Here is a 109,550-nt window from a genome sequence, read left to right as displayed (position 1 = left end):
GCAGAAGGGCGCGGTATTGATGTGGACATCCTGCTGGCGGTCGCGGCCAAAGCGGGTTGCAAGGTGGAGGTTCTGACAGACCTGCCCGGAGGCCGCACGCATGCAATGTTCCAGCGTGGAGAGATCGATGTGTTTACGGGTTACTCATTCACCGAAGATCGACGCGATTTCGTTCGATTTACCCGGCCCTACCGGTTTGAGGTGCTGGGCGTTTTCACCATGAAGAAAAACCTGAAGCCCGAGGCGGTGACCTCGTTCGCTGATGTGCTGGACAAAGAGCTCCACTTGGTAGCACCGCTGTCGGGCTATTACGGCACGGCGTATGCAGAGGCAGAGCCTGCGCTGATCCAGCGCAAAAAGTTGTCCAAGGTGGAGGGGGCGGAGCGCGCGCTGCGCATGCTGGCCGCCAACCGGGGCGATCTGGTGCTGAACGATGCCTATGTGTTGCAGTACACCGCCAGGCATCTAAGGCTCGGTCCCCTGCAGAAAATGACTTTGGAGCCCGCACGGGACCGTATTCACATCGGCCTGTCCAAAGCCTCCACTACCGAGCAGGACCACAAAGCCATCGACCAGGCATTGGAGGTACTGCTGGCCAATGGCACCATTGACAAGATTACCCGGCGTTATGGCGTAAAGACCAATTAGCGCCCGTGGAATATGCGCAGATTGCTCCTGAAAACATAGCGTACTGATTCATGTTCGAGCATCATTCAGCACCTAGCACCCCATCCCTGAAGTCGCTCAGCGCCTGATAGATCTCCTGCTGCGAGTTCATGACGAAGGGGCCGTATTGCACGATGGGCTCTTTCAGGGGCTTGCCGGCAATCAGCAGGAATTTGGCGTCCGCGCTGGCGTTAATCGTTACGCCATTGCTGGCCGCATCGTTGCTGAAGATGGCCATGCGCTGGGCGGGCACAGTCTTCTCGCCCACTTGCACCTCGCCGCGGTACACATAAATGAACGCGTTGTGCGTGGCGGGGAGAGGTTGGCTGAAGGTGCTGCCGGCGGGCATGTGCACATCGAGGTATAGCGGCTGTGTTTTCTCGCGCTGCACTGCGCCCACGGTGCCATGGCTTTCGCCGGCAATCACGGTCAGCTGTACGCCTTCGTCGGTAGTGACTTTGGGGAGGTCGGTCGCCTGGATGTCGCGGTACCAAGGGGCGCCCATCTTCTCGCTGCTGTGCAGGTTCAGCCAGAGCTGAAAGCCCTCCATGCGGCCTTCAGTCTGCTGAGGGATTTCGGAGTGGATCACCCCGCGCGCCGCGGTCATCCACTGCACGCCACCGTCTGTGACGAGGCCTTCGTGGCCAGCGCTGTCGCGGTGGCGCATGCGGCCGCTGAGCATGTACGACACGGTTTCGAACCCGCGGTGGGGATGCTCCGGGAAGCCGGCAATGTAGTCATCCGGGTTGTCGCTGCCAAAGGCGTCCAGCATCAGGAAGGGGTCCAGACGGTGTTGCAGGTTTTGGGTCAATACCCGGGTGAGCTTGACGCCTGCGCCATCCGAGGTGGCTTGCCCAGCCACCAGGCGCTCAATGGTGCGTGATTGTTGAACTGTCATGGTGATCTCCTTGGTGGATATGGACTCACAGGCCGCAAAGGGCGGCCTGTGTTTAATGTGCTGCGAGTGACCTGTCGGGCTGAGCCGTACCGGGTTTAGGCGCGGCGTGCGTCCAGGCTCCAGCCGCCGGCGCCGTTGGCGGCCAAGGCCAACAAGCCACCGACCACTGCCACGTTCTTGAAGAACAACAGTTGCACCATGAAGGCCTGGTCAGCAGGCACAGCCCAGAAAGCGTGGAAGAAGAAGCTCGCCACCAAGGTGAACGCTGCCAACACCAGCGCTGCGATGCGTGTACCGAAGCCGGCGATCAGCGCCACGCTGCCGACGATTTCCACCAGCAGAGCGAGCACAGCGCCGACCGCGGGCAGCGGCAAGCCGACGGAAGCGATGTAACCCACGGTGCCTTCAAAGCCGGTGAGCTTGCTGATGCCGGCAGGCAAAAACAGGGCAGCCAAAAGCACACGACCTGCAAGGTTGAGTGCGTTTTGAGCGGTAGTGGAAGTGTTGTTGGAGGACATGATGGTTTCCTTTCAAGGGGGAAGTTGTTTGCGATGGATGAACTGTATTCCTCATTAATCAAGCTGAAAATCCCATGAAATGGATATGATTGTTGTCACCATGGAACAATCAAGCACACTCCAGACTACCGCCATCGACCCGAACGACCTGCTCATCTTTGCCCGCGTGGCGGAGCTGGGCAGCTTCAGTCGTGCGGCCGACAAGGTGGGGCTGCCCAAGTCCAGTGTGTCGCGCCGGCTCGCGGCCTTGGAGCAACGCTTGGGCGAGCGCCTGCTGCTGCGCACCACGCGCCGCCAAACACTGACCGAGTTCGGCCAGCAACTGCTCGAGCACGCCAAGCAGGTGGTGCTGGAGGTCGAGGCTGTAGCCGCCTTGAGCGAGCGCCGTCAGGCCACGCCCACCGGGCGATTGCGCGTCTCCATGCCGGCCGACATTGCCCACTTGTTGTTGGCGCACATGCTGGGCGCTTTTGTGGCCATGTATCCCGACATCTCGCTGGAGCTGGACCTGTCCGCCCGCCGGGTGGACTTGCTCGGTGAAGGCTTTGACGTGGCGGTGCGCATCGGCGCCTTGCCGGACGACAGCCTGCTCGCCGCACGGCGCTTGAGCCTCATGTCGACAGGGGTGTATGCCTCGCCCCAATACCTGGCTGAGCACGGCACGCCCCAAGTGCCGCAAGACCTGCTGCAGCACCAAGCGGTTCGCTTGCTGGGTGGCAACGGGGAGCCCATGCCTTGGCGCCTTGTGAACGGCGAGCAGGAGTGGACGGCTCTACCGCCCGGCCGCTTTGCGGCCAACGCGCCGGACCTGTTGTTGCGCATGGTGCTGGCGGGCACCGGCATAGGTGCAGTGCCCGATGTGTTTGCCCAGGCTGATGTGCGCCGCAATGCACTGGTGCGCATCCTGCCCGACTGGTGTTTCCCCCGCATGCCCATATCCGCCGTCTTCCCCGGCCGCAAACTCATGCCGCCCAAGACGCGGGTGTTTATTGAGATGCTGCAAGCGGCACTGGGAGACCCACATGCTGCCTGACACCTTGGCCAATCCTGCCGACCTCCGGGCACACGCCCTCGCTGAACTGCAAAAGTACTTAGCCCACTTTCCCGCTGAATCCGCAGGCTTGAAGGCCATTGCTGAACTGCTGGCCGACACGTTCGCAGACCCGTTTTCACGGGCCAACATGCAAGGTCACATCACCACCAGCGGGTTGGTGTACGACGCGGCGGTAGACAAGGTGCTGCTCATCCACCACCGCACCCTGAACCGCTGGCTACAGCCCGGCGGCCACCACGAAGGCTTGGACCGGCTGGACGTGTCTGCCGCGCGGGAGGTGGAGGAAGAGACGGGCGTGAACGTGCGCTTGGCTCAGTCTGCTACCCAAAACTTGGATGCGCCACTGATCGACATCGATAGCCATTCGATTCCCGCCAACCCCGCCAAAGGCGAGGGCGCGCACGTGCACCACGACTTTTTGTACCTGTTCCGTGGCGATGCGTCCGCTCCATGGAGCCCGCAGTGGGAAGAAGTGCGCGGGGTGCGCTGGGTGGCGCGTGAGGCCTTGCTGTCGCTGCCGAGTGCGCGCTTTGAAAGGCTGGTGAGCAAGCTGCACTTTGCTTCTTGAGTATTCGTGGTTTTGTATAAGAAGTGCCGCTAGCGCTCGTGGAATGTGCGCGAGAAGCTACTAAATATATAGCAAGGATGACTTGCTATTGCGTTTCCACCAATCGCTGTCGCACTGCATCAAATTCAGAGAGACGCACAGCGTCGCCCAAACTACCATCTTCATTGACCCAGCGAAGCCGATTTCCATCTGGTGTCAAAAACAATACTTTGCCGAATGCCGCTGGCCAGTGCCTTGCCTTGCGCGCAGCATCCTTGGTGCTTTCTTTTGTCTCTAGTAAACGCTGCATGGGCACATCACCTGGCGCATGCTCGACGCATACGACAAAGTCGGGGTAGAAGTAGTGCTCATGCTCTGCGCGAACTACGCGAACCGCATAAGGTTTCTTGTCTGGGTTGCGGTGCCACCAGTGCACAAAGTCAGCGCTGTCTAACGCCCTCGCGAAATCTCGCTCTAGGTTGTTGAGCTTAACCGCTCCGTCGTACCGCCCAACGCTCAATTGCGACCCGTCCTCCAAGCTGAACACCTGATCTATCCACCAATGCCGTTCGTCCATAAACAGCACCGTTTCTACATCTTGTGAATCTTCTTTCGACGGGGGCAACACGCCATAGACATTCTTCGCGGATGGCTCCAACCCAATATCTTTCGGAAAAATCATGAAATCGGGCAAGCGCTCTGCGTCTACCAACTGCGCTTTGTCAGCAATCGCCTGAAAAATCGCCTCGCGCAACTCCTGTGCACTCTCGCGTATCACCCAATGGGCAGCATCGCGCGAAAGGCGCACGCGCTCTGCTTCGCTAAGTTCCCCGTCAAAGGCTTCGTCCAACACGGGGCGCAACCGTGCCGACAGGGTGTGCACCACGATGCGGTAGTCCTCTTCTTCTGCATGCGGTAACTCTTGCAATGCAGCCATGGCCTCGCGCGCGAGGCTTTGCCTATCGGTAACCACTTCCACGTCTAGTGCGTAGCTGGCTCCCTCTGTCAGTTCTTTGTGGGTTTCTTTGCCTTGGTTGCGGTTGAGCGCCGCCGAAACTGCGGTGTGTGCCAAAGCGGCAGATATGGACAAGCTCTGAGCGACTTGCAGGGTAATTTCTGACAGGTCCACAAAGTCAGGTTTGTCTTCCCGCTTGAGTCGGTCGTTCAGCGTCACCAAATCCGGCTTTCGGGCAAAGGCTTTCAGCCGGTTTTCAGAAAGGGCCTCTAACACTTCCGCACGGGTACGTGGTTTACTTTTTTTCGCTGCTTTGGTCTCCACAGGTGCGGGTACCAAGCTGTCCAAAGCCCATCCCGATTCCGCGAACAAATCTTGGCTGTTCCCGGCGCCGCCTGAGGTGTGCACAAGCGCAGCACCCGGCAACGGCGGAAGCGCGCTTTCTTCTTCCAGATGCCGTATGGCCGATGCCTCCAGTACGGAGCTAGGTACACCCAAGGCGTAGGTCAGTGGTTGCTCATAGGTCGGGCGATTGGTGTAGACCACACCTCCGGCCACCGTGTGTCGCGTCATCAGCTTTTCGGTTTGCCCTTCCAACTGGTTCTTCACGGCGGTGGTTGCCTGCACTGCAGCCTCAAAACCCGCTTGGGCCTGCTGATTGCCCAGATACACGTAGGCCGTATTCAGCTCGGGCGGTATATTCAGGGGCTTGGCAAAGCCTTCACGCACTTGGCGAGCCACCCGCATCACGCGGCCAATGAACTGCATGGCAAAGTCCACATCGTTCACCGGTTTGGTACTGGCCAACACAAAGGCCCGGGGTGCATCGAACCCTGTGCCTGCCGATTGCTTGAAGATCAGCACCCGCTTGCGGGTGTCGTTGGCAATCGCTGCCATGAGCACCGGGTCTGGCTCGTCTGAAGAGTGTTTACCAATCGCCTCGGGGGGGCACATGGCAGTAGCGTTGCAACTCTTCTGCAGCCTCGTCTACCGTGTGTTCGCCGTTGGCAACTTGCACCAATAGCAGCGGCTCGCAGGGCACGCCGTGCTGCAGTAGCAATTGCCCAATGCGCACATTGCGGCCCCACGCTTGGCGCAGCACGGTGCGGCGCAAGTCGGTGACCTGCGCCAAACTGGCCCCCAGGCTGTACACCACAGCTTCAATGTATTTCTTGTTGAGTCGCGCCTTCACCACTTCGTCGCGGTTGACGGCAAAATGCTCTTGTGCGCTGTAGCCCGCATGGGCCAAAAAGTCGGTCAAGCGCTGGTCTTTGGGCGTGGCAGTGGCCATCAATAAGTAGTCCGCTTGCAACCAGTGGGCAAATTTGCCGAACTCGGTGCTCTTGTCCAGGCCAATGTGGGCCTCGTCCACCACCAAGCCTACTTGCAAGCCCTTGGCCCGGGCGCGCGCCAACAATGCCGATAGGGTACGCACATCGTCGTCGCCATCGGCGTCGTAACCTTTGGTGCGCCACTGCGCGCGCGCCACGCCCTGAGCAGTAGAAATCAACACGGTCCCAGCGCCCAAGTTTTGATTGCGACCTTGCGAAAACAAGGTGGGCGATAACCCGGGGGTATGCTGCAACAACGCGTCCAGGGTTTGCCCCACCAACGTGACGAAGGGCACAAACCAAAACCACAGCACATCGCGCTGGCTGCCCACGCGCTGCAACACTTGGCTGATCACAAAAGTCTTGCCCGCTCCCGTGGGCGCACGCAACAGGCACGGCGGCGACGGGTTGCGCAGCAGCGCTGCACTGACGTTGTCGATCAACTCGGCCTGAAAAGCCTCGGGCTGCAGCGTGGTGGCCTGTATGGCCAAACCCAGCGACGTTTCTAACATCTGAGTAGTTGGATTCATCGTCTTCCCTTAAACCTTGTTGCGGGCTTTTTTGTCACCTTGGCCTTGTGTCAGCACTTCGCGCAGCGACAGGGCTTGCGCCTCAATGCCGCGCTCGGCCAGCCACAGAGCCACCGCTTTGGGTCGGGGGGCTACCACCACCAAGCGCGCCACGCCGTGTTGTGTGGGCATTGCTTGCAGGGCGCTGAGCACATCGGCCCCGGTGTGTGTGCACAGCACCAGTAGCCAATCCGCCCCTTTTGCTATTACTTGTATAGCTGCTTGCGCATTTTCCACGGGCGCTACACGCGCATTTCGCATAGAAAGTAAGGTGGCGGCATGCTGCGCTGTGGCATCCAGCGTCACATCGGCACCATCCAGCTTGTCCAAATGCAGGTAAGCAAATTCGCCACCCTGCGCCAGCGTATAGCCGGGCTTGCCACCATAGCCCGCGATGACACGACGTAGCCGCTCGGCGCACACATCACGACACAGGTTTTTATCAGGCTCTTTGGTCGTCGCCTCAGTGCTGGAGCACAAGATAAACTGGCGCTGGCCGCCGTCTTCGGCGTTCAGGTCCAGCACGGCTTGGCCCGTGGTACCCGAGCCGGCAAAGAAATCCAGCACGATGTCAGTCTTGCGAGTTGCTTGCGAGAGCAGGCCTTTGATGAGCGACGCTGGCTTGGCGTAGTTGAAGGCGCGGTCACCAAAAATTTGCGCGACTTGGCGTGCTCCTTCTTGGTTGGTCGCAGACGACAGGTTCGCCTCCGCCTCATAGGTGCCTTCTTCAAAGGAGGGGACGATCCAACTGGAGAGTGGTTGGGTCTGGTTGCGCAAATCTGCCTTGTAGCGCTTGAACTGCGGGCGCCCAAAGCCCACGGGTTTGCCTACCCATTGCTCCAAATCGGGCAAATCTCGGCGCAGCATTAGCGACTTCCCCCCCCTGGGTACTTCGCCTGCATCGATTGCTTGAAGCAGTTCCTCCATGCTGTTCCAAGTCTCTGTGCGCGGATTTTCAGGAAAGATGATTTGCCCAAGTCGAATGAACTCTTCCATGCTCTTTGCCTGTAATTGCTGGCCTGGTTTCAGTCTAGCCTCGGAGGCATACCGCCAAACACTTTCAGGACTACATGGGTAAGTTATTCCAGTTTTTGGGTCTTTGAGTGGGTAGTACAAATTCGGACGCTCCTTATAGGAAAAGCCCAAAGTTATGTCGCCGATCCGCCAATCACCCCTCGGGTCGTTGTCGATATTGCTGTACATCTCATAGCTTTTGTCGAAGCCTTGGAATGCAAAGCCAGCATTGCCGTAGACCAACACATGCTCATGGTCTGCCGACAGAAAGCACAGTTGGTCAGCGTTGGAACCCTGGCGGGTGCGCCACACGATGCTGCCCAAGCGTCGTCCAGGAAAAACCTCGTCCATCAGCAGCTCCAGTCGCGAGCGGTTTTCATCGTTGATGCTGACCAAGATCACCCCGTCCGCTGTCAGCAACTCCCGCGCAAGGCTGAGGCGTTGGTACAAAAACTCCAACCATTGGCTGTGCCGCCAGCGATCGTTAGCACCCACGTAGTTGTCGTTGTAGACCCAGTCTTTGTTGCCGGTGTTGTACGGCGGATCAATGTAGATCACGCGCACTTTGCCCGCATGCGTGCTGCGTAGTAGGCGCAAGCTGTCGAAGTTGTCTCCCTCTATGACGAGGTTGCGGTGGGTCGTGCAGCCTTCTGGCGTGTGGCTCCATTCGGGCACTACGCGAGGCAGCACCACATCGGCATTGAGCGCTCGGTCATGGGCGATGGCATCGCGCTCCCAAGTCAACCCTAGTTTGCGGTGGGTGAGGTGCTCTGCCAGCAGGCGGCGCAGCTCGGGCGCGGATAGCTTGTCGAGTTGCTGCAGCAATGCAGCTTCAGAAGTAGCCATGTTTTTAGGGGGATGAGGTTATTCGCCTGACAAGACGAAGTTGGCCTGGGTATGGCCGAGTACGGCAAAAGTGTCCATCCACTGCACGCCAAAGTGTTGGCATACGTTGGGGATGCTGAATTTACGGCGCATCTGGAGGTTGAGCTGCTCGTGGGTGACCACCACACTGCCCGCAAGCGTCATGGCTTTGGCAATCAGCCACGGGTCGGCACCAGATAAAAACTCCTCCAAGGCGCCTGGCTTCATTTGGTTGGTTTGTGAAGCCACATGCTCGGCCACCTGGGCAAATGCGGATTGGGTAGCGTCGTCGGATACCGGTAGGAACAAGGCGGCATGTTGCTTGGCCCATTGCGCCAGCTCATCGTTGCCACGCTTGAGTTCATCACCCACGGTGTCTATGCTGGCCACTACGCCTTGCACATGACTGCGCAGCACCCAAGCCCAGTAGCCAGGGCAGATAGTCATTCCGTAGTAGCGGTTTTTTGCCTCGATGAGGGTGTTGGAATCCAGCAAATACATCAGTCGACCAGCTGCTCGGCAAATTGGCGAATCTTCGCCGGTTGCACACCGAGGAGCTTGCCAGCATCACGCAACAGCAGGCGCCCGCTCAGGGCTTCTGCAATGACGGCTCTGGCGAATCGTTCGCTGTTCTTAGAGACAGCGTTGCGATAGAAACTCCCCCCCTTGCTTTCGGCTTGCCGAAAGCGCTCTAGTTCCGCAAGGTAAAAATCGTTGTAGGTGTTGCGGTCCAGCAAACCCAAATCCAATGCACGACGCGCAATAACCAACTGACTGACGTGAAAGCGGCGTGCTAGCTCTGCCAAACGTGTAGGCAAGTCCGCTTGTCCGTTGGCCCATAGAGCTCTGAAGACCTCTGCAGGTGCGAGGAATTCGCCGGCCACGGCGTTACAAGCTACTTCTTCTTGGCGGGTATTGCCAGATTCGCTGTTGGAAATACCGCTGGAGCCAAACCAGATGTGTGCGAGTTCGTGGAGCAGGGTAAACAGCCGGGCGGTCGCTGCATCTGCAGCGTTGATAAACACAACCGGTGCGAGTGGGTGGCTGATAGCAAAGCCGCGGAATTCGCTGACATCAAGTTTGCGGCGCGTGTTGTTGCTCACGATACCGCTGCGCATGACGAGCACCCCGGCATTCTCAGCTCCGCGGATCAGTGCGCGCTGGTATTGGTCCCACTGGTTCTGCCCTTGCTCAACGTCAACGCCCAAAACAGCGCGAATGTCGGCAGCAACCTCTTTTGGGGAAGCATCGAGATTGAACTTGCCCACGAAAGGCAGCGGCGTCAGGCCTTGTTCTTGCTGAAACTCAAGAAACCAAGCTTGGCGCTGCAGTGCTTGCTTGACGGTTTCGAGTAAATCGACGCTCGGCTTGCCTACGGGGCGCCCCCCTACGGTTCGTAGGTCTGGCAGTAACGGATCTTCAGCGGGAGCTTCCGGCAAGAAAAAGAACCCAAAAGGTGCATGCAATGCCTGGGCAATACTCTGTGCTTGTCGAAAGGTGGGCTGGTCTTCGCCCATCTCCCACCGTTCAAGTTGCTCTGGCTTTACGCCTGCCGCCGCCGCCGCACGACCAATATCGAAACCAACACGCCCACGTGCCCATCGGAGCATTTCGGGGTTGATGTGAGCGTGTGGGGAAGCCATTTGATGATTTTATAGATGATCGCTTCTCTGCATTTCTTAGATTTCAAATCAATCAATATTTATGCAACTAGCGCTCGTGGAATATGCGCGAGCAGCTACTAAATCAATAGCAAATCAATACGGGTGAACCGCACCCGCCCACGCCAACCCGGCGGCCACACCGCCGAAGCGGTTGCCCTCCACCAGCGTGGCTAGGGGCATGGCTTGGCGCAGCGCTGCTATCAGCGGGCGCAGTGCGGACGAACCACCGGTCAGGTACACCGCGTCCACAGCGCTTAATCCCGCAGCGGCCACGCAGTCTTGAGCACATTGCACTACCTGCGCCAGCGATGCGTGCAGGGCGACTTCCATATTCGCCGCGTCCACGGTGGGGGCCAGGCTGCGGTCCAGAAAGTCCAGCTCCACTACGGCGCTGTCGCCGCTGATGGAGCAGGCAATCTTGGCGGCTTCCACACTGGCCAGCATGCGGTGGCCGTGCTGTTCTTCCAGCGCGTCCATCAGTCGGCGATGCAGGGCCTGGTCGGTGTAGTCGGTCCACAGCTCTTTGGCAAAGTGCATGGACTTGCGGGTATAGGCCTGGTGGATCAGGTGCCAGGTGCTCAGGTCAAAAAAGACGCTGCTGGGCACAATGCGACCGCCGGTGCCCACATGCTTGTAGCCCAAGTAGGGCATCACGGTGGCCAGGTCCAGCAGCCGGTCAAAGTCGGTGCCGCCAATGTGCACGCCGGTGGTGGCCAGGATGTCTGTAGTGCGGTCGCCTACCGTACTGCGCTCCGGGTTGAGGCGGATGACAGTGAAGTCGGAGGTGCCGCCACCAATGTCCACCACCAGTGCCGTAGTCTCTTTGGCTACGCGCTGCTCGTAGTCCAGCGCGGCGGCAATGGGCTCGAGCTGGTAGGCGATGTGGGTGAAGCCCGCTTCCAGCGCGGCGCGGCCCAGCGTCTCTTGCGCCAGCTGGTCGCGCTCGGGATCGTCGTCCACAAAGTGCACCGGGCGGCCCAGCATGGCGTGGGTAAGGGCTTGGCCCACATGGGCTTCGCAGCGGCGCTTGAGCTCTTTGAAGAACAGCACCACGATGTCAAAGAAGCGGATGCTTTTGTCGCCCACGGCGGTGTACTCGTCCATCAGGCGGCTGCCCATCAGACTTTTGAGCGAGCGCAGCAAGCGCCCCTCGGTGCCATTCAGGTAGGCCTGCATGGCTTCTGCGCCATAGAGCACGGTATGCGTTTCGCTGGCAAAAAACAGGGCGGTAGGCATTTCAGCCTTAACGCCATCCAGCGGGATGACCTGCAAGGCGCCGTGCGCGTCAATCAATGCACAGGCGGAGTTCGATGTGCCGAAGTCAATGCCCAGCACCAGGGGGCGAGCAGTCTCCATCAAGCGGGCAGCACCTGCTTCAAAAAGGCGGCTATGTCAGCCACTTCGCGCGGGTGCACGCTGTGCGGCATGGGGTAGGTGTGCCACTGCACCTTGTGGCCGAGGGACGCCAGGGCATCGCGCGAGTCTTCACCGCGCTTCAAGATCACCACCGGGTCCTGGGTGCCGTGCGCCATGAAGATGGGAGTGGTGGCGTTGGCAGCGTTGCGCTCGGTGGCAAAGCGGTCTGCCAGCGGCAGGTAGCCGGACAAGGCCATGACGCCTGCAATTGGGTGTGGCAAGCGCAGCGCGGTGTGCAGCGCCATGGCGCAACCTTGGCTAAAGCCCGCCAGCACGATGCGTTCATACGGAATGCCACGCGCCACTTCACGGTCCACCAGCGCCGCAATGGCTGCTTCTGAGCGCTGAATGCCCGCTGCATCCTGCTTGCTCACCAGATCCATGCCATACAGGTCGTACCAGCCGGGCATCACGTAGCCACCGTTGATGGTGATCGGGATGCTGGGGGCCTGCGGAAACACAAAGCGGATGGGCTGGCAGCCTTCCAAGTCCAGCTCGGGCACCAGGCCTGCAAAGTCATCGCTGGTGGCGCCCAGCCCGTGCATCCAGATGACAGCGGCCGTGGGGTTGGGGGCGGATTCGAGTTCGATGCAAGAGAGCAGGGCAGTCATGGCGCGGGATTGGGTAGTCGATTGGGGGAGACGGGTTTATACCTGAGTTGCACCGGTTATCGTCAGGGCATGTCTTCACACCGCTTTCATCATGTGCTGCCTTTGCTGGCGGTTTTGGGTTCTGTCACGGCCTTGGGGCTGGGCACATCGATTGCCAAACAGTTGTTTCCTGTGGTTGGCTCTCTAGGCACCACCGCTTTGCGCGTAGGCTTTTCAGCGCTGTTGCTTTTGCTGATCTGGCGGCCCTGGCGTGGGTCGTTGGCACCGGCCGACCGCATGTCACTGCTGCGTTACGGCGTGGCGCTAGGGCTGATGAACTTGTTGTTTTACATGTCGCTGCGCACCATTCCGTTTGGCATTGCGGTGGCGATTGAGTTTTCGGGGCCTTTGGCGGTGGCGTTGTATTCGTCTCGCAAGCCGGTGGACTTTGTCTGGCTGGTGCTGGCGATTGCGGGGCTGGGTTTGCTGCTGCCCTTTGGCAGCAATGTGCAGGCACTGGACGTGACCGGTGTGCTTTATGCCCTGGCCGCCGCCGCGTTCTGGGGTGCTTACATCGTGTTCGGCAAGCGCGTGGGCCACTTGCATGCGGGCCACTCGGTGGCGCTGGGGCTCACTGTGGCGGCCATTACCGTAGTGCCCTTCGGCATCTGGCATGCGGGTGCGGCTCTGCTGGATCCACACGTTTTATGGATCGGGCTGGTGGTGGCGGCGATTTCCAGTGCCATACCTATCTCACTGGAGATGGTGGCCCTCAAGCGTCTGCCGCAAGAGGCCTTCGGCATCATGACCAGCATGGAGCCTGCGGTGGCAGCCTTGCTGGGCTTGGTGATGTTGAATGAACAGCTCAGCGCCCCACAATGGTGGGCGATTGTGTTCATCATGGGTGCGGCGGCCGGCAGCGCAGTCACGGCCAAACGCGAGCCGCCGGCGGTGGCGGCCGGGCTGGTGCAGTAAATCCGCCCTACTTGGGCAACCAGCCCAGACCGTGGGCGTGCAGGCTCTGCACATACAAGCGGTCTTTGGTTTCGGTAATCGCTGTGGTTTCGGGGTAACTGCCGCTCGGGTCTTGCAGGTCGGCCACTACTTTGCCGTCTTCGGTGAAGGCGATGACATGGCCGTAGGCCTTGGGGATGGGCCACAGCACACGCGGCAAACGCAAGGTGAGGCTGCGCAACCAGGGTTTGCCGGCCATGTTGTCGACGGTCGGGTTGCGGGGCTTGGCAAAGCCCAGCCAGATTTTTCCGTCCAGGCCGCGCATCAGGTTGTCGGGGTAGCCGGGCAGGTTGTCCAGCAGTACTTGGGCTTGCGCATGGGCTTGGGTGCCTATCGTGCGCACATCGAGCTGGTCAGCGTTCACCGCAATTTTACACACCCGGTATTTGCCGGTTTCGTTCACAAACAAGGACTGTTCGTCCCCGCTCAGCGCCACACCGTTGGCAAAACTCAAGCCGCTGGCGACCAAGCGCGTCGCTTGGGTAGCAGGGTCATATTCCAGAATGCGGCCGGTACTGGCTTGCTCCAGGATGTCGAGCACGCTGGCCTCGAAGGTGCCGCCCCAGTCTTTGGGTGCGAAGCGGGTGGATGCATCGCTGAAATACATCTTGCCGCTTTTGGCGACAACCACTGCGTCCGCATAGCGGATCGGGTCTCCGTTCACCGTATCAGTGAGCACGGTGACCTTCGCATCCGGCGCGATGGAGAGCAGCCCTTTGACCGCATCCGCTGCAATTAGGTTGCCCTGCGCATCAAAGTCAAAGCCCAGCACCCGGCCGCCGGTGTGGGCAAACACCTGCTGCGCGGTGCCATCGGCCTCCATGCGCAAGATGTTGCCGCTCGCCACGGTGGTGTAAAGCTTGCCGTCGCGGCCGAACTGGATGTGCTCAGGACCCACCTCGCCTTGCAAGTCAATCATTTGCAAGTTGCCAAGCCGTGTGTTGACTGCGTGCGGGCCGGTGTAGCCCGGAGCAGCGGGAGCATTCCAAACCACGGGGCTGACGGGTACCGGCCACAGCAACAGGTAAAGCAGCACCAGGCCCAAGGTGGCGGCAACAAATAGAGTAATTTTTTTCAAGGCGTGTCTCCCGTTCAAGGAGCGCCTATTCTGAGTGAGGCTGCTGGCCCTTGTTGTCGCGTGCGCGAAGCTGTGCTTCGAGCTGGATGATCTGTTTTTCGAGCTGGCTGCTGCGCTGGTGGTGGTGCATGACCTGGTCGCGCCGGTCCAGGGCGGCTCTCGCAGCGCGGTCAAACCAGGGCTTCCAGAGGGCAGGCACTTTGGGTGGGCGCTTGATGTTGGGGCCCTCGGCGTTTTGTACGTAATCGGCTAACTGCAGGGCAGGCAAGGTGAACTGGCGACTGAGCCACAGTGCAGTGCCTGCTGCCGCCAACAAGCCCAGCAAACCGGTGACGAGCGTGGGCATCAGCTTGCCCAAGGTGTGGCTGGCTACCACGCCGGAGGGCGCATAAATCACCAGGCTGAACGGTGACCCACGCAAGACATAGCGCAGCCAGCCTGCTTCCGTGGTGTAAGGGCCGGAGGGCGGGGTGCCTGTCTTGGCGTCGCTGCTGGCGAGCACGCGCCCTTCTTTGTCGATCACCCAGGCCTGCCCCATGGCCAGCGGGCGTTGTTGCATGACTGTGCCAAGGGCTTCCAGGCTCAGGTCGGTGCCCATGGCACCGACAAAGGCTTCACCCACGTACACCGGGGCCAATGCAGAAACGACAGTGATTTTCTTGAAGGGGTCGGTGTGCGGCGCAGACCACACCGGTTCCTTTTGCGGGTTGCGAGCCGGGCCCGCCGCATCCAAGCCTGCGGCATCCCACAGCACCGGCAGGGCTGCACCCATGTCGGCTTTGCCGGTGGCGATCAGCACTTCGTCCCGGGCCTGGGCCGGATACACCCAGCGCCAGCGCTTCTGGGCGTCAAAAAAGTAGCTCCAGGCCAGGCGCTGCTGCTGGCTGTGTGCGGCCACCGCTTGACCCAGCGCACCCAGCGGCGCATTGAGTTCGCGCCGGTAGTCGCCACTGGCGGCGGGGTTGGTGTGAACGGCGCCCATGTCTTTTGCCAGGTCTTGCGGCATGCGATCCCACGGTGCATCCCGCAGCGGCGCGAGGTTGCGGCGCTCCAGCCGTTCCGCGAGGCTGCTGTCGTTAAAAAGGGGTTGGCGCAGGTTGCGTTCAGCGCTTTGGCGCATGCCCATGGCGTGCAGGCGGGCAGCGTCGAGCGTGTCATTCAGAGCGAGCTGTAGTTGTTCGCCTTGTGCACTCAGGGCCCAGGTCAGGGCCGCTTTCTGGCGGCTGTACAGGCTCCAGCTGCCCAGCAGCAGTACCAAGGCCAAGCCGCCCAGCACAAGGACCAGACTCAGGTGGTGTTTGCGCGTGAGCCCTTGGGCGTTGAGCGCGGGCGCTTCAGGTGCGGGTGCTGTGTTTGGCATGGCTGCCATTGTGGGCCCGGCCACCGCTTGCGCGGGCCCACAATTCGCGAACGGTCAGCTTCTCGCGCTGGCCGGTTCAGCCTGCGTAGCGCTTGGTCCACTCTTTCTCCAGCGCATCCACCCAACTGCCGTGCGGCTCGGGGATGGCGGGCGCTGGCTTTTCTACCTGGCCGGGCAGGGGCTTGGCGGCAAATGCCGCCCGCTCGGTAGCGCTGAGCTTGTCCAGTGCGAGCACGGTCGGGTCGCCCCACACGGCGATGTCGGCCTTGCGGGCTTGGGCCTCGGCGCTGAGCAAAAAGTTGGCAAATACCTGGGCACCCTCTTTGGCAGTGGCGTTCACAGGGATGGCGACAAAGTGCGTGTTGCCGATGGTTCCGCTACTGAATTGATAGCTGGTCACGCTTGCAGGAAGGCGCTTGGCGGCTATTTCGTTCGCAGCGTCGTTGGGGTTGAAGGTGAGGGCCAGAGCCACTTCGCCATCGGCCAGCATCTGACGGATAGCCTCTGCGTTGTTGGGGAACTGCTTGCCGCCGCGCCACAGGTGCGGGTGCATCTGGTCCAGCGCTGCCCACAGGGGCGCAGTGGCTTTGGTAAACGCGTCTGGGGTGACGGGCTTGTAGAGCGCGTCACGGTTGCTGTTCACATCCATTAGCACCTGCTTGAGGAACGTGGTGCCGTGGAAGTTGGGTGGGCGGGGGTAGGTCACGCGGCCGGGATTGGCTTTGGCAAAAGCTTGCAGCTCTGCGAGGTTCTGCGGCGGCTTGGGCGTGCGTTTGCTGTCGACCATGAAGGTCAGCTGTGCCATGCCCCAGGGGGCTTCCAGGCCGTCAGTGGGCTCGGCAAAGTCCAGGCGCGTGGTGGGCTTGCCCTGCACGTCCACCTTGGCGTAAGAGGGCAGGCTCTCAGCAAATGGCCCGAAGAGCAGGCCCTCGCGCTTCATGGTCAAAAAGTTCTCACCGTTGATCCACACCAGGTCCACGCTGCCATTGGTTTTGCCCGCAGCTTTCTCGTTGCGCACCCGCTTGATCATGTCCGGCGCATCGGCAATCTTGACGTGCTGCACGATCACACCAAAGCGCTTTTGCGCCTCACCAGCGGCCCACTGGATGTAGGCGTTGATGGTCTCCGACCCGCCCCAGGCGTTGAAGTACACCGTCTGCCCCTTAGCTTTGGCTTCGATGGCCGACCAGGCGGGGGGGGACTGGGCAAAAGCGGGAAGTGCTACTGATGCTGCAGAGGCGGCAAGAAGTTGGCGGCGTTGAATGGATAAGCTCATGGTTCCGGTTGTCCGAGGAAAACAATGGGTCGGACGATAAGCCCGTTTCTTACACCTTGCCCACGACGGGGCTTAAGCCAACAAGGCCTGCGCAAATTCCCTAGCGTTGAAGGTTTCCAGCTCGTCAAGCTTTTCGCCCACACCGATGAAGTACACCGGAATGGGGCGCTCCCGGGCGATGGCTGCAAGCACGCCGCCCTTGGCAGTGCCGTCGAGCTTGGTGACGATCAGGCCGGTGAGGCCCAGTGCGTCGTCAAATGCTTTGACCTGGGCCACGGCGTTTTGGCCGGTGTTGCCGTCGATGACCAGCAGCACTTCGTGCGGTGCCGTGCCGTCGGCTTTGCCGATCACGCGCTTGATCTTTTTCAGCTCTTCCATCAGGTGCAGCTGCGTGGGCAGGCGGCCTGCGGTGTCGATGAGCACTACGTCCTTGCCGCGTGCCTTGCCGGCGGTCACCGAGTCGTAGCTCACGGCAGCGGGGTCGCCGCCTTCCTGACTGACGATTTCCACGGTGTTTCGGTCAGCCCAGACGGTGAGTTGCTCGCGCGCAGCGGCGCGGAATGTGTCCGCTGCGGCCAGCAACACGCTGGCGTTGCTGTCGGCGAGGTGCTTGGTCAGCTTGCCGATGCTGGTGGTTTTACCCGCACCGTTCACGCCGGCCACCATGATGACGGTGGGCGTGTGTTCGCCGATCACCAGCGGCTTTTGCAGGGGCTGCAACAGCTCGGTCAGCTCGGCGATCAGGATGTTCTTGAGGGCGGTCGGGTGGGTCACGCCGGTAGCCTTGACCTTTTTGCGCAGCGCGTCCGTCAACAACTGGGTGGCGGCCACGCCGGCGTCGGCCATGAGCAGGGCGCCTTCCAGGTCCTCATACAAAGCTTCGTCGATCTGGCTGCCGCCGAACACGCCGGAGATGCTGCTGGCAGTTTTGCCCAAGCCTGCCTTGAGTTTGTCCAGCCACTTCTGGCGTTCGGGCGGGGTAGCCGGAGCCTCAGGAATTTCAATGGGCGCCACCAGCGCGCTGCCGATCAGCGAGCCGGAGCCCCAGCCGGTACTGGCGGGTGCCGCGTTCGAGGGTTCTGGTGCGGGCGGGGCAGGGGTAGAACTGGGGGGGCTTGTGACCGATGCTAGTGGGGCGTTAACCGCTTCTGCTGGGGCATCGGAGGCCTGCGCCGGTACTTTGTCCGCTACAGGTGTAACGGCTGGCGCTACCGACTCAGAGGCCGGAGTGGACGAAGAAAGGAATTTCTTTTTGAAAAAACTGAACATGAGGGTGTTTCTAGAATCACAGCATTCTATGAAACACCCATTTCACCTGTCGGGCGCCCGCTGGGCCGCTCCGGTTTCTGCGTTCGCGCTGGCCGCATCCCTCACCATTCCCTGTCTTCTACTGCTCCTGTCAGCCTCCGCAAGCGAGGTGCAACCTGCGCCGGCCGCCACACTGGCGCAGCAGTTCACCCTGAAGAACGGCATGACCCTCATCGTCAAACCCGACCGGCGTGCGCCTACCGCCGTGCACATGGTGTGGGTGCGCGTGGGCTCCATGGACGAGGTGGACGGCACCAGCGGCGTGGCCCACCTGTTGGAGCACATGATGTTCAAAGGCACGCCTACGGTGAAGGCCGGCGATTTCTCGCGCAAGGTCGCCGCGTTGGGTGGTCGCGAAAACGCCTTCACCAGCAAGGACTACACCGGCTACTTCCAGCAGACTCCTTCAGCCAAGCTCGAAGATGTGATGCGCCTGGAGTCGGACCGCTTTGCCAACAACATCTGGACGGATGAGGTGTTTGCCAAAGAGTTGGAGGTGGTGAAAGAAGAGCGCCGCCTTCGCACCGAAGACAAGCCTCATGCCCGCCTGCACGAGGCCATGGACGCAGTGATCTACCAGGCCGACCCCTACCGCCGCCCCATCGTGGGCTGGATGAGCGACTTGGAGAGCATGACTGCAGACGACGCCCGCGCCTTCTACCGCCGCTGGTATACGCCTACCAATGCCGCCGTGATCGTGGCAGGAGATGTGGATGTTGACGCGGTCCGTGTGCTGGCCGAAAAGTACTACGGCAGCCTGCCGGTGCACGCCCTGCCGCAGCGCAAGCCGCGCACTGAGCCCGAGCAAACCGGGCTGCGCCGCCTGGACTTCAAAGCACCTGCCGAGCAGGCCTATGTGGCACTTGCTTTCAAGGTGCCCGGTCTCAAGCCTGCCGGTTTGCCAGCGACGGCGGCTGCACCCACTGACGCGACCAGTGACGACGCATTGGCGCTGACCGTGCTCTCGGCCGTGCTTTCGGGCTACGACGGTGCCCGGCTGCCGCGTGCGCTCACACTGTCGGACAAACCTGTGGCGGATGAAGCTGGCGCGTACTACGGGCTCACCGCCCGCGGCCCGCAGCTCTTTACGCTCTATGGCATACCAGCCGTAGGCAAAACGGCGGCCGAGGTGGAGGCCGCATTGCGCGCCCAGGTGGCGCTGGTCGCCAAAGACGGTGTGACCGAGGCCGAACTCACCCGCGTTAAAAACCGCTGGGTGGCGGGCGAGGTCTACAAGCAAGACAGCGTGTTCAACCAGGCGCGCTTGCTGGGTGTGAGCTGGATCAACGGCTTTCCCTTGGGCGCTGACCAACTGCTGCTGGAGCGCTTACGCAAAGTGACTGCGGCGCAGGTGCAGTCCGTGGCCGCCAAGTATTTTGGCGATGACGCCCTCACCGTCGCCACCCTGCTGCCCCAGCCTGTGGATGCGACCCGCAAGCCCCGCGTCCCCGCGGTAGGCCTTCGCCATTGAACAGCGCTTCCAGCCATTGAACCCATGATTACTCCTAAAATTGTAGCTGCTCGCGCAATATTGGCGGGCGCTATCGTCTTATTTGGTATGCACTCCGTGTGGGCGGGCATACCCATCCAGCACTGGACGCAGCCCAGTGGTGTGCGTATCTACCTCGTTGAGAGCCTCGCCATTCCGATGTTGGACGTGCAGATCGACATGGATGCCGGCGCCCGCCGCGACCCTATCGACAAGCCCGGCCTGGCCAACCTGATGGCCGCCAGCACCGCGAACGGCGTGCGCGCCAGCGGTGCTGGCCCCGCGCTGGACGAGCACCAGCTCAGCGAAGCCTGGGCGGACTTGGGCGCGTCTTTCGGCGGTAGCGCCAGTGCCGACCGCATGAGCTTTGGCCTGCGCTCCCTGACCTACCCGGACTTGCTGGACAAAGCAGTGGCCCTGGCCGCCCGCCAGTTGGGCGAGCCATCCTTCCCCGAAGCACCTTGGCTGCGTGACCGCCCCAAGATGATCGCCAGCCTCAAGGAAGCCAACACCCGCCCCGCCACACTGGCCGGGCGTGCGTTCAGCCAAGCGGTGTACGGCAGCCACCCTTACGGCCGCGAGACCACCGAGGCCAGTCTGTTGCGGACGAACGTGGAAGACCTGCGTGCCTTGCACGCCAAGGTCCTGCGTGCCTGTGCTGCACAGGTCAGCATCGTGGGCGCGCTCAACCGGGCGCAGGCGGATGCCTTGGTGGCCAAGCTGCTGGCCCGCGTGCCGCAAGGTGGCTGCACTGCACAACCGGCGGTGCCCGAGGTGGCAGCGCTGGCGGCAGCGAGCGAGATACGCATTCCGTTTGCATCGGCACAGGCCCATGTGCTGGTGGGGCAGCCGGGATTCAAGCGTAATGACCCGGATTTCTTCGCGCTCACGGTGGGTAACCACATCCTGGGCGGTGGCGGCTTTACCGCGCGCCTGACTGAAGAGGTGCGCGAGAAGCGGGGGCTCACCTATAGCGTGTACAGCTACTTTGCGCCCGGCATGCATGCAGGTGCCTTCACCATCGGCCTCCAAACGCGGCCTGACCAGGCGGAGCAAGCACTGACTTTGGTGCGCGAGGTGGTGACCAAGTTCGTGGAAGAAGGTCCGACTGAAAAAGAGCTGCAAGCCGCCAAAGACAACCTGATCGGCGGATTTGCGCTGCGCATCGACAGCAACAAAAAGCTGCTCGACAACGTGGCCAACATCGCCTGGAACGGCCTGCCGCTGGACTATCTGGACACTTGGACGCAGCAGGTGGAGCGCCTTACGGTGGCTGATGTCCGTGCGGCCATGGCCCGCAAACTGCAGCCGGTGCGCATGGCGACGGTAGTGCTGGGCGCGCCTTAGGCGCACCCGGTGGAATGCAGGGCCACGTCGGGTGGCGCCTGCATCCGGGGCAGCTCGCCGTCAGCGTTTGCGTGTGGCGCCCAGGCCCAGGACAATGACCCCGGCGATGGCGCAGCAGATGGCAGCAATGCGGAAGGCCCAAGCGGGGCTTTGCATCTCCATGAGCTGGCCGCCCAGAAAAGAGCCTAATGCTGAGCCCATGCACAGTACGCCAGGCGCCAGCATGATCATGCGTCCTGACTTGTCGTAGCTGGGCAGAAGCGCTAGCAGCAGTGTGATGGAGGTTCCCCAGGCACAGATAAAGACCACAGTCGATACCGCATAGGTCGAGGCTTGGGGAGGGAGTGACAAGCCGAGTGCGGCCAGCGTGCACAGGGTCAGCGCCACGATGCCGGTGCTAAAGAGCCGGTCGCGCTGAATCATCCAAGGAACAATGGAAATGGCTGCGATGCTCAAGAGATTCGCTCCACCCAGCAGTGTTTCCACAAAAGCGTCCTTGAAACCGGCTTCGTGGCCCATGAAGCCCACAAATGTCCAGACCACACCGACGGTGACGTAAAGCAGAAAAATGCTCAGCAAGGCTAGGTAGGCCGATGCAGTTCGGGGTGCACTGGTGCTGGTGAGTTCCGTTTCAGCTTGCAGGTGGACTGCGGGAAACAGGGTGCGTACCAGCAGACAGATCACACCTTGCATAGCCACCATGATGAAGGCAGCTGTGGCTTGACCCAGTTCACCCACCCAGGGAAGCACAAAGGTCAGCAAGACGGCGATGGCCAGGGTCTGGCTGATGACCATCCAGGTGAGGTTGCGGTCGGCATCCTTGCCCTCGGAGAGTCGGCGTATCGCCAAGCCAGCGATCACCCCGGAAAACACGCCGGAGGCCAGTCGAACCAAAAGCATGGTGGTGTCATCCAGCCGGAAAGCGGATAAAGCATTGGCTGCAATGAAGCCCAGCAATGCGATCAGTACCAATGCGCGCGGGTTGTAACGGAAGAGCACAAATGTCATGAGCAGCGAGCCCACTGCGTTGCCCACGCTATCTGCGGCGGCAATCAGCCCTAATTGACTTTCCGTCAGGGACCATTGGGTGGCCATCAGCACAACGAATCCGGGAGTTCCCAGGAAAAAGATCGATGCCACGCACACGAGGGCGATCAGCGAGAACGTGTGGTGCTTGGGCAATTCGTCTGAGGAGGGGGCGATGACTGTCATAAGAAGAGTCTTTCAGAGGTTGAGGGCTGTGGCTAGTGGAGGAAGACATTGCGTGTTCATGCACACCTGATAGACGGCGAGTCGGATGGATAGCGGACCGTCAGGTCCCTCGCCAACCGTGCCCACGAATAGGCTGGTGTTCATCCATTCATAGGGGCCTTGGGGTGCCTCAAATACGGGGTGGGTTACCGCGTACTCTGCGGGCCATTGGTTGTTGGCGCTGTACCAAAGTCCCTTGTTACGGACATGAATGAATGCACCGTCTTCGGTCTGCATGTCGTAGATGGCCTCGATTTCCAGTCGGCCATCCGTGCGCAATAGCTGCCAGTCGGCGCCGCCCGGGAGGATGCGGCCTGAAAGCCCTTGTCCCTGAAATCGCCCGCCGGTGATGGGCACCCGCAAGCGTTGCCCCTTGTGGGTATGGCCTTGGACTTCTTCCGGCTGCAAAGTGACCAGCGCCTCGTAGGCGAAACGCAAGTCGAGTCCGGGCATGGGTGGGGAAATGAGGTGGGTCATGGTTGTCTCACTTGGAGGGGCGCCAGGCGGGCCAGTTGATCGCTTGTTCCAAGGCATGCGCTACCTTGATGACATCGTCTTCGCGGTAGGTACGACCCACTACCTGGAGCCCGGTGGGCACTCCGTTGTCACCGAAGCCACTGGGCACACTCATCACCGGATGCCGGCTGAGCATGTTGAACGGATAGGTCATGTAGTTCTCCATGAGGTCCGTGTGCGCTTCTGCGCAGCCTTCTGCGGCCATGGTGTTCCGCGCCAGGGTGGGGCAAAGCAGCACGTCGTAGTTGGCATAGATATCCTGGAGGGCGTTGTGCATCTTTCCCATGCCATCGATGGACTCGATGTATTCCTCGGGCGTGATGTTGCCCAGAAGCTCAACAGCCGTGCGTACGTAGTCGCTAACTTGGTCCTCAGCCCCTTGGGTAAGCGCTTTGAGCCCACGCCCCAGCGGCATGCCAAGCCCGTGCGTGAAGTAGCGCTGCACATTGCGGTCCCAGGCCAGCTCGACTTCATCAACGATGGCGCCTTGTTCCCGGAGCGACTGCGCCGCCAAGCGAGTATTGCGGCGCACGTCATCGGCCACTTGGAAGTAACCCAGGTCCATGGACAAGGCAATGCGCATGCCTCTGATGTCCCCGGGGGGCACTGCCAACTCGATTTTCGGGTGCAAGCTCGCGGGGTCGCACGGGTGCGGTCCGTTCATCACGTTGAACATCAGGACCGCATCTGCCACCGTGCGCGCCATCATGCAGTTGTGGTTGTAAGTGTTCATCGCGAAGAAGAACGAAGCCTCCGGAACGCGGCCGTAGCTGGGCTTGAAGCCCACCACGCCGCAGTACGCAGCTGGCACGCGGCCGGAGCCGCCGATGTCTGATGCAGTGGCCAATGTCGTCATACCCGCAGCCAATGCCGCGGCACTGCCGCCGGATGATCCGCCGCAAGTGAAGTAGGGGTTCCAAGGGTTGCGGGTCACGCCATGGGCGAGAGACCGGGTGAACATCGCTACGTAGAACTCGGGCACATGCGTTCTTCCGTGGATAACGGTCCCAGCCTCTAGAAGGCGATCGGTCAGGGGTGCGTTGTGTTCATCGACCATCCCTGCGAGCAAGAGGGAGCCTTGGTCTGTTTCCTCGCCCACCAGGTTGTGTTCGTTTTTTAGAACCGTGGGAATTCCTTCCAGCGGACCTGCCGAGTCGGGTGCGGTTCGGTATGTGGCCTCTGCGCGTCGCGCGGACTCCATGGCTTTATCAAAGCGCATGGACCGCATGATGTTGAGTTCGGGTTGCAGTTCTTCGATCCGGAGGATGTGAGCGTTCAGTAGCTCGACAGGGGAAAGAGAGCCATCGCGAAAGCGCTTGAGTGCATCCGTGGCAGAGAGGTAATTCAGTTCCAGATCAGCGTTGTTGGGCATAGGGAGCGATGTCTTGAGGTGCAGAGTGCTGTTGTGATAAAGGATTGTTAAGCGAGTAATTACTCGTATAAATTGGGGTTTACCAGCATGTTCCATGCCAAGATCGTGTGCTGGGTATCATTGGGTGATGACAAAAAAGAAGCCGGTGGATGTGGTCGACGCTGAGGGTGCGCCTGTTGCGGATGTTTCTCTTTCGCTGCGCAGGGCGCCAAGGCAGGTTCGTGCCCAGGAGACGGTCCGTGCGGTACTGCGTGCTGCCGGTGAAGAGATTGAGTCGGGTGGGTTGGACCGGTTAACGACCAACCGCGTTGCAGCGCGGGCTGGTTTGTCGATAGGCGCGGTGTACGGCTATTTCCCGAACAAGGAATCCATACTCCAGGCGCTGCTGGTTCAGTGGCTGGATGGTGTGTTTGAGGCTTTGGATAGCTTGCATCCACGGCACGGTGGCGGCCTCGATTTGATTAGCTATCTCCAAGCCCAATTGCGAGAGGGCGCGCGGGTCTACAGCGAGCAAGCGGGCTTGAGCGCCATGCCGTATTTGTCGGAGGGGGTGCCGGCTTTGCGCCCGGTCGTCATGGAGCACGATGCGAGAGTCTATGAGTCCATTTCGTCAGCTTTGCGGCACTATGTTCCGACCGCCAGTGCAGAAGATATCGACTCGTTTTCCCGTTGTTTGCCGCTATTGATGCACGCCGGCCTGGTGGTGCTTGTGGTGGAGAAGTCGGGCGAAATGGGTTCGTCCCTGGAGTTTCTTCGTGCCGCCATTATCGGAATGGCATCGCGCCTGCTTATGGTGAGTCAAGGGGTTGAGTGACCCGTTTGGATGCGTTTTTTGTGCTGATTTGGTGCGTTGGCAGGTCGTGTTTGGTCTCGTTTTTACTTTTTTATAAAACGAGCATATCATCGCTTTTTGAATCAAGCGCTGAAACCCAAAGGCCGCGCCATGTACAACAACACATACCCCCTTGAAGAGTCTCTTTCACCAGATGCACCGCGCGTACTCATCACGTGCTGCAACCGCATGGTGAACGACCACCCATTCCATATGGTCGGTCGCAAATATGTGGAAGCTGTCAGATTGGCAGGGGCTTATCCGATAGCTGTTCCGGCGGCTCATCCTGATGAGGTCGACACCTGGCTCGATATGGTTGATGGTGTTTTCCTTACCGGATCCGCATCGAACTTGCATCCGAGCTACTTCGGTGAAGCTCTACTGGATTCCAGCAAGCCGCTGGATCCGGTGCGGGACGCGTGGACGCTTCCCCTGATTCGTCGCGCAGTGGCCAGAGGCATTCCCTTGCTGGGTGTATGCCGCGGTTTTCAGGAAACCAATGTCGCACTCGGGGGCAGTCTTCATCAAGCTGTGCATGGTCAACCCGGGTATGCGGATCACCGGGAAGCCAACCACCCTGATTTGGATGTGCAATACGGTCCCTCTCACAGAGTTCAAGTGACTCATGACGGGCATTTGGCGGCCATCGTGAAGTCCGGCGCTTTCATGGTCAACAGCCTGCATGGCCAAGGCATTGCTCGTTTGGCCTCTGGTCTGCGTGTAGAGGCTCGCGCCGAAGATGAATTGGTTGAAGCATTCACAGTCACGCAAAGCCCAGGATTTGCTCTTTGTGTCCAGTGGCATCCGGAATGGAAATCCCGGACCAACGCGAGTTCGATGGCGATCCTGAGAGCTTTTGGCGATGCCTGCAGGCAATGGCGGGCAACGCATCGTGCTCAATAGCAACCGGTAGGCTTGAGCGGCCGGATCAAAGGCTTGCTTGGGTTAAGCTCCCCGCATGAATGCCAAAGCCACTTCTTCACGCAGCGCTGCAGCTGCGCCCAAGCGCCCCGCGCGACCCCGCGCCGGCCAGAGCCACGAAATCCGGATCATCGGCGGGCTCTGGAAGCGCACCAAACTCAAAGTGGCCGACAAGCCCGGCCTGCGCCCCACGCCGGATCGCGTGCGCGAGACCGTGTTTAACTGGCTGGGACAGGATATGACCGGCTTGCGATGCCTGGATGCTTTTGCCGGGACTGGTGCTCTCGGCTTTGAAGCTGCGTCCCGTGGCGCGAAAGATGTGCTCATCATTGAGCAGGATGGCGCCCTGATAGAGCAGCTCAAAAAAACCCAAGCGCAACTCGAGGCCACCGCCGTGCATGTGCAGCGCGGTGACGGTGTCGCCGCTATTCGCCAGGCGGCACCCAGCAGCTTGGATGTGATCTTCATCGACCCGCCGTTTGACGCGCCGCTGTTCGAGCCCGCACTGGGCGCGTGTGCCCGTGCGCTGGCGTCTGAGGGCTGGGTGTATCTGGAGTCGCCCACTGCGTATACCGATGAAACTCTGAGCGCCGTGGGACTGAGTGTCCACAGGCACCTCAAGGCCGGCGCGGTGCATGCGCACCTGCTCAAGCACACGGCGGCATAATTCCGGCCTCAGCCTCGCTGGCCACTCCAATCGTTTTTGCCATGCCACAACCCGTCATTGCCGTTTTTCCGGGAACCTTTGACCCCATTACTTTGGGGCACCAGGACCTGATTCGCCGCTCGTCCCGCATGTTCGGCACAGTGATCGTGGCCGTGGCCGTGGCGCACCATAAAAAGACCATGTTCAGCCTCGAAGAGCGGTTGGAGATGGTGCGCGAAGTGTTCCAGCCTCTGGATAACGTGCAGGTGGAAAGCTTCACCGGTCTGGTGCGCGACTTTGCTGTCGCTCACGGCGCCCGCGCCATGGTGCGCGGAGTACGTTCAGTGACAGACTTTGACTACGAAGCGCAGTTGGCCGGCATGAACAAGGCACTGGCGCCGGAAGTGGAAACCTTGTTTTTGACGCCGGACTCGCGCTTCCAATTCATCTCCAGTACCTTGGTGCGCGAGATTGCCACCCTGAAGGGCGATGTGGCGCAGTTCGTGGCGCCTGTGGTGCACACACGCCTGATGGCGAAGGTGAGCTGAGCATGGCGCTACTGATCACCGACGAGTGCATCAATTGCGATGTGTGCGAGCCGGAGTGCCCGAATGAGGCCATTTACCTGGGCGAGCAGATCTATGAAATTGATCCGCACAAGTGCACAGAGTGTGTGGGGCATTTCGATGAGCCACAGTGTGTGCAGGTGTGTCCGGTAGCTTGCATTCCGGTGAACCCGGAGTTTGTGGAGAGCAAGGAAACCTTGATGCAAAAGTACCTGCGTTTGCAAGCTACTTCTGGCAAGCCGGCCTGACTCTCGCTTGCTTCCAGGCCCGTTTCAGGGCTTCTCGGTGGGGGCTTGTTTGGCAGTAAAGAACTCTGGCGGTTTCTTGTTCTTCAGTGGCGCCTGTGCCGACGCTGTGCCTGCGGTGGCCCCTTTGGCGGCTTTGTTTTTTTCCTCTTCCATCGCCTTGAGCTCTGCCTGGTGGCGCTTCATGGCTTCAGCTTCCTGCGCCAGCCTTGCTTTTTCCATGGCTTTGGCTGCCTCCATTTGCCGCTTGTTTTCTTTGTCGACTGCTTGTTTGCGGGCTACCGACGAAGCTGCGTTGGGGGAGGTGGTATCCAGCGTCTTCCCGCCACCGCAGGGCGTTTGGCTGTAGGTATTGCCGCATCGGTAGACTTTTTGTGCACTGGCGCCGGTGGATACTGCGCAAGCAGCTACTAAAACTGTAGCAAGCAATATGGGGTTTTGCATGGCAGGTCTCCGAAGTGGCAATTTGTATTTCAGGCTGCTGGTGGCGAGGTGGGTGAATCTGCGGCGCCTTCTTCCATGGCCGGCGCGCTGGCTACACCCGCAGCAGGCGGTGCGGGCGCACGGGGGGGCTTGGGGCGCGGCGGCTTGCTGGTGTGAATCAGCATGGTGGCCTTGTCCATCTCGCTGGCGAGCAAATGGGGCAGGGCCTTGAGCGAGCGGTCAATGCTCTGGTCGATGGCAATGCGGTGGTCCAGCGAAGGTTTCTTAAGCACCCAATGCACCACTTCTGACTTCACGCCCGGATGACCCACGCCCAGGCGCAGTCGCCAATAGTCGCCGGTGCCCAGTTGGGCATGGATGTCGCGCAAGCCGTTGTGGCCAGCGTGGCTGCCGCCGAACTTGAGCTTGGCTTCACCGGGCACTACATCGAGCTCGTCGTGCGCTACCAGAATTTCTTCCGGTTTGATTTTGAAGAAGCGGGCCAAGGCACCTACGGACTTGCCCGACAGGTTCATAAAAGTTTGTGGCTCCAGCAGCCAGACGGTTTCTCCCTTGATGCTGGTGCGGGCGAGCAGGCCGTGGTAACCGCGGTCCATAGCGAGGTTGACTTTGAGTTCACGTGCCAGTGCATCCACCCACCAGAAGCCGGCGTTGTGGCGGGTACCGTCGTATTCGGGGCCGGGGTTGCCCAAGCCGACAAACAGTTTGATCATGCGGAAAATTATGGCTTACAAAACATCTGCGGCATGTGCCCCAAAGCAAAACGGCCCACCGAAGTGGGCCGTTTCAAGGTAATCAACGCAGGGCGTTAATTACTTCTTGCCTTTTTTGCCCTTGGCATCAGCAGCAGGAGCGGCAACAGGAGCTGCCACTTCTTCCACTGGAGCCACGACGGACACGACCACGGGGTTAGGCTTGCCATGGGTCACAGCAACGGTACCCTTGGGCAGAGCCAAGTCGTTCACGTGCAGGGACTTGCCCTTTTCCAGGCCGCTCAGGTCCACAGCGATGAACTCAGGCAGGTCGGCTGGCAAGCAAGCCACTTCCAGTTCAGTGATGACGTGGTTAATCAAGCAAGCGTCTGTCTTCACGGCAGGAGAGTTTTCCTGGCCGCTGAAGTGCAAAGGCACGCGCATGCTGAGCTTGGTGTTGGCTTCTACGCGTTGGAAATCGATGTGCAGAACCAGTTGCTTGTAGGGGTGCATTTGCACGTCACGCAACAGGACCTTGCTTTCCTTGCCGTTGAATTCCATGTCCAGGATAGTGGAGTGGAAGGCTTCTTTCTTGAGGGCGTGCCACAAAGCGTTGTGGTCCAGCTCGATCAAGAGGGGTTCGCCGGTGCCACCGTAAACGATGCCAGGTGTACGACCAGTGATGCGGAGACGGCGGCTCGCACCCGTGCCCTGCTTAGCGCGCTCAAAAGCGACAAATTTCATATCTAACTCCAAAAAAGAGTCCACCGCGACCAGTGTGACTCCGACAGTAAAAGACGCCACGGGCCGAAGCCTGCAGCGTCTGCTTTTTGTTCCGAGTGATTACTCGGTGAACAAACTCATGACCGAATCTCCCTTGGCGATACGCTGGATCGTGTCGGCGATCAGCGGGGCCACGGAGAGTTGGCGGATCTTGCTGCACTGCGCGGCGGCAGCGCTCAAAGGAATGGTGTTGGTCACCACGACTTCGTCGAGAGCATCGCCACCGGCGATACGTTCAATGGCCGGGCCGGAGAAGATGGGGTGTGTGCAATAGGCATACACCTTCTTTGCGCCGCGGGCCTTCAATACTTCAGCGGCTTTCACCAGGGTGCCTGCGGTGTCGATCATGTCGTCCATGATCACGCAATTACGACCTTCGATTTCACCGATCACGTGCATGACTTCAGACACGTTGGCCTTCGGGCGACGCTTGTCGATGATGGCCATGTCGCAGTTCAACTGCTTGGCCAGTGCACGGGCACGCACCACACCGCCCACGTCAGGCGACACCACGATCAAATCGCTGTAATTCTTCTGGCGCAAATCGCCCAGCAGCACGGGGGACGCGTAAATGTTGTCCACCGGAATATCAAAGAAGCCCTGGATCTGGTCAGCGTGCAAATCCATGGTCAGCACGCGATCCACGCCCACGGCTTGCAGCATGTTCGCCACCACTTTGGCAGTGATTGGCACGCGGGCAGAGCGGGGACGACGGTCCTGGCGGGCATACCCAAAGTAAGGAATCACTGCGCTGATACGTTCAGCAGAAGCGCGCTTGAGCGCATCCACCATGATCAGCAGTTCCATCAGGTTTTCGTTTGTGGGCGCGCAGGTGCTTTGAACCACAAACACATCGCGGGCACGCACGTTCTGGTTAATCTCGACGGTGACTTCACCATCCGAAAAGCGGCCGACACTGGCGGCGCCCAGAGAAATGCCAAGGTGCTTGGCAATGTCTTCAGCCATGCCTGGGTTGGCATTGCCGGTGAAAACCATGAAATCAGGGGGGGTGAATGCCTGCATGTGGGGTGGTCCAGCGAAGAGATTGGGTTTATTTCGTCACAGATCGCATGCTGAATCGGGACCGGCCCGAACAGCAATTTGGCAGGGGAAGAAGGATTCGAACCTTCGCATGCTGGAATCAAAATCCAGTGCCTTAACCAACTTGGCGACTCCCCTACACGGGTTGATAGCTAAACGCTACCCACCGATAAACCGTCGCTGGGTGCCCATCCCTGAAGGGGGTGAACATCCAAACTGCTGCACAACTTGACTTCAAAGTTGCTTGGCACATCATCCAGATTGATGTCTTGGTTGAGGTGCGCAAAAACTGCGCTTCCTGAACCAGTCATCCGACCGCTTAAGCCTTTGGAATCTAACCACTGAAGGGCTTGATTAACCTCGGGGCATAGCGTCTGGGCTATGGCCTGCAAGTCGTTTCGAGTTTGACTTAATGTCTTATCGAAAGTGTGTGCAGCGAAGCCATAGATTGTAGCGCACTCTGAGTCACGTTTCAAGTTGCGATCAGAAAAAATTCTTTTTGTCTCCAATCCGGCGTCCGGTTTGACGACGACCCAACGCAAAACCGGTATCTCGATAGGAGTGAGTTTCTCTCCGATACCTTCCACCCAGGCATTGCGCCCGCCCAGGAAAAAAGGAACATCGGCGCCCAGCGTCAGGCCGATTTTGGAGAGAGCCTCCAAGGGTAGTTTGAGGTTCCAGAGCCGGTTCAACGCGAGCAGGGTCGATGCTGCATCGGATGAGCCCCCACCCATGCCGGCCTGCGCAGGGATGGACTTGTGAATGGCGATGTGTACGCCTGCGGTGCTGCCGGTCGCTTTCTGCAGGGCGCGGGCGGCGCGGACCACAAGGTCCTCTTCCGGCAGCGCCCAGGTCAGGTCTTCCCGGCTGATCTTCCCGTCGCTGCGTCGGCTGAAGTGCAGCGTGTCGCACCAGTCAATCAGCATAAAGGGCGATTGCAGTAGGTGGTAGCCATCATCGCGGCGGCCCACGATATGGAGAAACAGATTGAGCTTGGCGGGGGCGGGAATGTCGTAGAGCGACTGCATGCCCGAGATTATCAATGCTGTGCTGACGTGAACTCAGCGCTGCAGCACGATGCGCAAATCCACTGCAGGCAATACACCTTCTGCTCGGGCGGCTTGCAAGCGGCCTTGCTCCAGCCGACTGAGGTCCACTGTCCAACCGGGCACCTCGGTGGCTTGGCCGTTCAACCAGTCAAACAAGGCACGCACTGGCAATTCGGCGCCTGTCGCTTGCTGCGCCAAGGCGGCCAGGGAGTCGAATTGGCGGGTTTCACCGTCAGCCAAGAGTGTGGCAACGCCCGGTGCCCACTGCAGGCGCGCGGCGGTCGTGCCCAGGGGGGTGAAGAACACCAGCAGACCGCTCTGCGGACTGCCGCCTAGCTCGAAATCGGCGCTGAAAGCTTGAGGTGGTTCGGTCTGAACCTTGAGCGCCAGACGACCATTCCATTGAGCTTCTGCAGGAAAAGCGCCATTGGCGCCCGTCCTGTGTGCGCAACCAGCTATAAAAAATGTAGCAACCAGCGCCAGGGCACTGGCTAAACGCCTGCGCTTCATAGCGAAGGGTTCAAGCGCTTGATGGTTTCCAGAAGCGTTTCGTTGTCTTTTTGCTGCTCCAGGCCCTGGCGCCATACCTTATTGGCGGCATCGCGTTGCCCGGAGACCCAGAGTACTTCACCCAGATGGGCTGCAATTTCTGCATCCTGCCGGCTTGCATACGCTTGTTCCAGCAGTCGTTTGGCTTCGGCCAGATTGCCGCTGCGGAATTCCACCCAGGCCAAGCTGTCCACGATAAAGGGATCGCCTGGGGCAAACTCCAGCGCTTTCTGAATAAGCTGGCGTGCCTCCGGCAAGCGCATATTGCGATCGGCCAGCGAGTAGCCCAGCGCGTTGTAGGCGTGGTGGTAGTCCGGTGCTTTGCTGATCAGCTGGCGCAGCAAGCGCTCCATCTCGTCGATGCGGCCCAGCTTTTCGGCCACCATGGCCTGGTCGTAGGCAAAGGTGGTGTCATCCGGATAGGCTTTGACTGCCTTGCCCAGCAGGGCGTAGGCCTCGTCCATTTTTTTGTATTCCCGCAGCAGCTGTATTTCGGTGGCCAGCTTGGTACGGGCGTCGTCCGCTTGCAGCTCGGGCGAAGTGCGGATCACCATCAGCGCATCGTCCAGCTTGCCTTGGCGGGCCAGGAGCATGGCGCGGCGGGTGTTCACCCGAAGAGCGTCCTGGGGGCTCTTGATGCGTTGCAGGTAGGCATTGGCTTCGTCGGCTTTGCCGTTCTGCTCCGCAATCTGCGCCAACAGCAGGTAGGCCTGCACGGCACCACGGCCGGTTTCTGATTCGTCGCTGCTGTCCTGCTCAGCGGGCAGCAGGCTCAAGTACTTTTTGAGCGACTTTTCTGCCACGGTGTTTCCGCGGTCTTGCAGTTCCAGGGAACCTCGCACCAGCCAGGCATCCGGAAATTCGGGCTTCTGCTGGTTCAGCACCTTCATTTGCTCCAGCGCTTCGGAATAGCGTTGCGCACCTATCAGGGTGCGGCCATAGGCCATGCGGATTTCGGGAATGGCTTTGCCAGCCAGGTATTTGCGCACCACCGCTTCAGCGGCGGGCGTCTTGGCTTCCATCAGGTTCAGGGCCAATATGGCGGGCTCATCAGCGGAGCTGTCGAGCGCCGCACCTCGCTGGGCAGCATCCAGTGCACCGGCCGTGTTGCCAGCGCTAAACCGCATTACGCCTACAGCGGCCCAAGCGGCAGGGCCGTAATTGCTGGTCGGCAGGTCTGCAGCCAGTGCTTGCTCCACCGCGTTGGCGGCTAATGCTTTGTCAGTCACCCGGGGAAAGTAGCGCGGAACTTGGTTGATTGCGGTCACCCGTTCCTTGCCCGTCAGCCCCTGCAGTTCGCGCTTGAGGGGGTCCGCAATTTCGGCAAGGCGGTTGGTGCCAATCAAAATCTGCAGCACATAGCGGTTCGGTTCTTTGGCGGTCGGGTAAGCACGCTGCCAGGCACGTGCCGCTTCAATGGCGAATTCGGCGCTACGGGCCCGCAAAGCGAGTTCGACGGCACGCTCATACAACTTGACCGAGCCCGAGCGCCGGGCAGCGTCGAGCGTGAGCGAGAAAGCATTCGCCTCGTCACCATCGAGTGCGCTCATCTCTGCCTGAAGGATCTGGTACATCAACCGTGCATCGAGGTCGGAGTTGACGATCACCGGCGCCGGAGTTGCCGCCACGGCAGGGGCGAAAGGGGCGAGTCCGGCCAACAGGGCGGCCAGGGCAATGAGGCGTGGTGTACGGTGCATCGGACCATAATAATCCAACCCCCAATACCGAGAGCGCCCATGCCTGAATTGCCCGAAGTCGAAGTGACCCGCCGGAGTTTTGCCGACCGCATCACCGGCGCCACCATTCAGGGCGTGCGCATGGGCAAACCCCTGCGTTGGCCCCTGCAATGTGAGCCAGCACAGCTGGCAGGCTTGCGGGTGCGTGGCGTGCGACGCCGGGGAAAGTATTTGTTGATCGACCTGAGCGATGGCTTGCTGCTGGTGCACCTGGGCATGTCGGGCTCGGTCATCTTTGACCGCCACTTGCCGCCCGCCGGCGTGCATGACCACTTTGACATGGTGACGGACCTGGGCACCCTGCGCCTGCACGACCCCCGCCGCTTCGGAGCGGTGGTGTTTGCGGCAGGCGAGTCCGACCCTGTGGCGCAAAAGCTGTTGGGCCACTTGGGTGTGGAGCCGCTGGGCGATGGTTTTGACCCCGCCGCCTTTCTGGCCGGCCTGCGCCAGCGCAAAGCGCCTATCAAACAGGTGTTGCTGGCGGGCGAGGTGGTGGTCGGTGTGGGCAATATCTATGCGTCTGAGGCCTTGTTTCTCGCCGGTATACGCCCCACCAGCCCGGCCAACAGCATTAGCAAACCAAGGGTGGCCAAGCTCCATGCCGCGGTGAAAGATGTGCTCAGCCGCGCGGTAGAGAAGGGCGGCAGCACCCTGCGCGACTTCTCGAACGCCAATGGCGAAAGCGGGTACTTCCAGCTGGAGGCCAATGTCTACGGCCGCGAAGGCGCGCCTTGTCGTGTGTGCGCCACACCGGTGCGCGCCATCCGGCAGGGCCAGCGCTCCACTTACTACTGCATGGTTTGCCAGAAGCGCTAAGAGAGGGGCGCGGTGCTATATTGGCCGATTCCTCGGGGGACTACGTGGCTACTTCATTCAACGATCAGTTTGACCAACACGGTACATGGCGGCGCGAATTCGCCCTGCGCCTGAAGTTACTGGCGGAATGGTTGAAAGACCACGAGTTGCTGGACGCTGGCGTCGAAGAGCGCCTCTTGCGCCTGGAAACCCAGCTGCGCTCTGACAAGGTGATGGTGGCCTTTGTGGCCGAGTTCTCGCGCGGCAAATCCGAGATGATCAATGCCCTGTTCTTCGCAGGGTACGGCCGGCGCATCATGCCGGCCAGCGCAGGCCGCACCACCATGTGCCCTACCGAAATGGGCTACGACGCCGATGTGCCCCCCTGCCTGCGCCTGCTCCCCATCGAAACCCGCCTGCAACCCCAGGCCCTGATGGAATGGCGCATGGCCCCTGAAAAATGGGCTCGCATCGACCTCGATGTGAACAATCCCATGCAGTTGGCCAAGGCCCTGGAAAAAGTGGCCGAAACCCGCAAGGTCACACAAGACGAAGCACGTGCTCTCGGCTTCTGGCACGCCCAAGCTCCCGAAGACAACCCCATGGTGGATGCGCAGGGCATGGTCGAGGTGCCGCGCTGGCGCCATGCGCTTATCAACATCGCCCACCCGTTGCTCAAGCAGGGGCTGGTGATCTTGGATACCCCGGGCCTGAACGCCATCGGCGCCGAGCCGGAACTGACCGTCAGCCTGATTCCGCAGGCCCACGCTGTCGTGTTCATGCTGGGTGCGGACACTGGAGTCACCAAATCCGACCTCTCCATTTGGCGCGAGCACCTGATTACCGAGTCCACTGACCCCGATGCGCGTCTGGTGGTGCTCAACAAGATCGACACGCTGTGGGACGCCCTCAGCACCCCGGCCCAGATCCAGACCCAGATCGACCGGCAGCGCTCCAACACGGCCGACATTTTGGGCATTCCCAAAGAGCGGGTGATTGCCGTCTCCGCGCAGAAGGGCTTGGTTGCCAAGGTCACCGAAGACGACGTTCTGCTGCGCCAGAGCTGCCTGCCCGTGCTCGAGGACGTACTCGGCCACGGAATGATGGGCAAGCGCCAGAAGATTCTGGCCTCGGCCATGAAAGGCGGCATCACTGACCTGCGCGGCGAGACCGGCCGCGTCATCAACATCCGCAAGCGCGACCTCACCGAGCAGATGCTGGAGCTGCAAAGCCTGCAGGGCAAAAACGCCAACGTCATCAAGCACATGCGCAACCGCATCTCGCAAGAGCAGGCAGAGTTTGACCAGGGCGGCGCCAAAATCCATGCGGTGCGGTCGGTGCACCTGCGCCTGCTGCGCGATGTGTTCAACATCCTGGGCGCCTCGGTACTCAAGAAAGAAATGGCTTTGCTCAGCGACACTTTGCTGCAAAAAGGCCTGAAGCTGGGCGTCAAGCGCGCCTACAGCGAAACCTTTGACCGCCTGCGCGGCAACCTGCAGCGCGTGCAAAGCCTGTGCGCCGAAATCCAGAGCATGCTGGAGGCCAGCTTTACCTCGTTGAATGCCGAATACGGCTTCTCGCTGCAGCCGCCGGTGGAGCCCGACATGGCCCGCTTCTCGGCTGACCTGGACACTGTGGAGCGCAACCACCTGCAGTACCTCGGCCTGGGCAATGCCTTCAAGCTGGCCCAGCCCGAGTTTGCCGACCGCCTGGTGCGTGCGCTTTCCACCCGCTTGCGGAACATCCATGAGGCCGCGCTGGCCGATGTGGAGCTGTGGAGCAAATCAGCCGCTGCCCAGCTGGACGCCCAGCTGCGCGAACGCCGCCGCAACTTCGCCCGCCGCATTGAGGCGATTGACCGCATCTCGCAAGCCGCCGGTGGTCTGGAAGACCGCATCGGCGAGATCAACCAGCAGAGCAACGCCCTCAACGAGCTGGACGCCAAACTCATGGAGCTCACCTCCTACCTGGTAGCCGCCCAGCAAAGCGCCAAACCCGCCACCAAAGTCGACGTGGAACTGGTCTGAGCGTGGCGCAGAGCAGTTTCGCCACCGCCGTGGTGCGCTGGCAGGCGCAGCACGGCCGCAACAGCCTGCCCTGGCAAAACACCCAAGACCCGTACCGCGTCTGGCTGTCAGAAATCATGCTGCAGCAAACGCAGGTGGCCACCGTCATCGGCTACTTCGACCGCTTTCTGGTCCGCTGCCCCACGGTGGCAGACCTGGCTGCCGCCAGAAGTGACGAGGTCATGGGCCTCTGGAGTGGCCTGGGCTACTACAGCCGCGCCCGCAACCTGCACCGCTGCGCCCAGCTGGTCATGGAGCTGCATGGCGGCGCCTTCCCGCGCGATGCGGCCACGCTGGTCACCCTGCCCGGCATAGGCCGCTCCACGGCAGCAGCGATTGCGTCGCTGTGTTTTGGCGAGCGCGTGGCCATCATGGACGCCAACGTGAAGCGGGTGCTCACCCGCGTGCTGGGCTTTGATGCAGATTTGGCGTCAGCCACCAACGAGCGCGCCTTGTGGGACCGCGCCACCGCTTTGCTGCCCACAGAGGCAGAGGTGGCCACTGAAGGCCCGCGCGTGATGCCGCGCTACACGCAGGGCATGATGGATTTGGGCGCCTCGCTGTGCAGCCCCAAAAAGCCCAGCTGCTTGCTTTGCCCGGTAAACAGCCAATGCGCTGCCGCCAAGGCGGGTGACGCCGAACGCTACCCGGTGCGCACCCGCAAGCTCAAGCGCAGCAGCCAGAGCCTGTGGCTGCTGTGGTTGCAGCGGGATGACGGTGCAGTGTGGCTCAGCAAGCGCCCCACGCCGGGTGTGTGGGCGGGCTTGCAGTGCTTCCCGCTGTTTGAGAGCGAAGAAGCCTTGCGGGCCGCGCTACCGCCGGAGTTTGCTGCCGACGTGCGGTTTATGCCTGCAGTGACCCATGTGCTCACCCATAAAGACCTATTTATGCACCCGGCGCACGTGGAATGTGCGCAAAAAGCTACTGATTTGATAGCAAAAAGTTTGGGCAACGGCGCCTGGTTCACGCCCTTAGAGTGGGCTGCAGCAGGATTGCCAGCACCGGTGCGAAAGCTGTTGGAAGGCTAGCCCGCGCAGCGGCGGAGCGTGGGTGCTTGTTTAGTCTCTTGCGTCCATCTCGCGGTGCCGCTTGAGCGTCACCCACTCGCCGCTAAAGCGCTTGGCCAGTTGCTCCACCAGGTACACCGAGCGGTGCTGCCCGCCGGTGCAGCCTATGGCCACGGTCACGTAGCTGCGGTGGTCGCGGGCCAGGGCGTCCAGCCAGCTTTCCAGGAAATGTGCGATGTGGTGCTGCATGAGCTCCACCGCCTCCTGGGCTTTCAGGAAGTCAATCACCGGCTGGTCGCGCCCGGTCAGGTGCTTGAGCTCGGGGTCGTAATGCGGGTTGGGCAGCATGCGCACGTCGAACATGTAGTCCGCATCGGTGGGCACGCCGCGCTTGAACGCAAAGGACTCAAACACCAGCGTCAGCTGTCCGCCGGGGGCGGCAATCATGGCCTTCACGTAGCCTTGCAGCTGCGAGGGGCGGATGATGCTGCTGTCAATCACATGCGCCTGCTCGCGCAGGTCGGCCAGCAGCTCACGCTCCAGCTCAATGGCGTCCACCAATGCGCGGCGCTCGTCGCGCTCGCCATGGTCTGAGCTGTTTTGTGACAGCGGGTGCTTGCGTCGCGTTTCAGAATAGCGGCGCACCAGCGTGTCGGTGGTGGCGTCCAAAAACAAAGGTTTGACCACCACGCCCAGCGCACGCACGGCAGCCAACTGCTGGGGCACCAAGGGCAGGGAGGTGGCACTGCGCACATCCATGGCAATGGCCACGCGCTGCGCGTTGTGCTGGCGCTCCAGCTCCACAAAAGGCAGCAGAAGTTCGGGCGGCAGGTTGTCCACGCAGTAAAAGCCTGCGTCTTCCAGCGCGTTGAGCGCCACCGACTTGCCCGAGCCGGACATGCCGGTGATGAGCACAATCTCCATGGGCACTGACGAAGGGGGGGGCATGTCGCTCATTTACAGACCTGAATCCAGCATTTCTTTGGCATGCGCCAGCGTAGTGCCCGAAAGCTTTTCCCCACCCAGCATGCGGGCAATTTCGGCCACGCGCTGCTCGCCGCCCACAGGGGTCACGGTGCTCAGGGTGGCGCTGCCTTGCAGCTGCTTGGACACCACCAAGTGGTGGTGCGCGCACGCGGCGACTTGGGGCAAGTGGGTCACGGCCAGCACCTGGCGGTCGCTGCCCAGCTGCTGCATGAGGCGGCCCACGGTTTCGGCCACTGCGCCGCCCACACCGGAGTCCACCTCGTCAAATATCAATGTCTGGGCGGTGCCCAAGCGGCTGGTGGTCACCGCAATGGCCAGCGCCATGCGCGACAGCTCGCCGCCCGAGGCCACCTTGCCCACCGGGCGCGGTGTGCTGCCCGCATGGCCGGCGGCCAGAAACTGCACGTCTTCCAAGCCGCTGGCTTGGGGCTGGGCCAAAGGCTCCAGAGCTACTTCAAACCGGCCGCCCTGCATGCCCAGCCCTTGCATGGCTTGGGTGATGCTTTGGGCCAGCAGGGGTGCTGCCTTGGCGCGTTGTTTGGAGAGGGCTTTGGCCTCCGCCATGAAGGCGGCCTGGGCCTTGCGCTCTTTGGCTTGCAGGCCGTCCAGGTCGGCGGCGGCATCCAGCTGGGCCAGCTCGGTTTTCCAGCTCGCCCACAGTTCGGCCAGCTCTTCGGGCGGGCGCTTGTAGCGGCGCGCCAGGCTCACCCAGAGCGACATGCGTTCATCCAGCTCGGCCAAGCGCTCCGGGTCCAGCTCGGCACGGCGGGCATAGCTGCGCAGGCTGTGTACGGTGTCTTCTATCTGCGCGACGCTGGAGTTCAGTGCCTCGATGGCATCTTTAAATTCGGCCTCCAGGTGCGACTGGGCTTGCAGCAGTTGTAAGGCAGCGTGCAGCGGGGCCAGGGCATTGGTTTCGTCGTCTTCCAGCAGGTTGACGGCGCCTTGGGCTGCGTCGATCAGCGCCTGCCCATTGGCCAGGCGGCTGTGGCTGGCGTTGAGCTCGGGCCACTCGTCGGTGCCGGGGTTGAGCTTGTCTACCTCACCAATCTGCCAGGCCAGGCGCTCGCGCTCGCGCTGAAGGCTGTCTTGGGCGGCTTGCGCTTGAGTAAGGGCTTGTTGGGTCTGGCGCCAGCTGGCCCACAGGCCGCTCAAGGCGCTGGTGTCCACCTTGGCATACGCATCCAGCAGGCCGCGCACGGCCTCGGGCCGGGTCAGGCTTTGCCAGGCGTGCTGGCCGTGAATGTCCAGCAGCTGCTCGCCGATGGTGCGCAGCTGCTGCGCGGTGGCGGGGCTGCCATTCACCCAGGCGCGGCTTTTACCTTGTGTGTCCACGGTGCGGCGCAGCAGCAGGGTGTCGCCGGCTTCGAAACCGGCGTCGTCCAGCACGGCTTGCAGGCCCGGCGCATTGTCAAACTCGGCGCTCACGTCAGTGCGGGCCGCACCTTCGCGGATCACGCCGGTGTCAGCGCGCGCGCCGGTGACCAGCTGTAGCGCATCAATCAGGATGGATTTGCCCGCGCCGGTTTCGCCCGTCAGCACCGAAAAGCCGGATTCGAGGTCCAGCTCCAGCTCGCTGACGATCACAAAGTCTCTGAGAACAATTCGCTTGAGTGCCATGTTTTCAAGTGGGGAGGTGCTTACGCCACCCCTTCATTCCAATGCATTTTCTGGCGCAGGGTGTCAAAGTAGGTCCAGCCCTTGGGGTGCAAAAAGCGCACCTTGTGCTGCGAGCGGGTTACCTCGATGCGGTCGCCGTGCATCAGGCTGGCCAGGCTCTGCATGTCAAAGTTGGCGCTGGCATCGCGCCCTGCTACGATTTCAATAGCTATCCGCGCACTGTCGGCGAGCGCTATCGGCCGATTTGACAATGTATGTGGCGCAATCGGCACCATCACCCAGGCGGCGATCGAGGGGTGCAACAGCGGCCCGCCGGCCGACATGGCGTAGGCGGTAGAGCCCGTGGGCGAGGCGATGATCAGCCCGTCCGCCCGCTGGTTGGCCACAAAGTGCCCGTCAACCTCTACCCGCAGCTCCACCATGCCCGAGGTGGCGCCGCGGTTCACCACCACGTCGTTCATGGCCTCGGCCTCAAACACGCAGTGGCCGTCGCGCATCACGCGGGCGCGCATCAGGGCGCGGTCATCCACCTCGTAGTGGCCGGCCAGCATGGGGGCCAGCGTGGTTTTGTATTGCTCGAAGCGAATGTCGGTAATAAACCCCAACCGCCCGGAGTTGATGCCGATCAGCGGCACCTGGTAACGCGCCAGCTGGCGGCCTATGCCCAGCATGGTGCCGTCGCCGCCCACCACCAGGGCCAGGTCGCAATGGGTGCCAATGCCGTCTACATCCATGGTGGTGTAGTTGCTCAGGCCCGTGTTGGCGGCGGTGTCTGCCTCGATCACCACCTCGCAGCCCTGGTCCATCAAATAATGGGCAATCTCGTCCAGCGATTTGCGGGACGAGGCCCCCGCAGCGCTGGTGCCGGTGGTTTGGTACTTGCCGATCAGAGCGACATGCCTAAATTGGGACAACATGCGCAAATTAGACACTAAATAGGTTACTAAAATGACCGGCATGCTCGATGAACGTTCCAAGATGTTGATGAAGGCGCTCGTAGAGCGCTATATCGCCGATGGACAGCCCGTCGGTAGCCGCACGCTCTCCAAAGAGTCCGGCCTCGACCTCTCGCCCGCCACCATCCGCAACGTCATGTCGGACCTGGAGGACCTGGGCCTCATCGTCAGCCCCCACACCTCGGCCGGGCGCATTCCCACCGCGCGCGGCTATCGCCTGTTTGTGGACACCATGCTCACCGTGCAGCAGGGCCACATGGCCGCGCACAGCCTGGCGCCCGACCAGCCGCAAAAAGTCATCAGCAACGCGGCCAACCTGCTCTCCAACCTGTCGCAGTTTGTAGGTGTGGTGATTGCGCCGCGCCGCACATCGGCCTTCCGGCATATTGAGTTTTTGCGCCTCTCGGAGCGGCGGCTGCTGGTCATCATCGTGGCGCCCGATGGCGATGTGCAAAATCGCGTCATTTACACCGAGGTGGACTACACCCAAAGCCAGCTGGCCGAGGCGGCCAACTTTTTGAACAGCAACTACATGGGGCTGGAGATCGAGCAAGTGCGCCTGCGCTTGCAAGGCGAGGTGGAAAGCCTGCGCGGCGAAATTGCCGCCCTCATGCAAGCGGCGGTGAACGCCAGCTCAGAAGTGATTTCCGAGACGCAAGACGAAGTGGTGATCTCCGGCGAGCGCAACCTGCTGTCGGTGTCTGACTTTTCGAGCGACATGGGCCACCTGCGCCGCGCGTTTGAGCTATTCGAGCAAAAAGCCCAGCTCATGCGCCTGCTGGACGTGACTGGCCAGGCCGAAGGCGTGCGCATCTTCATCGGGGGAGAGAGCCAGGTGGTGCCGTTTGAAGACCTTTCCATCGTCAGCAGCCCCTACGAGGTAGACGGCAAAGTGGTCGGCACGCTGGGCGTGATCGGCCCCACCCGCATGGCGTATGACCGCATGATCCAGATCGTGGATATCACCTCCAAACTGGTGAGCAACGCCCTTAGCCACCACAAATAGCCCCCTGCGGCCGGCTACAATCTGCGGTTCGGTTGGGGCGTTAGCTCAGTTGGTTAGAGCAGAGGACTCATAATCCTTTGGTCGAGTGTTCAAGTCACTCACGCCCTACCATTCAAACAAAAATAAAAAGCCCGTTGCGAAGTTCGTAACGGGCTTTTTTGTTTGGTTTTTCTTATGTGCTGGGAGGCACCAATGACAAAAGAGGAAACAGGAGTAATGACGGGGAGAAATGCCAGTAATGTGGTGACAAGATCAGCAACACACTTTATTGGAATGGTCACTGGGGTGGTTGCAGATGGATTGGTAAATCAACTCGAAGCCCGAATGTTGTTAACTTGGCTTACAGCTAATCCTGCAGTTGGGGATATCTACCCTGGCAATGAGATACGGATTCGCATGGAGCAGAGCTTGGCCAGAGGAGAATTTAGTCAAGAGGACGAAGCGACTCTTTGTCTTTTTCTGGCGCAATATGCAACTGCGAGTTTCGCTGAGTCAGGATCGGTCACCCCAGAGTCCATTCCAAATGCAATTGATGACAACATCGATTTGCTACTTCACGAGGCAGTAGTTTGTTTTACGGGACAATTTCGCTTCGGTACTCGAAAAAACTACGAAGAAATTGCTCTAAATAGGGGCGCAGGACACTCTGAAACGATTAGTAAAAAGGTCAATTTGCTAGTCGTTGGTGGGACATCAATCGATTGGGCGCACGAAAATTTTGGGCGGAAAATTCAGAAAGCAGTGCATTTGCAACAAGGCGGTCACTCCATATCAATCATCTCTGAGGAGCGTTGGCTGGAGCTAACGAAGTAACTTATGGCGACAAGCAAGCGTTCGTCGGCGAAGAAAATCAGCGATCCGAAAGCTCACTTTTCGAGCTGGGATTACTCAATTGAGGCGCATCACTATGAGTCTCTCGGCGTGAACTACAGGCAATTCATGAAGGACAAAAAGCCGTTCTGGTCATGGGCAGTCACCGATACAGAGGAACCCCAGATTGAAGTTGGCTCTACGTTTTATTTGCGTTGTCAACCAAGGGAATTCTTGCAAGTTGTGAGTGATTGGGATGCGTTCCACATCGAGGTTCATTTAGGTTATGTGGGGATAGATAAATGTCGGAGGGCCTTTGCCATGACGCCAAAACAGTTGATAGAGCTACTTAAAACAGGGCGCCTATCTTCCAACGTGAAGAGTTTGGATCTGGCAAGCAGTAAGGCTGGGCTTTTGGCATGGCAGATTGCCGAGGTACCTGAATTGCTTGATTGAAGAGTGCTCGATCGTTCTGGACCTAGTGCACGAGAAAAAAGCCTGTGTGTCTCACGACCCACAGGCTTTTTTCATTCCGCGCTGAAGCAATCAGCGCATCAGCACCTCAGTGCTGAAACACTACCGCTTCCAGCTTCATCCCCTTGATCTTCTCGGCCGCAGCATCGGCCAAGGCCTTGCTCAGGTAGGGGCCCACGCGCACGCGGGTGAGGGGGCCTTTTTTGCTCTTCACGACATCGGTGAACACGGGCAGCTCAGCCTTCTCCAGGGTGCGGAAGGCGTTGGTGCCGTTGGTGGGCACGGCAAACAAACCTACGTTGATATAGAAGCCGGGCACCAGGTCGCCGCCGCTGGACTTGGGGGCGGCTGCTTTGGCGCTGGCTTTGTGGTCTGCTCCTGCGTGGGCAGCGGCTTTTTCTTTGCCCTTGCCTTTGCCTTTGGCGGGTGATTTGGCGGCCACGGCGGGTTCGGGTGGAGCCATCACGGGGGTGGACTTCATGACCGGCTGGGGCTCCAGCGGCGCGGTGTCGGCGGTGCTCACGGGCACGGGGGCCGGGCTGGGCTTGGGCGCCTCTTCCGCCACCACAGGGGGTGCGGGTGGGGGTGCCACAGCTTGGGCAGCAGGCGGGGGCGGTGCGTCGTCAGAACCCCATGTCAGTGCCTTGGGCCAGATGGCGCAGCCGGAAAGCGCGCTGGCCAGCAGGCCGGCGGCCAGCAGGGTGCGGCCGGTGCGCAGGGGGTGATGGGCCATGGGCAGGTGGGGCACAGAAGACATAGGGCTGCTGCTTTCTCGTTAAAACGGGGTCATGGGGTGACTGCTGCACCGCATGCACGGGGCGTGCCGGCGCAATCCTCAAAATGTACTGTATGTAAAGCATCGTTCCACCGTCTGCGTGCAGCTTGACCCAGCGCAACACCTGCGGCCGCCAGCGGCCTACGCTGGAGGTGTTGTTCAACACACAGAAAGAAACACCATGTCGCATTACCACGCAGTTGTCTGGTTGGATCATTCGGAGGCGCACGTCATGCACATTGCGCCGGACGATGTGGAGGCCTCCATCGTGCGGCCCAAGCACCCGCATTCGCATGTGCACGCCAAGAGCGGCGTAGTGGGCTCGGGCAAGGCCGCCGAAGACAAGCAGTACTTCCACGCCATTGCCGAGGCGCTCAAGGGCGCTGAAGAAATCTTGGTAGTGGGCCCCGCGCAGGCCAAGCTGCAGCTCATCAAGCACCTGCACAGCCACGACCCGCAGGTGGGCAACAAGGTGGTGGGCGTGGAAAGCATTGACCACCCCACTGACGCCCAGCTGGTGGCATACGCCCGCAAGTACTTCATTACCAAAGACCCGATACTGGCCTGAACCCCTGCCGCACCGACGCGGCTCACCCGCCCCCCTAGAATGGCCGCGCACCATGGTGGTGGTTGGCATAAAGGGGTAGGCATGAAAGCGCTTCGCATAGTCGGGTGGGTGGTTCTGGCGGTGGTGGGCCTGTTGGCCGTGGCGGTGGGCGCCTTGTTTGCGCTGTTTGACGGCGACAAGATCAAGGCCGAAATCAGCCGCACCGTGCTGGAGCAAAAGCAGCGCACGCTGGTGATTGCGGGCAAGCCTCAGCTCTCGGTGTGGCCGGATGTGGGCATTCAGCTTGACGGGGTCACCCTCTCGGAGCGGGGCAGCAGCACCGAGTTTGCGGCCCTGAAGTCGGCCCGCATGTCGGTGGCAGTGATGCCGCTGCTGAGCAAACAGGTGCAGGTGCGCGCCCTGGACGTGACCGGCCTCAAGGCCACCCTCATCAAGCGTAAAGACGGCAGCCTGAATATTGCCGACCTGTTGGGCGACCCAAGCGCCCAGCCCGCGCCGGCCAATGTGCCCGCGCAGCCGGCAGAGCCCCTCAAGATTGACGTGGCCGCCATCCGCATTGCCGACGCCCAACTCACCTGGCGCGACGAGCAGGTTGGCAGCACCACCAACATCAACAACCTGAGCCTGTCCACCGGCCATGTGCAGGCGGACACGGGCGCCAAAACGGCCAACATCGAAAAACTGAGCCTCGCCATCAAAGGCCAGGCCGGGGCCGACGGCTTTAGCCTCGCGCTAGACGCGCCCAAGCTGGCCTTGTCGCCCGCCCGCTCCAGCGGCGAGGCGGTCACCCTGAGTGCGGGTGTGCAGGGCAGTGGCCGCAGCGCACTGCTGAAGCTGGTGCTGAGCGGGGTGGAAGGCAATGTCGACGCCATCCGCATCAGCAAGCTCACCGGCAGCCTGGACCTGGCCCACCCCGACATGCCCATGAAGCAGCTCAGCCTGCCGCTAAATGGCAGCCTGCAGGTGAACCTCGCGCAGCAAAGCGCGGCCTTGGCACTGGCTACCAAGTTTGATGAATCCAACATCGCCACCAAGCTCAACGTGGCCAGGTTCGCACCCCTGTCGCTGGGCTTTGACCTGGACATTGACCAGCTGAATGTGGACAAATACCTGCCGCCCAAACCCGCTGGCGAGGCACCAGCCCAAGAGGCTGAGGGCAAAGAGGCGCCCATCAACCTAGCCGCACTCAAAGGGCCCACGGTGCAGGGCAACATCCGCATCGGCAGCCTGCAGGTGGCCAAGCTCAAGCTCGCGCAAATCAACGCCAAGCTGGCGCTGGCCGGTGGCAAGCTCGATGTGGCGCCGCTGAGCATGAAGCTCTATGAAGGCAGCACCAGCGGTAGCGTTTCGGTGAACGCCAATGGCAACCAGATTGCCCTGCGCCAGAACCTGCAGGGCGTGAGCATCAACCCGCTGATGAAAGACCTGCTGGACAAAGACATGCTCGAAGGCCGCGGCAACATCACGCTGGACGTGAACACCCGCGGCGAAACGGTGAGCGCCTTCAAAAAGGCGCTGGGTGGCAGCGCGGCGCTGGCGCTCAAAGACGGTGCCATCAAGGGGATCAACCTTGCGCAAAGCCTGCGCGATGTGAAAGCCAAGCTCGGCCAGGCCGACACCACCCAGGCGGCCAACGCCAGCCAGAAGACCGATTTCTCGGAACTGACCGCCAGCTTCAAAATCGCTAGCGGCGTGGCCCGCAACGACGACCTGAGCATGAAGTCCCCCTTCATCCGGCTGGGTGGTGCGGGGGATATCGATGTGGGTGCGGGTCAGATGAACTACCTGGCCAAGGCCACGGTGGTGGCCAGCGGCGAAGGGCAGGGCGGCAAAGACGCCAACCAGCTCAAAGGCCTGACCGTGCCGGTGCGCCTGAGCGGCCCGTTTGAGTCGCTGAGCTACAAAATCGAATTCGGCGCCATGCTGGAAGACGCCACCAAAGCCAAGGTGGAAGAGAAGAAGCAGGAGATCAAAACCAAGGTCGAAGACGCCGTGAAAGACAAGGCCAAAGACCTGTTCAAGGGCTTGCTGGGCAAGTAGGCAGCGCGTAGTGGGTTGGTTTTGCTCCTGATTTAGGAGCTGCCCGCGCTTATTCCACAGGCGCTAGATGCCGATTTGACACTCAACCCCGAGTGATCAGGCTTTGGCCTTGGGCTTGCGCTGGCGTTCGATCAGCAGGGCGCGGCAGCTGCCGTTGATGACGCGCAGCTCGGCCAGGGTGGCGTCGATCTGGGCGCGCTTTTTCTCCAGCTCGGTGATCTCGTTGTCGGTGCGCGTGATGACGTACTGCAGCTGCTGCGCGCGGCCTTCGCCGTGGTCGCCATACAAATCGAGATAGGTTTTGATTTCTGAGAGCGGCGAGCCGATGGCCTTGGCCCGCAGGATCAGGGCCAGCCGTGCCCGGTCGCGCCGGGTGTAGACGCGGGCGCCGTTCACCCTGCGGGGGGCGAGCAGGCCCTTGTCTTCATAAAAGCGCAGCGCCCGCAGGGTGATGCCGAACTCACGGCACAGCTCGGTGATGCCGAAGAGTTCGGTGGTGCCCTCGTCGCGGTGGGAGTCGACAAACGCTTGCGCGTCGGTCAGGGCGTCGCTTTTTGCCATGGGCAGGGTCAGATCACGCGTTGCAGGCGCATGGCCACACCCATGTCGCCGCTGACCTTGAGCTTGCCGGCCATGAAGCCGGTGGCGGGCTCCAGGTCGCCGTCCAGCATGGCTTGCAGGTTGTCCAGGGTGATGCCGACGGTGCAGTCGGTATCGGTGTTGGTGTTGCTCACGGTGTTGGGAGTGCTGGCACCGTCGATGACGATGACGCCGTCAGCGCCCATGTCGAACTTCAGGGTGGCGTTGAGGCCGCTGTCGTCGCCCACTTTGGCGCGGATTGCTTGGGTTGCGGATTCGAGGGACATGTTGTGTTCTCCGGTGTCGGGTAAATCGAATGGACCGTGGCGGATGGTAGTGGCCGAGCATAACGTAAGGCATAGTGAAAACACCTATACGGCAACTGGTTGACGTTAACGTCACCCTGACCTCTAATGCGTCAAGTAACTCAGAAAGCCCAGACCTATGCCTGCCCTGCGTTCCAAGATCAACCCGCGCTCCGATGCCTTTGCCGCCAATGCCCAGCGCATGCAGGGCCTGCTGGCCGAGGTGCAGCGCTTGCAGGACATGGTGATTGCCGAGTCGGAAAGCAAGCGTGAAAAGTTTGAGAAGCGCGGCCAGCTGCTGCCGCGTGAACGAGTGGCCCGCCTGCTGGACCGCAACTCGCCGTTCCTGGAGCTGAGTCGCTTGGCCGGCCTCAACATGCACGACGACGACGGCAAAAAGGCAGTGCTGGGCGGCGGCTCCATCATCGGCATCGGTACCGTGGCGGGCAAGCGCTGCCTGATCTCGGTGAACGATAGCGCGGTCAAAGGCGGCACCGTGGCACCCATGGGCCTCAAGAAGGCGCTGCGTGCCCAAGAGGTGGCCCTGCAAAACAAGCTGCCGGTGATTTACCTGGTGGAGAGTGGTGGCGCCAACCTGATGTACCAATCCGAAATCTTTGTGGAAGGCGGGCGCAGCTTTGCCAACCAGGCGCGCATGTCGGCAGCGGGCATTCCGCAAATCTCGGTGGTGCATGGCTCCAGCACGGCGGGCGGTGCGTATCTGCCCGGCCTTTCGGACTACGTGGTGTTGGTGCGCGGGCGCAGCAGCATTTACCTGGCCGGCCCCCCCTTGGTAAAAGCCGCCATCGGGGAGGACTGCACCGACGACGAGCTGGGCGGGGCTGAGACGCATGCGCAAGTGACCGGCCTGGGTGAGTACCTCACCGAGGACGACGCCCACGCCATCGCCCTGACCCGCGAGCTGATGGACAAGATCAACTGGGACACTGCACCACACGCTCCAGCCCAGGGCGCCGGCTTTGCGGCACCACTGTTTGACGAGCAGGAGCTGATGGGTATCGTCCCTGCGGACGAGCGCGAGCCCTATGACGTGCGCGAGGTGATTGCCCGGCTGGTGGATGGCTCGGACTTTCTGGAATTCAAGGCCGGCTATGCCCCCGAGATGATGTGCGGCCACGCCCGCATCGAAGGCCGGCTGGTGGGCATTCTGGGCAACAACGGGCCGATTCAACCCGCGGGCTCTACCAAGGCGGCGCAGTTCATCCAGTTGTGCGACCAAAGTGGCACGCCGCTGCTGTTTTTGCAGAACACCACCGGTTACATGGTGGGCTCGGTGGCCGAGCGCAATGGCGCCATCAAGCACGGCAGCAAGATGATTCAGGCGGTAGCAAACGCGCGCGTGCCCAAATTCACCGTGGTGCTGGGCGGCTCGTATGGCGCGGGCAACTATGGCATGTGTGGGCGCGGGTTTGACCCGAACTTCATCTTCAGCTGGCCCACCGCGCGCACCGCAGTCATGGGCGGCGCGCAAGCCGCCAAGGTGATGGACATCGTGAACCGCGCCAAGGTGGAGCGTATGGGCATGGAGGCGAATGACGAAGCGCTCAAAGCCATGTCCGACGGGCTGCGCCTGCGGCTGGACAAAGAGAGCGCAGCCCTCTTTGGTACCGCCCGCTTGTGGGACGACGGAATCATCGACCCGCGAGACACCCGCCGCATTTTGGGCCTGTGCCTGGCGCTGGCCGCCGAGGCCGCAGACCGCCGGCTGAACGCCAACACTTTTGGTGTGGCCCGTCTCTGAGCGCGGCTGACCGACTCACTCATCACAACGACCCGAGGACACCCCATGAAATTCACCTCCGAGCACACCCAGATTGCCGACACGGTGCGCAAATTTGTGGCCAACGAGATCAACCCCTTCACTGCGGAGTGGGAGAAAGCGGGCATCTTCCCGGCGCGTGCCTTGTTCAAGAAGATGGGCGACCTCGGGCTGCTGGGCATCAAGTACCCCACCGAGTTCGGCGGCATGGGGCTGGACTTCAGCTACTCCATGGTGATGGCCGAGGCGCTGGGCGACTGCAATGTGGGCGGTGTGCCCATGGCCATTGGTGTGCAGACCGACATGTGCACTCCGGCATTGGCCCGCTTCGGCAGCGACGAGCTGCGCAACCAGTATCTGGCGCCGGCAATCGCGGGCGACATGGTGGGCTGCATCGGCGTGAGCGAGGTAACCGGCGGCTCGGATGTGGCAGCCCTCAAAACCACAGCCCGCAAAGACGGCGGTGATTACGTGATCAACGGCTCCAAGATGTGGATCACCAACGGCATGCAAGCCGACTGGTGCTGCCTGCTGGCCAACACCAGTGAAGGCGCGGTGCACAAGAACAAGTCGCTCATCATCGTGCCCATGGACGCGCCGGGCATCACCCGCCAGAAGATCGAGAAGATCGGCATGCACAGCAGCGACACGGCCCAGCTCTTTTTTGACAACGTGCGGGTGCCGCAGCGCAACCTGATCGGCCAGGAGGGCATGGGCTTCATGCTGCAGATGCTGCAGTTCCAGGAGGAGCGGCTCTACGGTGCGGCCAGCAGCCTGCGCTCGCTGGACAACCTGATCAACCTCACCATCGACTACACCCGCCAGCGCCAGACCTTCGGGCAGCCTATCCTCAACAACCAGGTGGTGCATTTTCGCCTGGCCGAGCTGCGCACCGAGGTGGAGTGCCTGCGTGCGCTCACCTACCGTGCGGTGGAGCAATACGTGGGCGGCAAGGACGTGACCAAGCTGGCCTCCATGGCCAAACTCAAGGCGGGCCGCCTGAGCCGCGAGGTGACGGACAGCTGCCTGCAGTACTGGGGCGGCATGGGCTTCACTGCCGACAATCCGATCTCGCAGGCCTACCGCGACAGCCGCCTCATCTCGATTGGCGGCGGTGCGGACGAAATCATGCTGGGCATCATCTGCAAGCTCGAAGGCACCTTGCCCGGCAAAGCCGCCTGAGCTATGCAGGTTTCTGAGTCAAATAGCCCGCTAGCGCCCATAGATAGTGCGCAAGCAGCTCCTGAAAAAGGAGCAAACTATCCTGCGCCTAGTTTCGGACATATCCGCGCAGAGCAGGTGGGGGCGGTGTTGCACATCACCCTGAACCGGCCTGAGGCGCGTAACGCTATGTCCCTGCAAATGGTGGCCGAGCTGCAGCAAGCTTTGCAGGCGGCAGAGGCCACTGCAGGCAACGAAGGCGCTGTGCGCGTGGTGGTGTTGCGCGGCGCAGGCGGGCACTTCTGCGCGGGTGCGGACCTCAAAGACATGGCTGGCGCACGCATGCGCTCCATGCAGTGCGAGGCTGGCGCGCCCGACCCGATTGCAGAGGTGAACGCCGCCTTCGGCCGCCTGTGCGTGGCTTACGCCCAGACCCCGCTGGCCGTGGTGGCCGTGCTGGAAGGCACGGTCATGGGCGGCGGCTTCGGCCTGGCCTGTGTGGCCGACGTGGCGCTGGCGGACGACAGTGCTTCGTTCCGCCTGCCCGAGACGTCGCTGGGCGTAGTGCCCGCGCAGATCGCCCCATTTCTGGTCGAGCGCTTGGGCTATTCGCAGGCCAAACGCTTGGCAGTGACCGGCGGGCGCTTGGACGCTGCTGCGGCGCACAGAATGGGCTTGGTGCATGAGCTGTGCAGTGCTGACGACTTGCCACAGACACTGAGCCGCGTGCTCTCCGACATATTGGCCTGCGCCCCCGGCGCCTTGGCCGCCACCAAAGCCTTGATGCATCAAGCGCGCTTTAGCCCGCCTGCTGATCTGGTGGAGCAAGCCGCCGCCGTATTCGCCCACTCAGCGCAAAGCGCCGAGGGCCTAGAGGGCATGACTGCATTCATACAAAAGCGCAAACCCAAATGGGCCGTGACATGAATTTATGGTCAACCAACAAAGCCACTCCAAGCCTGTGGGGCGATGCGCTTTGCGTAGGTCAAGGAGGAGCCCGCAAAGCGGGCGGGGGACACGGAGCAAAGCGCATTGCCCCGCAGGCGCCACAGCAGGAGGACGCATGATGTTCAGCAAAATTCTGATCGCCAACCGCGGTGAAATCGCATGCCGCGTCATCCGCACCGCCCGCAAGCTCGGCTACCAAACCGTGGCCGTTTACAGCGATGCTGACCGCGACGCACCCCATGTAGCCTTGGCCGATGAGGCCGTGCACATCGGCCCTTCACCGGCCGCCGAGTCGTACCTTAAAGTAGACGCCATTCTGGAAGCTGCGCGCAAAACCGGCGCAGATGCTTTGCACCCCGGCTACGGCTTCTTGAGCGAGAACGCTGCATTTGCTAAGGCCTGTGCCGATGCGGGCGTGGTGTTCATCGGCCCGCCACCAGGCGCCATCACCGCCATGGGCGACAAGGCCTTGGCCAAGCAGCGCATGTTGCAAGCCGGCGTGCCCTGCGCACCGGGCTACTTGGGAGCGGACCAAAGCGACCCGGTGCTGACGCAGGAGGCGCACAGATTAGGCTACCCATTGCTGGTGAAAGCCGTGGCCGGTGGCGGTGGACGCGGCATGCGCCTCGTGCGCAGCGACGCCGAATTGCAGCCCGGCCTGGATGGCGCCCGCCGGGAAGCCATCAGCGCATTCGGCGATGGCACCCTGATGTTGGAGCGCCTGATAGACAACGGCCGCCACATCGAAATACAGGTGTTTGCGGACGCGCACGGCAATGCGGTCTACCTGGGTGAGCGCGACTGCACGGCCCAGCGACGCCGGCAAAAGGTGATTGAAGAAGCGCCGTCCCCGGTGGTCAGCCCCGCCATGCGCAAGGCCATGGGGCGCGATGCGGTGGCCGCGGCGCTGGCGGTGGGCTACCGCGGTGCGGGCACGGTGGAGTTCATCGTCGATGAGCACCTCAAACACTACTTTCTGGAAATGAACACGCGCCTGCAGGTGGAGCATCCGGTCACCGAATGCATCACCGGTTTCGACCTGGTGGAATGGCAGCTGCAAGTAGCTGCCGGCGAGCCTTTGCCTGCGCGGCAGGAAGACATCCGCCTGAGCGGCCACGCTATAGAGGCACGCCTGTATGTGGAAGACCCGTACACCGGTTTTGCCCCGCAGACCGGCACCGTGGCCTATTGGCAGCCCGTGCGTGCGTTGCAGCCCGGCGTACGTATTGACGATGGCATCCGGCAAGAGAGTGTGGTCTCGCCGTTCTATGACCCGATGGTGGCCAAAGTCATCGTGCATGGACGTGACCGCGGCGATGCCATTCGCCGACTGCGTGCGGCCCTGGTGAACGCGCCCTTGCTGGGTTTGAAGAACAACGGTCGTTTCCTGAGCGACTTGGTGGATCACCCCGCCTTCCGCGAAGCGCGTATGACCACCACGCTGATCGACCAGTGGCTGGAGCAGGGTGAGACTCTGTTGCAAGCCCCGGTGCCTTCCATGGCGGCCTGGCAAGTTGCTGCCTTGGCGTTGGCGCAGCAGCAAGGCAGCAGCTGGCGGGCCAACAGTGTGTCGGCCTACAGCGTGCGGTTGCAGTGCGGTGAAGTGGTGCGCACTGTGCGCATCAGCAGCGATGGTCAAGGCTTGACCACCATCACCATGGATGGGGTGACAGCGCAGGCCCGCGTCATCGCTTGGCAAGACGCAGTTCTGCGACTGGAGTTGGATGGTGTGGCGCAGACCGCCATTGCCGTGTTTGCTGCCGGTGCATGGCATGTGGCGCATGCGGGCTACAGCCATATGTTCAGCGAAGTGTCGGCCTTCCCCGATGCCAATGCTTTGAAAGATGCCAGCCGTGCACTATCGCCAGTGGCCGGTAAGGTCACGCAGGTGCTGGTGGCGCCGGGGGATGCGGTTAGAGAGGGCCAGCAACTCGTCTGCGTGGAAGCCATGAAGATGGAAATGTGGCTCTGTGCCGAACAGGCCGGCCAAGTGCAGGCGGTTCACACCCGTACGGGCGAGCAGGTGAAAGCCGGCGCGGTGCTGGTGGAGCTGAGCCCCGGGGCGGATGTGGCCCCCACTGAAACACACTGAGGAATCCCATGGACAAAGCCATATTGACCTGCGCCTTGACCGGCGTGTTGACCAACCCCAAGCAGCACCCCGTACCTGTCACGCCCGCCCAGATGGCGGCGGAGGCTCGTGATGCGTTCAATGCCGGCGCCAGCATCATGCACATCCATATGCGCATGCAAGAAGACGGCCTGGGGCACATGCCCAGTTGGGACCCGGATGTAGCCGAAAGCATTGTGAATGCCATCCGCGAGGCCTGCCCGGGCGTGATCATCAATCTGACCACCGGCGTGGTGGGCAAAGACATCAGCGGGCCGCTCAACTGCATACGCCGCGTCAAGCCCGAAATTGCCGCCTGCAACGCGGGCAGTCTGAATTACCTCAAGCTCAAGGAAGACGGCAGCTGGGCCTGGCCGCCCATGGTGTTTGACAACCCGGTGGCCAAGGTGCAGCAGTTTTTGGATGTGATGCAGGAGTGCGGCACCCATCCCGAGTTCGAGTGCTTTGATGTGGGCATCGTCCGGTCGGTGACCATGTATTTGAAGAATGGCATGCTCAAGCCCGACATGGGCCGGGCGGAATACAACCTGGTGATGGGCGTGGCTTCCGGCATGCCCTGCGATGCAGATTTGCTTTCACTCTTGCCGAAGTACATGGCGTCCGACAGTGTGTGGCAAACCACCTTGATTGGCCGCTCTGAGATCTGGCCGGTGCACCAGAAGACTGCTGATTTGGGAGGCATGCTGCGGACCGGTCTCGAAGACACCTTCTATTTGCCCGATGGTGTACGCGCTGCAGGCAATGGTGTGCTCATCGAGGCGCTGGCAGCCTGTGCCCAGCGCGCAGGGAGAACAATTGCAAATCCTTCGGAGGCGAGAGCCATTTTGGGTCTGCGGGCAGGGTAGAATACGTCCATCCCGAATGCTGCAGAGAAGAGCGTTTGAAAAAGTTTCTCCGGTATTTCCGGATAGTACGAAAAAAAGCGTGCTAGAATACGAAGCTTAGCGGCTGTAGCTCAGCTGGATAGAGTACTTGGCTACGAACCAAGGGGTCGTGGGTTCGATTCCTGCCAGCCGCACCAAAAAGTAAAGGTCTGCAATCGCAAGGTTGCAGACCTTTTTCTTATTCTGATTCCCCAATGGGCACATCCATGAGCAAGGCTTTTACCAAAGAGTCCGATGGTGCAGACGATGATGAGCTGCAACTGCCTGCACTGCCAGCCGGCGGCAAAAACTACATCACCCCCCAAGGCTTCGCCACGCTACGCGACGAGTTGCTCGACCTGATCGACAACGAGCGCCCCAAGATTGTGGACATCGTGCATTGGGCCGCCAGCAATGGCGATCGCTCAGAGAATGGTGATTACCTCTATGGCAAAAAGCGCCTGCGTGAAATCGACCGACGCATCCGTTTCCTGACCAAGCGTCTGGAGATTGCGGAAGTGACAGATCCCTCTCTGCACCACGGCAATGAGCAGATTTTCTTCGGCGCTACGGTGACCTATGTGGACGACCAGGATGTGGAACGCACTATCACCATCAAAGGGATTGACGAGGCCAACAGTGCTGTTGGCGAGGTGAGCTGGATTTCGCCCATCGCGCGCACGCTTCTCAAGGCCCGTGAGGGCGATGAGCTCAAGTTGGTCATGCCCGATCGGGTTTGCGATATCGAGGTGCTGCGTGTGCAGTACCCAGCGCCCAAGGCGGCCTGACAGGCTCTAGTCGTTGAAGTGACTTAGCCGGCGCTGTTGCTTGCGCGCTGGGCGCGCAATACCGATGGCGTGCGATGCAGGTTGCGCAAAGCGATATCGATGTGGGCGGTGTCCCGCACACCAATAATCAAGCGCATGTCGGATGCGTCGCGCACCCCGTCCTGCCCCATGTCGATGTGAATGATGTCCGCCTCGGCAGACGCGAGTGCTGCAGCAACTTTGGCCAGTACGCCTTTGCCATTCGTGACAGTCACCACAATGCCGGTCTCGAAGGCACGCACCGGTTCATCGGACCACTCCACACCGATAAAGCGCTCGCTGTCTTTGTGCTGGAGCTTTTTGGCCACGCCGCAGTCGGCCATGTGCACCACCAGACCTTCACCGCGGCCCAGATAACCGACGATGGCGTCCCCAGGGATGGGGCGGCAACATTGTGCGAACTGCACCGACGCGTTTTCGCTACCATCCAAGGTGATGGAGCTCAAAGTATTGGTCTCGTGCGCGGTGAAGCGCTCACGGGTGAGCAGCAGGGCGTCCGGTCGCTCACCGGCCTCGCTCAAGAGGTTCACCATGCGCTTGGCTACGATATTGGCGATGCGCTTGCCCAGACCTATGTCGGTCAGCAGCTCGTGCTTGGTCTTGTTTCCTGTAAAGCGCAGCAGCTTGTCCCACAAGGGGGCGTAGGCCGGGTTGTCTTCGGGGAAGCTCTCAATACCTTCTGCGCGAAGGGCTTGCGCCAGCAACTTGGCACCTAATCCTTCCGACTCGGTTTGCGCCATGGTCTTCAGATGGTGGCGGATTTTGGAGCGCGCACGGCCGGTGCGTACAAAACCCAGCCATGCCGGGTTGGGGGTGGATACAGGTGCGGTGACCACTTCGACCACATCGCCGTTTTTCAGCTCGGTACGCAAGGGGACTTGTTCACCATTGATGCGGGCAGCGATGGTGCGGTCGCCGATATTGCTGTGAATGGCGTAAGCAAAGTCCACTACGGTGGCGCCCCGTGGCAAGGCCATGATCTGGCTCTTGGGCGTAAACACGTACACAGCATCGGGGAACAGGTCCACCTTGACGTGGTCCCAGAACTCGGCCGCATCGCGAGTCTCGTCCTGGATATCCAGCAGGGATTGCAGCCATTTGGTGCCCAAGCGATCCGCTGTGCCGTCTTCCGGATTGTTGACCTTGTAGAGCCAGTGCGCGGCCACGCCGGACTCGGCTACCACGTGCATGGCTTCGGTCCGCATCTGAAATTCGATGTTGATACCTGCCGGCCCCACCAGCGTGGTGTGCAAGGACTGGTAACCGTTGACCTTGGCAATCGCAATATGGTCTTTGAACTTGCCGGGCACCGGCTTATACAGCTGGTGCAGCAGGCCCAAGGCGGTGTAGCAGTCGGTGATGGCGGGGACCAACACGCGAAAGCCGTAAATGTCGGTGACCTGGGCGAAGCTGAGATGTTTTTTGTCCATCTTTTGGTAGATGGAATACAGCGTCTTCTCACGGCCTGCGATGCGGATAGGCATCCTGGCTTCAGCAAAAACTCCTTCGACTTCCTTCTGCACTTTCTGGATCAAGTCGCGCCTGCGGCTGCGCGCTTTGGCGACCGCTTTGGCAAGGATGGCGTACCGCCAAGGGCGCAGGTGCTGGAAAGAGAGGTCCTGTAGCTCCCGGTAGGTCTGGTTAAGACCCAATCGGTGGGCAATAGGAGCGTAAATATCCAGCGTCTCTGAGGAAATCCTGCTCCATTTGCTGCGTGGCACATCCGACAGGGTCCGCATATTGTGCGAACGGTCGGCGAGCTTGATCAAAATGACCCGCACGTCCCGCGCCATGGCCAGAAGCATCTTGCGGAAAGATTCGGCCTGGTTTTCTTCGCGGGTGTTGAATTGCAGCTTATCGAGCTTGGTCAGGCCATCCACCAATTCGGCTACTGGAGATCCGAACTTTTCAATCAGCTCGATCTTGGTGACGCCGCAGTCTTCGAGCGCATCGTGCAGCAGGGCCGCCATCAGGGCCTGGGCGTCGAGTTTCCATTCGGCACATTGCGCGGCTACCGCGATCGGATGGGTGATGTAGGGCTCGCCGTTATTACGGAGTTGGCCCAGGTGGGCTTCGTCCGCGAAACGGTAGGCCAAGCGTACCTGCTCCACATCACTGCTGCTCAAGTAGTCCAGCTTGGCGGTGAGCCCGGCAAAACTGGCTGCCGCGGCATTGACCGCAGCGACTGGCGAACCGGGCTTAGCCGATTTGCCGGTATTCGAGGTACTTGGAGGTGTTTGGAGAAGGCTGCCCATGGTGTAAATGTAGCGTGGCTGGGAGGCTTATGTGCCGCAAACGAAAAAAGCACCGCAAGCGGTGCTTTTTGCATAAGCAGGCTGAATTTACAGTGGTACTTTTTTGAGCATTTCCAAGCCAACTTTACCGGCAGCAATTTCGCGCAGGGCGGTGACGCCGGGCTTGTTCTTGCTTTCGATTTTGGGGGTGTGGCCTTGGCTCAACATGCGGGCACGGTAAGTGGCAGCCAGAACCAATTGGAAACGGTTAGGGATCTGCTCGAGGCAGTCTTCAACAGTGATGCGGGCCATGGAATTCTCCGGAAAGCTAGAGGATGTTCAGCGCTTGGAATGTTTCGGCACGCGCGCGGCGCTGGGCTGAAATCTTGAGTCGCTGAGAGTGGACAATGGCCTTCAGATCGAAAAGCGCACGGTCAAACAACTCATTGATTATAACGAAGTCGAACTTTCCGACCTGGGCGACTTCCAATTGCGCGTTTTTCATGCGCATGTCGATGATCTCAGAGCTGTCTTCCCCGCGGCGTTCCAGGCGCGAACGCAACTCTTCCCAGCTCGGAGGCAGGATGAAGATGCAGACGGCGTTGGCAAACACATTTTTGATTTGCACGGCGCCCTGGAAGTCGATTTCCAGGATCACGTCAGCGCCCATGGCCATGCGGTCTTCAATGGCTTTTTTGGAGGTGCCGTAGCGGTTCGCATGCACATGCGCCCATTCCACAAATGCATCGGCTTCCACCATGGCATCGAATTCCTGCTGGGAGACGAAGAAGTACTCGCGTCCATGCTTTTCTTGCCCACGGGGCGGGCGCGTGGTGTGCGAGACAGAAGGTTGCAGGCGCGAGTCGAGCTCCAACAAGGCCTTGCACAAGCTGGACTTACCGGCCCCGCTGGGGGCTGCGACGACAAAGAGATTTCCGGGGTAGTCCATTGACTGAGGCTCCGTGATGCGGTGTCTAAAGTCGCCTTATTCTATGTTCTGGACCTGTTCACGCATCTGCTCCACCAAAACCTTCATGTCGACGGAGATATGCGTCAGCTCTAGCGCGGCTGATTTGGAGCCCAAGGTGTTGGCTTCCCTGTGCAGTTCCTGAATCAGGAAGTCCAGCCGCTTGCCTATTTCCCCGCCTTTCTTGATCAGGCGCTCCAGCTCGTCCAGATGGGAGTTCAGCCGGGTGATTTCTTCCGCCACATCAATGCGTATTGCGAAGGCCGTGGCCTCTGTCAGGGCACGGTCTTGGGCAGCTTCCGGCAGGGTGGTGCCTTCGGTCAGGGCCATGGCCTCTTTCCAGCGCTCCATGAAGCGTAGGCGTTGCTGTTCCACCAGCTTGGGCACCAAGGGCCCGGCCTGCTCGGCCAAGGTGCGCAACTGGGCGATGTGGCCCAGCAGCATGGTGGCCAGGCGGGCCCCCTCGCGCTGGCGGGCGCTGAGCAGCTCTTTCAACACTTTTTCCGCCAGGGGCATCACATCTGCGCTCCAGTCACGGCTGGTGCCTTGCTCGGCGGCGGCCAGGCGGATCACATCAGCCACGCTCAAGGGGTTGGCCGTGGGCAGCCAGGCCCGGATGCTGTCTTGTGTGGCATTGAGCTTTTGCAGCAGTCTGGGGGTGGGGTCGGGGATATTGGTCGCGCTGGTGGTCTCTACCGAGGCGCGTACTTCCACTTTGCCGCGCTTGAGTTTGCCTCCCAGAAGCTCGCGCAATGCGGGTTCAAATTGGCGCAGGTCTTCGGGCAGGCGGAAGGTGAGGTCCAGGAAACGGCTGTTGACCGATCGGACCTCCAGTCCGAGCTGGGTGACGGGTTGTGTCCGGGATTCGCCTTCAGGGGCGGTGGTGGCTGTGCTGTGCTGTGCACTGGCATAGCCGGTCATGCTGTAAACTGGCATCAAGGGCTTTCGCGGCGATGGAAACGGCCCCGAGAATAACCCGTTTCAAACGAACCTCACGAGCATTCCCACTGCACCTATGTCAAAGGTCAAGCCAGCGCCACTCCCCCCGGATACCACGATAGGCGGCTACCGCATCATCCGCAAAGTTGCGGCCGGCGGTTTCGGGTTGGTCTATCTGGCTTTGGATTCCGAAGGCCAGCAGGTTGCGGTCAAGGAATATCTTCCTTCTTCGCTCGCCACCCGCGCTCCCGGCGAACTGCTGCCTCAAGTGCAGTCCGAAAAGCTGTCGCTTTACCGCCTGGGCCTGAAAAGCTTTTTTGAAGAAGGCCGCTCGCTCGCGCAAATCTCTCACCCTTCTGTGGTGAGTGTGTTGAATTTTTTTCGCGAGAATGAAACCGTTTACATGGTCATGAACTACTTGGAAGGTGCTGCCCTTCAGGACTTCATCGTGACTGCGCGTGACCAGAAAAAGAGCAAGGTGTTCCGCGAGTCCACCATCCGTTCTCTGTTTGATGAAATCCTGCGCGGATTGCGCATCGTGCACCAGCACAAGATGCTGCACCTGGACATCAAGCCTGCCAATATTTTCATTACCGACGACAACCGCTCCGTGTTGATCGACTTCGGCGCCGCACGCGAAGTGCTGAGCAAAGAAGGCAACTTCATACGCCCGATGTACACCCCGGGCTTTGCAGCCCCTGAGATGTACCGTCGCGATGCTTCCATGGGCCCGTGGACAGACATTTACGCCATCGGCGCCTGCATCTATGCCTGCATGCAGGGCTATCCGCCCAATGAAGCGCCTCAACGCTTGGAGAAGGATCGTATCACCACGGCCTTGGCGCGACTCCGTGGTGTGTATTCCGACAATTTGATCGAGGTGGTGGAGTGGTGCATGTCCCTCGACCCCTTGTCGCGTCCGCAGTCTGTGTTTGCCTTGCAAAAGGAGTTGTCGCGCGAGGGTGAACGCCGCTACACCAAGCTCACCGTGACCGAGAAGGTGCGCATGCAATTTGACTCCATGGTGTCGGAAACCAAAAAAACTGTCATGGGCGGAGCAACCGCACCTGCGGCAGGTAAGCCGAAATGAAGTTTTCCGTCTTCCAGATCAGCCGCAAAGGGGGGCGCGAGAAGAACGAAGACCGCATGGGCTACTGCTACACCAAGTCGTCCGGCCTGTTTTTGCTGGCGGATGGCATGGGCGGGCACCCTGAGGGCGAAGTCGCCTCCCAGATGGCCTTGCAGGTGATCTCGGCGCTGTATCAGAAAGAAGCGCACCCAGAGCTGATGGATGTGCGCGAGTTTTTCAACAAAGCCATTCTGGCTGCCCACCGCCAAATCCTCCGGTATGCGGCTGAGCGCAACTTGCCGGATACGCCTCGTACAACGTTAGTGGCAGCGGTGCTGCAAGGTGGCGCCGCGCATTGGGTGCACTGCGGTGATTCGCGTTTGTACTTTGTGCGCCAGGGTGAGCTGCTTGCCCGCACGCGGGACCATTCGTACGCTGAACAACGTGACATGGAACGCCCCAACGGTGCACCGGTAGGCTTTAACCGTAACGTGCTGTTCACCTGCCTGGGCTCACCGACCCGCCCGGTGTTTGATGTGACCGGACCGGTGCCCTTGCACCAGGGCGACCGCATCATGCTGTGCTCTGACGGCCTGTGGGGGCCCATGCAGGACAGCGATATCGTCTACCACCTGTCCCAGAAGCCGGTGGGTGAATCCGCCCCCGATCTGGTGGAAGAGGCCATGCTCAAGGGCGGCCCGCATTGCGACAACGTCACCGTGATTGCGATGGAGTGGGAGACACCGGACAGCTTCGAGTCCACCAAGGGCACGATCTCGACCGACAGCATCAGCGAAGGCGTATTTGCTTCCACAGTGCAAGCCGCGTGGGCGGACTCGGAGGTGGATGACTTGGACGACGCGGCCATTGAGCGTTCGATCGCAGAGATTAACGAAGCCATTCGCCGCTCGGCTGCCCGCAAGCTTTGACTGCTTTTCCGGCCTGCCCGGATCTATGAGGAAGTACCCATGACAGCATTTGTCCGCCAAGGCGCCCGCGCCGCCGATGCACTGCGCCCGGTGCGCATCACCCGCCACTACACCATGCACGCTGAGGGCTCGGTGTTGATTGAGTTCGGCAACACCAAGGTGCTGTGCACCGCGTCTGTCGAAGAAAAAGTGCCTCCGCACAAGCGGGGCAGTGGTGAAGGTTGGGTCACTGCCGAATACGGCATGCTGCCCCGCGCCACCCACAGTCGCAGCGACCGCGAGGCCGCCCGCGGCAAGCAAACCGGCCGTACCCAGGAGATTCAGCGGCTGATTGGCCGCTCGCTGCGCGCAGTGTTTGACCTGAAAAAACTGGGCGAACGCACCATCCAGCTCGATTGCGATGTGATCCAGGCCGACGGCGGCACCCGCACCGCAGCCATCACCGGCGCCTTTGTGGCCGCGCAAGATGCGGTCAATGGCCTCTTGGCGGCCGGCAAGATCACCGAGACGCCCATCACTGCGGCTGTGGCGGCCATCAGCGTCGGCATTGTGGAAGGCACGCCCTTGCTGGACCTGGAGTACACCGAAGACTCCGCCTGCGATACCGACATGAATGTGGTGATGACCGGTGCCGGCCACTTTGTGGAAGTGCAGGGCACCGCCGAAGGTGTGACCTTCACCCGCGCCGAGATGGACCAACTGCTGACGCTGGCTGAAAAAGGCGTGGGTGAACTCATGCTGTTGCAGCAACAGGTACTATCAAAATAATAGCTGCTCGCGCATATTTCGCGGGCGCCAGAGGCCTATTTCTTATGAAGATTGTTCTTGCATCTAATAACCAGGGCAAGCTCGCCGAGCTCAACGCCATGTTTGCCCCGCTGGGCTGTGAGCTGGTACGCCAGGGCGACCTGGGCGTGCCCGAGTCGCCCGAGCCGTTTCGCACATTTATTGAAAATGCGCTGGCCAAGGCGCGCAACGCGGCCCAGCACACCGGCTTGCCTGCGCTGGCGGATGACGCCGGTTTGTGTGTGGACGCCTTTGGCGGCTTGCCGGGTGTGGACACGGCCTACTACGCCACCCAGTTCGGTTATTCCAAAGGGGACGACAACAACGTCACGGCTCTGCTGGCGCAAATGAAGGACGTGACCAACCGCCGCGCAGCGCTGGTCAGCACCTTGGTGGCGGTGCGCAGTGTGGACGACCCCGAGCCGCTGATTGCAGTAGGCCGTGTGGTAGGGCTGATTGCGCCTGAGCCGGTGGGCAGCAACGGCTTCGGCTTCGACCCGGTGATGTGGATCCCCGAGTTCGGACAGACCTTTGCCCAGCTGCCAGTGGAAGTCAAAAACGCCCACAGCCACCGTGGCCGCGCTGCTGCGACTATGGCTTCCTTGATCCGATCCAATTGGCTCGGAGCCTGAGGCGCATGATTCCCATCACGCCCGTTGCCGAGGGCGCTGCCGCGGTGCAGCGCGACATCCAGCATTACATGCGCCCCGGCAGTTTGCAGTTCAGCGCGCTGCCTCCTTTGTCTTTGTATGTCCATCTGCCCTGGTGTATCAAGAAGTGCCCTTACTGCGACTTCAATTCCCACGAGCAGGCCAAAGATGGCCTTCAAGAGAAGCGCTACATCGACGCAGTTATCGCAGACCTGGAGGCCGCGCTGCCCCTGATCTGGGGGCGCAACATCCATAGCATCTTTATCGGCGGTGGTACGCCCAGCCTGTTTTCACCCGAGTCCATCGACCGCTTGCTGGGAGACATCCGTGCCCGACTGCGGCTGGAGGCAGACTGCGAAATCACCATGGAGGCCAACCCCGGCACCTTTGAGAAAGACCGTTTCAAGGCTTTCCGGGGCGCTGGCGTGACGCGACTCTCTATCGGGGTGCAAAGCTTCAACGATACCCACCTGAAAGCCCTGGGCCGGGTGCATGACCGCGCGCAGGCGCTGGCGGCAGTGGAAGAGGCGGCTGCCTCGTTTAACACCTTCAACCTCGACATCATGTACGCCTTGCCGGGGCAGACGCAGGCGCAGCTCGATGTTGACCTGGCCACCGCGTTGCAGTTCCAGCCGCCGCACATCTCGATCTACCACCTGACCATCGAGCCCAACACCTACTTCGCCAAGTTTCCGCCGCAGATCCCCGAGGACGACACGGCCTACGCCATGTTGGACCGCATCACCGAGGCCACCGCTGCGGCCGGGATGGACCGGTACGAGGTGTCGGCCTATGCCCGCCAAGGACACCGCTGTTTTCACAACGTCAACTACTGGCAGTTCGGCGACTACTTAGGGCTAGGCGCCGGTGCGCACAGCAAGCTCAGCTTTGCGCACCGGGTGGTGCGGCAGGTGCGCTTCCGTGACCCGGCCCGATACATGGAGCAGGCGCTGGCCGGCCACGCAGTGGCGCAAGACGAGGAAGTGGCTCGGGCCGATTTGCCGTTTGAGTACATGCTCAATGCCTTGCGCCTGCGCAATGGCTTCGGGCTGCGCGACTTTACCGAGCGCACCGGGCTGGCCATTACCGCCATCCAAAAGGGGCTGGAAGAGGCCGAGCGCAAAGGCCTGATTGAGCGGGACTTTGCCCGCGTGCGTCCGACGGTCAAAGGCTTCGACTTTTTGAGTGACTTGCAGGAAATTTTCCTGTCCAATCCGGACTGAACGGGCTGCGCCGCGGCCCGCCCGGCCATGCAGGGGAACGCCATGTTTTCGGTTTACGGTACAGCAGGGCAGATATTCCGGGGCTCGCTCGAAGAGTTGGGCAAGGTAGCCGGCATACGCCGCGCCGCACGCACCCGCCGCATCGAAGCGCTGGGGCTGGATGCCCAGGACCATAGCCCTCTGCGCTTTGCCGATGTGCTGAACGCTCCTGCCCATGAAGCGCCTGCCACCGACATCGCGCATCGGACGGCACTGGCGGCCTATGGCGAGGTTCGCAAACCTGCACAGACTCGCCAGCCATTGACCCGGGTGGCCGACATCATGAGCTACGAGGTGGTGACGGTGCCTGACACCTCCACCATCGAGCAAGCCTGGGCGCTGCTCAACCAGCATGGCATTGCGCAGGCCCCCGTGGTGTCTGCAGCGGGTGTTTTGGTAGGGCTGCTCACCCGTGCGGAGTTGACCCGTGCGGAGCATCTGCCTCGGGCGGATGCCCATGCGCTGGTATGGCGCGCCTTTCTGGCGCAAAGCGTGCAGGACGTGATGTGGACCCCGGTGCCCAGCGTGGCCGCTGATACCGACATTCGCCGGCTTGCGCGCGTGCTGTTGGATACGGGCTTGCCCGGTTTGCCGGTGGTGGAGGAGGCGGGTGCGGTGCAGGGGTTCGTGTCCCGCTCCGACATTTTGCGGGCCGTGGTGGCCGACCCGCCGCTGGACCTGTGGACTTGAGCGTTCGGTAGCCGTTTACCGCTTGCCTTGGGGCTCCATGTGGTCGCGGTGAGCCAAAGCCGGGAAAAGCTTGAACCACAAGCCAGCCACCAGCATGGTGCCGATGCCGCCCACCACTACCGAGCCCACCGGGCCCCACATGGCAGCCGTGGCGCCGGACTCGAATTCACCCAACTGGTTGGAGGCGCCGATGAAGATAGAGTTGACAGCGGCGACACGCCCGCGCATCTCGTCCGGTGTTTCCAGCTGAACCAGGGTATTGCGGGTGACCACGCTGATGCAGTCCGCCGCGCCGGTCACGGTGAGGGCGAACAGGGACAACCAGAAGGATTCGGACAGGCCGAACAGCACGGTGGCCAGCCCGAACACCGCCACGGCGCTCAGCAGGCGCTTGCCCACATGTCGGCGCAAGGGCCAGCGGGTGATCACCAGTGACATGGTGAGTGCGCCTACCGCGGGCGCAGCGCGCAAAAAGCCCAGACCCGTAGGCCCGGTGTGCAGGATGTCGCGCGCATAAATCGGCAGCAAGGCTGTCGCGCCGCCCAGCAACACCGCAAACAAGTCCAGCGAACTGGCGCCCAGCAGTAGCTTGCGTTCCCACACGAAGCGCACGCCGGCAAACAGGCTGGACCAACTGGCGGCCAACTGGGACGGCTTGTGCTGGTAGTGCACGGCCAGAATCAGGCCGGTGGCCAGCACCATCAGCGCTGTGCAGCAGATGTACACGTTGGTGGGCCCTAGCGCGTAGAGCAGCCCGCCCAGCGCCGGCCCGCTGATGACCGCGATTTCCATGCCGGTGGAGCTGAGTGCTACCGCGCGTCCGAGCAAGTTAGTCGGGACCAGCAGCGCTACCAAGGCTTGCTGGGCCGGCATCTGGAAGGCGCGGGCCAGCCCGAGCACCACGGAGATAAGCAGGATGAGTTCGCGGGACGCGAAGTTTCCCATGGTGGCGCTCAGCAGCGTGAGCGCCACGCCAGCCTGCAAGGCCATGCAGGCCGCAAAGATGCGGCCGCGGTGCAGGCGGTCGGCCACATGCCCGGCGGGCAGTGTCATCACGAGTGCTGGCACAAACTGGAACAAGCCCACCAGCCCGAGGTCCCAGGCGCTGGAGGTCAGGTCGTACATATGCCACGCGACTGCCACCATGAGCATCTGGTTGCCCATGATGCCGGCAATGCGGGCGAACCAATAGCGGACGAAGGCCTGCTGCTTGAACAGCGCCGAGAGTGGGGGGAGGGATGCGTCGGTGGTCATGAGGCGGCGTTGTGACGCCTGAGCACTGCGCCAAAGAGGTATTTGGCGGAAGCTGTGAGATTCGAACTCACGGAGGGGATAAACCCTCGCCGGTTTTCAAGACCGGTGCCTTAAACCGCTCGGCCAAGCTTCCAGAGCTGCGTATTCTAGCCGGCCTTGAGCATGCCTTTGGTTTCGATGAACGCAATCACCTCTTTCAGGCCGGTCAGGTCTTTGAGGTTCGTCATGGCAAAGGGCTTCATGCCCTTGGGGGTGTTGCGCATGCGCTCGGTGTCGGCGCGCATCACATCCAGGTTGGCGCCTACGTGGGGGGCGAGGTCGGTTTTGTTGATGACGAACAAATCGCTTTTGGTGATGCCGGGGCCGCCTTTGCGGGGAATCTTCTCGCCGGCAGCCACATCGATCACGTAGATGGTCAGGTCACTCAGCTCGGGGCTGAAGGTGGCGGCCAGATTGTCGCCACCGCTCTCCACAAACACGATGTCAGCATCGGGAAAGTCCACCAGCATGCGGTCAATGGCTTCCAAGTTGATGGAGCAGTCTTCGCGGATGGCGGTGTGCGGGCAGCCGCCAGTTTCCACGCCCATGATGCGCTCGGCAGGTAGCGCGCCGCTCACGGTCAGCAGGCGCTGGTCTTCCTTGGTGTAAATGTCGTTGGTGATGGCGACCAGGTCGTACTGGTCGCGCATGGCCTTGCACAGCATTTCCAGCAGGGTGGTTTTGCCGGAGCCTACAGGGCCGCCTATGCCCACGCGCAGGGGCGGCAGGGTCTTGGTGCGGTTGGCGATATGGTGAAGTGCGGACATGGTGTTTGCTATCAAAAAGTGAGCTTCTCGCGCAATATCAACGGGCGCTAGGAGCGGAAAAGCCTTGAATACTGCACCTCATGCTGGCTGCTCAGGATGGCCAGCATGGGGCTGAAGGCTTGGCGGGTGTCGTCGCTCACGTTCAGGGCGTAATCGACGGCGGAAGGAATCTCGGCAGTCAGGGCAGACAGGATGCGTTGCCCGGCACTCTGGCCCAGCGGCACGGCCTTGATGGCGGCCTGCATCATGTTCTCGGCCCAGCCGAAGGCAAAGGCCAACAGACACTCGCGCACCGGGGCCCCTGTGCTGCTTGCGGCCAGCGCGAATGCGATGGGGTAGGTGGGTTCCTGTGCCGCAAGCAAGGCAATCTGCGCGGGCGTGGCCGTGGTGTGGTTCTTCAACCATTCCAGCAGGCTTTTGCCCATTTGTTCGGTTTGGGCACGTAGCTCGGCGCTTTCGCGGGTCTGCAGCACCCAGGCATTGAGCTCGGCAATGCGGGGCTGGTCGTCTGCGCGCCAGGCCGCTATGGCTCGGGCCACCGCTGGCAGCTCCGAGCGGGCCAGCGTCATGTGCAGTTGGTCGACCAGCCAGACGGATGCTTCACTTTCTGTAGCGGCTCGCGCAGTATCCACAGCGGCTTCCAGGCATTCGGAGTATGAAAATCCGCCAATCGGCAAGGCCGGGGAGGCCAGCCACATGAGCTGCATCAAGCTGCTGTCAAGCATGGTGTATTGGGTTTACTGGTCGTCGTGGTGACCATGGCCATGGTCGTGACCGTGGTTGCAGTCCGGGCCATGCACATGCGGTTTGGTCTGTACCGCCACCGGGATGCCGCGCAAGGTAGCCGCCGGCTTGGGCGCGTGGTCATGGTTGTGGCCGGCGTGGGAATGCCCGTGGTCATGGTCGTGGTTATCGTGTCCGTGGTGATGGCCGCCGTGGTGTCCACCGGTGGCGTAGGCACCGTTCTCGGGCTCAAACGCTTCGTCCACCGCGTTCACGATCAGATGCATCGCACGCAGCATGTCGGCCAGCACGTGGTCAGGCTCAATCTTCAGGTGGTCGGGCTGTAACTCGATGGGCACATGGCGGTTGCCCAGGTGGTAGGCGGCGCGGATCAGGTCGAAAGGTGTGCCGTGATTGCGGCAGTGGGTGATCTTCAGCACCGCTTGCGGTGCGGCTTTGGCGACGATGAGCGAGCCGTCTTCGGCCACCAGCGCGTCGCCACCGCGCACGACGGTGCCACGAGGCAGAAATACGCCGATTTGGCGGCCTGTGGAGTCGGTGGCGTCAAAGCGGCTTTTCTGGCGCACGTCCCAATCCAGCTCGACGGTGGCGGCGCGCTTGACGAGGACCGGTGCCAAGCCTTGGCCTTGGGGGATGCATTTGGAGACTTGGAGCATAAGTATTCAGGTGTTCTGGTGGATGGCCGCATTGTGGCGCAGGGGCGCCATACCCCTCAGGTCAGGGCTTTGGTCATGAACCGGCTCCAGGGGTCTATCTGGTAGTCGGCAAACGGGCCGCACTCTACAAAGCCTTCACTTTCATAGAGTCTGTGGGCCGGGAAGAACGGGGCGTTTGTGCCTGTTTCCAGGCTGATACGTAGCACGCCTCTTGCCCGCGCCTCAGCCTCCATGTGCCGCAGCAGGGCGCGCGCCACTCCTTTGAGTTCATGGCCCGCAGCGGTGCGCATGGACTTGAGCTCTGCGTGGGTGGCGCTGTGCGTTTTGAGCGCGCCGCAGCCCATCAGGACATCCCCGTCCCATGCTGTCCAGAAAGTAATGGACGGGTGGCGCAAGGCATCCAGATCGAGGGCGTGCACGCTTTCGGGTGGCGAATGCTGGTGCATCGCATTCAGGTGCACTTGCAGCAGGGCGGCAATGGTCGCCCCCTGCAGGTCATCGATGCGAATGTGCATGGGTTGCGTGATGCAGCTTTAGAACAAAAAGTACCGCTGTGCCATGGGTAGCTTGACTGCCGGCTCACAGGTCAGCAGCTGGCCGTCGGCGCGCACGCTGTAGGTTTGCGCGTCGATTTCCATGGTGGGCAGGTAGCTGTTGTGCACCATGTGCTGTTTGCGTACGGCACGGATGTTTTTCACCGCTGACACGTTTTTGGCCAGGCCGAAGCGTTCCTTGATGCCTGCGTTCAAGCCCGATTGGGACACAAAGGTCAGCGAGCCCCGGTGCAGCGCGCCACCAAAGCTGCCGAACATCGGGCGGTAGTGCACCGGCTGCGGGGTGGGGATAGACGCATTCGGGTCGCCCATGGCGGCGTGGGCGATGAAGCCACCCTTCAAAATCAGCGCGGGCTTCACACCGAAGAAGGCAGGTTTGTAGATGACCAGGTCGGCCCACTTGCCGACTTCGATGCTCCCGACTTCATGGCTGATACCGTGCGAAATCGCAGGGTTGATGGTGTACTTGGCCACATACCGCTTGACGCGGAAGTTGTCGTTGCGGCTGCTGTCTTCGGGCAAGCTGCCACGCTGCGACTTCATCTTGTCGGCTGTTTGCCAAGTGCGGATGATGACTTCGCCCACGCGGCCCATGGCCTGGCTGTCGCTGCTCATCATGGAGATCGCGCCCATGTCGTGCAGGATGTCTTCCGCCGCAATGGTTTCCTTGCGGATGCGGCTTTCGGCAAAGGCCAGGTCTTCGGCAATGCCTGCGTCCAGGTGGTGGCAGACCATCAGCATGTCCACATGCTCGTCCAGTGTGTTCTGGGTGTAGGGCATGGTGGGGTTGGTGGAGCTGGGCAGAAAGTTCGCCTGGCCGACCACCTTTAAGATGTCAGGAGCGTGGCCGCCGCCCGCACCTTCGGTGTGGAAGGCGCACAGGCCACGGCCCTTGGTGGCTTCAATCGTGTTCTCCACAAAGCCGGATTCGTTGAGCGTGTCGGAGTGCAGGGCTACCTGAATTTCGGTTTCGTCGGCTACATCCAGGCAGTTGCTGATGGCAGCGGGCGTGCTGCCCCAGTCTTCATGCAGCTTGAGGCCGATCACACCGGCATTGATTTGCTCGTGCAGTGCGCCGGGCAGGCTGGCGTTGCCCTTGCCAAAAAAGCCGAGGTTCATGGGGAAGGCATCAGCCGCTTGCAGCATGCGCTCGATGTTCCATGGGCCGGGGGTGCAGGTAGTGGCAAAGGTGCCGGTGGCAGGGCCCGTGCCGCCGCCCATCATGGTGGTCACGCCGCTGGAGAGTGCTTCTTCAATCTGCTGCGGGCAGATGAAGTGAATATGGCAGTCAATGCCGCCCGCGGTGACGATGTTGCCCTCGCAGCTGATGATCTCGGTGCCCGGTCCGATGATGATGTCCACACCCGGCTGGGTGTCGGGGTTGCCGGCTTTGCCGATGGCCACTATGCGCCCCCCTTTGAGGCCGATGTCGGCCTTGACGATGCCCCAGTGGTCCAGGATGAGGGCGTTGGTCAGCACGCAGTCCACTGCACCTTCCGCCCTGGTGCGCTGGCTTTGCGCCATACCATCGCGGATGGTTTTGCCGCCGCCGAACTTTACCTCTTCGCCATAGCTGCCCGCAGCCAGGGTGTAGTCTTTTTCGACCTCAATGATCAGGCCGGTATCTGCCAGGCGCACGCGGTCGCCAGTGGTGGGGCCAAAGATTTCCGCGTAGGCGCGGCGTCCAATCGTTGCCATTTTCAAAGACTCCCTTGGGTCAGGCCGCGAAAGCCGTAAATCATTCTGTCGCCGCCAATCTCCACCAGCTCCACGGTGCGTTGTTGGCCGGGCTCGAATCGCACGGCCGAGCCGGAGGCGATGTTCAGGCGCATGCCTTGCGCCACCTCACGGTCAAAGCCGAGCGCGCCATTGGTCTCTGCAAAGTGGTAGTGGGAACCAACCTGGATAGGCCGGTCCGACTGGTTCTGCACCACCACCGTCACGGTACGGCGGCCTGTGTTGAGCAGATGTTCGCCGTCGTCAAGAATGAGTTCGCCGGGGATCATGGTGCCTTCCTTCACGCCAATTGCATCAACAGGGCCACGCCCGAAGCAGCCACTGCCGCGCCGGTGGCGCGGGTTGCCCACACATTGGCAGCACGCAAGGACCAGCCCAGTGCCACGCCGGAAAGATGCAGCGCGATGGTGGTGACAAACATGCCTGCCACTGCCGCAACCGCGTCACCTGTAGCTGCCAACTCCGCACCGTGGGCCAGTCCGTGGAACACAGCAAAGCCACCCACCAACACCATGGAGGCTGCGGCATTCAAGCCTTGGCGTGTGAGTACCAAGAGGCCCAGCGCCAGCACGGACGCAGCCACCATGGGCTCCACTACGGCGCCGCCCATGCCTTGGAGGCCCAGCAGGGCGCCCAGCACCAGCATGTTGGCAAAGGCGAGCGGTCCCCACAGCAGGGCAGGCCCGGCACGGCGGGCAGACACTGCGCTCCAGACCCCGACGGCCAGCATGGCCAGCAGGTGGTCCATGCCGCCCAGCGGGTGCAGCAGGCCGGTCATGAAGCTGCCATGGCTATGCAGATCAGTGCCGATATGGGCGCTGGCGCCCGTGGATAGTGCGCAAGCAGCTATGAAAAGAAGAGCGGATTTCGATGGGTAACGCATGGAATCTCCAAAAGTGAGCGAGAAGAGGGGAGGTCGTCTTAACCAGGAACACCGCTGAACCGGCTTTGCCGGGCCGCTGGTGTTGCCCCCTGCAAGGGGGAAAGCGGCCACACGAAGTGGGCAAGCCGGGGGGTGTTCATACGATAGGCTGGTGGACAGTGACGAGCTTGGTGCCGTCGGGGAAGGTGGCTTCGATCTGGATGTCCGGAATCATTTCGGCGATGCCGTCCATCACGTCGTCGCGGGTCAGCACGGTGCGGCCTTCGCTCATGAGCTGGGCCACGGTTTTTCCATCGCGTGCGCCTTCCATCACGGCGCAGCTGATCAGGGCCACGGCTTCCGGGTAATTGAGCTTGAGGCCACGGGCTTTGCGGCGCTCTGCCAGCAATCCGGCAGTGAACAGCATGAGCTTGTCTTTTTCTCTGGGCGTGAGTTCCATGGTCGGTCCGATTTGTCTGCAGGTGGAGCATCCTAAGCAATCCCCGTGCCCTGTGGTGGTGCCGTACGCCAAATGCCGCAGCCTTGCCTGCGGCAATGGCATGGAAACTGCACCCTGCAGCGCGTGTCCATTGAAATGCTGCCCCCTCCAACCCCGGAAGCCCCCGCCCAGCGGGTGGTGAAAATCCGCCGCGACTACAACAACTGGGTCGCCAGCGAGACCATGGAGGACTACGCCCTGCGCTTCACGCCACAGCGCTTTCGCAAGTGGTCGGAATGGCGGGTGGCTAATACGGCGTTTGGGGCGGCTTCTTTTCTGATCCTGGAAGCCGTGGGCGCCACCTTGCTGGTGCAGTACGGCTTTGTGAATGCCTTCTGGGCCATTCTGATGACGGGGCTGGTGATTTTTCTGGCGGGCTTGCCCATCAGTGTGTATGCCGCCCGCTATGGGGTGGACATGGACTTGCTCACGCGCGGCGCGGGCTTCGGCTACATCGGATCCACACTGACCTCGCTGATCTATGCCTCGTTCACCTTCATCTTCTTCGCGCTGGAGGCGGCCGTCATGGCCTATGCGCTGGAGCTGGCCCTGGACATACCGCCTACCTGGGGTTACCTGATTTGCGCGGTGGTGGTGATTCCCTTGGTCACCCACGGCGTGTCCACCATCAGCCGCCTGCAGATTTGGACGCAGCCGCTGTGGCTGATCATGCTGGTGGTGCCATTTGGCTTTGTTTTGGTGCGTGATCCGCTAGCCTTTACCGGCATAACGCACTACGCTGGTGAGCAAGGCACTGCGGGTGTCTTTAGCTTGCACCTCTTTGGTGCTGCGCTCACGGTGGGTATTGCCCTGATTACCCAGATGGGGGAGCAGGCCGACTACCTGCGCTTCATGCCCCAACGCACCGCCACCAACCGCTTCAGTTGGTGGGCCGGGGTGCTGGTGGGCGGGCCTGGCTGGGTGTTTCTGGGCGTGATCAAAATGCTGGGCGGTGCGTACCTGGCCTACCTCGCCATCCAGCACAGCGTGCCCACCGAGCGTGCGGTGGACCCGAACCAGATGTACCTGGCTGCGTATGAATATGTGTTCCCTTCGCTGGGCTGGGCGGTGGCGGCGACAGCTGTTTTTGTGGTGGTCTCGCAGCTCAAGATCAATGTGACCAACGCCTACGCCGGCTCATTGGCCTGGAGCAACTTCTTCTCGCGCCTGACGCACAGCCACCCCGGGCGGGTGGTGTGGGTGCTGTTCAACAGCGTGATCGCCTTCATGTTGATGGAGATGAATGTGTTCCAGGCGCTGGGTGAAGTGCTCAGCCTGTATTCGAACATCGCCATCGCCTGGATCATGGCCGTGGTGGCCGATCTGGTCATCAACAAGCCTTTGGGCTTGTCGCCCAAGGGCATTGAGTTCAAGCGGGCGCATCTGTACGACATTAATCCCGTGGGGGTGGGGGCCATGGCTATGGCGTCATTGCTGTCCATCCTGGCTTACCTCGGCCTCTTCGGGGAATTGGCCAAGGCTTTTTCTGCGGTGGTGGCCCTGGTCACGGCCATGGTGACCTCGCCCTTGATTGCGTGGTGGACCAAAGGCAAGTACTACTTGGCAAGAAAGCAAGAATCCACTGTCACGCAGGGCAGCTACGTTCGGCTGCAAGCCCGTCAGTGTGTGATCTGCGAGCGGGAATACGAGGGGCCAGACATGGCCCATTGCCCGGCGTATCAAGGTGCGATTTGCTCGCTGTGCTGCACGCTGGATGCGCGCTGTGGCGACATGTGCAAACCGCATGCAAACCTGGCCACCCAGTGGTCCGCCGCTTTGCGCTGGCTGTTGCCCAAAAGGGTGTGGCCGTTTCTGGACACGGGGCTGGGGCACTTTCTGCTGCTGATGCTGGTCATCCTGCCCCTGCTGGCCACGGTGTTCGCCATGTTTTACAAGCAGGAGTTGGGGGGCTTGGTCGCATTGACCGAACAGCGCCTTGCCGTAGAAGCAGCGTTGCGTTCGGGTTTCAGCAAAACCTTTGCTGCGCTGATGCTGATGTCCGGCATCGTGGCCTGGTGGTTGGTGCTGGCGCACAAAAGCCGGCAGGTGGCACAGGAAGAGTCCAACCGCCAAAGCCATTTGCTGCTGCGCGAGATCGAGTCCCACCGCCAGACGGACGTTGCCTTGCAGGAAGCCAAGCGTGTAGCCGAGCAAGCCCGGCAAGCCGCCGAGGCGGCCAACCAGGCCAAAAGCCGTTATATCAGTGCCATCAGCCACGAACTGCGCACGCCGCTCAACAGCATCCTGGGTTACGCACAGCTCATGGGCGAGGACGCGGCGATACCGCCCCACCGCAAGCAGGCGGTGAGCGTGATCAAGCGGGGCGGCGAACACTTGCTGTCCTTGATTGAGGGCACGCTGGACATGGCCCATATCGAGAGCGGCAAACTCACCCTCAATGTGAAGCCCATGCAGTTCGCCAACGGCATGGCCGAGCTTGCCGGCATGTTCGAACTGCAGGCGGCGGCCAAGGGGTTGCAGTTTCAGTTTGAGGTTCAGGGCAATGTGCCGGAGTGGGTGAGGGCGGACGAAAAGCGCCTGCGGCAGATCTGTATCAACTTGCTGGGCAATGCCATCAAGTTCACCGCCACGGGCAGTGTGCGCTTAGTGCTGCGCTATGCGCGGGAAATGGCGCATATCGAAATTCATGATACCGGCCCCGGCATGCCAGCGCAGGAGTTGGACCGCATCTTCGAGCCCTTCACCCGCGGATCGACTGCGGCATCGGGTGCCGCCGTGGCGTCGGGCGGGTCGGGCTTGGGCTTGACGATTGCCAAGATGCTCACCGACCTCATGGGGGGCGAGCTGTCAGCAACCAGTGTGCTCGGCCAGGGCTCGGTGTTCAAGGTGCGCTTGTTCCTGCCGGACTTGCACATGCCGCCGGCAAGCGCACAGCAAGCGGCCCCCCACAGCAAGCCGCGCGTGGCCTATGCCGGTGCGCGCCGCAAAGTTCTGGTGGTGGATAACGAGGAGGCGGACCGCGAGCTGCTGGTGAGCCTGCTGGAGCCCTTGGGCTTTGAAGTGCGCACTGCTGCCAGCGGCCACGATTGCCTGGACCTGCTGGCCGCCGGCCTGCAGCCCGATGTGGTGTTGCTGGATCTCGCCATGCCCGGCATTGACGGTTGGGAGACACTGCGCCGCATACGGGGTAATCCGGCATTGGGTGGCAGCGAGCCGCAGGTGGCCATCGTGTCTGCCAACGCGTTTGACCGGGGGCTGGACAACGGGCTGGGCTTGCCACCGGAAGACTTCATCGTCAAACCCGTGCGCCACAGCGAGTTGCTGGACTGGCTGGAGCGCCGGCTGGAGTTGGTGTGGGTGGACAAGCCAACGGTAGAGGCTTCCATGCAAGCCGCCCCGAGTGTGGCCCAAGATATGCAGCCTGTGGCGGTGGGAGCGTTGCCCGCTAGTGCCTGCCGCGCCTTGCTGGAAGTGGCGCGCCTGGGTTACTACCGGGGCGTTTTGAACCAGCTGCAAAGCCTGCAGGTGCAGCACCCCGAATGCGCGGCCTTCATTGCGCAGCAGGAGGCGCTGGCCCGCCAGTACCAGTTTGAGACCATGGCCGAACAATTGCAGAAAGTGCTCGATGCAAGCCCCGCAGATGAACTCCGTTGACCTGAGTGATGCCGCCCGTCTGGATGGCACGCTGGACCGTGCCAACAGCGACGTAGTGCTCATCGTGGACGATGTGCCCGATAACCTTTCTGTGCTGCATGACGCGCTGGACGAATCCGGCTACACGGTGTTGATTGCCACTTCCGGCGAGGCCGCCCTGATGCGCGCAATGCAGGCTTTGCCCGATGTGATTTTGCTGGACGCCATGATGCCCGGCATGGACGGTTTTGAAGTCGCCCGTCGCCTCAAGGCTGCGCCGCAAACCACGCACATCCCCATCATCTTCATGACGGGCCTGACCGAGACCGAATATCTGGTGGCGGCACTGGAGAGCGGTGGGGTGGACTATGTGACCAAGCCCATCAAGCCCAAGGAAGTGCTGGCCCGCATGGGAGTGCACCTGGCCGGCGCACGCGAGCGGCGTCAGACCCGCAATGCGCTGGATGCTTTCGGCTACGCCACCATCACCGTGCGTGCTGCCGATGGCTGCCTGATGTGGCAAACGCCCTTGGCGCGCGACCTGCTGGAACGCTACTGCGGCACCCAGGCGCCCAACACGCCGCCCGAAGTTCTGGGCTGGTTGCAGGCCTGCCTACAAACGGTAGCCCGCGGGGACGAGCCGGCCAAGCTGAGCCTGGAACGCGGCCCCAAGCGCCTGACTTTCCGGTTGCACCAACAAATCGGGGACAGCGATGCCGGTGGCGATTGGCTGATCGTGATGCGCGAGGTGTCAGACACCGCTGTCATTGAAGCCATGAGCCTTTCCTTCAAGCTCACCGCCCGCGAGGCGGAAGTGCTCTACTGGGTGGTCAAGGGCAAGACCAACAAAGACATCGGCGACATTCTGGGCAGCAGTCCCATGACTGTGAAGAAACACCTGGAGCGGGTGTTTGTGAAGCTGGGCGTGGAGACGCGCACCGCCGCCGCTGGCATGGCGATGTCGCGTATCCGGCAATTGCACCCGCAGTTTGAAGGGTGAGGGCATCTCGCCTTATGCGTCTCCGGCGGCCTGCGACAATTGCGGCATGAGTACCGACACGCCCCCGCCTGCACCGGCCAAGCAGGCCAACAACCCGCTGCATGGCAAAACGCTGGAGGCCATCGTGACGGAACTGGCCGATTACTACGGTTGGGACGGCTTGGGCGAGCGCATCCCGGTGCGCTGCTTTACCTTTGAGCCCAGTGTGGGCTCCAGCCTCAAGTTCTTGCGCAAAACCCCTTGGGCCCGCGACAAGGTGGAAGGGCTGTATCTGTTCATGTTGCGCGAAATGCGCCGTTCAGGGCGCTGAGCCGCGCCGTTTGTCGTATCCGGCGAGGTTCCGCATACGGATCCGGGAACTTGACTATTCACATTTTTTGAATCAAGTCATCAATTAGATTCAAAAATCAGCAATTCATGCCCCCCTAGACTTCTACGCATGGCATCTAACCACACCTCCTCCTTCGACGCTGGCACCAAGCGCTACAGCCTTACGGCCATCGTGTTGCATTGGGTGCTGGGGCTGGCCCTGATCGGGATTTTTGCAGTCGGCCTGTACATGACCGACCTGCCTTTTTCGCCCACCCGTCTGAAGCTGTACAACTGGCACAAGTGGGCCGGTATCACCATCCTGGCGCTGTCCGCGTTGCGCCTGTTGTGGCGCTTGACGCACCGTCCGCCTGAACTGCCCGGCAAAATTTCTGCGGCCATGCCCGCGTGGCAACACTGGGCCCACCATGGCACCCACCACGCGCTGTATGCCCTGTTTTTCCTGGTGCCGCTGATCGGCTGGGCCTATAGCTCTGCGGCGGGCTTCCCCATCGTGGTGTTCGGCGTACTGCCATTGCCTGATTTCGTGCCTGCTGACAAAGCGCTGGCCGAAATGATCAAGCCCTTTCATGAACTTAGTGCGTTTGCCTTGATCGGACTGGCCGGTCTGCACATTGCCGCTGCACTCAAGCACCAGTGGATAGACCGCGATGGCCTGATCAACCGCATGTTGCCCGGCCGCGATTGAACTCTCTTTTGGCCCGATTTTTTGATTGGATTTGACATGTTGGTTTCCCGCGTATTTCTGTCCACTGCCATTGCAGCATCTGCATTCATGGGGGTGTCTGCTTTTGCCCAGCAGAAGCTGGTGCCCGCCCAGAGCGAAATCGTGTTCGTGAGCAAGCAGATGGGTGTGCCGGTGGAAGGGCGCTTCAAGAAGTTTGATGCACAAATCGCTTTTGATCCTGCCAAGCCCGACACCAGCAAGATTGCATTCACCGTTGATATCGCCAGCGCCACTTTGGGTGTTCCCGAAACGGACGCCGAGCTGCCCCGTCCCAACTGGTTCAACACGGCCAAGTTTCCACAAGCGACCTTCCAGTCCACCGCCGTCAAAGGCCTGGGTGGTGGCAAGTTTGAAGTGAGCGGCAAGCTCGCCATCAAGGGCAACAGCCGCGATGTGGTCGTGCCTGTGGCCCTTGTTCAGAGCGGTGCGACTACTACTGTGACCGGTACGTTCCCGCTCAAGCGCCTCGCCTTCAAGATCGGCGAGAACGAGTGGGCTGACACTTCCATGGTCGCTGACGATGTGCAGGTCAAGTTCAAGCTCGCGCTGACCGGCGTAGGCAAGATTTAAGTTTTTTCCATTTCTTTTTTAACCAACCCGCAAATCAGGAGTTTTCATGCGTACTTCCCTCATCGCTGCCGCTTTGGCACTGTCCGCTTTCGCCGGTGCTGCCAGCGCCCAGTCCGCGACTTACAACCTGGACCCTTCGCACACTTTCCCTCGCTTCTCTTACAGCCACTTCGGTCTGTCCACCCAGCAAAGCCGTTTCAACAACACCACCGGCACCGTGACTTTTGACAAGGCTGCCAAGACTGGCGCAGTGGACGTCGTGATTGACATGAAGGCTGTGGACACCGGCTTTGCCGCATTCAACGGCCACATCCAGGGCGAAGACTTCCTGGACACCGCCAAGTTCCCCACCGCTACTTTCAAGTCCACCAAGGTGGTGTTTGACGGCGACAAGCCTGCTTCTGTGGACGGCAACCTGACCATCAAGGGCGTGACCAAGCCAGTGACCCTGAAGATCGTGAACTTTGTGTCCACCACCCATCCCATGAACAAGAAGGATGTGATCGGTGCGGAAGCCACGACCACCATCAAGCGCACTGAATTCAACGCCGGCAAATTCGCACCGTACGTGGGCGACGACGTGACCATCACCATCGCACTCGAAGCTATCAAGCAGTAATTGCGACAGCGGCGCGGCTCTTGCCGCTGCCCACCGGAAGGCCGGCCGCGAGGCTGGCCTTTTTTTATGCAAAATCAGGCTCTGGCGCATGATTGCTATGCGCGAGCAGCTATTGTTTTTATAGCGTTCTTTTTCCGGAGTTTGCCTTTCCATGTCGGCTGAATCTGTTTCCAACACCCCGGTACTTCATGCGCGCGGCTTGCGCTGGCACACCTTGTGGGGCCCTTTGGACGTGCAGTTGCAGTCGGGTGTGACGCTGGTGACCGGCGGGGAAGGGCGGGGCAAGAGCAGCCTGTTGCGCATGTTGGCCGGCGATTTGGCGGTAGCAGGCAGCAGCTTGCAACTGGCCGGCACCGGCCTGCAAAGTCAGCCCGCGCAGTACCGGCAAAAAGCCTTCTGGATGGATCCGCGCACCAGCGCCTGGGACCAGACGCCTGCAGCGCAATTTTTCCAGCAGAGCCGCCGCCAGTGGCCGCAATGGAATGTGGAACTGTGTGCAGAGCTTGTTTCGGCGCTAGGCCTTGAAGAACATCTGCCCAAGCCCATGTACATGTTGTCCACGGGCTCCAAGCGCAAAGTCTGGATCTCGGCGGCGTGCGCCAGTGGAGCCGAGTTGACATGTCTGGATGAGCCTTTTGCTGCCCTGGACCGCGGGTCCATACGCACCATCACCGAGCTGCTGCAGGATGCGGCGGCGCACAGCCCGCGCGCCTGGGTGTTGGCAGACTACGAAGCGCCTGCCGGTGTGCCGCTGGCCGCCACCATTGACTTGGGCCACTGAGCCCCGTTGCATTGCGCACCAATGACTAGGAGAACCTTATGACAACCCGACTGCCTACCTACTTTGTGTCCCACGGTGGTGGCCCCTGGCCCTGGATGCCTGACATGCGCGACATGCTGGCCAGCCTGGACACCGCACTGGCCGATATGCCACGCCAGATCGGCCGCACACCCAAAGCTGTTTTGATGATTACCGCCCATTGGGAGGAGCGGGCCTTCACGCTGGGTTCCAACCCCGCGCCCGGCATGGTTTACGACTATGGCGGCTTTCCCGCACACACGTACTCGGTGGTGTATCCCGCGCCGGGCGCCCCGGAGCTGGCGCTGCGGGTGCAGGGATTGCTGCAGGAAGCCGGCTTGCCGGTGGCACTGGACCCTCAACGCGGCTACGACCACGGCACTTTTGTGCCCTTGGCCGTGATGTACCCGGACGCGAAGGTGCCTGTGTTGCAAATGTCCCTGCGTGCGGGGCTGGATCCGGCCGAGCACATTGCGTTGGGTCGGGCTTTGGCGCCGTTGCGGGATGAAGACGTGTTGATCGTGGGCAGCGGCCTGAGTTATCACAATCTGCGCAATTTCGGTTCCGGCGGGCGGGCTCCTTCCAAGGCTTTTGACGTCTGGTTGCAGGAAGCGATGGTTGCATCGCCTTCCGTGCGCGTAGAGGCATTGGTGAACTGGGAATCAGCGCCTGCGGCCCGAATCTGCCACCCTCGCGAAGAGCACTTGCTGCCCCTCATGGTGGCCGTGGGAGCCGCCTATGACGATGCTGCAGAGTGTGTGTATCACGACGAGACCGTTTTTGGCGGCGTGACCGCCTCCAGCTTCCGTTTCGGCGAGATATCCGCCCCAGCCTGAGCCTGTTGATCCATCAATTTCAAGGCAAGCGCACATACGTGTGCGGTGCGTTGGAGTTGGTGGTTTTTGTCGGTCAGGGCTTGGTGTTCCTGGATCAGAGTTTTGACCGGTGGCGAGCCCTCGGCCGCCGCGGTGCCTTTCTCAAGCTGGCTTTCGATCAGCCGGATCTTGAGGTCGTTGTTGAAGGTGATGTGTTTGGCATCCGACATCCGGTCCTTGATGCGCTTGCGGCAAGCAGCCATCCAGTCCGTGTCCTGCGCCACCAGTTCGCTGAGCTGGTTCAGGATCAAGGAGGTCGCCGCCTTGCGCATGGCAGGCGATGCCGGGTCTGGAAGTGTGTCCGTGATGGGTGTCATGGCTGGGCCCCGCCAAGGGGTGTTGGCTAGCGATGGTGTGAAAGCTCAACGTTAGGCCCGAGCCGTCAAGTGCTCAAGGGCAACTGTTCGACGGTGAACATTTGGCACCCGGACGGTGCGCGTTTTTGTGACTTTGTTGACAGCTTGAGGGACTTTGCGTGCAGGGCTCTGAATACATGCTGAAGGCTCAGTAACCGTTGGAGTCCCGGTTGGCGCGCTGCATGAACGGTGGCTGGCGGCCTACGGCTTCTTCCAGCATGATGAGTTCCAAGTCCCGGTGATTGATGACCGGTGCAGGTTCCATCAGGTGCCTACCAGCTTCGCGACCTATGTACAGCGGCGCGTCGTGGTACTGCGTGGTCAGGGTGCGTGCTTGGGTGGCGTCGGCCAGGGGCTGGATGTCGGCAGTGCCGTAGCACAGACAAAAGTAGAGCTTGGCCTCCATCGTTTCCATATAGCAGGCAGTGCCGCGGATGCCTATGGTGGCTGCCGGGGTCTCGAGCCGCTTGGGGCCGGGGCCGAATACCGCCAGCACTTTGCCCGTGATCAAGCGCAAGACGCCGACTGCACCATCCTGCACAAACTGGATCACGCTGTTGTCGCGCATGAGGTAGGCGTTGTTGGCCATCACATACAGCACTTCGCTGTTGGCTCCAGTGGCAATGGTGTCGCCTGGCAGCACGGCTTGGTCCATCCTGGCGGGGCTGCCATTCAATCGCACATCGCCTTTGATACGGCGTATTCCACTTTGAAGCGGTTTCTGGCCCATGGCCAGTGCATCGGCCAAACCGGCAATGCTTCCAAGCCCTACGGATGTAGATATGAATTGACGTCTGGTGCTCATGGAGTATGCGCAGGTAGCTATGAAAAAGATAGCGCCTATGCGCTAAGTCCTCTACCTTAACTATTTTCCTTTGCTGCGTCCACCCGAGCTGCCAGACCCTCCTGAACTACCTGAACTACCTGAACTACCTGAACTACCAGAGCTGCCAGAGCTGCCAGAGCTGCCAGAGCTGCCAGAGCTGCCAGAGCTGCCAGAGCTTTCCGTTTTGCCGCTACCCCCCGAAGTAGTTTCTGTCTTTCCGCTACCGCTCTCGGAGCTTCCGCTCTTGCTGTCGTCCCCGCTTTCGTTTTTGCCGGAGCTGCCTGATTTGGAATCGTCCTGCCCGCTTGCATCTTCCGATTTGCCGCTGCGGGTGCCGCCCTCGCCTTTGCCACTGGAGCGGACTCGCTTTTCTGAGCTTTGGCGCACATCCACCCGTTCCACGGTGATGCGGTCATCACTTCCACGTACCCCTGTAACGCGCACGCGCTGCTCGCGGTCTTGCCGCAGTTCGGCGCGTTGCCGTGCATTCACCTGTGCGCCCAAGGCCATGCGTCCCTGGCCGATGTCCAAACCGTCTGTCGAGGCGGCTTTGACATAGCCCTCCACCACCACCCGCCCTACCGGTCCCATGGTGGTGCGTGTTGGTTGCAGCTGCATGCCTGTGGCGACCAATTGCCTTCCATCCCAGTTGCCTTGAACCCGGACTTCCTGGCCGTTCAGGGCGGCGCGCCATGCACGCAAGCCCTCAAGAAAACCCAGGCGCCCAGTTTGGACAGTGGTTTCACCGATCCGTAGAGTGCCTTCTGACCCATGTTCCGCCGGACCGGTGAGTTGGGCCTGGGCTTGTGGTGGGATGGGTTGCAGATGGGTCGTGTCAATGCTGCCATCGCTCATGCGCAGGCCGCTGACCCGGACCCACTGACCGGGTTTCAGGGCAGACAGGGTGCCGGGCTCGCCGCTCCAGCGCAAGGTTTGACCCAGAACCCGGACTTCACTGCGCGCGGTGTCCACCCGTTCTACCGGTCCGACCACCAGATGTTGCAAGGTAATTTTCTCGGCTTGCAGTTCATCGCCTTGGCCTTTCGCCTTCACCACCACTACCTGACCGAGCGCCAATACGCCTGTTTTGACGGTTTGCCCGTTGTCATTGACCGGCGTACTCTCGTCGTAATGCACCTCTAGACCATTGACGCAGATACTGGCAAAACCGGTAATCACCCCCACGATGCCGGTGCCGCCTATGCCTCCGTTGTCGATGCCGGTGCCGCCAATGCCAGGCTTGAGTGCTACATTGCCGGTGCCCCCGATGCCCGGGCGCAGGGCGGTGTCACCGGTGCCGCCAATGCCCGGCGCTGCTGCTTGCGGGTTGACCGGCGAGTCGCTGTGGCCACACACGTTGGCGCCCTGTGCGTGCAGCGCTCCCATGAGAGCTAATTCTGCAGCAAGGCAGCGCAAATGATGGAGTTGGCGGTTCATGTGGCAGCCCCTGTCTTCCCGGCAGGTGCAGAGGATGCTTCGGGCATGGGTTCGGTATAAAAGTAAATGCCGAAGGTCATGCGGTGTTTGGGGGCCTCTGTGGCCGCATCGGCTTGTTCCAATGCAAGGGCGTTCTTGTTCACGGCCAGCAGGGCCTTCATGCCGGCCTCGCGCGATTGCTTGGCGAGGAGTGCCATGGAGGCTTCGCTCAGTGCGTCATATTGCACGCTGCGTTCCAGCAGCGCGGGCTGCACGCCCAGCAGGTTACGCGCGGCCGCAGCGGCATGGTCGTGCAGGTTGTGGCCGAAGTAGAAAGCTTTTTCGTCGAAGCCTTCACTGGGCACAAAGGCTTCTGCATTCAGGCACACGCGGTTTTCGTCGTCCAGGCGGACGACCCCCAGCCGCAGCCACTCATCCAGCACCACACGCGAGCGGATATCGCTGTTCACACCGGCCACCAGGCTTTCAAAAGACAACTCACCACCTTCACTGGCAAAGCGCGCCAAGGGCAGGGGGCTGCCGTCTTCGTGCAAATAGCGGGCGGTGCCCAGCCACACAGCGACCAGCTGGGCACCGAGGGAGACCACAGCGGGAACAGCTTCGGTTGTTTGTGCCAACTCGTTGCGCAGACGGGAGACGTCTTTGCGATGCACCCCCGTCATCAGGCTGACGCGGCTATCGGTTGGCGCCTTGTTGTCCAAGCGGAATTCGGTAGCAGCTACATCGACAAACAGGTTCTTCAGCAACTCGGCGAGGTAGGGGTAAGTGATGCCTTGCGCGAGCATGACCCGCACCAAGGGGCGCAATACGCGGCGTAGTGCGCGCACCAGCGCGGGAGGTGGTCCGGCGAGGGAAGAGTTGGAACTGTCCATGAGCTCAAATGTAACTTGCTTGTGGGAAAAATTTACACAAATTATTTGACGTGGGAAAATTTCACACATATAGTTCAGTCGTGTGTGGGAAAAAATCACACACATTGTGAAAATTTAACTACCTTAAGGAATCTCACCATGACCTTCATCCGCTCTGCTCTCATAGCCACCAGTGCCACCCTGTTACTTGCTCTCAGCGCCACATCTGCGCTGGCCGACAAAGGTGGCTCGTCGGGTAAATCTTCATCTTCGGGCTCCTCTTCTTCCTCGTCTTCCTCTTCTTCTTCGTCCTCCAGTGCATCTTCCAGTTCCGGCAGCACCAGTGCGTCCAGCAGCACCCGCAGCGATGATTCCGGCGGTCAGCGTCGCGGACGTGGCGCCGACGATGCTGCCGGCCACGTGCGCCATGGTCGCGGTGCAGACGACGCCCCCGGCCATGTTCGTCACGGTCGCGGTGCAGACGACCTGCCACCCGTGACTCCGCCAGCGACAAGCACAGGCACCACAACCGGCACTACCACGACTACGACTACGACTACCACCACACTCTGATCCGCGTTCACCCGCCATCCAAGCCGGCCGCTTTGCGAGCCGGCTTTTTTATTGCAGTGGGGACTTTGCAGAGGTGTACGCCACTAGGCGTATTTCCGGTTCGGGCGGCCAAACCTACAGTCACTCCATCGCATCACAAAACCTCTTCCGAGATTGTTTTGCGAGAAGCGAGATGGATTTGTTTAACCCCCCGGAGAAGCCCACATGCAACGTCGTTTTACTTTGAAGGCACTCACCGCTGCCGTCGCTCTCACCACCTTGTCGGCCGTGCCCGCAATGGCTGCTGACACCATCAAGGTCGGTATCCTGCACAGCCTGTCCGGCACCATGGCCATTTCTGAAACCGTGTTGAAAGACACCGTGTTGATGGCCATCGACGAAATCAACGCCAAGGGTGGTGTGCTCGGCAAGAAACTGGAACCCGTGGTCGTTGATCCTGCCTCCAACTGGCCCCTGTTTGCTGAAAAGACCAAGCAGTTGCTGACCCAGGACAAAGTCTCCGTCATCTTCGGTTGCTGGACTTCCGTATCCCGCAAATCCGTACTGCCGGTGGTGGAGGAACTGAACGGCCTGTTGTTCTACCCCGTGCAATACGAAGGTGAAGAGCTGTCCAAAAACGTGTTCTACACCGGTGCAGCGCCTAACCAGCAGGCCATCCCCGCAGTCGACTACCTGATGAGCAAAGAAGGCGGCGGCGCCAAGCGTTGGGTTCTGCTGGGCACTGACTATGTGTACCCCCGCACGACCAACAAGATCCTGCGCGCCTACCTGAAGTCCAAGGGCGTGAAAGAGTCTGACATCGACGAGAAATACACTCCCTTCGGCCACAGCGATTACCAAACCATCGTGGCTGACATCAAGAAGTTCTCTGCCGGCGGCAAGACCGCCGTGGTGTCCACCATCAACGGTGACTCCAACGTGCCTTTCTACAAGGAACTGGGCAACGCAGGCCTGAACGCCAAAGACGTGCCTGTGGTGGCCTTCTCGGTGGGTGAAGAAGAACTGCGCGGCGTGGACACCAAGCCTCTGGTGGGTCACCTGGCTGCTTGGAACTACTTCCAGTCCATCAAGAACCCGACCAACACCGAGTTCATCAAAAAGTGGTCTGACTACGCCAAGGCCAAGGGCATTGCCGGTCACAAGGACAAGCCTTTGACCAACGACCCGATGGAAGCGACCTACATCGGTATCAACATGTGGAAGCAAGCGGTTGAGAAGGCCAAGTCCACCGACGTGGACAAGGTGATCGCTGCGATGGCTGGCCAGACCTTCAAGGCGCCAAGCGGCATCGTGTCCAAGATGGACGAAAAGAACCACCACTTGCACAAGAGCGTGTTCATCGGCGAAATCAAGGCCGACGGCCAGTTCAACGTGGTCTGGAAGACACCGGGCCCCGTAAAGGCCAAACCATGGTCTCCTTACATCGAAGGCAACGACAAGAAGCCTGATGAGCCCGCAAAGAAATAAGGCGAAGGCAGGGAGAGGCTAGCGTTTAGCCAGAGCCGCCACAGTCTTGAAAAAGGCGTGGCGGCTTGTTGTTTTTACCCCGGAGAGATTGGCGTATGCCAAAACGAATTTTTCAATGGCTGATGATTGCTATGCTTTTGATAGCCGCTCGCGCATATGCGCTGAGCGCTGAAGAGGCAAAAGCCATGGCATCCGGCGAGAGCGATGCCCGCGTGGCGGCATTGCAAAAAGCGGTGGAAAGTGCCGATGAACGCACGGTGCGTTTCATCCAGGCGCTCTCGGATGATGCCGTCAAGCTCGTGGGCGAAGTGCCCGTGATGATGGTGGATGGCAAGGGCGTGGACCCGGTCACCCAAGCGGAAGTCGCTGTGCCCGATACCGCCGAAGACGTCATGAACAACAACCGCATGCGCGGCGAGCTGGATACCGCGCTGGCTGCGGTCAAGCTGCTGTCGCCCGACGTGGCGGTGCGCCGCGCAGCGATCAAGACCCTGGGCTCTCAGGTGGATGCCGGCAAGCTGCCCTTGCTGGAAAAAGCGCTGGCCAACGAGACTGCCCCGGACCTCAAGGAAAAACTGCAGTTGCTGCGCGCTGCGGCCATGCTGGGCAGCGAAGACCCGGCCAAGCGCCTGGAAGCAGCCACGCAGTTGGGCGACAGCGCACAGGCCGCCACCAAAACATTGTTGGTGGAGCGCTTGCAGGCTGAAACAGACGGCAACGTGAAGGCCGCACTGCAAAAAAGCTTGGGTACCGTCGAGGCCCGCCTCGCGTGGGGAGACCGCCTGGGTGCCATCTTCAGCGGCATCAGCCTGGGTTCCATCCTGCTGTTAGTCGCTTTGGGTTTGGCCATCACCTACGGTTTGATGGGCGTGATCAACATGGCCCATGGCGAGCTCATGATGATCGGCGCTTATGCCACTTACGTGGTCCAGGTACTGTTCCAGAAATACCTTCCCGGCGCGTTCGACTGGTATTTGCTGGCCGCAGTGCCGGTGGCGTTCATGACCTCGGCGCTGGTGGGTGCGGCCCTGGAGCGCAGCGTCATCCGTTTCTTGTACGGGCGTCCGCTGGAGACTCTGCTGGCGACCTGGGGTATCAGCCTGATGCTGATGCAGCTAGTGCGCACCCTGTTCGGGGCGCAAAACGTCGGCGTGGAAAACCCGAGTTGGATGAGTGGAGGTGTACAGCTGCTGGGCAACCTCTCGCTGCCCTACAACCGCTTGATCATCGTCGCCTTTGCAGTGGCAGTGCTGGTAGGTGTCTGGTTCCTGATTGAGAAAACACGCCTGGGCCTGTTCGTGCGCGGAGTGACGCAGAACCGCCCGATTGCGAGCTGCATGGGTGTGAACACGGCCCGCATTGACACTTACGCCTTCGCGCTGGGGTCTGGCATTGCCGGTTTGGCCGGCTGCGCTCTGAGCCAGGTGGGCAACGTGGGGCCTGACCTAGGCCAAGGCTACATCGTGGACTCTTTCATGGTGGTGGTGCTGGGCGGTGTGGGCCAGCTGGCCGGAACCGTGTATGCGGCCATGGGCCTCGGCATTCTGAACAAGTTCCTCGAGGGCTGGACCGGTGCGGTGCTGGCCAAGATCGCGGTGCTGGTTTTCATCATCGTCTTTATCCAGAAGCGTCCGCAAGGCATCTTTGCCATGAAGGGCCGGAGCGCAGAAGCATGAGCAACATTTCCTTACCCACTCCGCAACCTTTGCTGACTCGTGCCGGTTGGGCTGCATGGTTGGCTGCGCTGATTGTCTTGTGCGCCCTGGTGCCGGTACTGAACCTGATGGTGCCTGCGGGCAGTGCCCTGCACCTGAGCGATTTTGCGGTGGCACTCACGGCCAAGATCATGTGCTATTCCATCTGCGCACTCGCCATGGGCCTCATCTGGGGCTACACCGGCATCCTGAGTCTGGGCCACGGCCTGTTCTTTGCGCTGGGCGGCTATGCCATGGGCATGTACCTGATGCGTCAGATCGGGCTGGATGGCAACTACAAAAGCAATTTGCCGGACTTCATGGTGTTCCTGGACTGGAAAGAATTGCCTTGGCATTGGGCGCTGTCCGGCAGCTTCGGTGCCACGCTGTTTTTGGTAGTGGCCGTGCCGGGGCTGGTGGCCTTTGTGTTCGGCTACTTTGCCTTCCGCTCGCGCATCAAGGGGGTTTACTTTTCCATCATTACCCAGGCCATGACGTTCGCGGCCATGTTGCTCTTCTTCCGCAATGAAACCGGCTTTGGTGGCAACAACGGCTTCACTGACTTCAAGCGAATTCTGGACATCCCGATTGCCACCACCAGCATGCGCATGACCTTGTTCGTCATGACCTCGGTGACTTTGCTGCTGTTCTTCCTGCTGGCCCGCTGGCTGGTGGGCAGCAAGTTCGGCCGGGTGTTGCAGGCGGTGCGTGATGCTGAGAGCCGTGTCATGTTCAGCGGCTACTCCACCCTGGGCTACAAGCTCACCATCTGGACCATTTCGGCCATGATGTGTGGCGTAGCGGGGGCACTGTATGTGCCGCAGGTCGGCATCATCAACCCGAGTGAGATGAGCCCGGCCAACTCGATTGAGATTGCTATCTGGGCCGCTGTGGGTGGGCGGGCGACGCTGATCGGGCCCATCGTGGGGGCCTTCTTGGTTAACGGTGCCAAGAGCTGGCTCACGGTGACTTACCCTGAGTTCTGGCTGTATTTCCTCGGTGCGCTCTTCATCGGTGTCACCCTGTTCCTGCCCGACGGAGTGGTGGGATTGATCAAGAAACTGAAGGGAGGGAAAGCATGACTCCCGATCTGTTGGAACAAGGCGCACGACGCGTAGAGGCGCGCTTGGCCGCACTGGCCGAGCAAACCGCCCAGACCGAGTCAGGCGGTCGCACTGCAGGTTTCGGCCGGCTAGCCAACCAGGGCGAAGTGGATGTGACTCATGGGCGCATTCTTTACCTGGAAGATGTGAACGTGAGTTTCGATGGCTTCAAGGCCATCAACAACCTGTCGCTGGACATCGCGCCCGGCGAGCTTCGCTGCATCATCGGGCCCAATGGCGCCGGCAAGACCACGATGATGGACATCATCACCGGCAAGACCCGGCCGGACAGCGGCACCGTGTACTTCGGCAGCACCATCGATCTGCTGCGCTACAAAGAGTCCGAGATCGCACAGCTGGGCATCGGGCGCAAGTTCCAAAAGCCCACCGTGTTTGAGCAACTCTCGGTGTTTGAGAACCTGGAACTGGCCTTGAAGACCGACAAGGGCGTCAAAGCTTCCATGTTCTTCAAGCTGGACTCTGCACAGCGGGACCGTCTGGCAGACATCCTGCACACCATTCACCTGGCAGACAGTGTGGGGCGTCTCGCCGGCAACCTGAGCCATGGCCAGAAGCAGTGGCTGGAGATTGGCATGCTGCTGATGCAAGATCCCAAGCTCCTGCTGTTGGATGAACCGGTCGCCGGTATGACGGATGAGGAAACCGAGCGCACCGCTGAGCTGTTTTTGAGCCTCAAGGGCAAACACTCCCTGATGGTGGTGGAGCACGATATGAGCTTCATCCGCACCATCAGTGACATCGTCACCGTATTGTGTGACGGCTCGGTATTGGCCCAGGGCACGCTGGATCAGGTGCAGGCCGATGAGCGTGTGATTGAAGTTTATTTGGGCAGATGAAAGCCCCCACGCTCCACCGTTGCACGGGTCGCTGCCCCCCAAGGGGGCTAATTTTTCTTGGGGCGGCCCTACGAAAAATTGCACAGGTAAGAGAACACTATGCTTGAAGTAAAAAACATCAACCAGTACTACGGTGGCTCCCACATCTTGAGGGACGTGAGTCTGGAGGCCGAGGTCGGTAAGGTCAAGGTCATCCTGGGCCGTAACGGCGTAGGCAAGACCACACTGCTCAAATCGCTGATGGGCCTGGTGCCTATCAAGTCCGGCACCATCTCCATGGGCGGGAAGGAAATCCACAAGCTCACGCCTTATGAGCGTGCCCGCCTGGGAATGGGCTTTGTGCCACAGGGTCGCGAGATTTTTGCTCGACTCACTGTGGAAGAAAACCTCCGTATGGGCTTGGCGTACAAGCCTGCCGGCACCCCGATTCCGGCTGAGCTGTTTGAACTGTTTCCGGTGCTTCAGCAGATGTTGCACCGCCGGGGCGGCGACTTGTCCGGCGGGCAACAGCAGCAGCTGGCGATTGCGCGTGCATTGGCGGCGGGCCCCAAGGTTCTGATCCTCGATGAGCCTACCGAAGGTATACAGCCCAGCATCATCAAGGATATCGGCCGCGTGATCCGCATGTTGGCAGACCGTGGCGACATGGCCATTCTGCTGGTGGAGCAGTACTACGACTTTGCCCAGGAGTTGGCGGACAACTACATCGTGATGGAGCGTGGCGCGGTGCTTGCGCGCGGCATGGGCCAGAACATGGAAGTTGACGGCGTGCGTGGCTTGGTGGCCATTTAAACGCCTGGCAGCAGTTCTTCTGCCGGTGGCAGAGAGGCGGGTGGCGGGTCCGGCAGTTTGCCGATTTCCGGAGCTACCCGTTTGCCGGTGCGCAAAGCCAACCCACCGGCCTGGCGCTTTTGCTCGCCCAGGGACGCGCGGTTGACCAAAGGCCCGCAACGCGCCTTGAGCTGCTGCACCATGTCCTGCAGCTCCGGCGCTCCTTTGACTTTGGCGCTGTGCTTTTGCAGCAACTGGTAGGCGTTGTCAATCAGCCTTGAGTTGAGTGTGTCGCGGCCATGCAGGATCAGGTTTCTGACTGCATTGGTCGGGTCGCCTGCAAGGCTCAGTGCCATGGCCGTTTCTGCAAACTCCAGCACTTGCGACTGGGCCAGTCTCAGCCGGTCGGCATAAGGCGGATGGGACACGGCACTGGCAGCAAGTAGCTCCGTCAATGAGCGGTTGCTGCAAAAGCGCCGGCCGATGACATCAATGGTTTCCTCCAGCTCATTGAGCTGGATGGCTTTGGCCGACAGTTGCGCCATCAGAGCCACGAGGTTGCTGGCAGATTCAAAATCAAATTGGGGCTCCCGCACGGTCTTTGCCATCTCCCGCACTGCGTCCACAGACCGGGCAAACTGGTGCTGCTGTATGAGGTTGAGTGCTTCCACGATGGCAGCCAGGCGCCTTAGGCGTGCGTTGCCCTCATCTTTATCGATGAGCCTCAGAAAATCGTCATAGCAGCGCTGCAGGCCCTTGCGGTCTGCGGTGCCCAGTCGGGTAAAGGCCAGCAGCACCAGTGTTTGTGCGTCAAACATCTTGGAGTCGAGCCCCAAGCGCGTGGTCTTGTCGAGCAGCTTTTCGGCCTCCTCGTGGTCGCCGGAATAGTAGGTCATCATGGCCAGGTTCTGTACCCGGCTGATGGAGGCTGGCGTGAGCGTGGCGGCCATTTTGTAGGTTTCCAGAGCCTTGTCAAAACGGCCTAACTCGAACTGGGCCCGACCCATGACGTCATAGGCATCGGCGTAATTCGCGTCTTCGCCTATCAATTTTTCGAGAGTGCTAGTGGCCTGGTTGATCTGGCCGGCCTCCAGCTGCGAGCGTGCAACACCCAGCTTGGCCCAAGGCAGCGTTTTGGCATCGACAACTGCCTTGTACAAGGTTTGCGCCTCAATGCAGCGACCTAGTCGCAGCAACAACTCGGCACCTACCCGCGCCGCATACAGCCAGAACTGGCCTCTGGCCTCAAACCGCTCGAGACACAGGCGCGCGGCCTCTTCGAAGTTTTCTTCTTCAATGGCAGTGAAGATGCCCTGCAGAGACACTTTCCGCACCCGTGCGGCTACCAGCCGTTCACCGAGTTGGGTCGCTTTGTGCGGCTTGAGCATGTAGCCGTCCAGGGCCGATTCGGCGGCTTCCGCCACCTTGGCGTAGGTGGCTTCACCAGTGATCATGATGAACACGGTAGAGAAGGGCAGCAGCTGGTTGCGGCGCAAGTCGTCCAGCAGATCTTGCCCGGACATGGCATCAGTGGGAAAGTGTTGCTCGCACAGCACGAAGTCGAAGGTGCGGAACTCCAGTTGACGACGGGCATCCACTGCGCGGGCCGCTTGGGCAACGCTCGCAACTCCGAAGTCGCGCAGCTGCGACACCAGAATCGAGCGCGAAGTCGGATTGCCGTCTACCACCAGAGCAGAGCAGGTCGAGAAATCCGAATCGAGAGCGGCCATTGGCACCATTATGGTGGCGCCCATGGTCATTGAACAGGGTAGTTACATGGCCCAGATGCGCGGGTCTTGACCTGTAAGTTGCCATGCATGGGTACGCCACTGCTTGCGCACAGCGCGCAGTAATTGCATGGCAGGCTCCACAGTGGGTGCAAGCACCCGGAGTACCAGGGTGCGGGTGTTGGGGGTGGTGGCGCCTGCAGTCGCTGCCAAGGCATGGTCTTTCAGGGTTGCCCGCGCCATATCCAGCAGGGCTTCTTTGTCGGTGCGGCTCCAGGGCGTTCCGCCGGCAAAAAACAAGGTCGCCATGCAGCGATTCCCGTCCAGTCCGGTAGGGCCATTCATCAGCCGTTGGTCATTTGCGCGCAAGGTGCCGCGCTCCAACCAGACGCCGGGAATCTCCAGGTGTTGTTCCAGACTGCCCTTAAGAAAAGGCAGTTGCGCGTGGGGCAGGCCCAGTGCGGTCACATCCCAGCCCAGGCACTGGGCTCCGGGGGCGAGTTGCAGGCGCAGGCGGTTTACCGCATGGCAGGCGTCATAGCAAATCGCCTCCAGCGGCAGCCATTCCAGGCGTGCACCCTCTTCCAGGGTGAGGCTGGTTTCCTGGGTGGCTACCGGACCTTCGGAGCGGTAAAAGCGTGTCGCGCCCGGCGTGGTGATCAGGCCGTGTGCGCCGCTGCCCACCGTGATGTTCAGGCTCAGTGTGTCTCCGCCCACCAGTCCACCAGGCGGGTGTACCAGTACGTTGTGGCAAATTTCATCGCCTTCAGGGTAAAGACTTTGCAGGATACGCAGCGGGCCGCTGTGCTCGTAGCGGGCCACGCAGCGCTCTGCTTCGAGGCGGTAATCCAAATGTAAACGTGCGTGCCAAACCATGGCTCAATTGTTGTGTGCGTTGGTGGCGCTTCAGCGCTGCCAGAAGTGTTGATGCAAGGCGGCGATGGCCTCTTCGACTGCAGGCACCGGCCCGATGACGGTGACCTGCTTCTGGCCTGCTTCCAGCACAGTGCGGCTGGGCAGGTCCATCGTCGGGTTTTCTTCGTGGTTGCCGGTGAGCTCCAGCAGTCGGCGTTCCGTCATGCCGAACACCAGGGTGCCGATATTGGCCCAGTACTGCGTGCCCGCGCACATGGCGCAAGGTTCCACAGTGGTGACCAAGGTGCAGTCCCAAAGGTACTCCGGCGTGAAGTTGGTGGCTGCCGTGCGCGCCAGGGCGGATTCGGCATGGTTGACCGTATCCACATTGCCTTGCTCCGCCAAAACGGTTTCCCCATCCGGCGCCACCAGAATGGCGCCGAACGGGTGTTTTCCTAATGTCAGCGCGCGCTGCGCTACCGCGTTGGCACGCAGCAGGTGGCGGGCTATCTGTTCAGGCGTCATCAGTGGTTCTGCGAGCCGCGGTGTGCCCAGGCGGTAGTGTGCTTTTCGATCGCGCTGAACAGCTCGTACATCACCATGGCCATGGCGCCCACCACCACCAAGCCGGCAAATGCCAAGCCCATTTGCATGGCCGAGCCTGCACTGATCAGCAGGTAGCCGATGCCTTCGTTGGCGGCTGTCATCTCGGACACCGTGGTACCCACAAACGCCAGGGTGATGGCGACTTTGAGCGAGCCGTAGAAGTAAGGCATGGAACGGGGCAGGCCCACCTTCACCAACACATCCCAGCGCTTGGCGCCCAGCACCCGCAGCACATCTTCCAGCTCCGGCTCCAGGGTGGCCAGGCCGGTGGCAATGTTCACCATGATGGGGAAGAAGCTGATCAAAAAGGCTGTCAGGATGGCCGGGCCCACGCCGATGCCGAACCAGACCACGAGGATGGGCACAAACGCAGCTTTAGGCAGTGCATTGAATGCCGTCATCAGCGGGTACACCGCCGCATAGGCCAGTCGCGAACTGCCGATCACAAAGCCCAGCAACACCCCCACCACAATGGCAATGCCGAAGCCCGCCATGGTCACCCAGAAGGTGCGCCAAGCGTGGCCGGCAATGATGCCCTTGAACTCCCAGAACTGTGTCCAGATACGCGCCGGGCTGGGGAAGACGAACTCCGACACTTCAAATACGCTGCACAGCAATTGCCACAGCAGAATGAAGACCACCAGCAGCACCCACGGTGCCCAGGTCTCGATTTGTTTTTTGCTCATGGGCAGCCTTTATTGGGTGATCGCGCCAGAGGCGGCCGGGGCGTTCGAGCGCATGGCGCCTATGTGCCCGCGCAACTCGTGCACGATGTCGGTGAACTCTTTGGTGTAGGTGATCTCCAGGTCGCGCGGGCGCGGCAGGTCGATCTCGCGCTTCACCACAAAGCGGCCTGGGCTCTTGCTCATGACATAGACCGTGTCGGCCAGGAACACCGATTCACGCAAGTCGTGCGTCACCAGAATCACGTTGAACTGTTGCTCGGTCCACAAGTCGCGCAAGATGCACCACAGCTCCTCGCGGGTGAAGGCATCCAGCGCGCCGAAGGGCTCGTCGAGCAGCAGCATCTTGGGTTCATGGATCGGTGCGCGGCAGATGCTGGCCCGCTGCTGCATACCCCCCGAGAGCTGCCACGGGAACTTGTCTTCATAGCCGCCCAAGCCCACTTTTTGCAGCAGCTTGCGCGCACGCTCTTCGTATTCTTTGCGCTTGGCTTTGAAGTTGCTGCGGTAGGGCTCCACGATTTCCAACGGCAAGAGCACGTTGTCTACGGTGGTGCGCCATGGCAACAGGGACGGCGCCTGAAACGCCATGCCGGAAATCTTCAACGGGCCGGTTACCGGCTCTTTGTCAATCAGGATCTTGCCCTTGGAGGGCATCTTCAGACCGGTGGTCAGCTTCATGAAGGTGGACTTGCCACAGCCGGATGGACCGACGATGGCAATGAACTCGCCCTTGCGCACTTGCAGGTCGATAGCTTCGACCGCAAAGTGGTTCTGCTTCAGCAGCTCATCGTTGTAAGCAAGCCAGACATCCTGGAAATCGACAAACCAGGGGGATGCTGACTCATGGATGGGCGCACTCATGCTTACTTCTTGGGCAGTACGTTCAGCTCAGCCTTGGAGGGCAGGAAGCTGCCGTTCCACACCACGTCCGGGTTCACACGGGTTTTGGTGTTGAAGGCGTCCGACACTTGCGATGCCATCAGCGACAGGCGTGGACCGTTGACCTGGCCGAAGCCTTCCGCACGGGCGTTAGCACTGTTGATGGCGGAGTCGATCGCCATCTTCAGACGGCGAGTTTCCAGCTCGGCGTTGATGATGCCGTCGCGGGCTTTCACATCCCCCACAGCAGCTGCGGGGTTGCCGATCACGTCTTTCATGCCCTTGGCAAACGCAACCAGGAAAGCTTTGATTGCAGCTGGGTTCTCTTTGATCATCTTGGGCGAAGCAATGATGGCGTTGCCATAGAGCTTCACACCGAAATCGGGGTAGGGCAGGACCACGATGTCCTCGGCCTTGACGCCGCGTGCTTCGAGGTTGAGTACCGAGGTGAAGGTGAAGCCGGTGATGGCGTCTATGTCGCCACGAGCCAGCATGGTTTCACGCAGGGGAGGGTCCATAGCGGTCCACTGCACACCACTGATGTTGTTGGCTTTGGCAAAGATGGGGAATGCGCGGCGGCCGGCGTCAAACACGGGTGCGCCCAGCTTCTTGCCGTTCAGGTCGGCCGGAGTCTTGATGCCGGACTTCTTGAGCGCCATCACCGAGGCGGGCGTGTCGTTGTAGACCATCATCACTGCCACGGGCTTGTTGGGCGCGTCGGGGTTGTTGGCGTGGAACTCCATCAGCGCGGCCAAGTCAGCAAAACCCATGTCGTAAGCGCCGGAGGCCACACGGGTGACCGTGCCGCCGGAGCCGTTGCCCGCGTCAATGGTCACGTCCAGCTTGGCGTCCTTGAAGTAGCCCTTGGCTGCAGGTGTCAGAAACAGGGCGGCAGGGCCTTCAAAACGCCAGTCCAGTTGGAACTTGATCGGTGTACTTTGGGCCATAGCTGAACCGGCGGCCAAGGTAGCGACGGCCAATGCGATCGCGTGGAGAAACTGGCGTTTTTTCATGGGAGCTCCTACAAGGTGTTAGATGGACGAGATCAAGCAAGAAAGATGCCCAAATTTGGGGCGTGTATACAAAGCAGCTGACTTCATTCTCTTGCGCTCCATGTGCACGTGAGGCAGTAGATACCCTTTAACGCCGACCCGAATGCTCGTTATATGAGGGGCGACCGGAAAAAGGGCCCTTGAGGGCCCTGTGTTTGTTTTGCAGCGGGTTGCTTCAATGGGCATCGGCTTGCTTGGCGGCTTGGATCGCCGCAGCGTCATCCTGCCGGCTGCCATTGAAGTAGACGTTCAGGAGTACCGCACTGACCGAGGCCAGCAGGATTCCGGACTCGATCAAGGGGTGGATGTTGTGCGGCATCCATTGCAGGAATTTCGGCGCAATCAGGGGGATCATTCCGAAGCCGATGGAGATGCCCACGATAAACAAGTTGTTGCGGTTTTTTTGGTAGTCCACCGACGCCAGGATGCGAATGCCGGTGGCCGCGACCATGCCGAACATCACCAGACCTGCGCCACCCAGTACAAAGGTGGGCAAGGACTCCACAAGGGCCGCCATTTTGGGCACCAGGCCCAGAAGAATCAGTATCAGGCCGCCCGCCACGCAGACAAAACGGCTCTTCACGCCTGTGACGCCAACCAAGCCTACGTTTTGCGAGAAGCTGGTGTAGGGGAAGGTATTGAAAATGCCACCGATCAGGGTACCCAAACCATCGGTGCGAAGACCGGCTGTCAACATTTTTTGATCGACTTTTTTGGATGTCATGTCCCCCAAGGCGAGGAACATGCCTGTGGACTCGATCATCACCACAATCATTACCAGTGTCATGGTCAAAATCAGGATCGGGTCGAACACCGGCGTTGCAATTTCAAAGGGCAGTACCAGATCAAACCAGCCGGCCTTGGCCACGCGGGCAAAATCCATCAGGCCGGCGGCAGTGGCGACAACACCCCCCACGATGATGCCAAGCAACACGGAGATGTTGGCCACAAACCCCTTGGCATATTTGGCAATCAACAGAATGGAAACCAGCACGATGGCGGCAATGCCGATGTGCGGGAGCTGCGCATACTGGGGGTTGGGCACCGTACCCACCAGATTGAGGCCGGCAGGTACCGGCGGGATGGCGCCGGCACCGGCAGCTTGTTTTGCTGCATCCAGCCACGCCAGATGTTCAGGGTTCGGAATGCTGGGAGCGGTGGGACCGAAAGGGTTGCCGAAAATCCAGTTGATGCCTACACGCATCAGGCTGATGCCGATCACGGCAATGATGGTGCCCGTGACCACCGGCGGGAAAAAGCGCAGCATGCGGCTGATCACCGGCGCAATCAGGATGGATACCACCCCGGCGCCAATGATGGCTCCGAATATCAAACCAGCACCTTGAGGGCCGGGGTTGCTATTGGCCATGGCGACCATGGGAGCAACGGATGCGAACGTCACGCCCATCATCACCGGCAGCTTGATACCGAACCACTGAGTAGCCCCCAGTGATTGGATCAAAGTCACGATGCCGCAGCAAAACAGGTCGGCAGATATCAGCATGGCCACTTGCTCGGGGCTGAGCTTGAGCGCGCGACCCACGATCAGCGGCACCGCGACGGCACCCGCGTACATCACCAGTACATGCTGAAGGCCCAAGGCCGAAAGTGGGCCTGCGGGCAGGACTTCATCCACCGGGTGGACGTTCTGTGACATAGCGCATTCTCCAGATGAGGGCGTCTAAGCCTTGAGGCTTAGACTGGTCTACGGGTTTAAAAACTGTATACACATTTTGTATACAAAATTTTCAGACCCTTAGCGGGGAAACCCTCGAACCGGGAACACAGCGAGTCTCAGTGGTGCTGCAGCAAGTCCAGCAGTGTTCGCGCTACCACCTTGGTGGCTTTGCGCAGGTCGTCCAGGCTCACGCGTTCATCGGCGCGCTTGGCGTGTGATTCCAGCACGGTGCGGGGGCCAGCGCCGTAGATGACGCCGGGAATGCCGCGCTCAGAGAACAGGCGGACATCGGTGTAGAGCGGGGTGCCCATGGCGGGGATGGGTTCGCCAAACAAGGCTTCGCCATGTTTTTGCAGCGCATCCACCAATGGCTTGTTACCTGCCAAGGGACGCATGGAATTGGCCAGCAGTAAGCGTTTGATGTCTACCGAGATGCCGGGCACTTGGGCAGCGGCATCCGCAATCACTTTGCGGATGGAGGCTTCCACTTCGGTGGGGTTCTCCTCGGGGATCATGCGGCGGTCCAGCTTGAAGATCACTTTGCCGGGAACCACATTGGTGTTGGTGCCGCCTTCAATGCGGCCCACGTTCAGGTAGGGGTGGTTGATACCGTCCACATCGGAGGTGACTTGCTTGTACAGCGTGTTCTGGGCGTACAGCGCGTTCAGGATGTGCACCGCGCCTTGCAGGGCGTCCACTCCGGACTCGGGAATAGCGGCGTGCGCCATCTTGCCGTGCACCGTCACTTCCATTTGCAGGCAGCCGTTGTGCGCGGTGATGACCTGGTAAGAAAAGCCTGCCGCCAGCAGCAGGTCGGGTTGGGTGAGCCCTTTTTCCAGCAACCAGCCGGGGCCGAGTTCGCCGCCGAATTCTTCGTCGTAGGTGAACAGCAGTTCCACACCGCCCTTTAGCGGCAGACCCAGAGATTCGAGAGCGCGCACCGCAAAGGCGTAGCTGGAGAAATCGCTCTTGCTTACGGCAGTGGCGCGGCCGTACATGTTGCCGTCGTCAATCTCGCCACCGTAGGGGTCATGCGCCCAGCCTTCGCCGGGTGGCACCACGTCGCCGTGGGCATTCAGGCCGATGGTGATACCGCCGCGGCCCGCGCCGTCTGCGGCGCTTTGCCCGTACTGGCGGCGCACCACCAGGTTGGTGATGCTTTGCATGCCGGCAGCCTGCACTTCGCTGGCAGGCACGCTGTGTTTCTCGACCTGCAGGCCCATGTCGGCCAGCAGCTCGGCGGTGCGGTCTGCGTGCGGTGCGTTGTTGCCGGGCGGGGTGTCGGTGGGCACGCGCACCAGCTCTTGCAGAAAGCGCACTTGCTCGTCAAAGTGCGCGTCAATCCAGGCGTCGAGTTGTTCGTAGGGGGTGGTCATGTGAAGTCAAACGTTCAGGCCGCGTGGGCCAGTTGGTGCAGCAGATGGCTGAACGCATCTACTGCGAGTTGCATGTCGTCGCTGGTGGTGGATTCCAGCGGGTTGTGGCTGATGCCGGAATTCAGGCCGCGTACAAACAGCATGGCTTGCGGCAGTATGGTGTGCAGCTTCATGGCATCGTGCCCGGCGCCGCTGGGCATGCGGTGCAAGGGCACACCCAAGGCGGCGACTGCAGCTTCCCAACGCTGCTGCCATTCGGGCGCGCTGGGCGCCGCGCTGGCCTGCATGGTGCGGGTGAGGCTGTGGTGCAGGCCGCGTCGCTCGCAGATCAGGCGCAGGCCAGTGAGTACCTTGGCCTCCAGTGCATCGCGCTGCGCGTCCGACGGAGCACGCAAATCCAGCGAGAAGGTGCAGCGCCCGGGCACCACATTGATGGAGCCATTGGGCACTTGCAGTTGACCAACTGTGCCCACCGAGTCACCGTCTTGGGTGGCACAGTGTTCCACCAGCAAAATCAACTCGGCCACTGCAGCAGCCGCGTCGCGGCGCTGGCCCATGGGCGTGGTGCCAGCGTGGCTGGCCATGCCGGTGATCTCTCCCAAGTAACGCACGCTGGCGTTGATGGAGGTGACTACGCCCAACGGAATGTCCAGCGCGTTGAGCACCGGGCCTTGTTCGATATGAACCTCCACAAAGCCTTGGTAATCGGCAGGGTTGCGGCGGATGGCGCCAATCGCATTCACGTCCAACCCCGCTTTCGCCATGGCGTCGCGCATTGAAATACCATCTGCGTCCGTCTGGTCCAGCCAAGTGGGGTCAAAGTCGCCGGTGAGTGCGCCCGAGCCCAAAAAGGTGGCTTTGTAGCGCTGGCCTTCTTCTTCCGCAAAGGCCACCACTTCCAGCGCGTAGGGCAAGCGCTGGCCTCGGGCCTTGAGCGCTTGCACACAGGCGAGTGGCACGTAGATGCCCAGCCGACCGTCGTACTTGCCACCGTTGCGCACGGTGTCATAGTGACTGCCGGTCAGCAGGGGTTTGGATGAAACAGGGCTCTGGCGCATTTCAGATGTGCGCGGGTAGCTATCACTTTCATAGCGCCCCACCACATTGCCCACCGCATCGATGGAGGCGCTGTCGCAGCCGGCAGCCAGCATATCGGCTTGGATCTGGCGGGCGCAGGCCAAGTGCGCGTCGGTCAGGTAGGTCACGGTGAGTTGGCCGGTGCCCACGTAGGCGGCGTCAGTGTGTTGAGCCAGCGCCTCTTGCCAGTCCCACACCTGATGGCCTTCGGTAGGTGTGTAGCCAAACTTGTCGTTCAGGCGGATTTCGGCAATGCGGTGCACATTGCGCAGGCATTCTGCCAGCTCAAAGTCCGGGTGACCTTGCACGCGGCGCTCCAGCGTGGCGATGATCTCCGCTTTGGAGAGGCCTGTTCCGCGCGGGCCGCGTACTGCAAGGATGAAGGGGAAACCGAAGCGCGCGTTGTATTCCGCATTCAGGCGCTGAATTTTGTCGAACTCGGCCGGCGTGCAATGCGTGAGGCCGGCCTTGCTTTGCTCATTGGTGCTCTCAGTGGTGAGGCTGTTATCCACCATCGCTTTGCCGGCCAGCTCGGGGTGGGCACGCAAGAGTGCAAGCTGGGGCTCGCGTCCCGCTGCGGCCACCACTTGCACCATGCCATGTTTGAAGGCCGCAAGTGACACAAAGGGCCGCTGCTGCAAGGCCTTTTCCACAATCCAAGGAGAGTGCTCGTACAAGCCGTCCAGCAGGCGTACCGCCTCGCTCAGCGGCAGGGTGTTGAGTTGTTCCAGAGTCAGTGTGTTCATCACTCAGCCTTGGTAGGGGTGCGTGGCTTTCCAGTGCCGCGCAATGTCGATGCGTCGTGCCACCCACACGTTTTTGTGCTGAGTGATGTGGTCCAGAAAGCGCTGCAAGGCGGTGATCCGTCCCGGGCGCCCCAGTAGGCGGCAGTGCATGCCTATGCTCATCATCTTGGGCGCATTCAGGCCATCCGGATCCCCTTCGGCGTAGAGCGCGTCGAAGGTGTCCTTCATGTACTGGAAGAACGGGTCTGCGTGCGAGTAGCCCTGGGGCAGGGCAAAGCGCATGTCGTTGCAATCCAGCGTGTAGGGCACGATGAGTTGGGGCAATACGCTGCCGTCCGTTTTTTGCACCTTCATCCAGAAGGGCAGGTCATCGCCATAGTAGTCGCTGTCGTACTCAAAGCCGCCGTAGTCGGCCACCAGGCGGCGGGTGCGCGGGCTGTCGCGGCCGGTGTACCAGCCCAACGGTCTTTCACCAATGAGCTTTTCGATGGCGGCCATGCCCAGCTGCATGTGCTCGCGCTCCTGCGCTTCGTCCATGTTCTGATAGTGAATCCAGCGATGGCCATGGCAGGCAATCTCGTGGCCCAGTTCCACCAGGCGTCGGGTCAGCTCCGGGTAGCGCTCCAGTGCCATACCGACACCGAACACCGTCAGCGGCAAGCCACGTTTCTCGAACTCGCGCAGGATGCGCCACACACCCGCACGTGAGCCGTATTCGTAAATGCCCTCCATGCTGATGTGGCGGTCGGGATAGCTGGCGGGGTTGAACATTTCTGAAAGGAATTGTTCAGAACCTGCGTCTCCGTGCAGCACGCTATTCTCGCCGCCTTCTTCGTAATTGAGGACGAATTGCACGGCAACACGGGCCTGGCCGGGCCACTGCGCGTGGGGCACGTGTTCGCCATACCCCACCAGGTCGCGGGGGTAGGCTTGGGTGGTGTCGTAGGTGTGATTCATGTCGATTCGTCAGGGGGCAAAGTCAGGCCGGCTTCTACGTGTTGAAGGTGCTCGTCCATCAAACGCAGGGCTAAAGTTTCATCGCGAGCTTCCAGAGCATCCACCAGAGCAGCATGCTCCTCGTGCGAATGGGCTGCCGAGGCGCTCGTCTGGTACATCAGTGTGATCAAGGAGCATCGCGAAAGCAATTCCATCAGCATCAATGCCAGCACTTCGTTGCCCAGCAACTGGGCCATGCGCACATGGAAGTCGCCCAGCAACTCGGTGCGGTTGCTGATGGTGCCGCCATGGACGGCATTTTGTTCCTCGGCAATGTGCAGGCGCAGGGCATGAATGTGTTCGGGGTTGGCGGCTGCGATGAATGCACGGACCATGCCGGCCTCCAGCATGCGGCGCACCGCAAACACCTGTCTCGCCTCGGCCACTGAGGGGGCTGCCACAAAAGCGCCGCGTGCAGGCTCCATGCGGATCAGGCGGTTGCGCGAGAGCTGGAACAAGGCCTGCCTGATCAGCGTGCGGGATACGCCGAACTGGTCCGCAAGCTTTTGCTCGGCCAGTTTGGCGCCGGGTGTGAGCTGGTGGTCCACGATGGCGGCGGTGATGGCCTCCACGATGAAACCGGTCGTTGTGGTTTCCATCAGGTCATGATACCGAGATTGCACAAAAGTGTATACACTTTGCATTTTCAATCGACGAGGATGCGCCATGGGCTTGAGCACGCACGTACTGGACACCATGCACGGCACCCCTGCAGCGGGCATGTCGGTGGCGCTTTACACCACGCAGGGCGAGGCAGCAACGCTGGTGAAAAGCTTTGTACTGAATGCCGACGGCCGCAACCCGGACGGCCCGCTGTATGACAACGCAAGCCTGCAAAAAGGCACCTACAGGCTGGTGTTTGATGTGGCCGGCTACTTCAAAGCCCGCGGCGTGACCCTGCCGGAGCCTAACTTTTTGAACCGCGTGGCGCTGGATTTCGGCGTGGCCCACACCGACCAGCACTACCACGTGCCTTTGCTGGTCAGCCCGTGGAGCTACTCCACCTACCGCGGTTCTTGACAGGCTACATCTGGCCTTCGGTCAAGGTATCCAATTGAAAACGTCCGCTCTTATGCCAGAGCCAGGTGTCCGTGTAGGTGACACGACCCATGCGCACCGGCGCGGGGTAGGGGGCGGCCGCGCGGACCGAGCGTTCGATGTCGGCCATGACTTCCGGGGCGTGGCTGGGCGCGCGCATCCAGCGGATGTCGGTCACCTGCCCCATGCGGTCAATATCCACCTGCAAGACACCGACTGCGTAGAGCAGCGGGGGCATTTTCCCGCTGTAGATGCGGTTGGAATTTTTGGCATACAGATGGCCGGCGGCGTCTCGGCGGTAATCCCTCGGGGTAGCCGCCTGGGACAGGAGCGCGGGCTGTGGCTCGGGCTTGGCTGCAACCGGGGGCGGATCTTCGGGGGGCGCCACTACGACGGGCGCCGGCACTGGTGTGGGCTGCGGAGCCGGCTTGTTGACACTGCAGGCGCTGATGGCGGCCAGCAGCGCCAAGCTGATAGACAGGCGGGTGTTGCTCCAACGGGCGGCAACGGATGCGGTGGCAGGGTTGGTCATGGCGTGTCTCCTTGTTTTTTCGCGCCGGTGTACTGTGCCGCAAATTATGCGGTTCCTGTCGGGCTCCGGCACAGAAAAGGTATCCGTTTGTGAGCAGCCTTCGAGATCTCTTGAACGCCTTGGAACAGGGGCCTGCGGTGCTGGTCACCGTGTTGGCGACCCGCGGCTCTGTGCCCCGGGATGCCGGTGCCTGGCTTTCGGTGTCAGCTGACGGCTTCGTGGGAACCATAGGTGGCGGTCGTCTGGAGCTGGACGCCCTGGCGCTGGCCGGAGAGATGCTTACCTCTCATCAAGCGGGCCGGGATACCCCCGCAACGGAGCGGCGTTTTGCCTTGGGCCCCAGCCTGGGGCAGTGCTGCGGTGGTGAGGTGCATCTGCGCTTTGAGCTGGTGCAGGCGGCCGATGCGCCTGCCCTGCGCGAACGCTTGGCTCCCCGGCACTGGCCCTTGGGCTTGTTCGGGGGTGGGCACGTGGGCCAGGCCTTGGTGCAAGTCATGGAACGTCTGCCTTTTGACGTGACGTGGGTGGACAGCCGGGACGGCGTATTTCCAGAGTCTGTACCTGCGAATGTGCGCTGTGAGCACTCCGATCCGGTGCAAGCAGCGGTCGCTGATTTGCCGCCGGGCGCCCGTGTACTGATCATGAGTTTCAGCCATGCGGAAGACCTGGACATCGTGGCGGCCTGTTTGACCCGCCAGCGGACCCGGTGGGATCTGCCCTACGTGGGGTTGATCGGCAGCCATACCAAATGGGCCACCTTCAGCCGTCGCTTGGCCGAGCGTGGCTTTACCGAGGCGGAGCTGGCGCATGTCACCTGTCCGATCGGTGTGCCGGTGGTCAAGGACAAACGGCCTGAAATTATTGCGGTCGCGGTGGCGGCCCAACTCTTGCAAGTAACGGACGACACGGTGCCCATCCCGGCCCCTGGCGCTGCCGGTTGATTGGACTATTGAGGAGAACTCCGGATGGAAAGCTATGTACTGGACTGGGCCAACCTATTGCTGCGTTGGGTGCACGTCATCACCGCCATTGCGTGGATCGGATCGTCGTTTTACTTTGTGTTTCTCGACAGCAGCCTGACCCCGCCGGAAGAAGAAGACCTGAAAAATCAGGGCGTCAGCGGCGAGTTGTGGGCAGTGCACGGAGGCGGTTTCTACCACCCCGTTAAATTTGCCGGCGCGCCCCCCAAACTGCCGGGCAATTTGCACTGGTTTTACTGGGAGAGTTACAGCACTTGGCTTACCGGCTTTTCGCTGTTCACCATCTCCTACCTGTGGAGTGCTGGCACCTACCTGATCGACAAGTCGGTCATGGCGTGGCACCCGCACGAAGCGATTGCCGTTGCGCTGTCGTTTCTGGTGGTGTTCTGGTTGGCGTACGACGCGATTTGCCGCGCCTTCGGTCAGCACAAAAATGGGGACGCCATCGTGGGCGTGCTGGTGGCGATATTGGTGTGTGTGGCCTCCTACCTGGCATGCCACTGGTTTGCCGGCCGAGCTGCCTTTCTGCTGGTGGGCGCCATGATGGCCACGAGCATGAGTGCCAACGTGTTCTTCTGGATCATTCCCGGCCAGCGCACCATGGTGGCGGACATCGCAGCGGGCCGTGCGGTAGACCCCATCCACGGCAAGCGTGGCAAACAGCGCAGCGTGCACAACACATACTTCACCTTGCCGGTGTTGTTCGCCATGCTGAGCAACCACTACAGCTTTACCTACAGTCACCCGCAAAACTGGCTGGTGCTGATCGTGATGATGTTTGCGGGCGCCGCCATCCGCCAGTTTTTTGTGCTGCGGCACGGCTACAAGCTCGGTCGCAATGCACACCCATGGCCCTACGCGGCAGTGGGCGTGCTGGCCATCATCGGTATGTTGGTGTGGTTGAAGCCTGCACCGCAGCCTGCTGCTATGAATTCAGGAGCTGCTCCAGCACAATCCACGGGCGCCAGCAGCACAATTGGCTATCAAGAGATAAAGCCCGTGTTAGAGCAGCGTTGCTACATGTGCCACGGCGCTGCCGTCCAAATGAAGAATGTACGGCTGGACAGCCCCGAGGCTGTGGCCAGCCACGCCCAAGCGATCTACCAGCAAGTGGTGGTGAGCAAAATCATGCCCATGAACAACGCCACCAATATCACCGACGCGGAGCGCGACGTGATCAAGCGCTGGTTTGAGGCAGGCGCAAAGACCGAATAGCGTCCACCGCACCAGGGGCCTGCAGTGCGTCGTTCAATTGGTTGACGACACTTGCCCAGTCCCCCGGAGTGACCTGCCGGAACAAGCGCATGGAGGCATACCAGGCGCTTTGCGTACCGCGCCGTTGCCAACGCCAATCACACAAGTAGTCGGGCAATAACAGCCAACAGGGTACGCCCATGGCCCCTGCGAGATGGGCTACTGCGGTATCTACGCAAATCAACAGGTCCACGCACGCAAGCAGTCCTGCCGTATCCTTCAAGTCACCCAGTTCCCATGCGGGCTCTTCAGCGTCGAAACCGCGGGATACCGATTTGCCGCGTAGATGGATCCATTCGATGTCAGACACGCTCTGCAGAGGCGCCAGTACCTCAAGGTCACGGATGGAACGTTGCGCATCATGCGGAAAGTCCGGGTTGCCTTGGGCGACCAGACAGATGCGGAGACGTTGATTCTTTTTGGTGGGTGAGAGCCTGGCTTTCCAGACTTCTTTTCGAGACTCAGAATGTTTCAGGCAGGGCCGGGGTTCAAGTGCCGTTGTGTCCTGTCCATCCGGGTACGCGGCAAGGCTCATCACCGGTATCCAGACATCCCATGGCGCGCAATCCAGTGCTTGTGCACTGTCCGCCCAGGTCCACACGGTATGCACATCTTGCAATTGCTGCATCAGGGCCTGCAAGGGCGGCTGACAGATCAGGTCGATACGTGATGTCCCCAGGCTGCGCAACCCGCGCAGGTAACGGGCGAATTGGATGGTGTCGCCCAAGCCGGCGTCCTGCACCACCAGGACGCGCATACCCTCCAGCCGTTCACCACGCCAGCGCGGGCAGGACCATGGCAAGGCCTGATGCACCGGCCAATCGCGCGATTCCCACAGGGGCCAGGCCTCGGCATATCGTCCGTCGCGCAACAGTAGGCACGCCAGGTTGAATCGGGCACTGGAGTTACCGGGTTCCAGTGTCAATGCTTGGCGCAGGCAGGCTTCTGCTTCCGGCGCCCGGTGGGTGTTGTCGAGCAGGCTGCCCAGGTTGGACCAGGCTGCGGCTAGGCTAGTCTGCAGTTGAATGGCGTATCGGTAGGCCTGCTCGGCCAGCGCCAAGGCCCCTGTGCGCGCGGCCAATACCCCCAGGTTCAGGTGCACCAAAGGTTGGGCGGGGTCCACATCCAGAGCGATGCTCAGGTGCTCCATGGCACTCTGCGGCTCACCCATCTCATCGAGCACCAGTGCGAGGTTGGTGTGCAGTGCTGCCTGCCCGGGCGCCAGCGCAATGGCACGGTCCAGCTGATCCATGGCTGCACCCCAACGCCTATCGGCCATGGCCTGTAAGGCCAAGTCGAGCAGGGCTTGCGCGGCCTGCAGGGTCATGGGCTTAGCGTTGTGCGGTAGCCAGACGCAAAGCCAGTCCCACAAATACCACGCTAGCCACACGGTTCAACACGCGTTGCGCGGTGTGGGATTGTTTAAAGACCTGTCCGAATCCGGCTGCAAACCAGGCCACCGCGCTGAAAGTCAAAAGCGCCGCGAGCATGAACACGGCGCCGAGTTGCACGATTTGCAGTGCCATGGCGCCTTGGGTCGGATCTGCAAATTGCGGCAAAAAGGCCAGAAAGAAAATGGCCACTTTGGGGTTGGTAATGTTCATCATGACACCGCGCAGGTAAGTCTGCAGGGGTGACATCTCGCTTTCAGTGGCCGTGTCCGCAATGCCCACTGGCGCATGCCACGCACCCCAGGCGAGGTACAGCAGATAACCCGCACCCAACAACTTCAGGGCCGTGAACGCGGTTGCCGATGCTGCGAACACGGCCGCCAGACCCAGTGCCACGGCTGCGGTGTGAAACAGCAGACCACTGCACAAACCCAGCACCACCAGCAAGCCGGCCTTGCGCCCATGCACCGCCGAATGCAGCAATACGAACACGTTGTCAGGTCCGGGTGAAAGGGCGAGCAGTACAGAGGCTGCGAAAAAGGTCAGTGCGGTGTCAAAGTGGAGCATGGCGTGGTGCCGCAAGTACGGCGGACAAGTGAACTGCCTGTCATCCTAACGCCCCGCTGCCCTCAATTGCTGATGATGCTCAGCAACTCTTCGCGAGTGCTCGGGTCGTTCATGTACTTGCTGTAGAGCGGAGACATGCGACGAACCATGGGCGCCGGATCCTTGAGCCGCACAAATTGCACGCCCTGTTTGGATGCCGTCTCAATCGCAGAGGCCACGCGCTTGTTCCACAGTTCGCGCATGAGTGCAGCTGATTCCGCCCCGGCCCTGCTGAAGGCGGTTTTGTCGGCAGCACTCAGAGTGGCCCATAGTTTGGTGGACACCACCAAGGCTTCAGGCGAGATGACGTGGTTGGTCACGTAGACCGACTTGGCCACCTTGTAGTGCCCGGTCGATTCGAAGGAGGGCATGTTGTTCTCAGCGCAGTCCACTTCGCCTTTTTCGAGCGCAGCCATCACTTCTTTGAAGGGTAGCGCTACGGGTGTTGCGTCCAGCAGCTTCACCATCTCCAGATACACCTCGGATTGCTGCACCCGGATCCGTGCACCGGCGAGGTCCTTGAAACTGTTGAGCGGGCGGTTCACACAGTAGAACGAGCGGCCACCGCCGTCGTACCAGCCCAGCACCACAAAGCCCGCTGCCTGCAGCTTGGCGGCAAAGCGCTCACCAAGCTTGCCGTCCAGATGTTTGAACATGTGGGCGGAATCGGTAAACAAAAAAGGCAGGTTCAGCGCCTTGAGACCCGGTGCTGCATCCGACAGGGGGCCGGAGCTGAATTCGGCCAGATCAATCTCGCCGGACTTGAGCATCTGCACCGCCTTGGGCTGGTCGCCCAAGGTGGCGTTGGAGAAGATTTCCACCTGGTAGCGGCCTTGGGTTCCTTGGGCCACCAGGCTGGTAAAGCGCTTGAGTGCCTCAGTGACCGGGTAGCCGTCGGGGTGAATGTTCCACGCACGCAATTTGGTTTGCGCATGGCTGGTGGTACCCACCAGCAACAGGCAGGCGAGGGCAAAGCATCGCCATGGCGCGCGTGGCTTCATTGCATCAGCCCTTGGCGACTTCGTGGGCACCCATGATTTCCAGGGCGCGCACCAAGGCGGAATGGTCCAAGCCGGCCATGTCGTTGGCGGCACACACCTGCATCAGTTGCGCAGCACCTGCGGTCTGTGGCAACGCCAAGCCCATGACTTTGGCACCACTGAGAGCCAGGTTCAGGTCCTTCTGGTGCAGGCTGATACGGAAGCCGGGGTTGAAGGTGCGCTTGACCATGCGTTCGCCGTGCACTTCCAGAATGCGCGAAGCGGCAAAACCGCCCATCAGCGCCTGGCGCACTTTGGCAGGGTCCGCACCGGCTTTGCTGGCAAACAGCAGGGCTTCGCCCACAGCAGCGATGTTGAGCGCCACGATGATCTGGTTCGCCACCTTGGTGGTCTGGCCGTCGCCGTTGCCGCCCACCAAGGTGATGTTTTTGCCCATGAGCTGCAGCAGGGGCAACACGGTGTTGAAGGTGGCTTCTTCGGCGCCCACCATGATGGTCAAGCTGGCGGCCTTGGCGCCTACTTCGCCGCCGGAGACCGGGGCGTCCATGTACTGGCATCCCAGTGCATTGATCTTCTGAGCGAACACTTTGGTATCGATGGGCGAGATGGAGCTCATGTCCACCACTGTCTTGCCGGCGCTCAGGCCTTCGGCTACGCCGTCAGCGCCGAACAGCACCAGTTCCA

110 protein-coding genes and 4 tRNA genes (2 of these 114 running past the window's edge) are annotated in these 109,550 nt (G+C 61.0%); 50 read left to right on the top strand and 64 right to left on the bottom strand.

Annotation, left to right across the window (positions count from 1 at the left end):
* Window positions 1-648 carry the 3' portion of a substrate-binding periplasmic protein gene (locus ACOAP0_RS05560; RefSeq protein ID WP_498375250.1) on the top strand. 144 nt of this gene lie to the left of the window's left edge, so 648 of the gene's 792 nt are visible here — the last part of the coding sequence; its start codon lies off the left edge, out of view; the stop codon is at window positions 646-648.
* A 61-nt stretch (window positions 649-709) separates the two neighbouring features.
* Here ACOAP0_RS05560 and ACOAP0_RS05555 read toward each other — a convergent pair whose 3' ends face one another.
* Together ACOAP0_RS05555 and ACOAP0_RS05550 are read right to left on the bottom strand one after the other, a co-directional pair.
* Window positions 710-1,564 carry a pirin family protein gene (locus tag ACOAP0_RS05555; protein WP_498375251.1) on the bottom strand — a complete coding sequence of 285 codons (855 nt, stop codon included), beginning with the start codon at window positions 1,562-1,564 and terminating at the stop codon, window positions 710-712.
* 95 nt (window positions 1,565-1,659) lie between these two features.
* Complete coding sequence (locus tag ACOAP0_RS05550) at window positions 1,660-2,082, bottom strand: DoxX family protein (protein ID WP_313877249.1); 423 nt, start codon at window positions 2,080-2,082, stop codon at window positions 1,660-1,662.
* Window positions 2,083-2,161: 79 nt separating this feature from the next.
* On the opposite strand from ACOAP0_RS05550, the gene ACOAP0_RS05545 reads away from it, so the two are divergent.
* Both ACOAP0_RS05545 and ACOAP0_RS05540 read left to right on the top strand, forming a co-directional pair.
* Window positions 2,162-3,115 (top strand): LysR family transcriptional regulator, encoded by a 954-nt coding sequence (locus ACOAP0_RS05545; RefSeq protein WP_498375252.1) that lies wholly within the window; start codon window positions 2,162-2,164, stop codon window positions 3,113-3,115.
* Window positions 3,105-3,704, top strand: a complete 600-nt coding sequence (locus ACOAP0_RS05540; RefSeq protein WP_498375253.1) for an NUDIX hydrolase — start codon at window positions 3,105-3,107, stop codon at window positions 3,702-3,704. The genes ACOAP0_RS05545 and ACOAP0_RS05540 overlap by 11 nt, the downstream gene beginning before the upstream one ends.
* A gap of 85 nt (window positions 3,705-3,789) precedes the next feature.
* Here the strand turns inward: ACOAP0_RS05540 and ACOAP0_RS05535 are convergent, their stop codons facing one another.
* The 7 genes from ACOAP0_RS05535 to ACOAP0_RS05505 form a co-directional block, all read right to left on the bottom strand.
* The gene (locus tag ACOAP0_RS05535; protein WP_498391338.1) at window positions 3,790-5,592 is read right to left on the bottom strand and encodes a hypothetical protein; all 1,803 of its coding nucleotides are present in this window, start codon (window positions 5,590-5,592) and stop codon (window positions 3,790-3,792) included.
* Window positions 5,567-6,499, bottom strand: a complete 933-nt coding sequence (locus ACOAP0_RS05530; protein ID WP_498391337.1) for a DEAD/DEAH box helicase — start codon at window positions 6,497-6,499, stop codon at window positions 5,567-5,569. Before ACOAP0_RS05530 ends, ACOAP0_RS05535 begins: the two co-directional genes overlap by 26 nt.
* Before the next feature lie 9 nt (window positions 6,500-6,508).
* On the bottom strand, window positions 6,509-8,398 hold the full coding sequence (locus ACOAP0_RS05525; protein ID WP_498375256.1) for a site-specific DNA-methyltransferase: 1,890 nt from the start codon (window positions 8,396-8,398) through the stop codon (window positions 6,509-6,511).
* Window positions 8,399-8,416: 18 nt separating this feature from the next.
* A complete protein-coding gene (locus tag ACOAP0_RS05520) occupies window positions 8,417-8,917 on the bottom strand; it encodes a DUF4411 family protein (RefSeq protein ID WP_498375257.1) in 501 nt (166 codons plus the stop codon).
* Complete coding sequence (locus tag ACOAP0_RS05515; protein ID WP_498375258.1) at window positions 8,917-10,059, bottom strand: helix-turn-helix domain-containing protein; 1,143 nt, start codon at window positions 10,057-10,059, stop codon at window positions 8,917-8,919. Before ACOAP0_RS05515 ends, ACOAP0_RS05520 begins: the two co-directional genes overlap by 1 nt.
* A 114-nt stretch (window positions 10,060-10,173) precedes the next feature.
* Window positions 10,174-11,436, bottom strand: coding sequence for an Hsp70 family protein (locus ACOAP0_RS05510; RefSeq protein WP_498375259.1), 1,263 nt, complete (start codon window positions 11,434-11,436; stop codon window positions 10,174-10,176).
* On the bottom strand, window positions 11,436-12,107 hold the full coding sequence (locus ACOAP0_RS05505; protein WP_498375260.1) for an alpha/beta hydrolase: 672 nt from the start codon (window positions 12,105-12,107) through the stop codon (window positions 11,436-11,438). The genes ACOAP0_RS05510 and ACOAP0_RS05505 overlap by 1 nt, the downstream gene beginning before the upstream one ends.
* 69 nt (window positions 12,108-12,176) lie before the next feature.
* Between ACOAP0_RS05505 and ACOAP0_RS05500 the strand changes: the two genes are divergently transcribed.
* On the top strand, window positions 12,177-13,061 hold the full coding sequence (locus tag ACOAP0_RS05500) for an EamA family transporter (RefSeq protein ID WP_498375261.1): 885 nt from the start codon (window positions 12,177-12,179) through the stop codon (window positions 13,059-13,061).
* 7 nt (window positions 13,062-13,068) lie between these two features.
* Here the strand turns inward: ACOAP0_RS05500 and ACOAP0_RS05495 are convergent, their stop codons facing one another.
* The 4 genes from ACOAP0_RS05495 to ftsY form a co-directional block, all read right to left on the bottom strand.
* Window positions 13,069-14,178 (bottom strand): SMP-30/gluconolactonase/LRE family protein, encoded by a 1,110-nt coding sequence (locus ACOAP0_RS05495; RefSeq protein ID WP_498375262.1) that lies wholly within the window; start codon window positions 14,176-14,178, stop codon window positions 13,069-13,071.
* Window positions 14,179-14,203: 25 nt separating this feature from the next.
* Window positions 14,204-15,538: a cache domain-containing protein gene (locus ACOAP0_RS05490; protein WP_498375263.1), complete on the bottom strand. Its 1,335-nt coding sequence runs from the start codon at window positions 15,536-15,538 to the stop codon at window positions 14,204-14,206.
* A gap of 76 nt (window positions 15,539-15,614) precedes the next feature.
* On the bottom strand, window positions 15,615-16,814 hold the full coding sequence (locus tag ACOAP0_RS05485) for an ABC transporter substrate-binding protein (RefSeq protein ID WP_498375264.1): 1,200 nt from the start codon (window positions 16,812-16,814) through the stop codon (window positions 15,615-15,617).
* A gap of 72 nt (window positions 16,815-16,886) precedes the next feature.
* Window positions 16,887-18,083: a signal recognition particle-docking protein FtsY gene (ftsY, locus tag ACOAP0_RS05480; protein WP_498375265.1), complete on the bottom strand. Its 1,197-nt coding sequence runs from the start codon at window positions 18,081-18,083 to the stop codon at window positions 16,887-16,889.
* A gap of 28 nt (window positions 18,084-18,111) precedes the next feature.
* Here ftsY and ACOAP0_RS05475 point away from each other — a divergent pair, with 28 nt between their 5' ends.
* Together ACOAP0_RS05475 and ACOAP0_RS05470 are read left to right on the top strand one after the other, a co-directional pair.
* Window positions 18,112-19,593, top strand: coding sequence for a M16 family metallopeptidase (locus tag ACOAP0_RS05475; protein WP_498375266.1), 1,482 nt, complete (start codon window positions 18,112-18,114; stop codon window positions 19,591-19,593).
* Between the two features lie 24 nt (window positions 19,594-19,617).
* Window positions 19,618-20,958 carry a M16 family metallopeptidase gene (locus ACOAP0_RS05470; RefSeq protein WP_498375267.1) on the top strand — a complete coding sequence of 447 codons (1,341 nt, stop codon included), beginning with the start codon at window positions 19,618-19,620 and terminating at the stop codon, window positions 20,956-20,958.
* A gap of 60 nt (window positions 20,959-21,018) precedes the next feature.
* Here ACOAP0_RS05470 and ACOAP0_RS05465 read toward each other — a convergent pair whose 3' ends face one another.
* Genes ACOAP0_RS05465 through ACOAP0_RS05455 form a run of 3 tightly spaced genes read right to left on the bottom strand, consistent with a single transcriptional unit; the run spans window position 21,019 to window position 24,097 of the window.
* Entirely contained in the window at window positions 21,019-22,170 is a 1,152-nt protein-coding gene (locus ACOAP0_RS05465; protein WP_498375268.1) for an MFS transporter, read from the bottom strand.
* 12 nt (window positions 22,171-22,182) lie between these two features.
* The gene (locus tag ACOAP0_RS05460; protein WP_498375269.1) at window positions 22,183-22,686 is read right to left on the bottom strand and encodes a DUF3237 family protein; all 504 of its coding nucleotides are present in this window, start codon (window positions 22,684-22,686) and stop codon (window positions 22,183-22,185) included.
* 7 nt (window positions 22,687-22,693) lie between these two features.
* Window positions 22,694-24,097: an amidase gene (locus ACOAP0_RS05455; protein WP_498391336.1), complete on the bottom strand. Its 1,404-nt coding sequence runs from the start codon at window positions 24,095-24,097 to the stop codon at window positions 22,694-22,696.
* Between the two features lie 127 nt (window positions 24,098-24,224).
* On the opposite strand from ACOAP0_RS05455, the gene ACOAP0_RS05450 reads away from it, so the two are divergent.
* The 5 genes from ACOAP0_RS05450 (at window position 24,225) to ACOAP0_RS05430 (ending at window position 27,310) form a co-directional block, all read left to right on the top strand.
* The gene (locus ACOAP0_RS05450; RefSeq protein WP_498375271.1) at window positions 24,225-24,911 is read left to right on the top strand and encodes a TetR/AcrR family transcriptional regulator; all 687 of its coding nucleotides are present in this window, start codon (window positions 24,225-24,227) and stop codon (window positions 24,909-24,911) included.
* 129 nt (window positions 24,912-25,040) lie between these two features.
* Window positions 25,041-25,832 (top strand): gamma-glutamyl-gamma-aminobutyrate hydrolase family protein, encoded by a 792-nt coding sequence (locus ACOAP0_RS05445; protein WP_498375272.1) that lies wholly within the window; start codon window positions 25,041-25,043, stop codon window positions 25,830-25,832.
* 55 nt (window positions 25,833-25,887) lie between these two features.
* On the top strand, window positions 25,888-26,517 hold the full coding sequence (gene rsmD / locus ACOAP0_RS05440; protein WP_498375273.1) for a 16S rRNA (guanine(966)-N(2))-methyltransferase RsmD: 630 nt from the start codon (window positions 25,888-25,890) through the stop codon (window positions 26,515-26,517).
* 41 nt (window positions 26,518-26,558) lie between these two features.
* Window positions 26,559-27,044, top strand: coding sequence for a pantetheine-phosphate adenylyltransferase (coaD, locus tag ACOAP0_RS05435; RefSeq protein WP_498375274.1), 486 nt, complete (start codon window positions 26,559-26,561; stop codon window positions 27,042-27,044).
* Window positions 27,045-27,046: 2 nt separating this feature from the next.
* Window positions 27,047-27,310, top strand: a complete 264-nt coding sequence (locus ACOAP0_RS05430) for a YfhL family 4Fe-4S dicluster ferredoxin (protein ID WP_481872655.1) — start codon at window positions 27,047-27,049, stop codon at window positions 27,308-27,310.
* Between the two features lie 24 nt (window positions 27,311-27,334).
* On the opposite strand, the gene ACOAP0_RS05425 is transcribed toward ACOAP0_RS05430, so the two are convergent.
* The 8 genes from ACOAP0_RS05425 to ACOAP0_RS05390 form a co-directional block, all read right to left on the bottom strand.
* The gene (locus tag ACOAP0_RS05425; RefSeq protein ID WP_498375275.1) at window positions 27,335-27,751 is read right to left on the bottom strand and encodes a hypothetical protein; all 417 of its coding nucleotides are present in this window, start codon (window positions 27,749-27,751) and stop codon (window positions 27,335-27,337) included.
* 29 nt (window positions 27,752-27,780) lie between these two features.
* Window positions 27,781-28,464, bottom strand: coding sequence for an aminoacyl-tRNA hydrolase (gene pth, locus ACOAP0_RS05420; protein WP_498375276.1), 684 nt, complete (start codon window positions 28,462-28,464; stop codon window positions 27,781-27,783).
* A gap of 99 nt (window positions 28,465-28,563) precedes the next feature.
* Complete coding sequence (locus ACOAP0_RS05415; RefSeq protein ID WP_087494860.1) at window positions 28,564-29,187, bottom strand: 50S ribosomal protein L25/general stress protein Ctc; 624 nt, start codon at window positions 29,185-29,187, stop codon at window positions 28,564-28,566.
* 99 nt (window positions 29,188-29,286) lie between these two features.
* Entirely contained in the window at window positions 29,287-30,249 is a 963-nt protein-coding gene (locus ACOAP0_RS05410; protein WP_087494859.1) for a ribose-phosphate pyrophosphokinase, read from the bottom strand.
* Between the two features lie 79 nt (window positions 30,250-30,328).
* Window positions 30,329-30,405, bottom strand: a tRNA-Gln gene (locus tag ACOAP0_RS05405).
* A gap of 14 nt (window positions 30,406-30,419) precedes the next feature.
* Complete coding sequence (gene ispE / locus ACOAP0_RS05400; RefSeq protein WP_498375277.1) at window positions 30,420-31,295, bottom strand: 4-(cytidine 5'-diphospho)-2-C-methyl-D-erythritol kinase; 876 nt, start codon at window positions 31,293-31,295, stop codon at window positions 30,420-30,422.
* Between the two features lie 33 nt (window positions 31,296-31,328).
* Window positions 31,329-31,826 carry a lipoprotein insertase outer membrane protein LolB gene (locus ACOAP0_RS05395; RefSeq protein WP_498375278.1) on the bottom strand — a complete coding sequence of 166 codons (498 nt, stop codon included), beginning with the start codon at window positions 31,824-31,826 and terminating at the stop codon, window positions 31,329-31,331.
* Complete coding sequence (locus ACOAP0_RS05390) at window positions 31,823-33,562, bottom strand: tetratricopeptide repeat protein (protein WP_498375279.1); 1,740 nt, start codon at window positions 33,560-33,562, stop codon at window positions 31,823-31,825. The genes ACOAP0_RS05395 and ACOAP0_RS05390 overlap by 4 nt, the downstream gene beginning before the upstream one ends.
* 39 nt (window positions 33,563-33,601) lie before the next feature.
* Here ACOAP0_RS05390 and mutM point away from each other — a divergent pair, with 39 nt between their 5' ends.
* Genes mutM through mutY form a run of 3 tightly spaced genes read left to right on the top strand, consistent with a single transcriptional unit; the run spans window position 33,602 to window position 37,490 of the window.
* Entirely contained in the window at window positions 33,602-34,417 is an 816-nt protein-coding gene (gene mutM, locus ACOAP0_RS05385) for a bifunctional DNA-formamidopyrimidine glycosylase/DNA-(apurinic or apyrimidinic site) lyase (RefSeq protein WP_498375280.1), read from the top strand.
* Window positions 34,418-34,461: 44 nt separating this feature from the next.
* The gene (locus ACOAP0_RS05380; protein WP_498375281.1) at window positions 34,462-36,423 is read left to right on the top strand and encodes a dynamin family protein; all 1,962 of its coding nucleotides are present in this window, start codon (window positions 34,462-34,464) and stop codon (window positions 36,421-36,423) included.
* Complete coding sequence (gene mutY, locus ACOAP0_RS05375; protein ID WP_498376090.1) at window positions 36,420-37,490, top strand: A/G-specific adenine glycosylase; 1,071 nt, start codon at window positions 36,420-36,422, stop codon at window positions 37,488-37,490. The genes ACOAP0_RS05380 and mutY overlap by 4 nt, the downstream gene beginning before the upstream one ends.
* 30 nt (window positions 37,491-37,520) lie before the next feature.
* Here the strand turns inward: mutY and rapZ are convergent, their stop codons facing one another.
* Genes rapZ through ACOAP0_RS05360 form a run of 3 tightly spaced genes read right to left on the bottom strand, consistent with a single transcriptional unit; the run spans window position 37,521 to window position 40,993 of the window.
* Complete coding sequence (gene rapZ / locus ACOAP0_RS05370; RefSeq protein WP_481872788.1) at window positions 37,521-38,393, bottom strand: RNase adapter RapZ; 873 nt, start codon at window positions 38,391-38,393, stop codon at window positions 37,521-37,523.
* A gap of 33 nt (window positions 38,394-38,426) precedes the next feature.
* Entirely contained in the window at window positions 38,427-40,076 is a 1,650-nt protein-coding gene (gene recN / locus ACOAP0_RS05365) for a DNA repair protein RecN (RefSeq protein ID WP_498375283.1), read from the bottom strand.
* A gap of 20 nt (window positions 40,077-40,096) precedes the next feature.
* On the bottom strand, window positions 40,097-40,993 hold the full coding sequence (locus ACOAP0_RS05360) for an NAD kinase (protein WP_087494851.1): 897 nt from the start codon (window positions 40,991-40,993) through the stop codon (window positions 40,097-40,099).
* 40 nt (window positions 40,994-41,033) lie between these two features.
* Here ACOAP0_RS05360 and hrcA point away from each other — a divergent pair, with 40 nt between their 5' ends.
* From hrcA to ACOAP0_RS05340, 4 genes are all read left to right on the top strand, one after another.
* Window positions 41,034-42,038, top strand: coding sequence for a heat-inducible transcriptional repressor HrcA (hrcA, locus tag ACOAP0_RS05355; RefSeq protein ID WP_498375284.1), 1,005 nt, complete (start codon window positions 41,034-41,036; stop codon window positions 42,036-42,038).
* Between the two features lie 34 nt (window positions 42,039-42,072).
* Window positions 42,073-42,149 (top strand) — tRNA-Ile (locus ACOAP0_RS05350).
* 81 nt (window positions 42,150-42,230) lie between these two features.
* Complete coding sequence (locus tag ACOAP0_RS05345) at window positions 42,231-42,851, top strand: BRCT domain-containing protein (RefSeq protein WP_498375285.1); 621 nt, start codon at window positions 42,231-42,233, stop codon at window positions 42,849-42,851.
* Window positions 42,852-42,854: 3 nt separating this feature from the next.
* Entirely contained in the window at window positions 42,855-43,304 is a 450-nt protein-coding gene (locus ACOAP0_RS05340) for a hypothetical protein (RefSeq protein WP_498375286.1), read from the top strand.
* A 106-nt stretch (window positions 43,305-43,410) separates the two neighbouring features.
* On the opposite strand, the gene ACOAP0_RS05335 is transcribed toward ACOAP0_RS05340, so the two are convergent.
* Complete coding sequence (locus ACOAP0_RS05335; protein WP_498375287.1) at window positions 43,411-44,079, bottom strand: SPOR domain-containing protein; 669 nt, start codon at window positions 44,077-44,079, stop codon at window positions 43,411-43,413.
* 199 nt (window positions 44,080-44,278) lie between these two features.
* Here ACOAP0_RS05335 and ACOAP0_RS05330 point away from each other — a divergent pair, with 199 nt between their 5' ends.
* Both ACOAP0_RS05330 and ACOAP0_RS05325 read left to right on the top strand, forming a co-directional pair.
* Entirely contained in the window at window positions 44,279-44,665 is a 387-nt protein-coding gene (locus ACOAP0_RS05330; protein ID WP_498375288.1) for a translational machinery protein, read from the top strand.
* A gap of 81 nt (window positions 44,666-44,746) precedes the next feature.
* Window positions 44,747-46,705, top strand: a complete 1,959-nt coding sequence (locus tag ACOAP0_RS05325) for an AsmA family protein (protein ID WP_498375289.1) — start codon at window positions 44,747-44,749, stop codon at window positions 46,703-46,705.
* Between the two features lie 96 nt (window positions 46,706-46,801).
* Here ACOAP0_RS05325 and ACOAP0_RS05320 read toward each other — a convergent pair whose 3' ends face one another.
* Together ACOAP0_RS05320 and ACOAP0_RS05315 are read right to left on the bottom strand one after the other, a co-directional pair.
* Window positions 46,802-47,266, bottom strand: a complete 465-nt coding sequence (locus ACOAP0_RS05320) for a MerR family transcriptional regulator (RefSeq protein ID WP_498375290.1) — start codon at window positions 47,264-47,266, stop codon at window positions 46,802-46,804.
* Window positions 47,267-47,274: 8 nt separating this feature from the next.
* Window positions 47,275-47,571 (bottom strand): SCP2 sterol-binding domain-containing protein, encoded by a 297-nt coding sequence (locus ACOAP0_RS05315; protein WP_087494838.1) that lies wholly within the window; start codon window positions 47,569-47,571, stop codon window positions 47,275-47,277.
* A 157-nt stretch (window positions 47,572-47,728) separates the two neighbouring features.
* Here ACOAP0_RS05315 and ACOAP0_RS05310 point away from each other — a divergent pair, with 157 nt between their 5' ends.
* The 7 genes from ACOAP0_RS05310 (at window position 47,729) to greB (ending at window position 55,260) form a co-directional block, all read left to right on the top strand.
* Entirely contained in the window at window positions 47,729-49,351 is a 1,623-nt protein-coding gene (locus tag ACOAP0_RS05310) for an acyl-CoA carboxylase subunit beta (RefSeq protein ID WP_313877294.1), read from the top strand.
* A gap of 45 nt (window positions 49,352-49,396) precedes the next feature.
* Window positions 49,397-50,551 (top strand): acyl-CoA dehydrogenase family protein, encoded by a 1,155-nt coding sequence (locus ACOAP0_RS05305; protein WP_313879780.1) that lies wholly within the window; start codon window positions 49,397-49,399, stop codon window positions 50,549-50,551.
* A 3-nt stretch (window positions 50,552-50,554) separates the two neighbouring features.
* Window positions 50,555-51,457 carry an enoyl-CoA hydratase/isomerase family protein gene (locus ACOAP0_RS05300; protein WP_498375291.1) on the top strand — a complete coding sequence of 301 codons (903 nt, stop codon included), beginning with the start codon at window positions 50,555-50,557 and terminating at the stop codon, window positions 51,455-51,457.
* A 139-nt stretch (window positions 51,458-51,596) separates the two neighbouring features.
* Window positions 51,597-53,570 carry an acetyl/propionyl/methylcrotonyl-CoA carboxylase subunit alpha gene (locus ACOAP0_RS05295; protein WP_498375292.1) on the top strand — a complete coding sequence of 658 codons (1,974 nt, stop codon included), beginning with the start codon at window positions 51,597-51,599 and terminating at the stop codon, window positions 53,568-53,570.
* Between the two features lie 8 nt (window positions 53,571-53,578).
* Window positions 53,579-54,454, top strand: a complete 876-nt coding sequence (locus ACOAP0_RS05290) for a beta-keto acid cleavage family enzyme (RefSeq protein WP_498375293.1) — start codon at window positions 53,579-53,581, stop codon at window positions 54,452-54,454.
* Between the two features lie 99 nt (window positions 54,455-54,553).
* Window positions 54,554-54,630, top strand: a tRNA-Arg gene (locus ACOAP0_RS05285).
* 69 nt (window positions 54,631-54,699) lie between these two features.
* The gene (gene greB / locus ACOAP0_RS05280) at window positions 54,700-55,260 is read left to right on the top strand and encodes a transcription elongation factor GreB (protein WP_498375294.1); all 561 of its coding nucleotides are present in this window, start codon (window positions 54,700-54,702) and stop codon (window positions 55,258-55,260) included.
* 23 nt (window positions 55,261-55,283) lie between these two features.
* Here the strand turns inward: greB and ACOAP0_RS05275 are convergent, their stop codons facing one another.
* The 4 genes from ACOAP0_RS05275 to ACOAP0_RS05260 all read right to left on the bottom strand — a co-directional run bounded on the left by ACOAP0_RS05275 (window position 55,284) and on the right by ACOAP0_RS05260 (window position 59,436).
* A complete protein-coding gene (locus tag ACOAP0_RS05275) occupies window positions 55,284-57,554 on the bottom strand; it encodes a RelA/SpoT family protein (protein ID WP_087494833.1) in 2,271 nt (756 codons plus the stop codon).
* Between the two features lie 87 nt (window positions 57,555-57,641).
* Window positions 57,642-57,845 carry a DNA-directed RNA polymerase subunit omega gene (gene rpoZ / locus ACOAP0_RS05270; protein WP_313867465.1) on the bottom strand — a complete coding sequence of 68 codons (204 nt, stop codon included), beginning with the start codon at window positions 57,843-57,845 and terminating at the stop codon, window positions 57,642-57,644.
* Window positions 57,846-57,861: 16 nt separating this feature from the next.
* Window positions 57,862-58,482 carry a guanylate kinase gene (gene gmk / locus ACOAP0_RS05265; protein WP_087494831.1) on the bottom strand — a complete coding sequence of 207 codons (621 nt, stop codon included), beginning with the start codon at window positions 58,480-58,482 and terminating at the stop codon, window positions 57,862-57,864.
* Between the two features lie 36 nt (window positions 58,483-58,518).
* On the bottom strand, window positions 58,519-59,436 hold the full coding sequence (locus ACOAP0_RS05260) for a YicC/YloC family endoribonuclease (RefSeq protein ID WP_087494830.1): 918 nt from the start codon (window positions 59,434-59,436) through the stop codon (window positions 58,519-58,521).
* A 79-nt stretch (window positions 59,437-59,515) separates the two neighbouring features.
* Between ACOAP0_RS05260 and ACOAP0_RS05255 the strand changes: the two genes are divergently transcribed.
* From ACOAP0_RS05255 to ACOAP0_RS05230, 6 genes are read left to right on the top strand one after another with little or no spacing between them, the layout of a single operon-like run.
* On the top strand, window positions 59,516-60,529 hold the full coding sequence (locus ACOAP0_RS05255; protein WP_498375295.1) for a serine/threonine protein kinase: 1,014 nt from the start codon (window positions 59,516-59,518) through the stop codon (window positions 60,527-60,529).
* Window positions 60,526-61,437: a PP2C family protein-serine/threonine phosphatase gene (locus ACOAP0_RS05250; protein ID WP_087494828.1), complete on the top strand. Its 912-nt coding sequence runs from the start codon at window positions 60,526-60,528 to the stop codon at window positions 61,435-61,437. The genes ACOAP0_RS05255 and ACOAP0_RS05250 overlap by 4 nt, the downstream gene beginning before the upstream one ends.
* A 39-nt stretch (window positions 61,438-61,476) precedes the next feature.
* A complete protein-coding gene (gene rph / locus ACOAP0_RS05245) occupies window positions 61,477-62,205 on the top strand; it encodes a ribonuclease PH (protein ID WP_498375296.1) in 729 nt (242 codons plus the stop codon).
* 44 nt (window positions 62,206-62,249) lie between these two features.
* Window positions 62,250-62,855, top strand: coding sequence for a non-canonical purine NTP pyrophosphatase (locus tag ACOAP0_RS05240; protein WP_498375297.1), 606 nt, complete (start codon window positions 62,250-62,252; stop codon window positions 62,853-62,855).
* A gap of 5 nt (window positions 62,856-62,860) precedes the next feature.
* Window positions 62,861-64,096 (top strand): radical SAM family heme chaperone HemW, encoded by a 1,236-nt coding sequence (gene hemW, locus ACOAP0_RS05235; RefSeq protein WP_498375298.1) that lies wholly within the window; start codon window positions 62,861-62,863, stop codon window positions 64,094-64,096.
* A gap of 42 nt (window positions 64,097-64,138) precedes the next feature.
* On the top strand, window positions 64,139-64,825 hold the full coding sequence (locus ACOAP0_RS05230) for a CBS domain-containing protein (RefSeq protein ID WP_498375299.1): 687 nt from the start codon (window positions 64,139-64,141) through the stop codon (window positions 64,823-64,825).
* A 15-nt stretch (window positions 64,826-64,840) separates the two neighbouring features.
* Here ACOAP0_RS05230 and ACOAP0_RS05225 read toward each other — a convergent pair whose 3' ends face one another.
* From ACOAP0_RS05225 to ureA, 10 genes are all read right to left on the bottom strand, one after another.
* Window positions 64,841-66,079, bottom strand: a complete 1,239-nt coding sequence (locus ACOAP0_RS05225; RefSeq protein WP_498375300.1) for an MFS transporter — start codon at window positions 66,077-66,079, stop codon at window positions 64,841-64,843.
* Between the two features lie 43 nt (window positions 66,080-66,122).
* Window positions 66,123-66,212: transfer RNA gene (locus ACOAP0_RS05220), tRNA-Ser, on the bottom strand.
* Window positions 66,213-66,225: 13 nt separating this feature from the next.
* Window positions 66,226-66,885, bottom strand: a complete 660-nt coding sequence (ureG, locus tag ACOAP0_RS05215) for an urease accessory protein UreG (RefSeq protein WP_481872698.1) — start codon at window positions 66,883-66,885, stop codon at window positions 66,226-66,228.
* Window positions 66,886-66,932: 47 nt separating this feature from the next.
* A complete protein-coding gene (locus tag ACOAP0_RS05210) occupies window positions 66,933-67,610 on the bottom strand; it encodes an urease accessory protein UreF (protein ID WP_498375301.1) in 678 nt (225 codons plus the stop codon).
* Between the two features lie 12 nt (window positions 67,611-67,622).
* Window positions 67,623-68,285, bottom strand: coding sequence for an urease accessory protein UreE (ureE, locus tag ACOAP0_RS05205; protein WP_498375302.1), 663 nt, complete (start codon window positions 68,283-68,285; stop codon window positions 67,623-67,625).
* Window positions 68,286-68,341: 56 nt separating this feature from the next.
* Entirely contained in the window at window positions 68,342-68,800 is a 459-nt protein-coding gene (locus ACOAP0_RS05200) for a GNAT family N-acetyltransferase (protein ID WP_498375303.1), read from the bottom strand.
* A gap of 18 nt (window positions 68,801-68,818) precedes the next feature.
* Window positions 68,819-70,537 (bottom strand): urease subunit alpha, encoded by a 1,719-nt coding sequence (gene ureC / locus ACOAP0_RS05195; RefSeq protein WP_498375304.1) that lies wholly within the window; start codon window positions 70,535-70,537, stop codon window positions 68,819-68,821.
* 2 nt (window positions 70,538-70,539) lie between these two features.
* On the bottom strand, window positions 70,540-70,845 hold the full coding sequence (locus ACOAP0_RS05190; RefSeq protein ID WP_498375305.1) for an urease subunit beta: 306 nt from the start codon (window positions 70,843-70,845) through the stop codon (window positions 70,540-70,542).
* An 11-nt stretch (window positions 70,846-70,856) separates the two neighbouring features.
* Window positions 70,857-71,459 carry a HupE/UreJ family protein gene (locus tag ACOAP0_RS05185; RefSeq protein ID WP_498375306.1) on the bottom strand — a complete coding sequence of 201 codons (603 nt, stop codon included), beginning with the start codon at window positions 71,457-71,459 and terminating at the stop codon, window positions 70,857-70,859.
* Window positions 71,460-71,595: 136 nt separating this feature from the next.
* Window positions 71,596-71,898, bottom strand: a complete 303-nt coding sequence (ureA, locus tag ACOAP0_RS05180) for an urease subunit gamma (protein WP_087494817.1) — start codon at window positions 71,896-71,898, stop codon at window positions 71,596-71,598.
* A 135-nt stretch (window positions 71,899-72,033) separates the two neighbouring features.
* Between ureA and ACOAP0_RS05175 the strand changes: the two genes are divergently transcribed.
* The 8 genes from ACOAP0_RS05175 to ACOAP0_RS05140 all read left to right on the top strand — a co-directional run bounded on the left by ACOAP0_RS05175 (window position 72,034) and on the right by ACOAP0_RS05140 (window position 80,412).
* The gene (locus tag ACOAP0_RS05175) at window positions 72,034-75,552 is read left to right on the top strand and encodes a hybrid sensor histidine kinase/response regulator (RefSeq protein WP_498376091.1); all 3,519 of its coding nucleotides are present in this window, start codon (window positions 72,034-72,036) and stop codon (window positions 75,550-75,552) included.
* Window positions 75,539-76,531: a response regulator transcription factor gene (locus ACOAP0_RS05170; protein ID WP_087497238.1), complete on the top strand. Its 993-nt coding sequence runs from the start codon at window positions 75,539-75,541 to the stop codon at window positions 76,529-76,531. The genes ACOAP0_RS05175 and ACOAP0_RS05170 overlap by 14 nt, the downstream gene beginning before the upstream one ends.
* Window positions 76,532-76,577: 46 nt before the next feature.
* The gene (locus tag ACOAP0_RS05165) at window positions 76,578-76,841 is read left to right on the top strand and encodes a VF530 family protein (protein ID WP_313867446.1); all 264 of its coding nucleotides are present in this window, start codon (window positions 76,578-76,580) and stop codon (window positions 76,839-76,841) included.
* Window positions 76,842-76,970: 129 nt separating this feature from the next.
* The gene (locus ACOAP0_RS05160) at window positions 76,971-77,549 is read left to right on the top strand and encodes a cytochrome b (RefSeq protein ID WP_498375307.1); all 579 of its coding nucleotides are present in this window, start codon (window positions 76,971-76,973) and stop codon (window positions 77,547-77,549) included.
* A gap of 87 nt (window positions 77,550-77,636) precedes the next feature.
* Complete coding sequence (locus ACOAP0_RS05155; RefSeq protein ID WP_481872791.1) at window positions 77,637-78,158, top strand: YceI family protein; 522 nt, start codon at window positions 77,637-77,639, stop codon at window positions 78,156-78,158.
* 46 nt (window positions 78,159-78,204) lie between these two features.
* Entirely contained in the window at window positions 78,205-78,777 is a 573-nt protein-coding gene (locus ACOAP0_RS05150) for a YceI family protein (protein WP_498375308.1), read from the top strand.
* Window positions 78,778-78,928: 151 nt separating this feature from the next.
* The gene (locus ACOAP0_RS05145; protein WP_498375309.1) at window positions 78,929-79,558 is read left to right on the top strand and encodes an ABC transporter ATP-binding protein; all 630 of its coding nucleotides are present in this window, start codon (window positions 78,929-78,931) and stop codon (window positions 79,556-79,558) included.
* Between the two features lie 38 nt (window positions 79,559-79,596).
* Window positions 79,597-80,412, top strand: a complete 816-nt coding sequence (locus tag ACOAP0_RS05140) for a DODA-type extradiol aromatic ring-opening family dioxygenase (protein WP_498375310.1) — start codon at window positions 79,597-79,599, stop codon at window positions 80,410-80,412.
* Here ACOAP0_RS05140 and ACOAP0_RS05135 read toward each other — a convergent pair.
* From ACOAP0_RS05135 to ACOAP0_RS05120, 4 genes are all read right to left on the bottom strand, one after another.
* Window positions 80,340-80,768 (bottom strand): hypothetical protein, encoded by a 429-nt coding sequence (locus ACOAP0_RS05135; protein ID WP_498375311.1) that lies wholly within the window; start codon window positions 80,766-80,768, stop codon window positions 80,340-80,342. The two genes, ACOAP0_RS05140 and ACOAP0_RS05135, sit on opposite strands and share 73 nt — an antisense overlap.
* Before the next feature lie 187 nt (window positions 80,769-80,955).
* The gene (locus ACOAP0_RS05130) at window positions 80,956-81,612 is read right to left on the bottom strand and encodes a FecR domain-containing protein (RefSeq protein ID WP_498375312.1); all 657 of its coding nucleotides are present in this window, start codon (window positions 81,610-81,612) and stop codon (window positions 80,956-80,958) included.
* Window positions 81,613-81,672: 60 nt separating this feature from the next.
* Window positions 81,673-83,070: a DUF5666 domain-containing protein gene (locus tag ACOAP0_RS05125; RefSeq protein WP_498375313.1), complete on the bottom strand. Its 1,398-nt coding sequence runs from the start codon at window positions 83,068-83,070 to the stop codon at window positions 81,673-81,675.
* The gene (locus ACOAP0_RS05120; RefSeq protein WP_498375314.1) at window positions 83,067-83,942 is read right to left on the bottom strand and encodes a DUF6502 family protein; all 876 of its coding nucleotides are present in this window, start codon (window positions 83,940-83,942) and stop codon (window positions 83,067-83,069) included. The genes ACOAP0_RS05125 and ACOAP0_RS05120 overlap by 4 nt, the downstream gene beginning before the upstream one ends.
* A 138-nt stretch (window positions 83,943-84,080) precedes the next feature.
* On the opposite strand from ACOAP0_RS05120, the gene ACOAP0_RS05115 reads away from it, so the two are divergent.
* The 6 genes from ACOAP0_RS05115 to urtE all read left to right on the top strand — a co-directional run bounded on the left by ACOAP0_RS05115 (window position 84,081) and on the right by urtE (window position 90,407).
* Window positions 84,081-84,494, top strand: coding sequence for a hypothetical protein (locus ACOAP0_RS05115; protein ID WP_498375315.1), 414 nt, complete (start codon window positions 84,081-84,083; stop codon window positions 84,492-84,494).
* A 204-nt stretch (window positions 84,495-84,698) separates the two neighbouring features.
* Window positions 84,699-85,961: an urea ABC transporter substrate-binding protein gene (gene urtA / locus ACOAP0_RS05110; protein ID WP_498375316.1), complete on the top strand. Its 1,263-nt coding sequence runs from the start codon at window positions 84,699-84,701 to the stop codon at window positions 85,959-85,961.
* Window positions 85,962-86,056: 95 nt separating this feature from the next.
* Entirely contained in the window at window positions 86,057-87,637 is a 1,581-nt protein-coding gene (urtB, locus tag ACOAP0_RS05105) for an urea ABC transporter permease subunit UrtB (RefSeq protein WP_498375317.1), read from the top strand.
* Window positions 87,634-88,737, top strand: a complete 1,104-nt coding sequence (gene urtC / locus ACOAP0_RS05100; RefSeq protein ID WP_087494802.1) for an urea ABC transporter permease subunit UrtC — start codon at window positions 87,634-87,636, stop codon at window positions 88,735-88,737. Before urtB ends, urtC begins: the two co-directional genes overlap by 4 nt.
* The gene (gene urtD / locus ACOAP0_RS05095) at window positions 88,734-89,615 is read left to right on the top strand and encodes an urea ABC transporter ATP-binding protein UrtD (RefSeq protein WP_087494801.1); all 882 of its coding nucleotides are present in this window, start codon (window positions 88,734-88,736) and stop codon (window positions 89,613-89,615) included. The genes urtC and urtD overlap by 4 nt, the downstream gene beginning before the upstream one ends.
* Before the next feature lie 99 nt (window positions 89,616-89,714).
* A complete protein-coding gene (urtE, locus tag ACOAP0_RS05090) occupies window positions 89,715-90,407 on the top strand; it encodes an urea ABC transporter ATP-binding subunit UrtE (RefSeq protein WP_481872714.1) in 693 nt (230 codons plus the stop codon).
* Here urtE and ACOAP0_RS05085 read toward each other — a convergent pair.
* The 11 genes from ACOAP0_RS05085 to ACOAP0_RS05035 form a co-directional block, all read right to left on the bottom strand.
* On the bottom strand, window positions 90,404-92,140 hold the full coding sequence (locus tag ACOAP0_RS05085) for a response regulator (protein ID WP_498391335.1): 1,737 nt from the start codon (window positions 92,138-92,140) through the stop codon (window positions 90,404-90,406). The two genes, urtE and ACOAP0_RS05085, sit on opposite strands and share 4 nt — an antisense overlap.
* A gap of 18 nt (window positions 92,141-92,158) precedes the next feature.
* Window positions 92,159-92,989, bottom strand: a complete 831-nt coding sequence (locus ACOAP0_RS05080; RefSeq protein ID WP_498375319.1) for an urease accessory protein UreD — start codon at window positions 92,987-92,989, stop codon at window positions 92,159-92,161.
* Between the two features lie 30 nt (window positions 92,990-93,019).
* Complete coding sequence (locus tag ACOAP0_RS05075) at window positions 93,020-93,493, bottom strand: nucleoside deaminase (protein ID WP_498375320.1); 474 nt, start codon at window positions 93,491-93,493, stop codon at window positions 93,020-93,022.
* A complete protein-coding gene (locus ACOAP0_RS05070; protein ID WP_313867428.1) occupies window positions 93,493-94,260 on the bottom strand; it encodes an ABC transporter permease in 768 nt (255 codons plus the stop codon). The genes ACOAP0_RS05075 and ACOAP0_RS05070 overlap by 1 nt, the downstream gene beginning before the upstream one ends.
* Before the next feature lie 9 nt (window positions 94,261-94,269).
* A complete protein-coding gene (locus ACOAP0_RS05065; protein ID WP_498375321.1) occupies window positions 94,270-95,121 on the bottom strand; it encodes an ABC transporter ATP-binding protein in 852 nt (283 codons plus the stop codon).
* Between the two features lie 2 nt (window positions 95,122-95,123).
* Window positions 95,124-96,152: an ABC transporter substrate-binding protein gene (locus ACOAP0_RS05060; RefSeq protein WP_498375322.1), complete on the bottom strand. Its 1,029-nt coding sequence runs from the start codon at window positions 96,150-96,152 to the stop codon at window positions 95,124-95,126.
* A gap of 214 nt (window positions 96,153-96,366) precedes the next feature.
* On the bottom strand, window positions 96,367-97,848 hold the full coding sequence (locus ACOAP0_RS05055) for a nucleobase:cation symporter-2 family protein (RefSeq protein ID WP_498375323.1): 1,482 nt from the start codon (window positions 97,846-97,848) through the stop codon (window positions 96,367-96,369).
* A gap of 137 nt (window positions 97,849-97,985) precedes the next feature.
* Complete coding sequence (locus ACOAP0_RS05050; protein ID WP_498375324.1) at window positions 97,986-99,245, bottom strand: M20 family metallopeptidase; 1,260 nt, start codon at window positions 99,243-99,245, stop codon at window positions 97,986-97,988.
* A 14-nt stretch (window positions 99,246-99,259) separates the two neighbouring features.
* Entirely contained in the window at window positions 99,260-101,068 is a 1,809-nt protein-coding gene (gene uraD / locus ACOAP0_RS05045; protein WP_498375325.1) for a 2-oxo-4-hydroxy-4-carboxy-5-ureidoimidazoline decarboxylase, read from the bottom strand.
* A gap of 3 nt (window positions 101,069-101,071) precedes the next feature.
* Entirely contained in the window at window positions 101,072-102,025 is a 954-nt protein-coding gene (gene puuE, locus ACOAP0_RS05040) for an allantoinase PuuE (protein WP_498375326.1), read from the bottom strand.
* On the bottom strand, window positions 102,022-102,663 hold the full coding sequence (locus tag ACOAP0_RS05035; RefSeq protein ID WP_498375327.1) for a GntR family transcriptional regulator: 642 nt from the start codon (window positions 102,661-102,663) through the stop codon (window positions 102,022-102,024). Before ACOAP0_RS05035 ends, puuE begins: the two co-directional genes overlap by 4 nt.
* A 67-nt stretch (window positions 102,664-102,730) precedes the next feature.
* Here ACOAP0_RS05035 and uraH point away from each other — a divergent pair, with 67 nt between their 5' ends.
* Window positions 102,731-103,084 (top strand): hydroxyisourate hydrolase, encoded by a 354-nt coding sequence (gene uraH / locus ACOAP0_RS05030; protein ID WP_313877335.1) that lies wholly within the window; start codon window positions 102,731-102,733, stop codon window positions 103,082-103,084.
* A gap of 4 nt (window positions 103,085-103,088) precedes the next feature.
* Here the strand turns inward: uraH and ACOAP0_RS05025 are convergent, their stop codons facing one another.
* A complete protein-coding gene (locus ACOAP0_RS05025; protein WP_498375328.1) occupies window positions 103,089-103,634 on the bottom strand; it encodes a hypothetical protein in 546 nt (181 codons plus the stop codon).
* Window positions 103,635-103,723: 89 nt separating this feature from the next.
* On the opposite strand from ACOAP0_RS05025, the gene xdhC reads away from it, so the two are divergent.
* Both xdhC and ACOAP0_RS05015 read left to right on the top strand, forming a co-directional pair.
* Entirely contained in the window at window positions 103,724-104,575 is an 852-nt protein-coding gene (gene xdhC, locus ACOAP0_RS05020; protein ID WP_498375329.1) for a xanthine dehydrogenase accessory protein XdhC, read from the top strand.
* 24 nt (window positions 104,576-104,599) lie between these two features.
* On the top strand, window positions 104,600-105,829 hold the full coding sequence (locus ACOAP0_RS05015) for a urate hydroxylase PuuD (RefSeq protein ID WP_498375330.1): 1,230 nt from the start codon (window positions 104,600-104,602) through the stop codon (window positions 105,827-105,829).
* Here the strand turns inward: ACOAP0_RS05015 and ACOAP0_RS05010 are convergent.
* The 4 genes from ACOAP0_RS05010 to ACOAP0_RS04995 form a co-directional block, all read right to left on the bottom strand.
* Window positions 105,792-107,195 (bottom strand): tetratricopeptide repeat protein, encoded by a 1,404-nt coding sequence (locus tag ACOAP0_RS05010; protein ID WP_498375331.1) that lies wholly within the window; start codon window positions 107,193-107,195, stop codon window positions 105,792-105,794. The genes ACOAP0_RS05015 and ACOAP0_RS05010 overlap by 38 nt on opposite strands.
* Before the next feature lie 4 nt (window positions 107,196-107,199).
* Complete coding sequence (locus tag ACOAP0_RS05005; protein ID WP_087494785.1) at window positions 107,200-107,826, bottom strand: LysE family translocator; 627 nt, start codon at window positions 107,824-107,826, stop codon at window positions 107,200-107,202.
* 62 nt (window positions 107,827-107,888) lie between these two features.
* Window positions 107,889-108,866, bottom strand: coding sequence for a TRAP transporter substrate-binding protein (locus tag ACOAP0_RS05000; protein WP_498375332.1), 978 nt, complete (start codon window positions 108,864-108,866; stop codon window positions 107,889-107,891).
* A gap of 4 nt (window positions 108,867-108,870) precedes the next feature.
* Window positions 108,871-109,550 carry the 3' portion of a 2-hydroxy-3-oxopropionate reductase gene (locus tag ACOAP0_RS04995; protein WP_498375333.1) on the bottom strand. It continues 208 nt past the right edge of the window, so 680 of the gene's 888 nt are visible here — the last part of the coding sequence; its start codon lies beyond the right edge, outside the window; the stop codon is at window positions 108,871-108,873.

Source organism: Curvibacter sp. Hmag1.1, from assembly GCF_059769165.1.
This window is presented reverse-complemented; position numbering and strand designations above follow the sequence as displayed.

What these genes read in the sequence shown, in the direction of transcription:
- ACOAP0_RS05545 (WP_498375252.1), top strand. Translation starts at nt 2,162, where the DNA reads ATGGATATGATTGTTGTCACCATGGAACAATCAAGCACACTCCAGACT.
- coaD (WP_498375274.1), top strand. Translation starts at nt 26,559, where the DNA reads ATGCCACAACCCGTCATTGCCGTTTTTCCGGGAACCTTTGACCCCATT.
- ACOAP0_RS05515 (WP_498375258.1), bottom strand. Translation starts at nt 10,059, where the DNA reads ATGGCTTCCCCACACGCTCACATCAACCCCGAAATGCTCCGATGGGCA.
- ACOAP0_RS05445 (WP_498375272.1), top strand. Translation starts at nt 25,041, where the DNA reads ATGTACAACAACACATACCCCCTTGAAGAGTCTCTTTCACCAGATGCA.
- ACOAP0_RS05320 (WP_498375290.1), bottom strand. Translation starts at nt 47,266, where the DNA reads ATGGCAAAAAGCGACGCCCTGACCGACGCGCAAGCGTTTGTCGACTCC.
- ACOAP0_RS05230 (WP_498375299.1), top strand. Translation starts at nt 64,139, where the DNA reads ATGTTTTCGGTTTACGGTACAGCAGGGCAGATATTCCGGGGCTCGCTC.
- ureA (WP_087494817.1), bottom strand. Translation starts at nt 71,898, where the DNA reads ATGGAACTCACGCCCAGAGAAAAAGACAAGCTCATGCTGTTCACTGCC.
- ACOAP0_RS05335 (WP_498375287.1), bottom strand. Translation starts at nt 44,079, where the DNA reads ATGTCTTCTGTGCCCCACCTGCCCATGGCCCATCACCCCCTGCGCACC.
- ACOAP0_RS05300 (WP_498375291.1), top strand. Translation starts at nt 50,555, where the DNA reads ATGCAGGTTTCTGAGTCAAATAGCCCGCTAGCGCCCATAGATAGTGCG.
- urtC (WP_087494802.1), top strand. Translation starts at nt 87,634, where the DNA reads ATGAGCAACATTTCCTTACCCACTCCGCAACCTTTGCTGACTCGTGCC.
- ftsY (WP_498375265.1), bottom strand. Translation starts at nt 18,083, where the DNA reads ATGTTCAGTTTTTTCAAAAAGAAATTCCTTTCTTCGTCCACTCCGGCC.
- ACOAP0_RS05135 (WP_498375311.1), bottom strand. Translation starts at nt 80,768, where the DNA reads ATGACACCCATCACGGACACACTTCCAGACCCGGCATCGCCTGCCATG.
- uraH (WP_313877335.1), top strand. Translation starts at nt 102,731, where the DNA reads ATGGGCTTGAGCACGCACGTACTGGACACCATGCACGGCACCCCTGCA.
- ureC (WP_498375304.1), bottom strand. Translation starts at nt 70,537, where the DNA reads ATGGCAACGATTGGACGCCGCGCCTACGCGGAAATCTTTGGCCCCACC.
- ACOAP0_RS05530 (WP_498391337.1), bottom strand. Translation starts at nt 6,499, where the DNA reads ATGAATCCAACTACTCAGATGTTAGAAACGTCGCTGGGTTTGGCCATA.
- greB (WP_498375294.1), top strand. Translation starts at nt 54,700, where the DNA reads ATGAGCAAGGCTTTTACCAAAGAGTCCGATGGTGCAGACGATGATGAG.
- rapZ (WP_481872788.1), bottom strand. Translation starts at nt 38,393, where the DNA reads ATGGAGATTGTGCTCATCACCGGCATGTCCGGCTCGGGCAAGTCGGTG.
- ACOAP0_RS05500 (WP_498375261.1), top strand. Translation starts at nt 12,177, where the DNA reads ATGTCTTCACACCGCTTTCATCATGTGCTGCCTTTGCTGGCGGTTTTG.
- ACOAP0_RS05035 (WP_498375327.1), bottom strand. Translation starts at nt 102,663, where the DNA reads ATGGAAACCACAACGACCGGTTTCATCGTGGAGGCCATCACCGCCGCC.
- ACOAP0_RS05520 (WP_498375257.1), bottom strand. Translation starts at nt 8,917, where the DNA reads ATGTATTTGCTGGATTCCAACACCCTCATCGAGGCAAAAAACCGCTAC.
- rph (WP_498375296.1), top strand. Translation starts at nt 61,477, where the DNA reads ATGACAGCATTTGTCCGCCAAGGCGCCCGCGCCGCCGATGCACTGCGC.
- ACOAP0_RS05170 (WP_087497238.1), top strand. Translation starts at nt 75,539, where the DNA reads ATGAACTCCGTTGACCTGAGTGATGCCGCCCGTCTGGATGGCACGCTG.
- ACOAP0_RS05260 (WP_087494830.1), bottom strand. Translation starts at nt 59,436, where the DNA reads ATGCCAGTTTACAGCATGACCGGCTATGCCAGTGCACAGCACAGCACA.
- ACOAP0_RS05425 (WP_498375275.1), bottom strand. Translation starts at nt 27,751, where the DNA reads ATGCAAAACCCCATATTGCTTGCTACAGTTTTAGTAGCTGCTTGCGCA.
- ACOAP0_RS05295 (WP_498375292.1), top strand. Translation starts at nt 51,597, where the DNA reads ATGTTCAGCAAAATTCTGATCGCCAACCGCGGTGAAATCGCATGCCGC.
- ACOAP0_RS05390 (WP_498375279.1), bottom strand. Translation starts at nt 33,562, where the DNA reads ATGCACCGTACACCACGCCTCATTGCCCTGGCCGCCCTGTTGGCCGGA.
- ACOAP0_RS05525 (WP_498375256.1), bottom strand. Translation starts at nt 8,398, where the DNA reads ATGGCTACTTCTGAAGCTGCATTGCTGCAGCAACTCGACAAGCTATCC.
- ACOAP0_RS05415 (WP_087494860.1), bottom strand. Translation starts at nt 29,187, where the DNA reads ATGAAATTTGTCGCTTTTGAGCGCGCTAAGCAGGGCACGGGTGCGAGC.
- ACOAP0_RS05315 (WP_087494838.1), bottom strand. Translation starts at nt 47,571, where the DNA reads ATGTCCCTCGAATCCGCAACCCAAGCAATCCGCGCCAAAGTGGGCGAC.
- ACOAP0_RS05455 (WP_498391336.1), bottom strand. Translation starts at nt 24,097, where the DNA reads ATGCCCAACAACGCTGATCTGGAACTGAATTACCTCTCTGCCACGGAT.
- ACOAP0_RS05085 (WP_498391335.1), bottom strand. Translation starts at nt 92,140, where the DNA reads ATGGGCGCCACCATAATGGTGCCAATGGCCGCTCTCGATTCGGATTTC.
- pth (WP_498375276.1), bottom strand. Translation starts at nt 28,464, where the DNA reads ATGATCAAACTGTTTGTCGGCTTGGGCAACCCCGGCCCCGAATACGAC.
- ACOAP0_RS05290 (WP_498375293.1), top strand. Translation starts at nt 53,579, where the DNA reads ATGGACAAAGCCATATTGACCTGCGCCTTGACCGGCGTGTTGACCAAC.
- ACOAP0_RS05120 (WP_498375314.1), bottom strand. Translation starts at nt 83,942, where the DNA reads ATGGACAGTTCCAACTCTTCCCTCGCCGGACCACCTCCCGCGCTGGTG.
- ACOAP0_RS05410 (WP_087494859.1), bottom strand. Translation starts at nt 30,249, where the DNA reads ATGCAGGCATTCACCCCCCCTGATTTCATGGTTTTCACCGGCAATGCC.
- ACOAP0_RS05015 (WP_498375330.1), top strand. Translation starts at nt 104,600, where the DNA reads ATGGAAAGCTATGTACTGGACTGGGCCAACCTATTGCTGCGTTGGGTG.
- ACOAP0_RS05055 (WP_498375323.1), bottom strand. Translation starts at nt 97,848, where the DNA reads ATGTCACAGAACGTCCACCCGGTGGATGAAGTCCTGCCCGCAGGCCCA.
- ACOAP0_RS05005 (WP_087494785.1), bottom strand. Translation starts at nt 107,826, where the DNA reads ATGCTCCACTTTGACACCGCACTGACCTTTTTCGCAGCCTCTGTACTG.
- hemW (WP_498375298.1), top strand. Translation starts at nt 62,861, where the DNA reads ATGATTCCCATCACGCCCGTTGCCGAGGGCGCTGCCGCGGTGCAGCGC.
- ACOAP0_RS05145 (WP_498375309.1), top strand. Translation starts at nt 78,929, where the DNA reads ATGTCGGCTGAATCTGTTTCCAACACCCCGGTACTTCATGCGCGCGGC.
- ACOAP0_RS05060 (WP_498375322.1), bottom strand. Translation starts at nt 96,152, where the DNA reads ATGAAAAAACGCCAGTTTCTCCACGCGATCGCATTGGCCGTCGCTACC.
- ACOAP0_RS05080 (WP_498375319.1), bottom strand. Translation starts at nt 92,989, where the DNA reads ATGGTTTGGCACGCACGTTTACATTTGGATTACCGCCTCGAAGCAGAG.
- ACOAP0_RS05155 (WP_481872791.1), top strand. Translation starts at nt 77,637, where the DNA reads ATGGGGGTGTCTGCTTTTGCCCAGCAGAAGCTGGTGCCCGCCCAGAGC.
- ACOAP0_RS05470 (WP_498375267.1), top strand. Translation starts at nt 19,618, where the DNA reads ATGATTACTCCTAAAATTGTAGCTGCTCGCGCAATATTGGCGGGCGCT.
- gmk (WP_087494831.1), bottom strand. Translation starts at nt 58,482, where the DNA reads ATGGACTACCCCGGAAATCTCTTTGTCGTCGCAGCCCCCAGCGGGGCC.
- ACOAP0_RS05050 (WP_498375324.1), bottom strand. Translation starts at nt 99,245, where the DNA reads ATGACCACCCCCTACGAACAACTCGACGCCTGGATTGACGCGCACTTT.
- urtA (WP_498375316.1), top strand. Translation starts at nt 84,699, where the DNA reads ATGCAACGTCGTTTTACTTTGAAGGCACTCACCGCTGCCGTCGCTCTC.
- ACOAP0_RS05140 (WP_498375310.1), top strand. Translation starts at nt 79,597, where the DNA reads ATGACAACCCGACTGCCTACCTACTTTGTGTCCCACGGTGGTGGCCCC.
- ACOAP0_RS05505 (WP_498375260.1), bottom strand. Translation starts at nt 12,107, where the DNA reads ATGACTGCCCTGCTCTCTTGCATCGAACTCGAATCCGCCCCCAACCCC.
- ACOAP0_RS05535 (WP_498391338.1), bottom strand. Translation starts at nt 5,592, where the DNA reads ATGTGCCCCCCCGAGGCGATTGGTAAACACTCTTCAGACGAGCCAGAC.
- ACOAP0_RS05240 (WP_498375297.1), top strand. Translation starts at nt 62,250, where the DNA reads ATGAAGATTGTTCTTGCATCTAATAACCAGGGCAAGCTCGCCGAGCTC.
- ureE (WP_498375302.1), bottom strand. Translation starts at nt 68,285, where the DNA reads ATGCTCCAAGTCTCCAAATGCATCCCCCAAGGCCAAGGCTTGGCACCG.
- ACOAP0_RS05550 (WP_313877249.1), bottom strand. Translation starts at nt 2,082, where the DNA reads ATGTCCTCCAACAACACTTCCACTACCGCTCAAAACGCACTCAACCTT.
- ACOAP0_RS05000 (WP_498375332.1), bottom strand. Translation starts at nt 108,866, where the DNA reads ATGAAGCCACGCGCGCCATGGCGATGCTTTGCCCTCGCCTGCCTGTTG.
- ureG (WP_481872698.1), bottom strand. Translation starts at nt 66,885, where the DNA reads ATGTCCGCACTTCACCATATCGCCAACCGCACCAAGACCCTGCCGCCC.
- ACOAP0_RS05540 (WP_498375253.1), top strand. Translation starts at nt 3,105, where the DNA reads ATGCTGCCTGACACCTTGGCCAATCCTGCCGACCTCCGGGCACACGCC.
- ACOAP0_RS05275 (WP_087494833.1), bottom strand. Translation starts at nt 57,554, where the DNA reads ATGGGCAGCCTTCTCCAAACACCTCCAAGTACCTCGAATACCGGCAAA.
- ACOAP0_RS05165 (WP_313867446.1), top strand. Translation starts at nt 76,578, where the DNA reads ATGAGTACCGACACGCCCCCGCCTGCACCGGCCAAGCAGGCCAACAAC.
- ACOAP0_RS05115 (WP_498375315.1), top strand. Translation starts at nt 84,081, where the DNA reads ATGACCTTCATCCGCTCTGCTCTCATAGCCACCAGTGCCACCCTGTTA.
- puuE (WP_498375326.1), bottom strand. Translation starts at nt 102,025, where the DNA reads ATGAATCACACCTACGACACCACCCAAGCCTACCCCCGCGACCTGGTG.
- ACOAP0_RS05310 (WP_313877294.1), top strand. Translation starts at nt 47,729, where the DNA reads ATGCCTGCCCTGCGTTCCAAGATCAACCCGCGCTCCGATGCCTTTGCC.
- ACOAP0_RS05125 (WP_498375313.1), bottom strand. Translation starts at nt 83,070, where the DNA reads ATGAACCGCCAACTCCATCATTTGCGCTGCCTTGCTGCAGAATTAGCT.
- ACOAP0_RS05255 (WP_498375295.1), top strand. Translation starts at nt 59,516, where the DNA reads ATGTCAAAGGTCAAGCCAGCGCCACTCCCCCCGGATACCACGATAGGC.
- ACOAP0_RS05460 (WP_498375269.1), bottom strand. Translation starts at nt 22,686, where the DNA reads ATGACCCACCTCATTTCCCCACCCATGCCCGGACTCGACTTGCGTTTC.
- ACOAP0_RS05225 (WP_498375300.1), bottom strand. Translation starts at nt 66,079, where the DNA reads ATGACCACCGACGCATCCCTCCCCCCACTCTCGGCGCTGTTCAAGCAG.
- ACOAP0_RS05360 (WP_087494851.1), bottom strand. Translation starts at nt 40,993, where the DNA reads ATGTTGTCCCAATTTAGGCATGTCGCTCTGATCGGCAAGTACCAAACC.
- ACOAP0_RS05305 (WP_313879780.1), top strand. Translation starts at nt 49,397, where the DNA reads ATGAAATTCACCTCCGAGCACACCCAGATTGCCGACACGGTGCGCAAA.
- urtD (WP_087494801.1), top strand. Translation starts at nt 88,734, where the DNA reads ATGACTCCCGATCTGTTGGAACAAGGCGCACGACGCGTAGAGGCGCGC.
- mutM (WP_498375280.1), top strand. Translation starts at nt 33,602, where the DNA reads ATGCCTGAATTGCCCGAAGTCGAAGTGACCCGCCGGAGTTTTGCCGAC.
- ACOAP0_RS05340 (WP_498375286.1), top strand. Translation starts at nt 42,855, where the DNA reads ATGGCGACAAGCAAGCGTTCGTCGGCGAAGAAAATCAGCGATCCGAAA.
- urtE (WP_481872714.1), top strand. Translation starts at nt 89,715, where the DNA reads ATGCTTGAAGTAAAAAACATCAACCAGTACTACGGTGGCTCCCACATC.
- recN (WP_498375283.1), bottom strand. Translation starts at nt 40,076, where the DNA reads ATGGCACTCAAGCGAATTGTTCTCAGAGACTTTGTGATCGTCAGCGAG.
- ACOAP0_RS05150 (WP_498375308.1), top strand. Translation starts at nt 78,205, where the DNA reads ATGCGTACTTCCCTCATCGCTGCCGCTTTGGCACTGTCCGCTTTCGCC.
- ACOAP0_RS05185 (WP_498375306.1), bottom strand. Translation starts at nt 71,459, where the DNA reads ATGCGTTACCCATCGAAATCCGCTCTTCTTTTCATAGCTGCTTGCGCA.
- ACOAP0_RS05075 (WP_498375320.1), bottom strand. Translation starts at nt 93,493, where the DNA reads ATGACGCCTGAACAGATAGCCCGCCACCTGCTGCGTGCCAACGCGGTA.
- ACOAP0_RS05190 (WP_498375305.1), bottom strand. Translation starts at nt 70,845, where the DNA reads ATGATCCCCGGCGAACTCATTCTTGACGACGGCGAACATCTGCTCAAC.
- ispE (WP_498375277.1), bottom strand. Translation starts at nt 31,295, where the DNA reads ATGCAGTCGCTCTACGACATTCCCGCCCCCGCCAAGCTCAATCTGTTT.
- rsmD (WP_498375273.1), top strand. Translation starts at nt 25,888, where the DNA reads ATGAATGCCAAAGCCACTTCTTCACGCAGCGCTGCAGCTGCGCCCAAG.
- ACOAP0_RS05450 (WP_498375271.1), top strand. Translation starts at nt 24,225, where the DNA reads ATGACAAAAAAGAAGCCGGTGGATGTGGTCGACGCTGAGGGTGCGCCT.
- ACOAP0_RS05025 (WP_498375328.1), bottom strand. Translation starts at nt 103,634, where the DNA reads ATGACCAACCCTGCCACCGCATCCGTTGCCGCCCGTTGGAGCAACACC.
- ACOAP0_RS05430 (WP_481872655.1), top strand. Translation starts at nt 27,047, where the DNA reads ATGGCGCTACTGATCACCGACGAGTGCATCAATTGCGATGTGTGCGAG.
- ACOAP0_RS05465 (WP_498375268.1), bottom strand. Translation starts at nt 22,170, where the DNA reads ATGACAGTCATCGCCCCCTCCTCAGACGAATTGCCCAAGCACCACACG.
- ACOAP0_RS05345 (WP_498375285.1), top strand. Translation starts at nt 42,231, where the DNA reads ATGACAAAAGAGGAAACAGGAGTAATGACGGGGAGAAATGCCAGTAAT.
- ACOAP0_RS05475 (WP_498375266.1), top strand. Translation starts at nt 18,112, where the DNA reads ATGAAACACCCATTTCACCTGTCGGGCGCCCGCTGGGCCGCTCCGGTT.
- ACOAP0_RS05130 (WP_498375312.1), bottom strand. Translation starts at nt 81,612, where the DNA reads ATGAGCACCAGACGTCAATTCATATCTACATCCGTAGGGCTTGGAAGC.
- ACOAP0_RS05490 (WP_498375263.1), bottom strand. Translation starts at nt 15,538, where the DNA reads ATGCCAAACACAGCACCCGCACCTGAAGCGCCCGCGCTCAACGCCCAA.
- ACOAP0_RS05510 (WP_498375259.1), bottom strand. Translation starts at nt 11,436, where the DNA reads ATGGAGACTGCTCGCCCCCTGGTGCTGGGCATTGACTTCGGCACATCG.
- ACOAP0_RS05210 (WP_498375301.1), bottom strand. Translation starts at nt 67,610, where the DNA reads ATGCTTGACAGCAGCTTGATGCAGCTCATGTGGCTGGCCTCCCCGGCC.
- ACOAP0_RS05010 (WP_498375331.1), bottom strand. Translation starts at nt 107,195, where the DNA reads ATGACCCTGCAGGCCGCGCAAGCCCTGCTCGACTTGGCCTTACAGGCC.
- ACOAP0_RS05485 (WP_498375264.1), bottom strand. Translation starts at nt 16,814, where the DNA reads ATGAGCTTATCCATTCAACGCCGCCAACTTCTTGCCGCCTCTGCAGCA.
- ACOAP0_RS05070 (WP_313867428.1), bottom strand. Translation starts at nt 94,260, where the DNA reads ATGAGCAAAAAACAAATCGAGACCTGGGCACCGTGGGTGCTGCTGGTG.
- ACOAP0_RS05065 (WP_498375321.1), bottom strand. Translation starts at nt 95,121, where the DNA reads ATGAGTGCGCCCATCCATGAGTCAGCATCCCCCTGGTTTGTCGATTTC.
- uraD (WP_498375325.1), bottom strand. Translation starts at nt 101,068, where the DNA reads ATGAACACACTGACTCTGGAACAACTCAACACCCTGCCGCTGAGCGAG.
- rpoZ (WP_313867465.1), bottom strand. Translation starts at nt 57,845, where the DNA reads ATGGCCCGCATCACTGTTGAAGACTGCCTCGAGCAGATCCCTAACCGT.
- ACOAP0_RS05250 (WP_087494828.1), top strand. Translation starts at nt 60,526, where the DNA reads ATGAAGTTTTCCGTCTTCCAGATCAGCCGCAAAGGGGGGCGCGAGAAG.
- ACOAP0_RS05200 (WP_498375303.1), bottom strand. Translation starts at nt 68,800, where the DNA reads ATGCACATTCGCATCGATGACCTGCAGGGGGCGACCATTGCCGCCCTG.
- ACOAP0_RS05330 (WP_498375288.1), top strand. Translation starts at nt 44,279, where the DNA reads ATGTCGCATTACCACGCAGTTGTCTGGTTGGATCATTCGGAGGCGCAC.
- ACOAP0_RS05325 (WP_498375289.1), top strand. Translation starts at nt 44,747, where the DNA reads ATGAAAGCGCTTCGCATAGTCGGGTGGGTGGTTCTGGCGGTGGTGGGC.
- hrcA (WP_498375284.1), top strand. Translation starts at nt 41,034, where the DNA reads ATGCTCGATGAACGTTCCAAGATGTTGATGAAGGCGCTCGTAGAGCGC.
- ACOAP0_RS05395 (WP_498375278.1), bottom strand. Translation starts at nt 31,826, where the DNA reads ATGAAGCGCAGGCGTTTAGCCAGTGCCCTGGCGCTGGTTGCTACATTT.
- ACOAP0_RS05160 (WP_498375307.1), top strand. Translation starts at nt 76,971, where the DNA reads ATGGCATCTAACCACACCTCCTCCTTCGACGCTGGCACCAAGCGCTAC.
- ACOAP0_RS05555 (WP_498375251.1), bottom strand. Translation starts at nt 1,564, where the DNA reads ATGACAGTTCAACAATCACGCACCATTGAGCGCCTGGTGGCTGGGCAA.
- urtB (WP_498375317.1), top strand. Translation starts at nt 86,057, where the DNA reads ATGCCAAAACGAATTTTTCAATGGCTGATGATTGCTATGCTTTTGATA.
- ACOAP0_RS05175 (WP_498376091.1), top strand. Translation starts at nt 72,034, where the DNA reads ATGCTGCCCCCTCCAACCCCGGAAGCCCCCGCCCAGCGGGTGGTGAAA.